The sequence below is a fragment of the Mesonia sediminis genome, from assembly GCF_042684705.1.
Classification (GTDB): domain Bacteria; phylum Bacteroidota; class Bacteroidia; order Flavobacteriales; family Flavobacteriaceae; genus Mesonia; species Mesonia sediminis.
Window position 1 is genome coordinate 268,047 of record NZ_JBHULZ010000041.1, and the last position, 115,343, is coordinate 383,389.

Consider the following 115,343-nt stretch of genomic DNA (forward strand, 5'->3'; position numbering starts at 1 on the left):
TTATCGGGCAAACAATTTCTTTGGCTATAAGTCCAATTACAATACACATAATCAATACCTACAAACTATGCTAGAAAATGGATGGATGGGTATATGTATTTTACTTTTTGCCATAATTTATGGCTTTATTAAAGCGATTAAACAAAAAAAATATCTTTTTTTAGGAGTTCTAATGATATTTTGTATTTTCTTTTTAACCGAATCAATTTTAGAAAGACAATTAGGCATTTTAAGCTTTTTAATTTTTCTGCCACTTAGCTATTTATATAAAAATGAAAATTAAGTTACTTTCTAATATGTATCCATCGGCAACAGACAAGCTATTTGGCGTGTTTGTTAAGAAAACGGTTTTTGCGCTCGAAGAAAATGCTGCTGTATTTACGCAAAAAATTGTCATCCGTGGAAAACGTAACTCAACAATTAAAAAATTGCTAACTTATACTAAATACTATATAAAAGCAATTTTTAGTGTTTTACATCGTGAACATGATTTAGTGTACATTCATTTTTTAACCCATAACTTAGCTTTAATACCTTGGTATAAATGGCTGCAGAAAAAGCCAATTGTGCTTAACTTACACGGCTCTGATATAAGTGCTATAAAACCCAATTCAATTTTAGACCATTGGCAAAATAATGTGCTAAAAAACATAGATGCCCTAGTGGTACCTTCATTATATTTTAAGCGGGTAGTACAAAAAAGATATCCAAGCCTTGATATACCATGCTTTATTTATCCTTCTGGCGGAATTAATACCGCTTTGTTTTATCCAGATGTTTCAAAGCGAAAAGCACTGCAAATGGCCTATGTTTCGCGAATAGATGAAGGCAAAGGATGGCAAGATTTTTTGGCCATTTATACTCAATTAAACAAAGCGGGAATAGCCATTAAGGCGGTTATTGCTGGAGATGGAAATCAAAAAAATATGCTGCTTGAAGCTATTGCAGAAAATCCTTTTAAAGAAGGGATTGACTTTAGAGGCTTTCAGGAAAAGGAAAAATTAGCCGAGATCTACCAACAAGCAGAACTTTTTATTTTTCCTACAGAACTCCCAGAAAGTTTGGGCTTGGTTGGTCTAGAAGCCATGGCTTGCAAAAGTATCTTATTTGCCAGAAATATAGGAGGAGCTACGGGTTATGTACAATCTGGAGTAAATGGTTTTTTATTTAATTCTGTGCCAGAGGCGGTGCAACAAATTAAAAATTACTTAGCTTTACCCATAGATAAACAAAACCAAATTCAGGAAAAAGCTTATGCTACTGCACAAACCTATGAAACTAAGCAGGTGGCAGCCAATTTATATGCTAACTTTAAAGAATTATGCTCCTAAAAATAAAGCTATTTTTTTACTATGCTCTAATACAGCATTTACCTCATTCTAGGTTGATTGGGTTTTGTAATAAAATTAGGGTAGCTTACGTTGCCAAAGTACTAAAGCTTATGCCATACGATAGCAGAACTAAATTAGAGCCCAATGTTTATCTTTCAAACACCTTAGGTACTCGAATAGGGGTGAATTGCAGAATTAACGAACATGTTTTCATACAACAAGCGATTATTGAAGATGAGGTCTTAATTGCTCCACATGTGGCTATACTAAGTACTTCACATCAACATCAAAGAACCGATATAAGTATTGTAAATCAAGGAGATACCAAGCCTCAACCACCAACTATAAGAAAAGGAGCTTGGTTAGGCCGAAACGTAGTTATTATGCCTGGTGTTGAGGTTGGAGAGGGCGCCATAGTAGGTGCAGGAGCGGTAGTAACCAAAGATGTGAAAGCTTTTACGGTGGTAGGTGGTGTACCAGCAAAATTGATTAAAACGAGAAAACAATAAACTTTTAAACTAGAAAATTATTTTTCATGAAAAGCCACTTTTGTATAATTTTTCTTTTTGCAATTTGTTTATTTACAGCTTGTTCTAGTAATAATGATAAACCATTCTACGATGAAAATCAGAAGATATTTCTTGTCGCAGGGCAAAGTAACGCAGCTGGTGTCGGAGATAAAGATATCTCTATTTTTCAACCTAATAAAGAGGTATATGAATATGATTCAGTAAAAGATACCATCAAAATACTGAAAGATCCTGTAGGCCAATATCACCTTAATTTTCAAGCGGCTCAAACAGGAAGTTTTATTCCAGCCCTAGCCTATACGTATAATGAAATAAGCAATCAAAAAGTATGTGTTGTTCAAGCGGCAAAAGGTGGTTCTTCTTTAACTGTTGAAGCAGAGGTGAACAATTGGGGCAATTGGAGTGAAAGTGGTAAATTATTTTCTTCTAGTATTTATAAAACTCAAAAAGCTTTACAGGTGTTAAAGCAGAGTAATATTCATGCTATTTTTTGGTGTCAGGGAGAGAATGATGCTCAAGCTGTCTACCAAAATAGCATTACAAAAAAATATTATAAGAATGCTTTAATTGAGTTGATTAATAGGTACCACAATCAATTTGGAGAGATACCCTTTGTATTTATAGAAACGGGTAGATTTAATGGGAATAATGCCAAAGATGAAGGATATAAAAAAGTAAGAGAAGCACAGAGAGAAGTTGCGTTAGAAATGGAACACGTCTATATTGGTTATAATGAAACTGAATTTTTTCCAGAAAGGGGCTGGTTAAAAGATATGGTGCATTACAACCAAGAAGCTTTAAATGATATCGGTAAAAAATTAGCTTACTTTTACACCGCTCTCGAATACTAAAATAGTAATGAAGCAAGACAAAAATAAAATATTAAAAGGCTTAACATTAATCTGTATCGTCGTAGCCACATTTTTTCTACCTATTAAAACCTCTATAAGTAATATAGGTTTAATTGGTTTGGTGGTCACCACCTTATTATCGTTTGCATTGCATGGCTTTCAGTTAAAGGGTAAATTGATCTATTTCTTCTTGTTTTCTCCTATGGTATTTTTTATACCGCTTTTATGGGGAGTAACTTATAGTCCGTTAAAACAAGAAGCTTTTCAAGAAATAAGCAAATATATATTCTTAGGCCTAACGCCCTTGTTTTTGTTTAGAAAAGATATACCCCCAAAATTATTCAGAAATTTTGCGGCTTATGGTTTACTTGCCGGTGCATTTATATCAGCTTTAGCTTTAATAGCGATTAATATATATCATTACAGTCAGTCAGATTATCCTTTACACTGGTTGCTCAACCATACATTTACCAACTTCAATTTTACCAAGCCTCTTCCTGATATGCATCCTATTTATATGGGTATGTATATGGCTATGGCCCTGAGTATCTTACTCTTTTCTAAAATCAAAATACCGCGTTTACTTAAATTCTTAGGCTTTTTAGTTTTTAGTTTATGTATTGTTTTTTTGGCTTCGCGTATTATTTATGGTGTATATGCCCTGCTAATTCTTTTGTATCTTATTCATAATCTTTCTTTTAAAACCTTTGCTGTGCTCATTACAGCAGCTGTTATTTTGTTAGCTTTTAGCTTGAGCCTACTGCAAAAAACCTACATCTATCATAAAACAGTTGACGGAACTTTCTGGGAGCTTCAAGAAAACGTAGGTACTTTTAACACTAACAATAAACAAAGGGTAGATTCTCGTTTTTCTAGATGGAAGGTCGCCCTAGAGCTTATACAAGATAAACCAATTTTGGGATATGGTGGGGGTACAGAAAATGAAGTTTTAATAGAGCAATACACCCAATACAATATGAGTAACTCTTTAGAGCGAGGTTACAATGCTCACAATCAATACATAGGCTATGTATTGCGTTTCGGAATTTTTAGTGTGCTTTTATTGCTTTTATATTTCTTTAAAAACGGTGTATCTGCTTTTAAACATCAAAACCTTTTATTTTTATGCTTTCTCACCATATTGTTTTGGTGCTTTATGGTCGAAAATATTTTAGATAGAAATATGGGTATTAATTTTGTCGCCCTTTTCGGGACACTCTTCTATGCAGAATTTTTGGCTAAAGCCGATAAAAAAGAAACGCATGAAAAAGTGGCTTAACCCAGATAAAAGCCAAGTGTTTTTTTGGTTCCTCTTTCTTTTTTTAGGAATTGAGGCGCTAAACAAATTGTATTATCATATTATCGAGGCTGAGTTTTATCTACAGAAGCTGGTCAAGTTATTGGCTTTTGCTTTTATGTTTTTGAGTTTATTATTTACCCGTACCCAACAACTTTTGGGTATTTTTTTACTGGTGCTATGGTTTGTTTTGGGACAATACTTTTTACCTCAAGCTTTCACTACATTGGCTATAATTGGTTTTGCTCGCTATTTGTTTTTCTTGATTTTATTGCTCTATTTTAAAGATTTAAGGTCTTTTGATAAACATAAAACCCGAAAAATAACAAGCTTCTGGGAGTTCTTTTTATGGTTGAACAACAGTCTTATAGTACTAGGGGCTCTTTTTCAATTAGAATGGTTTAAATCTTATGAAGGCGAGCGTTGGGGCTACAATGGTTTGGTTTGGGCTTCGGCAAATTCAACCTACCTGTATTTAAGCGCTTTGCTTTACTTTGTGTTTTATTATAAAAAGAAATTTTATTACCAACCTCTGTTTTGGTTTACCTTGGCTGCTTCTTTATTAATTGGCACCAAATCGGTTTACTTGGCCGTTTTTTTATTCAGCTTGGTGCTTTTGGTAAACGCAAAGATTAGTAAAAAATGGGTTTTAGGGAGCTTAAGTATAACCAGTATGCTTTTTTTGGTTGGAGTATACGTTTTATTCAATTATAGTCTTTTTGCCGAAATCAGCAAAGAAGAGGGCTGGTTAACGGCAGTACTTTCTTATAGAGATGATTTATTACTTACAGAAACCATTCCGTACATTCAAGAAAATTGGCGAAGCCTTCATTATTTTATTGGCGGACTTTCTAATCCGTTGCTGCGACCGCAATTAGAATTGATAGACTTATGGCTGTATTTTGGTATTCTAGGAGCGCCCTTGTATTTGTATCTCTTTTTTAGGTATTACTTCAATTTTAAACTAGCCCAGCAAGATAAACTATGGTTTGCGGTGCTTTTTGCGGTTCCTTTAATAACAGGTAATTTTTTCTATAATGCCTCTGTACCTATATATTTGTTGCTAATCAAGTTAGCTTATTTAAAAACACCCGATAAATTTTCGAATACTGGAGATAAGCCCTAATTTTGACGCTTTTATTTGCATATACCCTATGGCCCAACGCATTCAAATACTCAACACCCAGATAGACAACTTAAGCATGGCAGAAACCTTGCAACGTATAGAGCTGGCTATTGCACAAAATAACCCCCTGCATCACACGGTGGTAAATGCAGGGAAAATTGTGGCCATGCAAAAGAATGAGCAGCTGCGAAAAAGCGTAAACGAAGCCGATCTCATCAATGCCGATGGTCAAGCGGTTATCTGGGCAGCAAAACTTTTAAACCAGCCGTTAAAAGAGCGGGTGGCCGGCATAGATTTGTTTGATAATCTGGTTAAAATGGCACACCAAAAGGCTTATAGTGTTTACTTATTGGGCGCTCAAGAAGAGGTGGTATCCGCTTTAAGCGAAAAATTTAAACAAACCTACAATGCAAACGTGATTGCGGGATATAGAAATGGCTATTTTTCTCAAGAGCAAGAAAAACAAATTGTAGAAGATATCGTTAGCACTAAAGCAAAAATGCTGTTTGTTGCCATTAGCTCTCCCAAAAAAGAGATATTTTTGCATACCCATCGTGAGGCTTTAAAACAAATTCCCTTTATTATGGGGGTAGGCGGTAGTTTTGATGTATTAGCCGGCAAAACCAAAAGAGCTCCTAAATGGATGCAAAAAAGCGGTTTAGAGTGGTTTTACAGGTTTTTGCAAGAACCTAAACGTATGTGGAAACGCTATTTAATTGGCAATTCTAAATTTATTGGCCTGGTGGTAAAGGCTAAATTTAACTTTAATAAAAAGAATTCTTAAGATATGAAAATCAAAAATATTTGCTGTATAGGTGCGGGTTATGTAGGAGGGCCAACTATGGCCGTAATCGCACAAAAATGTCCAGCTATAAAGGTTACTGTAGTAGATATTAATGAACAAAGAATAGCCGCTTGGAATGATGAAGATTTGAGCAAATTGCCGGTATACGAGCCAGGATTAGATGAAATTGTAGCACAAGCTAGAGGCAAAAACCTCTTTTTTTCTACTCAGGTAGATGAGGCCATCGCTGCCGCGGATATGATTTTTATTTCGGTAAATACCCCTACCAAAACTTATGGTAAAGGTAAAGGTATGGCAGCCGATTTAAAGTATATCGAGCTTTGTGCACGCCAAATTGCTCGCGTAGCTACATCAGATAAAATTGTGGTAGAAAAATCAACCTTACCCGTGAGAACAGCATCGGCTATAAAAAGTATCTTAGACAATACGGGTAACGGTAGCTCGGTTAAGTTTCAAATCTTATCCAACCCAGAATTTTTAGCCGAAGGTACCGCTGTAAGCGATTTATTAAACCCAGATCGTGTGCTCATTGGCGGAGACAATACCACCGATGCAGGTAAAGAAGCCATCGAAGCTTTGGTTAGTGTTTACGGGCAGTGGGTGCCTCAAGAGCGCATCTTAACCACCAACGTATGGTCGTCTGAGCTTTCTAAACTTACCGCCAATGCGTTCTTGGCGCAACGCGTTTCTTCTATCAATGCCATGTCTGAGCTTTGCGAAAAGACCGAAGCCGATGTTAATGAAGTGGCACGTGCCATTGGTATGGATTCTCGCATTGGTGCAAAATTCTTAAAAGCCTCGGTAGGTTTTGGCGGGTCTTGCTTTCAAAAAGATATTTTAAACTTGGTTTATATTGCAAAAACCTACGGCTTAAACGAAGTAGCCGATTACTGGGAGCAAGTAATTCTTATGAACGATCATCAAAAAAGAAGGTTTGCCCACAATATCATCAGTACATTATTCAATACGGTATCAGGTAAAAAGATAGCTTTTTTGGGCTGGGCGTTTAAAAAAGATACCAACGATACTAGAGAGTCTGCCGCCATCTATGTGGCCGATGAGCTTCTTAATGAGCAAGCACAAATAGCAGTGTACGACCCCAAGGTGCAAACCCAGCAAATGTATACCGATTTAGATTACTTAAATACAAGACCTAGTGCCGCCAATCAAGCCGGTCTAACAGTTCATCAAAATCCGTATGAGGCTTGTAAAGACGCCCATGCTATTGCTATTTTAACCGAGTGGGACGAATTTAAAACATACGATTGGCAAAAAATTTATGACCAAATGCAAAAACCTGCTTTTATATTTGACGGTAGAGGAATTTTAAACCTTGAAGAATTAGAAAAAATTGGTTTTGTATGCTACCAGATAGGGAGTAGCGCGAAACAATTATAAAATAGACTTTTAAGCAAACAATTATGCCAAAGCAAAGAGTATTAATTACCGGTGCAGCTGGATTTTTAGGTTCGCATTTATGCGATAAGTTTATCCAAGAAGACTTTCACGTCATAGCAATGGATAACTTGATTACTGGCGATCTAAAGAATATAGAACACCTGTTTCATTTAGAGCAATTTGAGTTTTATCATCACGATGTTACCAAGTTTGTGCACGTTCCAGGAAACTTAGATTATATTTTACACTTTGCTAGTCCGGCTAGCCCCATAGATTACCTTAAAATTCCCATACAAACCCTTAAAGTAGGTTCTTTGGGTACGCATAATTTATTAGGCTTAGCTAAAGAGAAAAAAGCAAGAATATTAATTGCCAGTACCTCAGAAGTTTATGGCGACCCGTTGGTACATCCGCAAAACGAGTCTTATTATGGTAATGTTAGCACCATTGGTCCGCGTGGGGTGTATGACGAAGCCAAGCGTTTTCAAGAGTCAATTACAATGGCTTATCACCGTTTTCACGGACTAGAAACGCGTATTGTAAGAATATTTAATACCTATGGTCCGCGAATGCGACTCAACGATGGTAGAGTAATTCCTGCTTTTATTGGTCAAGCCCTACGAGGAGAAGATCTCACTGTTTTTGGCGATGGTTCGCAAACGCGTTCATTTTGCTATGTAAGCGATCAAATAGAAGGAATTTATAGGTTGTTGCTAAGCGATTATGTATACCCCGTTAATATTGGTAATCCACACGAAATAAGCATTAAAGATTTTGCCGAAGAGATTATTAAACTCACCGGCACTAAACAAAAAGTAATTTATAAAGAATTACCTCAAGATGATCCCATGCAACGCCAACCCGATATAAGCTGTGCGAAGAAAATATTAGGTTGGGAGCCACAGGTAAATCGAGCCGAAGGAATGAAGATTACCTATGATTTCTTCAAAGGTTTGTCGCAAGATGAACTCACCAAAAAAGAACACAAAGATTTTGCTAAACATATTCGTAAATAAAGGTATAAAAAATGAATAAAAGGCAAGGCAGATATTCACCTTATTTAAGGCCACTAACCTATATTATTGATGTGGGGTTTATTTTGGTCTTTGCCTTGATTTTTAAATTTCAAGCGATTGATTTTTTAAACTTTACGCTATTTGTTTCGGTGGGGTGGCTGCTATTATCTGTAAATACAGGTTTTTATGAAGTCTACCGTTTTACAAAGGGTTTTCGAATACTCTCCAAATCATTGGTGCAAATTGGTTTATTTTCTCTAATTGTTTTTTCCTTTTTTGGTTTTTTTGAAGACCTTTCCAGACCAAGAATGATAATTTTTGAGTATCTAGCTTGCTTATATCTTAGTATCATAAGCGTAAAATTACTGGTTTTTTACTTGCTTAAACGTTACCGAAAATTTTTAGGTGGCAATTATAGAACCACTGTAATTCTTGGTAAAAATAAGCATACACAAGCCTTAAAGAAATTCTTTACATCCAATCCTTCTTATGGCTACCATTGTAAAGGACTGCTACCTATTCAAGAAAAAGACAACTCGTTTGAAAAATGTTTAAAATTTATTATCGACAATAAGATCGATGAGATTTACTGTTCGGTAACCTCTTTAAGTAATCAACAAATCAATGAGTTGATAGATTTTGCCGATAACAATTTAAAACAGCTAAAATTTTTACCCGATAATAAAGACGTCTATACCCGTCAATTAAAAATGGATTATTATGGGTATTTGCCCATCCTGTCATTACGTGACATTCCATTACAAGAACCCTTTAACCAACTTTTAAAACGTGTTTTCGATATTGTTTTTTCTCTTTTCGTAATCGTTTTTTTACTGTCTTGGTTAACGCCTATTTTAGCCATTTTTATCAAGTTAGGCTCAAAAGGACCAGTGTTTTTTAGGCAAAAACGCAACGGACTTAACTATAAAGAGTTTAACTGTTATAAATTCAGGTCGATGCGTGAAAATCCGCAAGCCGATTTACATCAGGTAAAACGCGGTGATAAACGCATTACGAGGGTGGGTAAGTTTTTACGAAAAACCAGTATGGATGAACTGCCCCAGTTCTACAATGTGCTTTTAGGCGATATGTCTGTAGTGGGACCACGTCCTCATATGGTGAGCCATACGCATATGTATGCAGAGCGAATAGATAAATTTATGGTGAGACACTTTATAAAGCCAGGTATAACAGGCTTGGCTCAAACCAGTGGTTTTAGAGGTGAAGTAGAAACCGAGAACGATATCATTAACCGTGTGAGATATGATATTTTTTATCTAGAAAATTGGTCACTTTTATTAGATCTTAAGATTATTTTTCAAACGGTTTATAATGCTATTCGAGGTGAAGATAAAGCCTACTAAATAAGCTTATAATAGTTGAACTAGCGCATCCAGTTGAAGCTCTAGGTTAAAATGTTGAGCGGCGCTTTCGCGGATTTTTTCACTCATTTGTTTAAGCTCATTCTTTTTTAAATCTACAAGTAAGCGATTTAATGCTTGAAAGTCTCCCGGCTCAACCACATAACCCAATTGATAGTCTTGCACCACCTGCTCTCCTTCGCCACCGGCAAAATAAAGCATAGGTAGACCGCCTAATGCCATTTCATAAATTTTACTAGGTGTAGAGCCATAAATGGCACGGGTAAGCGGCACAATGGCTAAATCATAACTGCCAAGTTGCTTTAATAAATGCTTGCGAGATACCTCACCGTGGTAAAAGATAGGTTTGTCGCTATTTATTAAATAATCTTGCAAAGCCTGCTGCTCTGCACCGGCACCATAAATATGCAATTCGTGATTACCCAGCTCAATATTTTTGCAAAGTTTTACAATCCCTTGTGCAATCCCCAGCAATCCTGCGTAAACAAGTTTTATGGGTTGTTCGACATCCGATTCATCGCTATCAAAATTCAACCGACTAGCTTGTGGTAAATTGCGGTATAAAAAGGTTTGCTGTTTTGGGTTTACCTCAAGCACTCGCGCAATAATTTCTTTTGATTGCCCTAAAACCAGGTGCGCTTTCTTGTAAATATAGCGCTCTAAACGCTCTAGTAATGTATACATTCGGCCTTTTTGAAGAGCACCCAATTCTAGACCTGCACTAGGCCAAAGATCAGAAACATTTAAAATCAACTTACGTTTGTTCCGATTAAAGAAAAACAATGCCGATGCCGATAGAATCAGCGGCGGACTTTGAATAATAATTTTTTGAGCAAACTTTCCTGAATGTAGAAGCCTATAAACTCCTAAGCTAAATGAAAAAGAAAGCATAGCGAAAAGCCGTTTAAACTTTCGATTGGAATTGCTCGGGAAAATATACAATCGGGTAACGTGTATACCTTCATAATGCTCGGTGTGCATTAATTTTCCTCTATAACCTTCAAAGATTCTACCTTTTGGATAATTAGGAAGCGGACAAATAACCCGTACAGAATAGCCCCTTTTTTGAAGCCCGAGAGCTAGTTGGGCTATCCGATTGGAAGCCGCACCAGTTTCTGGCGGAAAATAATTGGTGATAAGGGTTATTGCTTTCATACCAAAGATTCAAATTGCTTTAATTTGCCGCTTTTTTTTCGTTTTAAGAATTTTACGCGTTTTAAATTAAGGCGGAGTCCTTTTTCCAAGTATTTTTCGACGGCTTGCTTGATTTGATTTTGTTTTTCAATAGAAATATCCGCAACAGCGGCATAGGTAATTTCAAAGGTATCGGGGTGGGTTTGCTGTATAACAAATTCCTTTACATTGGTATCGTCTTCAATTATACTTTTGGTTACATAATAAAATGTGAGTCCGGGTACCACTTTACCACTTGGCAAACGGGCAATATCATTTGTTCGTCCTACTAGACGTTCTAAATAAGCTTTTTTAGCATTGCTTTTTGGTGAAAGCACACCAATATCGCCTAAATCGTACCTGATGAACGGGTGGGCCTTATTGAATAATGAACTTACAATAATGCGTCCTTCTTGGCCTGGAGGTAAAATGGCACCATTTTCATCTACAATTTCAATATACAGCGTTTCGGTGTTTAACACCCATTGTGACTCCTGGTTTTGAAAAGCTATTAAATCGAGTTCGCTAGCACCATATTCGTTCACTACGGGTACACCAAATTGATTCTCCAGTAATTGCTTGGTTTCGGGAAAAAGCATTTCACTGGTAACAATGCACACTTTTAAACTGGGACAAACCTTTTTTAATACGATATTTTTTTTTGCTAGGTATTTTGCAAACAGTTCGATAGAGCTAGTGTAACCGTTAATATAATCAAATGCTTTGCTATAAAACTTTGCAAGAAATTCAGCTAACTTCTCTTCGTTTAAATCGAAAATAGGAAAGCGGTAGCGATTGGCGAACTTGTCTTTAATACGCTCTTTATAATATCCCATTTTCTCCAAAGGAATGCCGTAAAAACGGGCTTGTAACGATGTATTAAAATCTAGACCAAACCAACCAAAACGATTAAAAATAATTGCCCAAGTCATAGCATGACAAAATTTATCTTTAGCAAAAACAAAGGGATGGCCACTAGATCCTGAGGTTTTATTGATGTATACATTTCTGGTGGTATAGGCTGTGCTAAGTCGCTCTTTTAGTGGGCGTTGTAAATCGGTTTTGGTTAAAATGGGCACATCTTCCCATCGATTTATCTTGTGCCTAGCAGTGTGTTCTTGATAAAAAGGAGTATGTTGTAGATGATACTTTAAAATAGCTTGTTTTTGCTTTTCAAGAAATGATTCGTACTCTTCTTCTGGTATAGACTGAATATAATTTAAGTGTTTTTGAGCCTGCTCAATTGGAAATCCTTTAACTTTTAATATGGCGTCAAACCAGTTCAAACTACTTATTTTTTAGAAAAACATTAGGGCGTCAATTTACAAACAATTATTTTTGATGCCACACACAAAAACAAACAAAATGAATATTTTAATAATTGGTTCTGGAGGAAGGGAGCACGCGTTTGCATATCAAATAGCAAAAAGCAAATTATGCGATCAGCTTTTCGTCGCACCAGGAAACGCCGGAACAGCCAAAATTGCTACCAATGTTGCCTTAAATGTAAATGATTTTGAAGCGGTTAAAGATTTGGTTTTAAGCAAAGACATTCAGTTGGTCGTTGTTGGACCAGAAGACCCATTGGTAAATGGTATTTATGACTTCTTTAAAGAAGATACGGCTTTGCGCGATATTCTTTTTGTGGGTCCGTCAAAAAAAGGAGCTCTATTGGAGGGGAGTAAAGAACGCGCCAAAGAGTTTATGGCTATGCACAATATACCCACCGCAGCTTACCAAAGCTTTACAAGTGAAAGCCTGGCGGCAGGGAAGCAGTTTTTAACCGAATTGGATGCGCCTTATGTTTTAAAAGCAGATGGTTTAGCAGCTGGTAAGGGAGTTTTGATTTTAGACGATTTGCAAGATGCTCAAGATGAACTAGAGAACATGTTAAGTGGTAAGTTTGGGCAAGCTAGTGAAACCGTGGTTATTGAAGAATTTCTGTCGGGTATAGAATTAAGTGTGTTTGTTTTGACAGATGGTAAAGATTATAAAATATTGCCTACTGCAAAAGATTATAAGCGTATTGGAGAAGGAGATACTGGTCTTAATACCGGTGGTATGGGAGCTATTTCTCCTGTTCCTTTTGCCGATGATGCTTTTATGCAAAAAATAGAAGAGCGTATTGTTAAACCAACCGTAGAAGGTATTAAGAAAGAAAACATAGCCTATACAGGTTTTATTTTTATAGGACTAATAAAAGTAGGAGATGAGCCTTTTGTAATTGAATATAATGTGCGTATGGGTGATCCCGAAACCGAAGTGGTACTCCCCCGAATAAACACAGATCTTGTTGAGTTGTTGCAAGCTGCCGCTAAGCAAGAATTAAAAGATATTGAATTAGAGGTGAACCCAGATACAGCAGCTACGGTTATGCTGGTTTCAGGTGGGTATCCCGAAGCTTATGAAAAAGGAAAAGTAATTACAGGAATTGATGAGGTAAAAGAATCAATTGTATTTCACGCCGGCACTAAAATGAGCAAAGATGAACTGCAAACCAATGGTGGCCGCGTGATCGCTTTAACTTCATTTGGAGAGAACTTTAATGCAGCACTAAAAAAATCTTACCAAAGTGCACAAAAACTACACTTTGATAAGATGTATTATAGAAAAGATTTAGGGAAAGACCTCAATTAATATTGAGCGTCTTTTCCTAAAAAAGAATGCGCTTTAACGCTGCGGTCTTCGGTATCATTTTGGTTAAATTTCTTTAATTGCATCATCCAGTAACCAAAGGCCACGGCGGCTATAAGCATAAATAACCAGTTTACTCCATTCGCTAAAAACCAATTTTCTAATTCTAAATCGGCTAAAGCATAAAAAGGAAGAAACAATACGTCTTCAAATAAAGAAGCTATAAATTGAAAAAAATCTTTCATCGTAAAAATTGTTGTATTACTTTATACAAAAGTACTAAAATTAGCCATGTTAACAAGCTTTTTTAAAAATTCTAAACCCATAAACTTTCTGGTTTTATTGGTGTTGCTTTTGGGGCAATATTTAGCAGCACAAAAACATGAAATGGAGGGAAGCCAAACCTGGCTGAACTATTTATTGCCAGTAGTTGGTTTTTTAGGATTGGTAGTTGCTTTTTTATACCTGAATGCAGTGGTGAAAACCAAGGCATTTGCACAAAAAAACACCTACGCCGTACTTATTTTTGTACTCGGGATAGCCTGTTTTTATCCCATCTTTAACGATCATCAAGCTTTACTGGCTTATGGTTTTTGGATGATTGCTTTACGTATTTTATTTGGCATGCAAGATGTGCAGCATTTTGGTAAGAAGCTATTCGATTTGTCATTTTTTCTAGTCATTGCGGCAACTTTTAATCCACAGCTTTATGTTTATTTACTTTTTGCTTATTTGAGTATTCTGTTTTTTAGTCCGAATCAAATTACCCATTATTTTATTCCAATCTTGGCTTGCTTAGCGGTCTGGCTAATTGTATTGGCCATTTCTTTGTTGGGGTATGATGATACCCGATTGCTATTGTGGCCGGAATGGACTATCAATTTTGAGTGGAAGAATGATTTAAACTTTATCTTTCCACTGGGTTTGATGGGTTTTTTACTATTGCTAGGATTTTTTGGCCTGCTCGCTGCCATACAGAAGAGTCAGAGTAGTCAAAAAATATATTATCGATTGGTCTTATTGCTTTTGATGTTTGGTGGATTTATAGCGGTTTTCCAAGAGCAATTTCTTATCCAGAACTTTATTTATTTGTTTTTACCCTTGGTTTTAATGGCATCAATTTGGGTTACCCAAACAAAAACCAAGTGGAAAAGTGAAAGTGTGCTCCTTTTTTTAACTATATTAGGCTTGGCTTATAATTTCTTTATATGATCGACGAGGCTTTCATTGCCGAGCAGTTAAAAAATCGATGGGATTACCCCTACCAGTGGTTACGCAAACAAAATGACCACTGGGACGCCATGACTAATTTTATTTATAAAACACCAGTTTGGCAGGAGCTTATAGAGCTTATAAAACTTAGTGTAGACGCTTATGAGGTGGATAAGCGCGAGTTGTTTTACTACGCCGCTAATCGCTGGTATAATTTCTGGAGTGCAATGCTAGTAGAACGCTTATTTTGCCAATCAGAATTTGTAGTTCCAGCATTAAATCACAAAAACAGATTGGTCGATTTTAGCCTTTACGGAATAGATTTTGACCACAAAACCAGTATTTTTCCTAAAAAATACAAATCTACCTTGTATTACGCCCAAAAGCATAAAGCAGATTTAATTTATTGGCTGTACCAAAATCAAAGTCAGCAACAGCGAAAACATCTTGCCAACCGATTGTTTATAGTAGTGCATAATCAAGATGGTGAACACTGGAAACTCAAAGCTGATTTACCTAAACTTAAAAAAGCAGTTTTTAAGTACTTAAGTACATTCTCAAAAGAGAACTTAGTATTGGTAGACCTGGAAAACCATAAAGCTTGGTCCGATATTATTTGGGTTACGGAATAAACTATCCCATAGGCTAGAGCCAAATAGGTAGAGTGTAGCGCTTACCGAATTTAGTTTTTCAGCGAGTAACCTGCTAAAACTTACCTTAGCAATGCTGTTTTTTTATTAGCAAAAAAATATCTGAAGCATCTGTATTACTAATTTAGTGTTTAAATATACATACTCCCAGTCAAACCAATACTAAAGCCGTACTGGCTCAAGGCTCATTCTATATTGAATCTATGGCGAATGTACCTTTTTCCACTATTTAGTGGACTCATGGTAGGTCTCACTGTGGACTCACTGTGGACTCAGTACGGGTTTTCTTAGTAGTTGGTATGTTGTCTGCTGGCTTTAAATATCCAGCAAAATAGCAACCATACCATTATTTGGTAATTCAAGCAGTTTCCTCAAACAACAAATGGTAAAAATTCTATTTGAAGAAAATAGTTCAACTACAATTAGTTAAATAATATGATTCCGAATTTGAACTGGGTAGGGCATTAAGATTAAACAAAACAATTTCTGGTTTAAACCCAAGTTTTAGAATTGATCGGGTATTTTTGCATTTAAATTTTTGATGCGTGAATTACATCGGTTCTAAAAATAGACTCTCTGCTTGGATAGTAGAGCAGGTTAAAAATACAGTTGAAGGTCCAATAGATGATATGATACTCTGCGATTTGTTTGCGGGTACAGGAAGGGTAGGACGTAGCTTTAAACCTTTGGTAAAACAAATTATTGCCAATGATGTAGAATATTACAGCTATGTTTTGCTGCAAAATTATATTGGCAACCATCAAGAAATTCCGCGAAAGCGTGAACTAATTGAAAGCTTACAGCAGGCGACTCCAGTAAATGGATTTATTGCCGAAGAATATGGAGAAAGTGGTTCGGGTAATCGGTTGTTTTTTACGCAGTCAAACGCACAAAAAATAGATGGTATGCGGCTGCAACTTCAGCAATTAGAGTCGCAATTAGATGCTTCTACCTATTTCTTTTTATTAGCGAGTTTGCTAGAAAGTGCAGATAAAGTAGCCAATACGGCATCGGTGTATGGTGCTTTTCTCAAAAAAATTAAAAAATCGGCTGCCAAGCCTTTGGTTCTAGAACCAGCAGATTTTGATAAAACAACCCGGCAACATCTGGTATTTCAAGAAGATGCCAATGTTTTGATTAAGCGAATTTCTGGCGATATTTTGTATTTAGATCCGCCTTATAATGCGCGGCAATATGGGGCCAATTACCACTTGCTTAACACCATTGCTCGCTATGATCGCTTTGAGCCGAAAGGCAAGACCGGGCTACGAGAATACTACAAATCGAATTACTGTAAGAAATCAAAGGTAGCGCAAGAGTTTGAAGCCTTAATAGCACAAGCCAACTTCAACTACATCTTTTTAAGTTATAATAATGAAGGCCTTATGCCCAGCGATCAGGTAAAAGAGATTATGCAAAAGTACGGCACCTATCGTTTGGTTGCCAAACAATACCAACGCTTTAAAGCCGATAAAACGCAAAACAGAAATCATAAAGCTACCGCAACTGAAGAATACCTGCATATTTTGATAAAATAAATCCTGATAAATTGGCGGTAGGGGCTTTTCATTAAAATAGCAGTAGGTTTGTTAAATATTGCGTATTTTTGCGCTTTTAATAAAAGTAAAAACTTAGAATATGTTTTCAGACAAAGCCAACGCTATTTTTCAGGAAGTTATAGAGAAATACCACGAGATAAATACTGTAGATCAACCATTTGCCAACCCATATGATGAAAAAGAGGATTTGCTAGCACATTTGTTATACCGCAAATGTTGGATAGATACGGTACAGTGGCATTATGAAGACATTATTCGCGATCCGGAAATTGACCCCGTTTCTGCCTTAAAACTAAAAAGACAAATAGATGCCTCTAACCAAGATCGTACCGATATGGTAGAGTATATCGATTCTTACTTCTTAGAAAAATACAAGGAAGTAACCCCTAAACCAGATGCCACGATTAATACCGAGAGTCCGGCTTGGGGTGTAGATCGCTTGTCTATTTTAGCCTTAAAAATTTATCATATGAATGAGGAAGCTAATCGTACAGACGCTTCACAAGAGCATCAAATGGCTTGTAAGGCAAAATTAGATGTGCTTCTAGAGCAACGGGTAGATTTGTCTACAGCCATCAACCAACTTTTGACTGATATCGAAAAAGGCGACAAGTATATGAAGGTATACAAACAAATGAAAATGTACAATGACGAGGAGTTAAACCCGGTCTTGCGCGGTAAAAAGTAAAGCTGCAATTCCGTTTTCACGGATTTAATCAGTTCTACAAAAAATATTTTGAGCAAAGAAAAGCATATATTGGTTTTGCGGCTTTCGGCCATGGGAGATGTTGCTATGAGTGTGCCGGTTTTGGGTAGATTGCTGCAGCAGTACCCAGAGGTAAGACTTAGCGTGGTTACTAAAAGCTTTTTTGCCCCAATTTTTAATCAGCTGCCGCGTACACAAGTTATTGCTGCAAAAGTTGAGCAAGAGCACAAAGGTATTTTAGGTTTGAGACGTTTGGCTAAGCAGTTAAAAGAGCTTAAGCCTTATGCTGTAGCCGATTTACACCAAGTACTGCGAACGCAGATTATAGGTTTTTTTTTAAAAACTTACGGAATAAAAGTAGCTAGAATTGATAAAGGCAGGGCAGAGAAGAAAAAGCTAACCCAACACCAAGAAAAACAGATTAAGCCCCTAAAAACAACGCATCAGCGTTATGCCGATGTTTTTGCAGATCTGGGTTTCCCTATCGACTTAAATACCGATTTACCAGTAATAAAACCAAGTCTATCTGCTGCTGCACAAGAATATTTCAGCGAAAGCGATAAAAAGGTGATTGGTGTGGCTCCATTTGCAGCTCACCAGGCCAAGATGTACCCTATACATTTAATGCGTGAATTATTGCTTAAAATAGCAAAAACCAATCGGTTTAGCGTTTTACTTTTTGGAGGGGGTAAGAAGGAAATTGAGCAACTTGACCAATGGGAAAAAGAAATACCAAACACAATAAATTTGGCAGGAAAACAGGTTTTTACCGAAGAATTAGCCATTATAGCGCATTTAGATGCTATGCTTGCGATGGATAGTGGTAATGGTCATTTAGCAGCGCTCTATCAAGTGCCAGTAATCACGCTTTGGGGCGCTACTCATCCTTTCGCCGGATTTGCACCATTTAAACAAACTGAGCAACTTCAGTTTACTCCTAGCTTAAAAAAGTATCCGCTCTTGCCTACATCTATTTACGGAAATAAAATATTGCCGGGCTATGAGCAGGTCATGCACGGTATTGATCAAAACCAATTAATTAAAACACTGCACCAAGTGGTAAAGCTAAACTAATGGATTTTTCAAACCCAATTTTAACCTATTTAATAATTGGCATTTCTGTACTTTACATCGCCTTTAACCTTTGGCGTTATAAAGAATTAGATGCCAATCAAAAACGACGCTTGACTATCATAAGCGTAGTATTTGTTCTCTATGTAATTGCGAAATTTTATCGTGTTTTACTCTAATAATGTATGTTGATATTTTAAAATAAACAATGATGAATATAATTTCTTCAACAACAATTTCACTTTTTTTACTTTTCTATGTATTCTGTCTTGGAGTTAGTTTATATTTTATTCTTAAAAACGAAAAGAATAGTATTGCTAAAGTACTTTGGGTTTTGGTGGCGCTGATGTTTCCTATTTTAGGAAGCCTTATTTATTTTGGCAATTTGGCTTTAAATAAGAAGGCTAAACCTCTTGAAGCATAAAAGCGGCAAGAAATGAACACCGAACATCAATTTGAATCATAAAAAATAGGCTACCTTCTTTTAGGTAGCCTCATTTTTATGATTTAATCACCACTATTAAACATCATCAAAATCTATAATGATTTTGGCTGTGGTAGGGTGGGCTTGACAAGTTAAGGTAAGGCCTTCTTCGATTTCTTCATCGGTGAGAATTTGATTTTTCATCATTTCTGCCTTTCCTTCTTTTATTCGTGCGATGCAACTACTACAAATTCCACCTTGGCAAGAATAAGGCGCATCGATATCTTCATCTAAAGCGGCATCGAGAATACTTTCTTTTTGGTCCATTTCAAACTCAAACTCCTCATCATCTACAATAACCTTTATTTTGGTTTTACCTTCTAAGTTGGCTTCAATTTCACCGGTTTCGGTAGAGGTAAAGAGTTCAAAATGAATGCGTTCTTCTTCAATTTCATGTTCTAATAAGACGCCTTTAACCAAATCGATCATGGGCTCTGGACCACACAGATAAATATCTTTAAACTGGTGGTTTTTAAATTTGTTATTCAGTATGTAATTAACGGTACTGCGTTCTATTCGACCAAAAAATGAATCTTTGTCTTTGGCTTGACTGTAAACAAACTCGATAAAAACCCGATCGGGGAACTCTTGCTGAATGGCCAACAGCTCTTTAAAATAGATGGTTTCTTGCGGGGTTTTATTCCCGTAAACCAACACAAACTTACTGTGAGCTTCTTTTTTAAGTACACTCTTTAAAATAGAAATAACGGGAGTAATTCCGCTTCCAGCGACAAAAGCAGCATACTCGTTTGGTTTATCATCGGTAGGGGGATGGTAGACAAATTTACCTTCTGGCGGAAAAACATCTAACACATCACCTTCTTGAAGTTCTCTGTTGGCATAAGTAGAAAATAAACCGCCGGCTACTTCTTTTACACTCACCTTAATATAATCTCTCCCGGGCACAGAGGCAATAGAGTAGGACCTTCTAATCTCTTGCCCATCAAACTCTTTTTTTATGGTGATGTATTGCCCCGATTCAAAGTAAAAAACATTTTTTAAGGCTTCGGGAATCTCAAAAACAAGACTCACGGCTCGGGGTGTTTCTCTAATGATTTCTTTTACAGGTAGCGAATGAAAGTTTTTCACGATATTCTATTTTTTCCGTAAAAATACAATATACATTGGCTTAATAAACCTAAAGCAATCAAAATTTTATACCTAAGTAACTTAGGTATGTAATAATTTTATATTTTTGTAATTCAAGTTAATTGGTTTTATGAGTAACTCTAAGCTATATAAAGGCAGTTTGTCAACCATCATTTTAAAGCTCTTAGCCGATGAAGGCAAGATGTATGGGTATGAAATTACTCAAAAAGTAAAACAACTTACACAAGATGAATTGCAAATTAAAGAAGGAGCGCTTTACCCGGCTTTGCATAAGTTGGAAGCAGATGGTTTACTTGATATAGAGGTGAAAAAGGTGGATAATCGTTTGCGAAAATACTATAAACTCACCGAAAAAGGAACTCAAGAAAGTATTGGCAAATTAGCCGAATTAGAACGATACTTATCAACCATGCAGGCTTTACTATTGCCCAAAACCAAATTGAGTTCTTAATGCCTTTAAATTTAGAGCAAATACAATTTATAGACCGCTACCTCAAGAATTCTGGGATGCTTTATGATGATGTGCGTGCAGAGTATGTAGATCATATTTCCAGTGCGCTTGAAGCGGAAGAAGAAAGCGATTCATTCGATTTTTATAACCACTTTAAAAATTACATGATCAAACATAAAACTGATTTGCTTAAGCGTTATGAAAAATCTGAAACGCGTGCTTTTTGGTTAATTTTAAGCCAGTTATTAAAAAAGGCATTTAACGTAAGGGTCATATTGGTGAGCGCAGTAGTTTATGCGTTTAGTTATTTTGGGATACATTACACCATAAAACAGTATCTGATTCTCCCGATATTACTGTTGGCTTTATTTTCTGTTTTTTGGATGATCTGGGGTAGAAAAAACATCGGTAAAAAAACATTGTATCAGTATAAGTTAATGATGCTAATCTTCGCTTTTGATTATTTTTCGCTTCAATTTTTCAACTCTAATACCAGCAATTGGAACCTTTACTTATTGGGTTTTTATATTTGGTTTAATGTTTCAGGATTATATCTCTACTACCAACAAACGCAACGTATGAAATTTATAGAAAGCGTATCATGAAAAAGCTAAGTGCCGCACATATCGAGCAGCTTTATGCCTTTACCCGAGCACACTTTGTCGATTATTACGATGTGCAAACCGAGCTCGTTGATCATTTGGCCAATGGAATAGAAGCGCAATGGGCAGCAAACCCTGACTTAGATTTCGAGCAGGCTTTAGATATAGAGTTTAAGAAATTTGGGGTGATGGGTTTTGCCGAAATTGTGCAGGAAACCCAGAATCATTATACGCAAAAATTCAATAAGCTACAGCAACAAGGTTTTTTAAAATTTATGCAAATTAAGGTCGTACTACTGCTTAACATTATGCTGAGTGGTTTTGCTTTAATTTTTACACACTGGTTAGAATATATATTGTTATTAATGCTAGTGCCTATAGTATTATTGTTTACTTTTTTGGGGTTTTTATACAATCAAAATAAAATCATTCAACATAAAAAACTAGTTAAGCAACAAGATAAATTAGCCTGCTTACAAGTGCTTTTAACCCATCGTGTAAGCGCATTCAGTTGGTTGCATAGTTTGTTATTTGGAATTATAGGGGCTTATAATTTTTTCTCTGGCCTATGGGTGACCCAATTAGGGTGGATTGTTAGTATACAGCTCTTTTTTTGGTTGTATTATCGTCATTTTTACTGGTATAAAATAGCGAATAAACATACGCTTGAACTTAGTTCGCTTTTAAATTTGAAAAAGGTATGAAGAAGCTAAGTGCAACACATATCGAGCAGCTTTATGCGTTTACCCGAGCACACTTTGTCGAATATTACGATGTGCAAACCGAGCTCGTTGATCATTTGGCCAATGGCATAGAAGCGCAATGGGCAGCAAATCCTGACTTAGATTTCGAGCAGGCTTTAGATATAGAGTTTAAGAAATTTGGGGTTTTTGGCTTTCTAGAGGTGGTAGAAGAACGCGAAAAACAAATGAGCAAACGATATTGGAAATTGATCAGGAATGAAGTTTATCAATTTTGTAAAATTCCAAAGGTTTGGGTTAGTATGGCGTTATTCCTCTTTATATTCACCATGCTTTTTCAATTGCCTTATGGTTTCTACGGGGTAGCCACCTTTTTAGCCTTAGAATTCTTTTTATATGTTTTTCTGCTAGGGAAACGCTCACGTCAATTAAAGAAAAATCAATCCGCTAAGCAACCATTGCTTCTAGAGGTGATTATTAATAGAAGCGGACAAATAGGGTCTTTTAGTTACATATGGTTTTATCAATTTCTGATTGTAGATGCTCAGGTTTTCTCTAACTTATATGTAGCTCTCGCAACATCGCTAATTATAAGTCTTGTATCCTTATTGCATTATATTGTTCTGGTGATAATCCCCAAGCAGAAAAATAAAATCTTACGCGAAGTTTATCCAGAAATCGTTTAGAAAATTGTAACATTATCACAAATTTTATACTAATACTGTAAATCATTCACTATGCGGTATTCACAATTTTTATCTTTTGAATGGAAGCAGTTTAAACGCTCGTCTTCTTTTCAAAAAGGCATTGGTATTAAAATAGTACTCCTTTTAGCAGCCCTTTATTTTATAGCTGCTTTTACCGGTTTAGGATTGGTTGCTTATTATTTAATACAAAAATCATTTCCTCAGTTAGACCCTATAGTCGTTGTAAACAATTATCTAATTTTTTGGTTTTTATTAGATTTAACCTATCGCTTTTTTCTACAACAATTACCGGTAATGAATATTAAACCCTTTATGCTTGTTCCAGTTAAAAGGTCCACCATAATACATTATTTATTGGTAAAAACCAGTTGGTCGTTCTTTAATTGGTTGCCGCTCTTCTTTTTTATTCCTTTTGCCATAATTTTACTAGTCGAAGCCTACCCGTTAATACAAGTGATGGGCTGGTTGGTAGCTATGATTCTTTTCACGCTTTCGCTGAATTATTTAAACTTTCTCATCAATAAAAACAACACTTATTTTTATGGCTTAGTAAGTCTTATCTTTGGCTTTGCTGCGCTGCGTTATTTTAATATTTATGATATCACGGTTTTAGCAGGAGAGTTTTTTAATAAAATGTACAGTCTATGGTATGCATTTCTTATCCCTTTACTGTTGTTGGTGCTCTTATACCGCAGAAACTATGCATTTGTACGAAAGAGTTTTTATTTAGATGATGCTATCCGTAAAGAAAAGAAATTGGTGAAAACCCAAGAATTCTCCTTTTTAAATCGGTTTGGAAAAATGGCACCATTTTTAAAAAACGATCTCAAGCTCATTCTTCGTAACGCACGACCAAAGCAAGTTTTGTTTATGTCTTTTCTATTCTTGTTTTATGGTCTTATCTTTTACACCCAAGAAACATATAGCGATAGCCCGGCTTTTTTAGTATTTGCTTCTGTATTTATTACGGGTGGCTTTTTACTCTCTTACGGGCAATTGGTTCCTTCTTGGGATAGCGAATATTACAAGCTACTTATGAGTCAAAATATACCTTACCGTCAATACCTCGAGTCTAAATGGTACCTTATGTTGGTGGCTGTAATAATTTCATTTATTCTTGCTACGCCGTACATTTATTTTGGCTGGGATATTTATGCGATGATAGCAGCAGGGGCAATTTTTAATATTGGTTTAAATTCGTTTATTACGCTTTTTGGTGGTGCTTTAAACCGGGTACCTGTAGAGCTAAATGTAAAAGCAAAAGCCTTTGGTAATACTCAAGGCTTTAACCCTACTCAGTTGCTTATTGCACTACCTAAAATGCTTGGCCCAATGCTTATTTTTTACATACCTTATAAACTGATAAATTTTAATGCAGGTTTATTGGTTTTAGCTTTAAGCGGATTGATTGGCTTGATGCTTAAATCATTTTTCTTAAACAAAATAGAATCCATATACCAAAAAGGAAAATACAAAACCATTGCGGCTTTTAATGAAAAAAAATAAACTATGATTCGCGTAGAAAACTTATCCAAAAAATACAATCAAGATGAGGTGTTGCATATTGAGCATCTAGAAATTCCTAAAGGTCAAAGCTTTGGTTTAGTAGGAAATAATGGAGCCGGTAAAACCACTTTTTTTAGCCTTTTGCTCGATTTGATACAACCTACCACCGGGCATATTGTAAGCAATACGATACGCATAGACGCCAGTGAAGATTGGAAACCCTTTACTGCTGCTTTTATAGACGAGTCTTTTTTAATAGGCTACCTAACCGCTGAAGAATACTTTTACTTTATAGGAGAGTTGCGCGGCCAAAGTAAAACGGCGGTAGATGCACTATTAGCTGAGTTTGAAGATTTTTTTCAGGATGAAATCCTACAAAAAAAGAAATACTTGCGCGACCTATCTAAAGGGAACCAGAAAAAAGTTGGCATCATCGCTGCACTTATCGGTCAACCAGATGTGGTGATTTTAGATGAACCTTTTGCCAATTTAGATCCCACCACACAAATACGCTTAAAGAAGATTATAAAAGATTTAGATGAAAATACCGAAACCACCATTTTAATTTCGAGTCACGATTTGATTCATGTAACCGAAGTTTGTGAGCGCATTGTGGTTTTAGACAAAGGAGAACCGGTAAAAGACATTCAAACCAGTCAAGCTACTTTAGAAGAATTAGAAGCCTATTTTAATAAGTAGTCTATCTTTCTTAAAAAAAGCTATTATTTTAGCTTTCCTAATTACCATATGAGTTTTAAAACAAATATATAACTACAAACCTGTGCTTTTTAGGGTGCAGGTTTTTTTAATGAAAAAAAGACCGTATTTTTACTGCCAATGATACTAAAAATACCTTTACGGAGTTATTTTTAGAGGAGGTAAACAATTTATGAATAAACACAAAAGCGTTCAACTAATCACCTTGTTGCTAGTGGGTTTAAGTTTGGTTTCTTGTTCTCGTAAAAAAAACAAGTGGCTCAACCGCAACTTTCACGCAATGGGTGCCTATTACAATATTATATACAACGGTAACCTTGCATTAGAAGAGGGTAAGCAAGAAATTGCACAAACTTATGTAGATGATTATTGGAAAATTTTACCCGTAGAACGGCTTGAGATTATCGAGGCATCTGAAAAGGACGAGCAAGCCAAGAATCAGCATTTTGAACGTGCCGAGGAAAAGGCTGCCAAAGCCATACAAAAACACAATATGCATATTGCGGGCACCGAGTATAATCCGCAAATGGATAAAGCCTTCATTTTGTTAGGTAAAGCCCGGTATTACGATCAGCGTTTTTTCCCTGCATTAGAGGCCTTTAATTACATCATAACAGACTACCCCGAAAGTGATCAATTGGCAACCGCGCGCATTTGGCGAGAAAAGACCAATATGCGAATGGGGAATCACGAAACGGCTATTAAAAATATAGAAGCCCTTTTAAGTTCGGGAATAGCCTTTTCAGAAGAAGATTATACGCATGCTTATGCTACCTTAGCGCAAGCTTACTTAAATTTAGAACAAGAAGAGCAGGCGCTAGCGGCCATTGAAAATGCTGCCGCTTATGCTAAGTCGCACGCAGACCAAGGCAGGTATTTGTTCATCAAGGGGCAGTTGCATAAATCGCTAAATCAGATAGATTCGGCCAATGCCGCTTTTGATCGGGTAATTGCCCTAAACCGCAAATCGCCTCGTGAATATATGATCAATGCGTATATGCAGCAAATTCAAAACCTTGATTTCACCCAACAGGATACGCTAGCTACAATGGAGCTGCTCAATGAACTAGCCGAAAACAGAGAGAATAGGCCTTATCTAGATCGAATTTATTATCAATTTGCCGAGGTTTATAGGCAAAAAGATACACTCCCAGCGGCAGTAGATTTCTATAACAAGTCTTTGCGCGAAGATTCAAGAGATAAGTATTTAGTTTCTCGAAATTATCTGAATTTGGCGGTGATCAATTTTGATGCGGCACAATATAAAACCGCTGGTAAATACTATGACTCTACCTTGGTGCAATTAGACAAAAGCACCCGCGAGTACCGCAGCATATTAAAGAAAAGAGAAAATTTAGATGATGTCATTTTGTACGAAGATATTGCGGTAAAAAACGATAGTATTCTGCGCATAGCCGATATGTCGGCCGAAGAGCAACTCACTTTTTTTACGGATTTTACGCAGAAGCAAAAAGAAAAAGCCATCGCCCAAGCCAAACAGCAGTTAAAAGAAAAAAATGCTCAACCCAAAGACCTATTTAAAACGCAGGCCAGTATGGTGTCTAACCGTCGGGGATTAGGGGGTGGAGCTAGTTTTTATTTTTATGATAATAACCAAGTACAAAAAGGAATCCAGAAATTTAAAAAGCAATGGGGAGATATTCCTTTGGTAGATAATTGGCGCTATGAAGATGTAAAACAGGCCAAGAAAGCAAGCAAAAAACAACAAGAAGAAGCCATTTTTGAAGCCATTGAAGAAGATCCTATTTATCAACCAGAAACCTATATCAGTCAGATTCCCCATGATGAAGTCGTTTTAGACAGCTTGGCTAAAGACCGCAATTTTGCCTACTATCAACTTGGTGTTATCTACAAAGAAAAATTTAAAGAATATCAATTGGCAGCCAATAAGCTAGAGGCTTTATTGAAAAACAATCCGGAAGAGCGATTGATATTACCTTCTAAATACAACTTGTATAAGATTTATGAGATTACGGGCAATGCCCAACGACAACGGTTTTGGAAAGAAGATATTCTTGCTAATCACCCCGACTCAAGATATGCTACTATTTTGCGTAATCCACAAGGATTAATAGGCGATCAAAACAGTCCGCAAGCCGTGTATAAACAACTTTATTTGGCCTATCAAAATGAAGAGTTTGACGGCTTGATTGCGCAAATACAGCAAGAAATTGAGCTTTTTACAGGAAATGATATTGTACCCAAATTAGAACTTTTAAAAGCTTATGTACAGGCACGAGTTAACGGGCTTGCAGCTTATAAAAAAGCTTTGAATTATTTAGCTTTAACCTATCCGCAAAGCGAAGAAGGTAAAACCGCAGAAAATTTACTACAAACGGCCATACCGGCTTTAGAGCAAAAGCAATTCGATTTTAAGCGAACAGATACACATTATAAAATTGTTTTTGTTTTTAATACGCAAGAAGAGCAAGCATTAATCACATTAAAAGAACAGCTCCTTGCTGGTATAGAGCATTTGCAAGCCAATGATTTAAGTGTATCGGAAGATCCTTATATCCCAGGTCAGCAATTTTTAGTGGTGCACGGTTTAAAAAGTGAACAAGGAGCACTTGGGTTTTTAGAAAAATTGAAAAAAGAAACAGACCTGACTTATGATCGTCAACCATACAGTGTGGCTGCTAAGAACTATAAGCTTATACAGATGAAGAAGAATTTTGATATATACCTAGAAAAATTAAACTAAGATGTTTTCAGAAAATAAAAGAGATAAAAAATCTAAAAAAGAAATGAATCACCTGAGTAAAGAGCAGAATAAAATTGCAGAGGGAACTACTATTAATGGAGATTTAGAAGGTCAAGGCAGTTTTAGAATTGACGGAAAGATTATTGGTACCGTTAAAACTGCTGGTAAGATTGTTTTAGGTAAAAATGGCGTGATTGAAGGCGAGATAACCTGTGAGGATGCGGATTTAGAAGGATTGGTAAAAGGCAATATTGAAGTAAATAACACGCTAACTTTGAAATCGAGTGCTGTGGTTGAGGGCGAAGTGATTACAGGCAAATTAGCTATTGAACCAGGTGCCGATTTTAACGCCACTTGTACTATGAAAGGAGCCGTAAAATCTATGCATAATGACAAAAAACAAACCAAAGAAGGAAAAACCGCTTAACCAATGGGTGGTTTATACTGGACTGGCCTTTCAAATGGGGGTAGTTATTGGTATCGGTGTTTTTGGTGGTATTTGGTTGGATGAACAGTTTCCTAATAAGTTTTCGGGCTTTACTATTGCCTGTTCATTACTAGGCGTTTTCATTGCCTTGTATCAAGTTTACTCCAGCTTAAAAGATAAATAGATGAAAGAAAATTTTGGACAATCGTTAAGGGTGTTCCTTAAAAAGTTATTGTTGTTCACCTTAATTTTAGGAGGATTACATTACTTATTAGCATTTACAGTTTTACAATTCGATTTGTATTATAGCATACCGGTAATGTACCTTTTTTTAAGCCTACTTACTTTAATCGTCTATGTCTGTGTATTATGGATTGCAAACAACTTTCCCGATAAGGCTGGCTTTACTTTTATGGGATTAGGAATGCTAAAAATGTTTATTGCCGTTGCTTTTCTAATACCTATAATGCTTTATAAAGAAGATGATGTAAATGTAATGGCAAGCGTCTTCTCCTTTTTTGTGCCCTACCTTTTTTATTTAAGCTTCGAAACCTTACACGCTGTAAAGCTTATAAAAATGAATGATTAAGATATAGGGAATTCGTTAAGCTGCAATTTTTCTCCGTCATAACTAGCATAGGTATAGTACTGTATCCAGTCGCCCAAATTTACATATCGGCTTGATTCGCTTAAAGCGATATCTAATGGCAAATGTCTATGCCCAAAAATAAAATAATCATAATGCTCTTGAGCTAATTTTCGTTTGGCATATTGCACCAACCATTCCTTTTCTTCACCTAAAAATTGGGCATCTTCATCTCCCGAAATCAGCTTATTTTTAACCGATAAATGCTTGGCTAAACGCACACCAATATCGGGGTGCAACCACCGGTAAAACCATTTTGATAACGGATGCACAAATACTTTTTTCATACGTTTATACCCTAAGTCGCCCGGACCCAAACCATCGCCGTGACCAATAAAAAACTTATCATTTCCCAGTTGAAAAACCTGTGGCTCGTGATAAACGGGTATATTCAATTCTTTTTTAAAATAATCATTCATCCATAAATCGTGATTGCCTACAAAAAAATAAACCGGTATACCCTGGTCGGTAAACTCGGCTAACTTCCCCAGAATACGAACAAAGCCTTTAGGAACTACCTGTTTATACTCAAACCAAAAGTCAAATAAATCGCCCAGAACAAATAGAGCAGCGGCATCTTTTTGAATAGTAGTTAACCATCTAAGCAGGTGCAATTCGCGTGGCCTACTTTGCTCTTCGGTAGGCGCTCCCAAGTGATGGTCACTGGTAAAATAAACTTTTTTATTAGGCAGTATTTGAATCGTTTTCATAGCGTTAGCAAATGTACTACAATTTAACAAACTGACTTAACAGCAGCAAAAAAACAAAATTAGTAATTGACCATAGTAAAACTAAATATACCTTAGAATTGAGTTTATAAGTCTGTATTCAAAATCCCGGCTTGTGCCTTTTAAGTTGGAATAAAGTTTAATACAAGGTTTACCTTGACGGAAGAAATTATAGGTGCAAAAAAGAAGCACAAACGGGGTTGTAGCCAATAGCGCGGTTTTGGTTTGAACATTTAAAAATAATTAGGGTGAATGATTTGAAATTACTAAATTTAAACCAATAAAACTATGACCTATGGCTATTGCAAAACCTTTTAATTTACAGAAATGGATTACAGAAAATCGCGCATTTTTAAAACCTCCCGTAGGCAATAAAAATCTATACAAAGAATCTGGCGATTATATAGTAATGATTGTAGCAGGGCCAAACGCTCGCAAAGATTATCATTATAATGAAACCGAAGAATTGTTTTATCAATTAGAAGGAAATATCGAAGTACATATTCAAGAAAATGGGGAAAAAAAGACAATGCAATTAGGACCAGGAGATATGTATTTGCATCCAGCAAAGGTACCGCATTCGCCGGCGAGAGGTGAAAATTCGATTGGTTTGGTAATCGAACGCAAACGTAAAGATTTAACAGGCAAAGACGGCTTACTGTGGTTTTGCGATAACTGTAATCATAAATTGTATGAAGTGTACTTCCCCTTAGAGGATATAGAAAAAGATTTTTTAAAACATTTTAAGCATTTTTACACTAGCAAAGAACTGCGCACTTGCAACAACTGCGGCGAAGTAATGCCGGTAGATGAGCGCTTTGTGGGTAAAGACTAATTAAGTCTTTTCAATCAGCGAAAGAATTTCTTTAAACAAACTATATCCTAATCTTAGCCAATTTTATTATTAGTGCTAGAAAGCTGCATCAGATTACACAAAATTGATTCTAGTAGTTAAGCTTTTATCGGCTAGTTTTCTTATCTAAATCAATTTTCACTGGTTTTTAGGCTAAATTTTCTCTTTAAAATCTTATTTTAGGCGAATTAAATTGGGGAGGCAAGTTTTGCCTAAAAATAAATAATCTAAACAGAAATTTTATTATGAGTCAAATTGCAAAAGAATTTGGAATCGACAAGGCCTTGGAAGAATTGGGCTTAAATCAAGATATTAATAACGGTACTTCTACTGGCGAAGATTTTTTTAGTAGCGGTGAGGTTATCGAGTCTTACTCACCGGTAGATGGCGCTTTAATTGGTAAGGTGCGCGCTACTACCAAAGAAGATTATGACAAAGTTATAGCGGCTGCGACAGCTGGCTTTAAAGAATGGCGCACAATGCCTGCACCACAACGTGGTGAAATAGTAAGACAGTTTAATGATGAACTGCGAAGATTAAAAGAGCCTTTAGGGAAATTGGTTTCTTATGAGATGGGTAAATCCTATCAAGAAGGATTAGGTGAAGTGCAGGAAATGATAGATATCTGCGACTTTGCGGTTGGTCTTTCGCGACAGTTGCACGGTTTAACCATGCACTCTGAGCGTCCTGGTCATAGAATGTACGAACAATACCACCCACTTGGCGTGGTAGGTATTATCTCTGCATTTAACTTCCCAGTTGCCGTTTGGTCTTGGAATACTGCATTAGCTTGGGTTTGTGGCGATGCTTGTATCTGGAAAGGTTCAGAAAAAACACCATTGACTTCTGTTGCTTGTCAAAACATTGCTGCACGCGTATTTGCTAGTAATAATGTACCGGCTGGTATTTCTTGTTTAATTACAGGAGACTACAAAGTAGGTGAATTTATGACTAAAGATGAGCGAATTCCTTTAATCTCGGCAACAGGATCTACCAGAATGGGAAAAATTGTGGCCAAAGAAGTTGCAGGGCGTTTAGGAAAAACGCTATTAGAGCTAGGAGGTAACAATGCTATAATTGTAACGCCAGATGCCAATATTAAAAATACCGTAATTGGTGCTGTATTTGGAGCAGTAGGTACTTGCGGACAGCGTTGTACTTCTACTAGAAGATTAATTGTGCACGAAGAGGTGTATGACAAAGTAAAAAATGCTATTGTAGACGCCTACAAACAAATCAAAATTGGTAATCCTTTAGATGAGAATAATCACGTGGGGCCGTTAATCGATAAAGATGCGGTAAAAAATTACCAAAATGCCTTGGATAAAGTAGTTGAAGAAGGCGGAAATATTTTGGTTGAAGGTGGTGTTCTTGAAGGTGAAGGTTATGAGAGCGGATGCTATGTAAAACCAGCTATCGCCGAAGCTGAAAATCATTTCGAAATCGTACAACACGAAACTTTTGCACCTGTACTGTATTTGATGAAGTATAAAGGAGATGTTGCCAATGCTTTAGAGTTACAAAATGGCGTGCGTCAAGGTTTGTCTTCTGCTATAATGACCAACAACTTGCGTGAAGCAGAGCGCTTCTTGTCTGTAGAAGGATCTGATTGCGGAATTGCCAACGTAAATATTGGTACTTCTGGAGCCGAGATTGGTGGCGCCTTTGGTGGAGAGAAAGAAACTGGTGGAGGTCGCGAATCGGGTTCTGATGCTTGGAAAATCTATATGCGTCGTCAAACCAACACGATAAACTATACCACCGAGTTGCCTTTGGCACAAGGAATTAAATTCGACTTATAAATTGAAATTAGTGCATTCCTCTCGTTCGTGCCTCACTCGTCGGATGCAGGGGCGCAAGGAATTAAATTTGACCTATAAGGTAAAGGTATATATTTAAGGTTTAACCTTATTTTGATCGGATTGAGCCTTTAATGACTTTAAAATTAAACCCTCACGTAAATGTGAGGGTTTTATTTTAGATTTTCATTGATTTTCTTCAAGGTATTGAAATCCGTAAAGGCTTAAAAAAAGGTATTAAAAACGGTAGCCAATGCTTAGACCTGCATTAAACTCAATAGAAGAGAAGCGGTCTTTTACTTCGTCGCTAAAATTCCTGGCGATATTGGCATAGGGTCCAATTACAAAACGGTCATTAAAATTCCATTTATAACCAGCGCCAATACCAATCATAAAGCTATCCATATCGGTAACTTGTTTTACTCTTACATCGTTTCCTTCTACGGCTTTGGTAACTTTCTCTTCAAATTCGCCAAAACGGTATTTTAAAAACGGATTGATATAAACACCAGATCCAGGCATTTCTAAACCAAAGTAATACACATAACCTAGTTTTAAGCTATTGGTATTAAAATCTCTTGAGCCTTTCTCGCTATGGTAATTTATTCTATCATTGATAAGCACTTCTACATCTATGGCTTGATCATAACCAAAAAAATACTCGTAACCAACTTCTACAGAAGCAATGGCGATGGTGTTTGCAATATTTAGCTTTACTTCGCTATGTTTAAAGTCTTCTTCTTGTGCCCAAGCACTTAGACTAATAAATAAAGCCAAACCGGCGGTAAGAATTTTTTTCATAATTATTTATTTCTAGCAAATATACATTAATTTCTGCCTTTTTCGTCTTTATAGATTTGGTAAACGGGCTCACTTTGATACACTTCTTTAGTGTTTATTTCGATCATGGAGAGTTTACCTTTAAATGCGGCACCGGTATCTACATTTATTACATTGGCGGCTTGGTGAGGTTTCTCTTTATTAATCCGGGTAACCGGTGTATGCCCAATATAAATTTCTTTAAATAGTTTTAATCTTTTGGGGTAGTAAATATGATCTTGAGGTAAATTAGGGTCGAGTGATAAAGCGGTTTCCCAAAGGGTTCTGTCCCAATAGCACATATAAGCTTCGTACTCATTATAAGGCCCATGCATATTGGTGAAACCAGCGTGCAAAAATAAAATCTCCTCGTTTAAGATATAGTAATTTTTCATGCGTTCATAAAAAGCAATATGTGTGTTGATTTCTTTTTCGGAAAGCTCGGCATATGATTTTATGGTAGATTCACCCCCGTGTTGTAACCATTGATTGTTCATTTCTTGGGTGATAAGCCATTGGTGAACCAAATCGTCATGATTACCTCGAATAAAAACACAGGGCTGATTTTTTTCTAGTTCGATTAAATAACTAACCACATGGGCAGAATCGCTCCAGCCATCTACATAATCGCCCAAAAATATTAGTAAGTCATTTGGGGTGATAGCTGCTTTTTTTAAAATTTGTTGAAGTGCTTTTAAGCCGCCATGAATATCTCCTATGGCAAAAATTCGTTGACTCATGTGTTACTGTAATTTACTTTTCTTAAAATGCGCATGCTGTCTTTGTATCGCGCATAAATATCGGGATAATTTTCTTTTAAAAGGAGTCTTATCGCTTCCAATTGATCAATGGCTTGTGGTAATTGATTAAAATAGCACAAAAGAGCGGTGACGGGTAAACGCTTTAAGTTTTCTTGTTCGGTTAAAGTTAATTTATCTTGTGCTTTAATTTTCTTTATTAACTCATATTGACTATTTAAGATATGAATTAAATTAGATTGGTCGTATTGCGGTGGTTCAAAAAGCATTTTACGGTTTATGGTATAGGTCATATTGGGAGAAAAGACAATATGCACTTCTTCAAGAGGGTAGTAACGATAATTTTTATTAAGACCTAGATGAACAAACTCGGTTATTTTAAAGCCTTGCTCATTATGCGCTATGGTTACTTCATCTAAATCAGAATAAAACAACTTTACCTGTTCGTTGATAAGTTCGATATTCACTCTAGAGTAAAATGTACCGCGGTTATTTACCTTTTTCTTTCCTGCCCAGCACAACACAAAGTACTCTCTAAATACCAAATAATTAGGGTTGTATAAATTGTTGCTTTCATAAAAATCAAAAACACCATCTAGCGTGAGTTTAATGTTGTTTTGTGCTTGTTTCTCAATACTTTCTAATACGTCTTTATTGTCTACAATGCTCTTAATTTCATGTTGTGGCTTACTAATGCTGCCTTCTCTTATAAAAACACTTGTCTTTTTATATTTCCAAATACTACGTTTAAAAGAGCAAACTTTATCTTTTTGAGCTTTAATGCTTATCAACCCAATAACTTTTCCACGTTTAAGGTGAGCAAAAGGAATGTTTTCATAAATCACAAAGGGCGGATGCTTGAGATAAGCGTTGATGAGGTTTTGTATTTTACTATCGTCATAAAAATCTACACCTACCAATTGGTTGTTTTGGTCATCTACCCCTACCACAATATAGCTTGTGTTATGCGGGTTAGCATTTGCCATGGCACAAATATGCTTTAGCAATTTAGCTTTACCCTCGCGCTGATTAAGATTTAGTTTTAATTTTTTATCATAAAAGCTATTCTCAGAGCTGTGGGCCAATAAGTTTTTTATGAGTAAGCGTTTATTAATCATGTTTATGAATAATAGTCGAGCTCGCTTGAGCGCTTGGCATTACTACCAATTCGGTAATATTAACATGTTCGGGTTGTTGTAGCATATATAAAATAGTATGGGCTATGTCCTCAGCTTCTAGGGCTTTGTATCCTGTATATACTTGTTTTGCCCTTTCGGTATCATTTTTGAATCGCACTTCGCTAAAGTTAGTGGCTACCAATCCGGGATGCACGGCTCCCACCTTAACTCCTGTACCGTTTAAATCTAAACGCATGCCGTGATTTAGCGCATCTACCGCGTGCTTACTGGCACAATATACATTGCCTTTTGGGTAGACTTCTTTGGATGCGGTAGATCCTACGTTGATGATATGCCCCGATTTTCTCTCAACCATTTGGGGTAATACCGCTTGGGTTACATAAAGTAAACCTTTAACATTTATATCAAGCATAGCATCCCAATCCTCAGGATCGCCATCTTGTAAAAAATCTAAACCATGTGCGTTGCCAGCATTGTTTATTAAAATATCTATATTAGAAAAACGCTTCGGAAGTTGCTTTACGGATGTATTTACTGCTTCACGACTACGTACATCAAAAATTAATACATGCGTTTTACAACCGGTTAATTCTTTTTGCAATTTGATCAAGGCTTCATGATTTCGTCCACATAAAATTAAACGAGCATATTCTTTGCTTAAGCAAATGGCTGTGGCCCTACCAATACCACTAGAGGCACCTGTAATGAGTACTGTTTTGTCTTGCATATTTTAATTTTTATTAAAGTTAGCCGAATTTTTAAAAACAAAAGTTAATTCAGCTTTAAAAATGTTCATTACTGCAACAACCGCTATTATTTTTCGTCTAAATAAGAAAGCCCTAAACGGGATGCGAAATCATAAGGCTTTTAACCAATTCTTAACAAGGATTCATGAATAATTTTATGATTTTGCGATGTTATTTAAAAAGCTAATTTTACGATTTAAAATAATAAAATATGGAGCAAGAAAATCAAACAATAGATATAGCTAGCATCAATGAAAAAATAGAACGCGAAAGTGCTTTTGTGAGTGTTTTAATGGCCGAGATGGATAAGGTCATTGTGGGGCAAAAACATATGGTAGAGCGTCTGCTTATTGGATTGTTAGGTCAAGGCCATATTTTATTAGAGGGTGTACCCGGATTGGCAAAAACCTTAGCCATTAATACCTTATCTAAAGCAATTCAAGCTAGTTTTAGTCGTATACAGTTTACACCAGATTTATTACCTGCAGATGTAATAGGTACCATGATTTATAATATGAAGATCAATGATTTTAGTATAAAAAAGGGTCCCATTTTCGCCAATTTTGTTCTAGCCGATGAGATTAACCGTGCACCAGCAAAAGTGCAGTCTGCCCTGCTTGAGGCTATGCAAGAAAAACAAGTTACTATTGGCGATGAGACTTTTATACTTGATAAGCCTTTCTTAGTTATGGCCACTCAAAACCCAGTTGAGCAAGAAGGTACTTATCCGCTTCCCGAAGCTCAAGTTGACCGTTTTATGCTAAAAACGGTTATCGACTATCCCAGCATTGAAGATGAGCAAAAAGTGGTACGTGCCAATCTAAAAGGTAGTTTTGCAAAAGTGAATCCGGTAATTAGCACTCAGCAAATTTTACAGGCCCAGCAGACGGTACGCGAGGTGTATATGGATGAAAAAATTGAAAAATACATTCTAGACATTATTTTCGCCACTCGATACCCAGAAAAATATAAGTTAGATAGCCTTAAACCGCTTATTTCATTTGGTGCCTCTCCAAGGGGAAGTATTAACTTGGCAACCGCAGCCAAATGTTACGCCTTTATTAAGCGCCGTGGCTATGTGATTCCCGAGGATGTTCGGGCGGTTGTACTCGACGTGTTGCGACACCGTATAGGTATTACCTATGAAGCTGAAGCCGAAAATATCACCTCTGAAGATATTATTCATAAAATTGTAAACGTGATTGAAGTACCTTAAATAGGAGCGGTAGGCAGAAGAGGTATTGTGTGAGCTGAATTTATTGTATGGAAACAAAGGAATTACTAAAAAAAGTTAGAAAAATTGAAATTAAAACCCGCCGGCTGAGTAATCATCTCTTTGGCGGGGAATACCACTCTGCTTTTAAAGGTAGGGGAATGACTTTTAGCGAAGTAAGACAATATCAATTTGGAGACGACGTAAGGGCTATAGATTGGAATGTAACAGCTCGTTATAATGAACCCTTTGTAAAGGTCTTTGAAGAAGAGCGCGAACTTACTATGATGCTAGCGGTTGATGTTTCTTCTTCGGCAAACTTTGGTACACGAGCCGCTTTTAAACGCGATATTTTAACGGAAATTGCGGCTACCTTGGCCTTTTCGGCTACCCAAAACAATGATAAAATAGGTTTATTGCTCTTTACAGATAAGGTTGAGTTGTATATTCCGCCCAAAAAAGGCCGCTCACATGTTTTGCGCATCATTCGGGAATTAATTGAGTTTGAACCCCAGAATAACCAAACAGATATCAATCAGGCTTTACAGTATTTACAAAATATGTTACGTAAAAGCGCTATTCTTTTCATCTTATCGGATTTTATGAGCGATAGCTACGAAAAACCGCTAAAAATATTAAGCAAGAAGCACGATGTAACGGGAATTAGGGTGTACGACCAGCGTGAATCTGAAATGCCAAATGTAGGTTTGGTGCAAATGCAAGATGCCGAAACCAACAATATAAAACTGGTGAATACAGGTTCTGCTAGAGTACGAAAATCCTACAAGGCGCATTACCTTAAACAAGTAGATTATTTTAAAAAAGCATTTAAAGCAAGTGGGGCTGGTGTTTTACAAACACGCGTAGACGAGAGTTATGTGAGAAAATTGTTGGGTTATTTTAAACAGAGAGGCTAATATGGGTAATTATAAAGCATTCAGTTTTTTTAATAATAGGGCTTTGTTCATTCTTGCGCTTAGTCTATTTTGTGTTAACCATGACTCCGTCGCGCAAGAAATCCGCGCAAGCTTAGATACCAATCAAATAAAAATTGGCGAACAAATTAATTATAAAATTGAAGTGGTTGCCGATAGCTCTGCCCAAATTAAATTCACAGAAGGCCAAAGTTTTTTACCCCTAGAGGTGGTAGAAACTAGCTTAGACACTTTAACAGCAAAAGAGAAATTAAAATTTATAAAAAATTATACTATTACTTCTTTTGATGCTGGTGAATATATATTGCCAGGCCAGACGGTGAGCGTTAATAATTATAATTTTTACACCGATTCTTTAGCTGTTAAGGTCTTGGACGTTGAGGTAGATACTACCAAACAAAAACTATATCCGGTTAAAGAATCCATTTACTATGAACCCCCACTATCTTTTAATTATTGGATACTTGCAGGTATTTTAGTACTGGTTTTGATATTGCTAGTTTTAGGTATTTATTTACGGAAGAAAAAAAGTAGTCAAAAAGCCAAATTACCGCCTTTTGAGCAAGCTTTGTTGAGATTAAAAGAACTCGACCAGCAAGATTTGTTAGCTCAAGGGAAAGAGAAACGATTTTACACGGTCTTAACCGAAGCATTAAAAGGATATGTAGACGAAGAGATCGATGCGCGAGCTTTAGAAAGTACCACTTCAGAGTTTATCGCCTTATTAAAAGCCAAACAAAACCAAGGTAAATTGCTGCTTGAAAATGAGCTAATAGATGAATTTGAGCTTTTTCTAAAGCGAGCAGATCTAGTAAAGTTTGCCGGATTTAAACAAGGCAAGTTAGCCGCTAAAGAAGATCGAAAAAGAATAGAAAAATATTTACAAGATTTAAAGACTGCTATACCAGCGCCTACCTTAGAAGAACTCCAACAAGACGAAGCCTACCTTACAGCCCAAAGAAAGAAACAGAAAAAAAGACAACTTATTTATGCCGGTTTAATTGTTTTGGGTGTGGCGATTGCCAGTGGAACTGCGTTTACAGCCTTTAAAGGCACCGATTTTGTGCGCGAGCTGTTGGTTTATGACACTAATAAAGAGCTTCTTAACCAAGAATGGATAAGCAGTAATTACGGATATCCTGAAGTTAAGATTATCACGCCTCAGGTGCTCATCCGTAGACTCCAGGACCAAATCAACAAGACAGACGTACCTCAAGGCGGAAGCGTAGAAGAGTTTTATTATGGAACTATGAGCGCACCTTATCATATAGTAGTGCGTACTATGGTTTATCCTGAAAAGACCCAATTCAACCTAGATCAAAGTATTGCCGCTATTCAACAGGATTTAGAAAAAATAGGCGCTAAAAATATACTTGTAAAAGATGAAGATTTCACAACTATAGATGGCATAAAGGGCAAGAAAGTTTATGGGAGCTTTAGCTATTCACCAGAAAAGAAGGAGCAAACGATAAGAAAAAGCTATCAAATTTTAAATTTTGGTTATCAAGGAGCTTTCCAACAAATTATATTAATTTATCCAGATCAAGATAGCTATGCACAGGAGATTACCTCGCGCATTGTTAACTCTGTTGAATTAAATACGGCCAAAAAATGATTACAGCATTAAACGATATTACATTTGAACACCCACAATGGTTTTGGCTATTTTTGATTTTCCCGTTTTTAATTGCTTGGCAATTTTATACCTACAACAAGCAAAATGCAACGGTGAAATTATCGAGCCTATCTGGATTTTCGGGCGATCAAGGTTGGCTTTCAAAACTCAAACCAATTTTAATGGTTTTTAGACTCCTGGCTATAGCTCTATTAATCACGGCCATGGCTCGACCACGTACAGTTGATGTTTCTACCCAGACCAATACTACCCAAGGAGTTGATATTGTAATGGCCATAGATGTTTCGGCCAGTATGTTGGCAAGAGATTTAAAACCAAATCGCTTGGAAGCTTTAAAAGAAGTAGCTTCAGATTTTGTTCAAGCGCGACCAACAGATCGAATTGGACTTGTAGTTTATGCCGGTGAGAGTTTTACTAAAACCCCTATTACTAGTGATAAACGCATTGTGCTCAATGCCTTAAACGATATTGAATACAACACCTTAATAGAAAGCGGAACCGCAATTGGTATGGGGTTGGCGACCTCGGTTAACCGATTAAAAGATAGCGAAGCGAAAAGCAAAGTAATTATACTTTTAACCGATGGGGTAAATAACGCTGGCTTCATAGATCCTAAAATAGCTACCGAGTTAGCTTTGGAGTACGATATTAAAACCTACACCATAGGCCTAGGTAGTAACGGTATGGCTCTTGGGCCAGTATCAATTGACCGTCAAGGTAATTTTAATTACGGTCGCGTGCCTGTTGAAATCGATGAAACCTTGCTAAAGGAGATTGCTAATAAAACAGGTGGACAGTACTTTAGAGCAACAGATAATGATAAACTCGAAAAAATTTATGAAGAAATAAATAAGTTAGAAACAACAGAGATAGAAGAGTTTAAGTTTTACAATTACGACGAAAAGTATCGTGTTTTGGTGCTTATAGCGGCTTTCTTATTGCTGTTAGAAGTATTGATTAAGAATACCTTATTAAGAAGCTTTGTGTAAATGATTGTATTAGAAGAGAAAATATATTTTTGGTTATTGGCATTAATCCCCATTCTTATAATGGTTTTTTTGCTCAATCTGTGGTGGCGTAAACGCAAGCAAAATCTATTTGCCGAAAAACAATTTCTGCAAAAATTAAGTCCAGATAAAAGTGTAATAAAACCTACTATAAAATTAATATTGTGGTGTTTTATTTTTGGCGCCATTGCCTTCGCCTTAGTCAATCTTAAAATAGGATCAAAAACCGAAACCATAAAAAGAGAAGGAGTAGATATAGTTTTTGCCATGGACGTTTCAAAATCCATGTTGGCCGAAGATATAGCACCTAACCGATTGGATAAAAGCAAGCAAATTGTAAACCAAATCATCAACAGTTTGGCCAGTGATCGTATTGGAATTATTGCTTATGCCGGGAGCGCTTTCCCACAATTGCCTATAACCACAGATTATAGTTCGGCTAAGTTGTTTTTACAAGCCTTAAACACCAATATGGTCTCTAGCCAAGGAACCGCCATTGGGGAGGCTATACAATTGGCTCAAAGCTATTATCCAGAAAACAGTAAAACCAGTAAGGTGTTAATTATTTTAAGCGATGGTGAGAACCACGACCATCAAATAAACGAAATTCTCGCAGATGCTAAAGAAAATGAATTAACGGTTATTACCATTGGAGTGGGGACGCTTAAAGGAAGCACTATCCCTATAAAAGAGAACGGTAGAGTAAAGCAATATAAAAAGGATAAGAATGGTGAAACGGTTATTACTCGTCTAGATCCTAGTACTTTAAAACAAATTGCATCAGCTACAAATGGCACATACATTGATGGTACAAATACCCAAGAAGTGATAACTCAAGTGAGTGAAGCATTGAGTAAAATTGAAAAAACAGAATTTGAAACTAAGCAATACGCCAGCTACAAAGATCAATTCCAATGGTTTATAGGTCTAGCGCTACTTTTGGTTATCCTTGAACTTTTGGTGTTCGATAAAAAAACAGCGTGGGTAAAACGTTTAAATTTGTTTAACGACAAAGACAATAGGCATGATAATAAATAAAGTATATTTTAGCTTTGTGCTTTTATTCCTTTTCGGGTTTGTAACCGTACAAGGGCAAGAACGCTTATCTGAAGAGCAAAAACAAGCCCAGTCTTATCTTTCTGAAGCGCAGCAGGCCATTGAAGAAGAAGATTTCCCTGCAGCCGAAGCCGCTTATCGAAAAGCCATTGCTAAAGATCCAAATCTCGCCGAAGCTCGATATAATATAGGGAATCTGTATTCTAATAATTCAAAACCAAAAGAAGCCAGTACGCGCTTTTTCGAAGCAGGTCAAAAAGCCAGTGCAAAAAATTTAAAGCATAAAGCATTTCATAACCAAGGCAATATGTTTATGAGTCAAAAAAATTATGCTGCTGCAGTCGAGGCCTATAAACAAGCTTTACGTAATAATCCTAACGATGATCAAACCCGATATAACTTAGCTTTGGCTAAAAAAATGCAAGAAAAAGAGCAACAGAACCAAGACAATCAAGACAACCAGGATAAAAAAGATAATCAAGATCAAGATAATCAAAACAACCAAAACAATCAAGATCAAGACGATTCTAAGAATAAAGACAAGCCTCAAGACGAAGGAGATAAAAAACAAGATAGCCAACAACCCAAAGATCAAGATCAAAAGGATGAGTCAGCAAAACCTGAAGTAGGCGATGGGCAAAAAGAGCCGCAGCCTAGCGAAGGAAAACTTTCTCCTCAGCAAATCAAGAATTTGTTAGAAGCAATGGAGAATCAAGAAAAAGAAATTCAAGATAAAATAAACGCCAAGAGAGTAAAAGGTAAAAAAGTTCAAACAGATAAAGATTGGTAGATGAGAGCAAAATTAGTTTTATTTATATTTCAGTTCCTTTTTATATCGGTAGCTTGGTCTCAAGTTAAGTTTGAAGCCGAGGTAAGTAGAAATTCTTTAGGCCTAAACGAGCGTTTACGAGTAGATTTTGTGATGAATCAAGAAGGCGATAACTTCAAACCACCAGCTTTTAAGAATTTTACCGTAGTAGGGGGGCCATATCAATCAATCAGCAACAGCTATATCAATGGTAAACGCAGCTTTAAAAAGTCGTATGGTTATTATTTAGAACCTAACAGCCGTGGGAAATTAGAAATCGGTCAAGCCGAAGTTTTAATAAACGGGCAAACCTATAAAACTTCGCCAGTAACTATAACTGTTTCGGCAGCAGTAGATCAGCCTAACCAAGAAAATACCGCCAACAAACGCGCTAGTCAAGGCATACACTTGGTTACGCGCATATCTAATGAGCAACCCTACCTAAATGAAGGTATAAGTGTAGAATATGTACTGTATATCAGTCCGTCGGTAAATATTAGCAATTGGCGACCAATTGACAACCCTAAATTTGCCGATTTTTGGAGTCAGAATATAGATATTAAACGTTTAGAAGTAAAAGAGGGGACTTATTTGGGAGAGCCATATCGTTATGTAACTTTAAGGAAAACCGTTCTTTATCCTCAAAAGACAGGAGAGTTAAGCATTGAACCGCTCACTTTATCGCTTTCTGTAGACGTTCTATCTGATCGAAGAGATTTTTTTGGTAGAAGGTTATATGAGACCATTGATCAGCGTGTATCGGCCAAGACCAGAACGATTAAAGTTAAGCCGCTTCCTACAGAAAATAGACCGGCTAATTTTAACGGAGCCGTGGGCGATTTTAAATTTAATGTTTTAGTAAATAAGAAAAACCTGCAAGTAGGCGAGTCTCTAGAGGCGAAAGTGCAAGTATCTGGTAGTGGTAATTTAAAACTTTTTCAACTGCCTAAACTAGTGACTCCTTCTTCCTTAGAGGTTTATGAGCCAGAGCATATTGAGGAAGTGAGAACAACTCAAAACGGTATGCAAGGTAAAATCTTTGATAATTATACTTTGGTGCCGCAAAATAAAGGTAAATATCCTATCCCAGCGCTTTCTTTTTCGTATTTTGATCCGCAACAGCGTGCCTATAAAACTTTGACCGCTCAAGAAACTTTGATTGAAGTTGAAGGAGGAGTAGGAATACCCGGACAAACATCGGTTACAACCAATCAAAATATAGGGTCTCAAAAAAATAACATTACCCAAAGCAGAGAGCCTTTTCGGTTTCTAAAACTAAATACCGATTTTCATGAGGCAAATGCTAATCGCTTCTTTAGATCTTTAGGGTATTGGTTGCTATTACTAACGCCATTTTATATTTTACCTTTACTGGTTTTTCTTAAAAAGAAAAGAGCCAACTCTAGCCTTAACGCTGGCGAAGGAAACGCAAGTAAATTGGTGAGGAAGTATTTAAATGAAGCACACCAGCATAAAAAGCGTCCTGATTCTTTTTATGTTCATCTAGAACGAGCGCTTTACGGATTTATAAGAACAAAATTAAAGATTGCCAATAGCGATTTAAACAAGGAAAAAGTGATTCAAGTGCTAGAGCAGCATAAGGTAGAGGATAAAATTATTGAACAATTTATAACCTTGCTTAAAAATTGTGAAATGGCACGTTATACTCCGTTAGCTCAGGCTAATGTTGATCACGATTTTGAAGAGGCAAAACGCATTGTTACCCACTTGGATAAAAAATTATAATTATGAAGAGATTCTTAAGTATTTTGGTATGGGTGATTGGCTTTAGTTATATTGGTTTGGCTCAAGAACCTACAGCGCTTTTTAAACAAGCGGCAACCGCTTACAGCCAAGAAGATTACAAACAAGCTATAAAATTATATGAATCTATTTTAGATCAGGAAATAGAATCGGTGAGTGTATATTACAATTTGGCTAATGCCCATTATAAACTAGAAAATGTAGCCGAAAGTATTTATTACTATGAAAAAGCTTTGCAATTGGCTCCTAATGATCAAGACGTTCTACATAATTTAGAATATGCAGAGCAGATGCGAATTGATGTTATTCAGGAAGCCGATTTAACTGGAATGGAAAAAATAAAGCAAAGAACTATAAATAAGTTCTCGCTTTCCTTCTGGGCTTGGCTAAGTATAATTTCGGCATTGCTGGTAGTTTTGTGTGGAGTGTTTTATTTTTTTAACAGCAAAAGTAGTGTGAAGCGTCTAAGTTTTAGTTTTGGTGTTCTCTTTGTATTGGTAAGCTTAATTCTATTTTGGTTTGCGCACTTGCGGTATGCGGAAATAAGTGATAATGAATATGCGGTTATTTTTGCCGAAAAAACCGCTTTGCTTGCAGAGCCAAATAAGAATTCGGCCTCGAGTATTCAGCTACACGCGGGGACAAAGGTTAAGGTGCTGGATTCTTTTAATTCTTATGTAAAAATTGAATTACCCAATGATCAACAGGGTTGGCTTTCTCAAGGAGATTTAAAAAATCTTTGATTTGTTTTCGAGAAAGTTAAATAGATGAAGCTAATTATTTTATACTTTCGTTAAAAATAATTAGCTAATACCAAACCTCCATGGGAAAAGCCTATTACAAAAAGATATTAGAAAACAATAAGAAGTGGGTAGAACAAAAACTAACCGAAGATAAGGACTTTTTCAAAAGACTAGAAAACGGACAGCAACCACCTCTGCTTTGGATAGGTTGTGCCGATAGCCGTGTACCAGCCAACCAAATTATTGGAGCTCAACCCGGTGAGGTTTTTGTACATAGAAATATTGCCAATGTAGTGGTTCATACCGATATGAATATGCTAAGCGTTTTAGATTACTCGGTTAATGCGTTAAAAATAGAACACATTATTGTTTGTGGGCACTATGGTTGCGGAGGGGTAAAAGCAGCGATGCAGAACAACTCAATTGGTTTAATAGATAATTGGATCAGACACATCAAAGATGTTTATAGAATGCATAAGAAGCAGCTTGAAAGTATTACAGATTTTCAAGAGCGCTGGGATACTTTTGTAGAATTAAACGTAAAAGAGCAAGTGACCGATTTAGCCGAAACTTCAATTGTGCAAAATGCCTGGAAGAACGGACAACAACTAACGCTGCACGGTTGGGCTTATGGGGTAGGCACTGGTATAGTCAAAGATCTTGACGTAAATCTAAGTAGTAATAACGACTTAGATGAAATCTATAGACTTAATTTTTAATGCCCTATTCAGCATCTATCACCCAAGTAGCTAAATCAGGTAAAATAGCAGGTGCCAACATTTTTATTTTAGGGTAAAGTAGGCTATGCTTGGCATCAAATAAAAATTCCTCCTTGGGTAGCACCGCTTGATTAAAAAAATATAATAGAGCACTTAAAATAAATGCCGTTTTCAAAAGGCCAAAGATTCCGCCAAGTATACGATTTAGCAAACCTAGTGCTAATGCACTCGCAAACTTAGTAAGCAGTTTACCAACCAAAAGAAAACCCACAGCAATAAGTAAAAAAGTAGCGGCATATGCCAACAACTGGCAATATGCAGGCGATAAGTTAAATTGTTCTTCGATAAAGGTATAGGCAAAATGACTAAAATAAACAGCGCCATAAAGCCCTAAAATTAAAGCGGCCAGTGAGGCTAACTCTCTAATAAAGCCCTTCATCAAACCACGAATAAGACCAAAACCTAAAAATAGGATTAAAATGATGTCTATAATTTCCATAAATCAAATATAAAAAAATGAATCAGATACCAGTGATTAAAAGTGGTCACATCTTATTATCTTTGCGGTATGGTAAATGACGAAATTTTAAAAGAGCGTTGGCAGCAATTACAAAAACAATTGGCTGCCCAGTTTGGTGATGGGGAAACCCTAGAACTTGATGCTATTATTTATCTAGTAGGGGTTCAAGAATTAGGGCAATTGCATAGAAGATTTAAAAAAGATCACAAAATAGATTTAATGCATATTGCCATTTGCAGGCTTTTAGAGCCCTATGGTTATTATGCTTTTGATTATATTGATGAAGAGGGATGGCCGCATTATACGGCACTCGAAAGCTTACCTCATTTAAAGCCTGGAGAACAAAGTCTAATGATGAAAGAGGCGCTGGTTAATTATTTTTTAGAAAAAGAGTACATACGTTAAACCTTGGGTTTTAAGCTAAACCCTGCAGATGTAGAATTTAATAATTTTAAAAAATATTCTTTACGGAATCTTTTTTCTTAAATTTGCGGCTGCATTAAGCCATAGCTATGATAGATAAAATTAAGAAATATATTGTTGAGGTAGAGAACTTCAAATCAGACTCGACTGAAGAGATAGAGAAGTTTCGTATTAAGTTTTTAGGAAAAAAAGGGATTTTAAATGGATTTTTCGCCGAATTTAAAAATGTCCCTAACGAGCAGAAGAAAGCTTTTGGCCAAACGATAAATGAATTAAAAAATGCCGCACAAGAAAAGGTAGCAGCCTTAAAGCAAGATTTGGAGAGTAAGCTAGAGGAGCGAGGGGTTTATGGTGATTTAACACGCCCAGGTGAAAAACTTAGCATTGGGAGTAGACATCCAATATCATTGGTCAAAAATCAAATTATTGAGATTTTTTCTAATATAGGTTTTAACGTTTCTGAGGGTCCAGAAATAGAAGACGATTGGCATAACTTTTCAGCATTGAATCTACCAGAATATCATCCTGCGCGAGATATGCAGGATACCTTTTTTATACAAACTAATCCCGAAGAAATTTTGTTGAGAACGCATACTTCAAGCGTTCAGGTAAGGTATATGGAAGATCAAAAGCCTCCTATTAGAACCATTTCACCAGGTAGAGTATTTAGAAATGAAGCCATTTCTGCACGCTCACATTGTATTTTTCATCAGGTAGAAGGCTTGTATATAGACAAAGATGTAAGTTTTGCAGATTTAAAGCAAACCTTGCTTTACTTTACAAAGCAACTTTTTGGAAAATCAAAAATTCGTCTTAGACCTTCTTATTTCCCCTTTACAGAACCCAGTGCAGAGGTAGATATTTATTGGGGCTTAGAAACAGAGACTGATTATAGAATCACGAAAGGGACCGGCTGGCTTGAGATTATGGGCTGTGGTATGGTTGACCCGAATGTATTACGCAATTGCAATATAGATCCGCAAGAATACTCTGGCTTTGCTTTTGGTATGGGTATTGAGCGCATTGCCATGCTGCTGCATCAAATAGATGATATTCGCTTGTTTTATGAAAACGATGTTCGCTTTTTAAAACAGTTTAAATCGGTTTTATAGCTAGTTTAAACTAATCTAAGCTCTCTTTTTAATTGGCGGGTACACATTTTAAATGTTACTTCACAAGACTAGTGTAATCTTTTTTGAAAGACCTTTTTTAGCTACTTGTGCTATTGTGAAAGCTATTTTAATTTAGGACGAGAATAAAGAATTTAAAATGAAAAAAGATATAAAGATAAATCAAGTTAAAGGGGTACAAATAGCGGCCATTTATGAAAAGCATCCAGAATACCATACAGACGATTGGAACATCTATTTAATCAATACCTTAGATCACGCCATTGAAACCATTCTCATTGTTTCTGAAGGCAAAGACGAAAAAGTAAAAACTTCGGTTTTTAGAAGAAGTTTAAAGGTGCTGCCGGCAAAATCTTATGCTAAAATAGAATTGATTCAACCGGAATTACTTCAAATAGATAACTTATTTTCAGTGTCTTTTTTTGATGCAAATGATTTTATGCACAAAAATTTTATATTGAGAAAAAATTCGGCACAACCTTCAAAGATTACAAAGCTCCCCGTTATTAATAAGAAAGGAGTTTTAGCTGAGTAACGGCTATTTATTAAGTTTTCTTAAGTTCATTAACACAATGGCGGTTAAAATAAATACAATGCCTAACCATTGCCATGCATTTACGCTCTCATCTAATAAAAACTTCGCCATTAACACCGCTACGGGTAATTCAATACTCGTAATTATGACCCCAAGACCCACATTTAGTTTAGGCATGCCGGTAGTCAGGAATAAAGGCGGGAGAATGGTACCAAATAAGGCTAAGATAGGTCCCCAAAAATAGAATACTTCGACATTAAAATTCTTATTTACAATAAAAGAAGGCAAGGTGATAAAACTTACTATCAACAACCCGCCGATAACCATGTATTTACTGCGTTCTAATGCTGGTAAACCCAATGAGACCGTATTGGAGGTATAGATGGTTACCGTATAAGAACAAGCAGCTAATAGCCCATAGCCAATGCCACGTAAATCAAAAGTTATTTCCTGAAAAATTAGGTTGGTGGCTAATAAAGTTCCTGTTAAAATGACCAAAACCGCAATAATTTTCAGTGGGCTGGGTTTGGTTTTGGTTAAAATACTGTCTAGAATAACACCAATCCACACACTTTGCATCAATAATACAATACCCATAGAAACGCTGATGTATTGCACGGCTAAATAGTAAAAAATACTGGTTAAGCCTAAAGAAGTACCTGCCAGCAATAATTTGAATTTTGAGGTTCCTCCTTTTTTTTTCTGTTTTTTACCTTTATAGATACTAGAAAGTACGGTTAACCCCAAAACTCCAAGAAGTAGTTGAGCAAATGTAACCTCGTAGGTAGTAAATCCTTTTTCATAAGCCATTTTGACAAATGTGGTAAGCACACCATAACTAGAAGCGCCTAATGCTACCAATAGGCCTCCCTTTAATACATTGTTATTCACGGGATATTAATTTTAAAAATTGTAGAAAATTAGTCTAATTTATCGACTAATTTCAAAAATACCTTTTTAGGATTTTTATTTTCGTAAAGAATAGCATAAACCGAATTGATAATTGGCGTTCGTGCTTTCTTCTCACTTTGTTTGTTAATTAGGTAAGCGCTTTTTGCAGCGTAGTACCCTTCGGCAATCATACTCATTTCCATTTGAGCGCTTTTAACGGTGTAACCTTTCCCTATCATATTACCAAACATTCTATTTCTGCTAAATACAGAATAACCAGTAACCAATAAATCGCCTAAATAAGCCGAATCGTTAATATTGCGTTTCATTTTATATCGTTTTTTAATGAAACGCTTCATTTCACGTATGGCATTACTCATTAAAACACTCTGAAAATTGTCTCCGTAACCAAGGCCATGTGCTATTCCCGCCGCGATAGCATAAATATTCTTTAGTACTGCGGCATATTCAGTTCCAATTACATCTTCTGTAGTTTTACAAGTGATATAATGGTTACTCAAGTGATTGGCCATAATCTTAGCCCTATCTTCATCCGCGCAAGCAATAGTAAGATAAGATAGACGTTCTAACGCTACTTCTTCTGCGTGACAAGGCCCTGTGATCACACCAATTTGCTCAAAAGGTATATTGTGATATTGATTAAAATGTTCGCCGACAATAAGACTCGATTCGGGAACAATGCCTTTTATAGCACTAAAAATTGTTTTGTCGGTTAAGGAAACCTCGAGTGTATCTAAGCTCGACTTCAAAAATGCCGATGGAATAGCAAAAATGATATAATCGGCATCTTTTACAGCTTCATTGATATCGCTGGTCAAATTTAATTGCTGGGTGTTAAACTCTACAGAACTTAAATAATTAGGATTGTGTTGTTCTTTTTTAATGTGGGCTATTGCATCATCATTTCGCATATACCAATTTAAACGGGTTACGTTTTCACATAGCATTTTAACTAGGGCTGTTGCCCAGCTACCACCGCCAATAACGGCAAATTGTATTTCTTTACTCATTTGCTTCATTCTTTAGCTAAAGTACAAAATAATATTTTTTAAATCTCTCAAGCAACAACTTGCACTTTTAACATTTTTATAAGGCTTGCAGTGCAATCTAAGCCAGATGACTGCGTTATTGAAGTAGATTATTTTAGTTGGTTATTTAGTTGAGAAAAGTCATTCTTCCTTTTTTAAGGTTTGAGTGACTTTTTTTATACGTTGTGCTATTGATACAAACCTAGCTTATCTATATAATTAAAAACCTCTGGGGCCAATAGCGGCCTCATTTCTTTTTCTTCTTTAAAACACTGACGAATAAATGTTGAGGATATTTCCATTATAGGAGCTTTGATAAAAGTAACCTTGGGGTGATCTTTTAGCTTTGCCTCCTTTTTTAAATCATATATTCGTGGGTAAACCAATATATTAAATCGCTCTAAAATCACTTCACTATTTTTCCATTTAGGAAAACTCTGTAAATTATCTTCGCCCATTATAAGATGAAAATCATAGTGCTCGTGTTTCTCTTCTAGATGTACTAAGGTGTTAATAGTATAATTGGGTTGGGGTAGCCCAAATTCAATAGCACTGGGTTTAATTTTATCGTAATTGGCGGTAGCCAATTCAACCATTTCTAATCGATCATAATCAGGCAATAAAGTCTTTTTCTTTTTATGCGGATTATGTGGGGTAACTACCATCCAAACTTCATCTACAGGCCCAAACTCGGCAATATGATTTGCAATCGCCAAGTGCCCCAAATGTATTGGGTTAAACGTACCAAAAAATAAACCTATTCTCTTTTTCAAAATTATGTGTTTTGAATAAATGATTTAACTAATTGATAAGATTCCTCTAGCGCTTCTTCAAGGTTGTTATTTATGATGATAAAATCAAATTGCGGAGCGGTAGCCATCTCTATTGAAGCTTTTGCAACCCGCATACTTATGCGTTCTTCGGTTTCTGTTTTACGCTTTTTTAATCTTATTTTTAGTTCTTCGATGCTTGGAGGCTGCACAAAAACGGCTAATGTTCTTTCTGGGTAAATACGCTTGATATCTAGTCCGCCTACAACATCAATGTCAAAAACTACATGTTTGCCTTTTGCCCAAATGCGTTCTACCTCGCTTTTAAGTGTGCCGTAAAAATTGTCTCGGTAAACCTCTTCCCATTCTAAAAAGTCATCGTTTTTGATATGATGCTTAAACTCCTTTAATGACATAAAATAATAATCTTTGCCATCAACTTCATTTGGTCGGGGAGCGCGAGAGGTAGCCGATATTGAAAAATCTAGATTTAAATCTTTTTGCTTTAATAAATGCTGAACAATTGTGGTTTTCCCAGAACCAGAAGGTGCAGAAAAAACTATAAGTTTTCCTTCTACCATTACAATACGTTTAAAAGTTGCTCTTTAATTTTTTCCAATTCATCTTTCATCTGCACTACCAATTTTTGCATAGGAGCATAATTAGATTTACTGCCAATGGTGTTTATCTCCCGGCCGATTTCTTGTGTGATAAAACCTAATTTCTTACCGTTTGAGTCGGGGCTATCTAAAGTTTTGGTGAAATATTCAAGATGATTTTCGAGCCTGATTTTTTCTTCGGTTATATCATATTTTTCGATATAATAAATCAGTTCTTGTTCAAAACGGTTTTCGTCAACTTGCTCTTTTAATTCAGATATGCTTTTTTGTAAGCGATCTTTTACCGCTCGAACTCTTTCGGGATCTATACGCAACACCTCATCTAGTAGTTGGTGAAGGGTTTTAATGCGTTGCTTAAAATCTTTTTCTAGTGCCAGACCCTCATCTTTTCTAAACTGTAATAATTCGGCTAAAGCCTGATTTACAGCCAGCTCTATAGCTTGGTATTCTTGCTCGTCAATTTCTTCTTTTTCGGTTTTTAAAGCATCGGGAAGACGCATAGCCATTTGCAAATAGGCAAGTTCTTCTTGGGGGTTCGATTCACCTGTGCTAATGATTGACTTAAGAGAATTCATATAGTTTTTTACCACAGCCGGGTTAATGCTAGAAGCGGTTTCATTTCCTGTGTTTTCTACATACATAGAAAAATCAATCTTTCCGCGGGTTAGAGTCTTTCCTATTAATCCGCGTAAGCTTAACTCTTTTTCACGGTACTGTGAAGGCATACGAGCGTTGATATCAAGATTTTTACTATTAAGCGATTTAATCTCGATGTTTATTTTCTTGTTTGGCAGGTTAACAACATGTTTCCCAAACCCGGTCATAGATTGTATCATCTAGGCTTTTTTTATAAAGTTGCGCAAAGTTAAGAAAAACATAGCGTATACTAGCCAACTTTCAAAAAGGCTTAAAAAAAACACAAATTAGTATGCTTGCATAATAACAAGCTTTATTTTTGAAACAAAAAAAGAATGTATACCAAGCAATTTGAAATTAGATGGAGTGATATTGATGCGAATAGGCATTTGGCTAACTCAGCCTACTTAAACTTTATGAGTCATACCCGAATGAGTTTTATGTTAGAGCATGGCTTAGGTCAAAACGATTTGGCGCGTTATAATGTAGGTCCGGTGGTTTTTTATGAACACATTTACTACTTTAAAGAAGTATTTTCTAATGAACCCGTAACGGTAACAATGGCTTTAAAAGGCTTGTCTGATGATGGCAAGTACTTTGAGTTTACTCACAATATTTACAACGCCAAGGGAGAACATGCAGCACATTGTGAAATTTTGGGCTCTTGGATAGACTTAAAAACGCGTAAAATTACTGCCTTACCAGATGATTTAATCAAAGGCATTCATCAGTTAGAAAAAACCGAAGACTTTAAAGTCTTAACACAAGAAGATACTCGAAAATTTGGTAAGCGACCCGTGAATAATCCAAGCATGGCGATATAAGTATATGAACATATAAAAAAGCGCTGCCTGAAGCGAGCGCTTTTTTATAATGTCGCCTTAACTTGAGCTATTGTATTTTTGTGATTCCCCACGAAAATATCATCATTAATTATAAATACTGGACGCTTTAAAAAAGTGTAATGTTCGAGTAAAAGTTCGGCGTAATCAGCTTCGGTTAGTTGCTTGTTTTTAAGCTCTCTCGATTTATATAATTGGGCTCGTTTATTAAACAACTTCTCATAACTTTTGGTGCTTTGATAAAGCACATCTAAATCTTCTTTATCGAGCGGCTGTTTTTTTATGTCTTGCAGTACAAATTCTGAGGGTAAATCTAATTCTTTTAAAATGCGCTTACACGTACTACAACTCGATAAATAAAACACTTTTTTCATAGTAAATTTTTCACGCTAATATAGCAAATTAGACTGGCAACGAGAAAGCCTCTGCTCAATTTTGGTATGTATTATAATTTAATTATCGTTCTTTTATCGCTTATCCTTCTTGGTTCTTTATGTTGCTCAGCTTAACTTTGATGAAGTTAAATCAATACCAATGAAATTTAATACCAAAGTTGTGCACGGCGGGCAAAAAAATGTTGATCCGGCATATAATGCAGTGATGCCTCCCATTTACCAAACTTCAACCTTTGTTCAATCAAGTCCGGGTGAACATAAGGGTTTTGCCTATGCCAGAAGCGCTAACCCTACAAGGACAGCATTAGAAAAAGCTATTGCAAGCTTAGAAAATGGTAAATATGGAATGGGGTTTGGCTCTGGAGTTGCCGCCATTGATGCAGTAATGAAGTTGCTTAAACCTGGTGATGAGGTGCTCACTTCTACAGATATTTACGGTGGCACACATCGCTTATTTACCCAGATTTATGCAGATCTAGGTATAAAATTCACATTTATATCTATGCAAGAAGCCCGGAATATGGAAAGGTTTATCAATCAAAACACAAAATTGATTTGGATAGAAACACCTACAAATCCGTTATTACATCTTATCGATATACAGGCTGTGGCTAAAATAGCTAAAAAGCATAGTATACTTTTGGCGGTAGACAATACATTCGCTACCCCCTATTTACAACAGCCTTTAGCTTTGGGTGCAGATATTGTTATGCACAGTGCAACTAAATATTTAGGAGGTCACAGCGATGTGATTTTGGGAGCACTGGTGGTAAATGAGTCAGATCTAGCCGAAAAACTATATTTTATTCAAAAAGCCAGTGGAGCTATACCGGGTCCGCAGGATTGTTTTTTGGTATTAAGAGGCATAAAAACGCTGCATTTGCGTATGCAAAGGCATTGCGAGAATGCAAAAGCCATAGCTTTGTTTCTAAAACAGCATCCAGCAGTAGACCAAGTATATTGGCCTGGTTTCAAGTCGCATCCTAACCACCATATCGCAGAAAAACAAATGACAGATTATGGAGGCATGATTGCTTTTACCATAGTAGGTAATCAAAAGGAAAAAGCCCTACAGGTACTTGAAAACTTAAAAATTTTCTCCTTGGCGGAATCATTAGGCGGGGTAGAATCTTTAGTGGGGCATCCTGCAAGTATGACCCATGCTTCAATCCCAAAAGAAGAGCGAGAAAAAATGGGTGTAGTGGATACTTTAATTCGGTTAAGTTTAGGCATAGAAGATCACGAAGACCTTATACTCGATTTAAAACAAACCTTAGATAATGTTGGTAGTTAAAAGAATGATTTAGAGTATTGGCACTACATATTAAGGTAGAAAACATAACCTACATTTATCCAAAAAGCCCAATCATTGTATTTATTTTGCGGGTTATCGTGGTCTAGACCATCAATAAAATCATTACCATAGTAGGTCCAGCGTAAGTCGATTAATACACTACTTCTTTTGGTAATATTGTATCGGGCACCAGCACCACCTTTTAAAGCATAAGTGGTTCCAGAGCTCGGATCTATATACGACTCTTCTCCAAAAGGAGCCAAAAATTCATTAAAGGTATTGTTGATGGCCCCTATACGACCAGGTAAATCGGTTGCTACTTCGGGATTATATAGCACTAAGTTAACCCCTAGATTTAGATAAGGCGCAATTTTCCGGTCTCTGGCGCGCTCAGAAATTCTAATAAGAAAAGGGTACCACTCTAAGCTAGGACCTATTTCTAATGTAGTTGCTTTACCGTGCATAGATCGCAATTGCAATCCGCCAAGGGTATTTTTATCGGCTTCTTTACCAAAGTGATTTAGATTGGTTTCTGTATATGTTAGTTCGGTTCTTACTTTAAAGTGATTATTAAAATACCTAACACTATGGTAACATTGACAATCGGCGCTATAAGCAAAATTAATATAGTGTACGAGACCTACGCCTAATCCTACATTTCCAAAATTGGTCTCTCTGTTTTTTCGTAAACCATAATCTGATTTAAAGAAGACAGGACCTGTGGTAATACCTATTTCTTGAGAAAAAGATTGGGCCTCTAGGGTTTGAGGCGCCCAAAAGAAACCTATAAAAAGAAGTAAGATATAGTGTAATTTCATTAGGTATTATCTTGTTAGATAAACAAATATATAAAAACCTTGCAAATACAAACCCCGAAAATATACAATTCATCTAAGAAGATAGCAATAAACAAATATATTTGTAGCAGTATTGCTAAACAGATATTTGGCATAGTGAGCGAAACGTAGGGTATAATGCCTGCGTAAGGTATAAGGAAAATTATTTTAATTTGTTTATACTAGAAATCAGAAAATTAGAGTTAACAACCTTAAAAATACTATCGTGTATAAATTTTTAACAATTATACTTATTTTGTTTAGCTTTACCCCAAGTAAAGCGCAAAGCGAGCTAGATTGGGAAGATCATTTTTCTTATTATCAAATTCAAGATATAGCCAGATCGGGGAGTACTTTTTTTGTTGGAGCTCAGAATACTGTTTTTATCTACAACCAAACGACAAGTAGGGTAGAAAAAATATCATCAATTCAAGGGTTGTCGAGTCAAAACATTAGCAAAATTCACTTTAGTGCCTCTTATAATTTATTGTTTATAGGCTATGAAACCGGATTGATTGATGTTTATAATTTACAAACTAAAAATGTTTTCAAGCTGGTTGATATTCCTAATAAAACTGGTATACCGCCTTCTGAACGTAGAATTAACGATATGCTAGAAGATGGAGATAAATTATACCTCGCCACCAACTACGGTATAACCGTTTTTAGATTAAATGAACTTAAATTTGGTGACACCTACTTTATCGGTAATGCTGGTGCAAATTTACAGGTCAATCAACTGGCAATACAAAACGATAACCTATACGCGGCTACCCAGGCCGGATTGCGCTATGCAGATAAAAACAATCCTAATCTTATAGATTTTAACGAGTGGAATGCCATAAATAGTACAGAATACAAAGGCGTAGCCTTGGTTGATAACCAATTGCTTGCACTTACTGCAAATAATGCCCTACAAAAGGTGCAAAATAACAATGTTTCCCAGCAGGTAAATGTAAATTTTAATGTGGTTGATTTTCGTGTTAGTGAGGAGCAGATTATATTAACCGGTAGCCAAGTTATTAAAGTTTATAATCAGAATTTAAATGAAGTTCAGAATTTAAATAATTTTTCCATTTTCTCTCCGCAATTCACTTGTGCCATTTATTATAACGCACGATTCTATACTGGTGATTTTAATTTAGGTCTGCTTTCGTTTATAAATGCCTTTGACGAACCAAAATATTTAAGTCCGTTGGGACCCATAAGAAATGATGTGTTTGGGTTAGATGCCATAGCCAACGAATTATGGGCGGTTTATGGCGAATATACAGGAGCCTTAGACCCCTACCCACTAAACCAGCGCGGGATAAGCCATTTAAAAGATGAGCGATGGATTAACATAGCTTATGATGATTTACAAGATACTCGCGTATTGGTAAGACCCATCATAAACCCCAAACAAACCAACCAAGTTTTTATAAGCAGCTACGTAGACGGATTTTTAGAATTGGTGAACAATGAAATTGTTTTTAAATATGATGAGAATACCGCAAATCTACCCGAAACCCTAGATCCTAACGGCAATACTGTGATGGGCGATGTACGGGTAAACGGTTTAGATTTTGACTCATCGGGTAACCTCTGGGGTACGATAAGTTTGGTGAAAAACGGACTTTTTAAACTAACACCAAGTTCGGGTAGGCTTGATTTTTTTGATATATCCGAAATTATTCCAAATTACTTCTCTGGTGAACTAGGTTTGAGCGATTTAGTTATAGATCAATCTAACCTCATTTATTTTGGTAGCTATGCCAATGGGCTTATTGGTTTTAATCCGGCTTCAGGGCAATTTGCTAAAGTAACCGGGCAAGAAAGTGCAGGGAATTTACCCGAAGGAAACTCGGTTAAAACTTTAGCTTTAGACAACAATAACCAACTCTGGATAGGGACTACCTTGGGTCTTCGGGTTCTTTTTAATCCTTCAAGCATGTTTACCAATCCAGACACGAGCACCAGTCAAATTATTATATTAGATGAAGATGGTGTGGCTCAAGAGCTCTTAGCAGAAAACAGTATACAAGACATCGCGGTAGACGGTAACAATAATAAATGGATCGCCACCGAGGCCGGCGTATTTTATGTTTCGGCAAACGGGCAGGAAACCATTTATCATTTTACCACAGACAATTCGCCACTACCTTCAAATTCGGTAACCAGCATCGCTATAGATCCAGAAACAGCTAAGGTTTATATAGGCACCCGCAGCGGGCTCGTCGCTTTTAGAGGAACAGCCACAAAAAGTCAAGAAAATTTTGAGCAAGTACGGGCTTATCCCAATCCTGTAAGGCCTCATTATAAAGGCCCTGTTACCATAGACGGATTAATGGCTGGGGCAAACGTAAAAATAACCGATATAAGTGGCAATTTGGTTTTTGAGACTACCGCTCAAGGCGGAAGTGTGCAATGGGATACGCGTGCCTTTGGCAAGCACGAGGTAGCCAGTGGAGTTTATATTGTAATGCTCACCTCGGCAGACCAACTAGAAACCAAATTGGCCAAAATTATGATTATTCGCTAATGCTTATCAAAACAAAACTTATTGTTTTACATAGCCTACGCTTTGGTGAAGCCGATCTTATTGTGCGTTGTTTCACAGAAGGAAAAGGAAGTCTTTCTTTTTTGCTAAAGGGCGTGCTAAAAAGTAAGAAAGGAAAATTAAAAAGCAGTCTATTTCAACCTCTCCACATTATCGATGCCGTTATACAGTACAAAGAAGGCAGAAAACTCTCTTACTTTAGAGAAGCTAAAATAGATTTCCCATACAAAAGTATTCCTACCAATATATTTAAATCTTCTATAGCCTTATTCCTAGCCGAGTTAATTGGTATTTGTATCCAAGAAGAAGAGCAAAACCCATCGCTTTATCGCTTTTTAGAAGAACAGTTCATAGCCTTAGACCAAAGCGAACAATTTGCCAATTTTCATCTCAAATTTATGGTCGATTTTACCAAATACTTAGGCTTTTTACCTCATAAAGGCGATGATCAACAAGCCTATTTTAATCTAGAAGAGGGGCAATTTCAAGCTACAGAGACCAACAATTATTGCCTGCAAAATGAAAATACAAAGTTGCTGCAACAACTGCTACAAGAAAATAAGGAAACAACCCAGCAGCTCAACCTCAATCAAAACCGTAGGCAAGAATTTATACAAATGATGCTTTTATATTACCAATTGCATTTGTCAAGCTTTAGAAAACCAAAATCTCTAGAGGTGCTCAATCAATTGTTTTAGACGGGCGTGCCCCGTTTACCAAAACGGGTCGGGCTTTCATTACTCGCTTTGCCTAAACTAAGTTTAGGCAAGAGCTCAAACATGCCATTCAATCCCTCACGCCAAGTTCAATTAGCCATAGATTATTTAGGAGAATCTTTTAAATCTCTTAAAATTCCGCTAAGATTTCTATAAAGAAAAATACCGGCACGTTATTTTAAGTATCTTCAAGCTTATGAAAAAGCCTTTACTTCATTTTAACGCCAAAGGGATCTACTGCCAACAAGCCGATGTGTATTTAGATCCTTGGAAACCAGTAAAAAAGGCTATCATTACTCACGGTCACGCAGACCATTCGCGTTGGGGGCATCTGCAGTACATTACCCATCATACCAATGTACCTATCATCAAACACCGTTTGGGAGATATACAAGTGGCAGGAGTAAATTGGGGAGAAACGTTTATGGTAAACGGAGTAAAATTTTCTTTGCACCCCGCAGGCCATATAATTGGTTCTTCGCAAGTTCGGGTAGAGTATAAAGGTGAGGTGTGGGTATTTACAGGCGACTATAAACTAGAAGATGATGGTATCGCAACTCCTTATGAACCAGTTAAGTGCCATAGTTTTATTACCGAGTGCACTTTTGGCTTACCCGCGTTTAAATGGCAACCACAAAAAGAAGTTTTTCAAGAAATTAATCAGTGGTGGCAAGAAAACAAAGAAGAGGGTAATACCTCGGTATTGTTTGCTTACTCATTGGGTAAGGCGCAGCGATTACTCAAAAATATAGATGCAAGCATTGGAGAAATTTATACCCACGCCGCGATTGAAAATATGAATGAAGTGGTACGCGACATTGCAAGCTTACCACAAACCAAGCGCATAACAAAAGATACCAAAAAAGAAGAAATAAAAGGTAATTTAGTGCTGGCGCCACCTAGTGCTCACGGTTCACCATGGATTAGGAAAATGGTGCCGTATGTGACGGCGTCGGCAAGCGGTTGGATGACCTTTAGAGGCGCTAGAAGAAGACGAGCAATAGATAAAGGCTTTGTACTTTCAGACCACTGCGATTGGTCAAGCTTGTTAAGTGCCATAAAAGCTACCGGAGCAGAAAAAATAATATGTACACATGGGTATACCGATATTTTCTCAAGGTTCTTAAACGAGCAAGGTTTTGATGCCCGCACAGAACAAACCCAATTTGAAGAAGAAACGGCAGAAGAATTAAAATCGGGCGCGAGCAAACTAGAAAGACTATGAAAGCATTTGCTCAACTCATAAAAACTTTAGATAGTACCAATAAAACAACAGTAAAGGTCAAAGCTTTAGCCAATTACTTTAAAGAGGCCGAAGATAAAGATAAGGTATGGACAATTGCCATCTTATCTCACCGCAGACCTACTCGACCTGTGAATACCAAACTAATGCGGCAATGGGCGGCAGAACTTGCCCAAATACCGCTCTGGCTATTTGAAGAATCGTATCACATTGTTGGCGATCTTGCCGAAACTATTGCACTGGTAATACCTGCAGCACAGGAAAAATCAGAAAAAGGCTTACATCAATTTTTAACTGAAATGATTGCTCTTAAAAAGCAAAGCGAACAAGAAAAAGAAGCCTATTTAAAAGAAAATTGGTTAAGCTTAGATTACTACGAACGCTTTGTTTTTACAAAACTGTTTACAGGTAGTTTTCGTATAGGAGTAAGTCAAAAATTAATGACCCGCGCATTGGCAAAGGCTACTGATATTGATGAAGACATCTTGGCTTACAAATTAATGGGAAATTGGGACCCTAGTACAACCAGCTTTAGACGATTAATTTTAGAAGAGAACAAATCAGATTACCTCTCTAAACCTTATCCATTTTATTTAGCCTATGCCATAGAAAATGAACCCCAAGACTTAGGTGATATTAAGCATTGGGCCGCCGAACATAAATGGGATGGCATTCGTGCTCAAATTATTGTTAGAGAAGGGGAGTTGTTTGTTTGGAGTAGAGGAGAAGAGCTAGTAAGCGAAAAATTTCCCGAGTTTGAGGTATTTACATCTGTAATTCCAGACGGTACGGTCATCGATGGCGAAATACTAGCATTTAATAATAATATAATCGCTAGTTTTAAGGATTTACAAACCCGTATTGGACGTAAAACACTAAGCAAAAAATTGCTAGAGAAAACACCTGTTATTCTTAAAGCCTACGATTTGTTAGAGTGGGAAGGTATAGATATAAGAGAGCAGTCATATCAAAAGAGGCGTGAACTGCTTGAACGTTTAATAGATCAAACGGACCTCACAAATATTCCTTTGCAACTTTCGAACAATATGCAGTTTGGGAGTTGGCAAGAAGCAGCAAAAGAACGAGAACGCAGTAGAGCAGTGAAATCTGAGGGATTGATGCTTAAACGATGGGATTCTCCCTACTTAGTTGGTCGAAAGAAAGGCGATTGGTGGAAATGGAAGGTCGACCCATTTACCATAGATGCAGTTTTAACCTACGCTATGCGAGGCCACGGAAGAAGAAGTAACTTATTTACCGATTATACTTTTGGATTATGGGATAAAGAAAAAAAAGAACTTGTAACCTTTGCAAAAGCCTATTCAGGTCTTACCGATGCTGAATTTAGAAAGGTTGACTCTTGGATCAAAAAAAATACGCTAGAGCGTTTTGGACCCGTACGAAGTGTAAAGCCATTTCACGTTTTCGAAATTGCTTTTGAAGGTATCGCTCAATCAAATCGGCATAAAAGCGGTGTGGCAACAAGATTTCCGCGCATTTTACGTTGGAGACAAGACAAAAAAATAGAAGAGGCCAACACCCTAGAGGATCTCAAAAATTTAATAATCTAATCTGGAAAGGTAAGCTTAATGAATAAAAAGGAATCTTTAGCTATAGCCCAAGATTGGTTTGTAAAGCAAAACTGGAAACCGTTTAAATTTCAAAAAGATACTTGGAAGGCTTATGAACAAGGCAAAAACGGACTCTTAAATGCGCCTACCGGAAGCGGCAAGACTTATGCTTTATGGGTGCCTATTGTACTCGAATTACTGAGGATTAAAGCTAAAGAAGGAAAACTAAAAAAAGGGGTAAAAGCGCTATGGATAACCCCGTTAAGGGCGCTTTCGAGCGAGATAGAACAAGCCACTTTGCGATTTAGTCAAGAAGTCTTTCCAGAAATTACGGTGGGTATTCGCACCGGTGACACTTCTCAAAAAGTAAGAGCAGCACAAAAGAGAAAGATGCCAGATTTGCTCATTACTACGCCCGAGAGTTTACAACTGCTTTTGGCCTCAAAAAAATACCATCAAATCTTTTCAAGTCTTAATGCTGTGGTGGTAGACGAATGGCACGAATTACTAGGAAGTAAACGGGGCGTGCAAATGGAGCTGGCTTCAAGCCGATTGAAAGCAATAAGCTCTTCTTTAAAAATTTGGGGTATATCTGCCACCATTGGTAATTTAGAACAAGCGCGTGAGGTTTTATTAGGGCCTCAATCAAATCATTTAAAGAATTCGGTACTTATTAAGGCCAGACTTAAAAAGAAGATTAAGGTTCAGTCTATTATTCCCAAAAGCATGGAAAAATTTCCATGGCGGGGACATTTAGGCTTACAATTGCTCGATGGGGTCGTGGGCATAATTCGTCATTCAAAAACCACTTTAATTTTTACCAATACCCGCTCGCAATGCGAATTGTGGTTTCAGCAACTATTGGAACGATACCCTGAGTTTGCGGGAGAATTAGCGATGCACCACGGTAGCATAAGTAAAGCAACCCGTTTGTGGGTAGAGCAAGCCATTCGGGAAGAAACACTTAAAGCGGTAGTTTGCACCTCGAGTTTAGACTTAGGGGTAGACTTTGCACCTGTAGAGACAATCGTACAAATTGGAGGACCAAAAGGGGTCGCAAGATTCTTACAACGCGCAGGTAGAAGTGGTCATCAGCCGCGTGAATCTAGTGTTATTCATTTTCTACCTACGCACGGGATAGAGCTAATAGAAGCTTCAGCCCTAAAAAAGGCAGTGAAGAATCAGGCGGTAGAAAATCGCATTCCTTATTTTTTAAGCTATGATGTTTTAATTCAATACCTTATTACCTTGGCGGTTTCAGACGGTTTTTATCCTGTGAAAATTTTTAACGAGATAAAACAAACCTTCTGTTATCAAAGCATTGGTGAAAAAGAATGGCAATGGTGCTTAAACTTTATAACCTACGGTGGCGAAAGCCTAAAAACCTATGACGAATACCGTAAAGTTGAAATTCTAAAAGACGGCTTGTTTAAAGTAAATGATCGTGGCGTAGCTATGCGTCATCGATTGCAAATTGGTACAATTGTAAGCGATGCGGTGTTGGCGGTGAAGTATGTAAAAGGTGGATTTATTGGCAGTATTGAAGAGTTTTTTGTTTCTAAACTTACACCTGGCGATGTATTTACTTTTGCAGGTAGAAATCTTGAATTTGTGCGAATAAAAGGTATGCAGGTACACGTAAGAAAATCTAAAAAGAAGACAGCAAAAGTACCCAGTTGGGCAGGAGGCAGAATGAGTTTCTCCTCGCAAATGAGTGAGTTGTTAAGGGAGGAAATGTATGCGGCAAGTTCAGCGTTTCCAGATAGTGATGGGCCAAATCAGAAATTAACACCTGAGTTAAAAGCCTTAAAACCAATATTTAAAAGGCAAATACAAGAATCGATTATACCAAGACCCAATCAATTTTTAATAGAAACTTTTAAAACCCGGGAAGGCTACCATGCGGTTTTTTATCCCTTTGAAGGGCGCTTTGTACACGAGGCACTGGCAAGCTTAATCGCTTATAGGTTGAGTTTGCTTACGCCGATATCATTAAGTATAGCTTTTAATGATTATGGTTTTGAACTATTATCTGATCAAGAAATAGACGTACAGCAAATCTTAGATAATGAGTTGTTTACAAGCGAATTTTTAATGGATGACTTGTACAAAAGTCTAAATGCTACCGAGATGGCTCGTAGAAAATTTAGAGATATTGCTGTTATAGCTGGTTTAGTTTTTACCGGCTACCCCAGCCAGTTAATCAAAACCAAACATTTGCAGTCAAGTGCGCAACTATTATTTGATGTTTTTAGAGATTACGAACCAGAGAATCTATTGTTTTTACAAGCCTTTACAGAAACCTTTGAACATCAATTACAAGAAGAAAGATTACGAATAGCCTTAGACAGAATAGAGCAACAACAAATAGTTTGGAAAAAATGTAAAAAACCAACTCCATTTTCATTTCCTATCATTACCGATAGGCTTCGTGAGAAACTATCTTCAGAGAAATTAGAAGATCGTATCAAAAGAATGATAAAAGCTTTTTCTTAAGTATTCAGCTTATTCAAAATTCTGTTAATAAATTTAGATTCAGTTTCAAAGTCCTTATATTGCATCAAAAAATAACATGAAAGCAGCTTTAGGTATCATTATTTTGGCATTTTCTTTAATCAGTTGTAACACCATGCAGCGCACACACATTACTCAAGATTCATTAGCCTTAGTGGGAACAGGAAACTTATATGGTAATGGCGAAGAAAATTTAGAACCTAACACTACAGTTATTCGGCAAAGTGCCGAGTGGGAACAAGTTAAACGTAAGATGGATGCCATAAATGCCACAACGAGTTCATTTAAAGGTCTTCCGGTAAACTTTGAAAATGAGATGGTTCTGGCAATTATTAGCGATATAAAAACTACTGGAGGCTATGCTATAGATGTTTTAGGCGTTGAAGAAAAGGATGAAGAAATAATTATAAATTATACCATGCATCGTCCAGATGGTGTGGCGAGTACTGTAATGACTCAGCCATACTATGTAGCTAAACTTCCAAAAAGAGACAAGCCCGTTCGGTTTGTAAAACAAAATTAAGCTTGATTACAATAAAAAACCAACACTTTACACCCGATGCTTCGGGTGTTTTATTTTGGGAAAATAAGGAGATTTTACTTGTAGCCGATGTGCACTTTGGTAAAATTGCACACTTTAGAAAATTCGGTAGTGCCGTGCCGTCTGCAGCTATAATAGCCAATTTTCAAAAGTTAGATGAGGCAATTAAAAAGTACAATCCGCGAAAGCTTATTTTTTTGGGAGATTTATTTCATAGTGATTATAATCAAGAGTTTGAATTGTTTGAGTGCTGGGTCCAACAACAAAATTGTAGCATTCTTTTAATTAAGGGAAATCACGATGTTGTGCACCCATCCTTTTTTAAAAAAGCCAATTTAGAGGTACTGCCCCACTTAATAATCGGTGATTTTTATCTTACACACAAGCCTGAGCATAAACCTGGTTATTTTACATTATGCGGTCATCTTCACCCTGGTTACGCTTTACGCGGATTGGGTAAGCAGAAACTAAAACTACCTTGTTTTTATCAAGCAAAGAACCAATTGATTTTACCTGCTTTTGGAACTTTTACCGGTTTGTATTTGGTAGAACCCAAGGCAAATGAATCGGTTTATGTATGCGCGCAACAAGAGGTGATTAGAGTGCAGTAGATTTTAACGCTTTGCTATCGCGCTTATTAGCGCATTGTTTTTATCTTTAATATAAAATCATACCTATGAAAACTAAATTACTGGCTGTTTTTAACTTTATTTCGGTATTAATTGCTATTGCAACAAGCTATTTTACCCAAGCATTTAACTTAAATGGAAACACGATTGGCAGCCTTAGTAAACAACCTGAATATGCTAACTTATTTACACCAGCGGGTTACGCTTTTGCCATTTGGGGTCTCATCTATTTAAGTCTGTTGGCTTTTAGCGTTTTTCATTTGATACGCGTTTTTAAACAAGGTAAAAAAGAAGATTTTTTATTACAAACGGGAAGTAAGTTGATTCTAGCTAATTTAGCGACTTCGGCATGGGTGGTTGCGTGGTTGTATGAATATACAGCTATTTCTGTAGTTTTAATGTTTATCGCTTTAGTTGCACTTTTGCGCATAGTGGTTGTTACACGTATGGAGGTTTGGGATGCGCCCCGGTCTATTATTGCTTTTAATTGGTGGCCAATATGCTTGTATGCCGGTTGGCTAAGCGTTGCTTCTATTGCCAATACCGCTGCTTTTCTAGTGAAGATAGATTGGCAACCTGCTATATTTAATGAGGTGCAGTATACTTTAATTATGATAATAGTAGCAACTATTATCAATTTAGCAATGATTTTTTATAGAAACATGCGAGAATTTGCAGCAGTGGGAATTTGGGCGCTGGTGGCGATTTATTTCAAACAAATCGATAATCAAGATAGTATTGCTTATACCGCTCTCATAGGAGCAATTGTAATTGCTTTATATGCGGCATATCATGGTTTTAAAAATAGAAAAAATAATCCCTTATACCGTATTCTGAATAGCTAAATCATACTTTTGATGTCATTCCCCCAACTGGGATAACTAAATACCATTTTTTTTAAGGCTTGGGTGTCTAACTTGAGATTCATAGCTAAAGTAAAAAGATTAATCATTTCGGCGGCCTGCGGACCAATAATATGCGCTCCCAAAATTTGATTTGTTTTTTTATCTACCAGTGTTTTAAAGCCATAAAAGCCATGGTTTTCACGTTTGGCATTGTACCAATCCAATTGCGTTTTGCATTTAACGCTAAAAGATAGGTTTTTCTCCTTGGCCTCCTCCTCTGTAAGACCGACCATAGCAATTTGCGGATGGGTAAAAACCACAGAGGGCTGATTTGGGTAATCTATTTCGCTAGATTTTTTATTTTTCAAGAGTTGATCAATCACCAGCTCAGCTTCAAAAGAAGAAAGTGGAGTAAGCGGCAGACCACTAGAATCCGCCACATCGCCGCAAGCATAAACATTTTTATTCCCTGTATTTTGCAGGTGGGTATTTACTGCGACACCCTTTTTAGAGTATGCCACGTTTCCTTGATCTAAATTTAGTTCGTCAATAGAAGGAATTCTTCCTGCTGTATTGATCACCATTTCAGTTTTCTCCTCTATTTCTATATCGTTTTGCTTTGCGCTTACACGGAAATATTTTCGTAATTTTTCAATTTTATACACATCAGCATTAAAAATGAAACGTACTCCATTGGCTTCCATAGCTTTGACAAGAGAGGCGACTAGATCTTTGTCAAAACGACTTAAAGGCCTTTCAGCTCCCTCTATTAAAGTCACCTTTACACCCAGGCTAGCAGCTAAATGGGCAAACTCCACCCCAATATAACCAGCCCCTACAAATAGCATACTTTCGGGTAGTTTATCTAAATTTAAGAATTCATCACTATTTAAAGTTAAATCCCATCCCGTAAATTCAAGTTGAATAGGCTTGTTTCCTGTGGCAATTACAACTTTTTTGGCTTTTACCGTTTTCCCTTCTACCGATAGGCTTTTTTCGTCTAAAAAATAGGGAGATTGATGATACATGCTAATCCCAAGCGCACGAAGGTCTTTTTCTGTCGCCATAGGTACAGCATCGACAAAAGTCTCTTTAAAAGACTGCAGATCTTCCCAGTTAATGGCAGGTAAACTTTTAACTCCTTTTCCTTGCATTTGTTTGCTACGATCCAGTATTTCACTTAATCCCATCAAAACCTTTTTAGGGTCACAACCTCGAAGGGCACAAGTACCTCCAAAGGCTTTGTTGTCAGCTATAGCAACGTTTTTTCCTGCTTGAGCACAAGCCTTTGCAGCCATTTTTCCTGCTGTGCCTGTACCTATGACAAATACGTCATACTCTTTTATACCCATCTTTTTTGACAAAAGATACAAGGTTTTAGTATAGTGAGCTGTTAGAAAAATGATAAATTGTTTTAGTTTAAAAGCACGTTAAATAAAAATCAGCTATTGCCTACTTTGGCCCAAGCATTTATCTTTGTGGGCATGAGTGTACCTGTAATTACCCAAAAATTCAATGGGCTTTCGCAGATGAGCGATCTGCAAAATGCTTTAGAACAGCCAGAGGAATTATTTGCTAAAATACATGCGAAAGGATTGGTGGGATCAGCCTTATCTTTTGTTATTGCGAAAACATTTAAGCAATTTGATAGGCCATTTTTACTGATATTTAATGATAAAGAAGAAGCGGCTTATTACTTGAACGATTTAGAGCAGCTCATAGGTGATAAAAATGTTTTATTTTATCCTGGTAGTTATCGCAGACCTTACCAATTAGAAGAAACCGATAACGCTAATGTGCTGTTGCGAGCAGAAGTGCTTAACAGAATCAACTCTCGTAAAAAACCGGCAGTCATAGTTACCTATCCAGATGCGCTTTTTGAAAAAGTAGTTACACGTAAAGAATTAGACCGCAGCACTTTAAAAATTAGTTTGGGAGATCAACTTTCAATAGATTTTGTAAATGAGGTGCTTTTTGAGTATAAATTTAAACGAGTAGATTTTGTTACCGAGCCTGGAGATTTCTCGGTACGAGGAGGTATAATTGATGTGTTTTCTTTTAGCAACGATGAACCTTATCGTATTGAGTTTTTTGGCGATGAAGTAGATAGCATCCGAAGCTTTGACGTAGAAACTCAATTATCTACAGATCGAGTAAAGAAAATAGCCATAATGCCCAATGTAGAGAATAAAAAACTACAAGAAGTACGGGCTAGCTTTCTAGATTATATTGCGCAAAAGACCCTTGTTTTTGTTAAAAATATAGACTTACTGTCTGCCCAATTAGACAAGCTTTTTGGTAAGGCAGAAGAGGCTTTTAAGAATCTTTCTGAAGAAATAAAACACCAAGCTCCCCAAGAATTGTTTTGCGATGCGAAGACCTTTAAAAAACAACTCTTAGGATTTTCTGTTGTAGAAGTGGGAACACAAGCTTTTTTAAATCCGCAACAGCTTATTCAATTTAATACAAGTCCGCAACCAGCATTTAATAAAAATTTCGATTTATTGGTAGAGAATCTCAATAAGAATCATGAAGCGGGTTTTACAAATTATATTTTTTGCGGCAGTGAGCAGCAGGCCAAACGTTTTCACGATATATTTGAGTCAGATGATATCAACCAAGATCAACAGGTGCATTACCAAACCGTTGTTTTGCCGTTATTTCAGGGGTTTATCAATCAAGATACAAAACAAGTTTGCTATACAGACCATCAGATATTTGAACGTTATCATAAATTCCATTTAAAAAATGGATATGCTAAAAAACAAGCCATAACCCTTAAAGAACTCACCAATCTTGAAGTGGGAGACTATGTTACTCACATCGATCACGGAATTGGAAAGTTTGGAGGCTTACAAAAAATAGATGTTGAAGGTAAAAAACAAGAGGCCATTAAATTGATTTACGGCGAACGCGATATTTTGTACGTAAGTATTCATTCGCTGCATAAAATTTCTAAGTATAACGGTAAAGATGGCAAAACTCCTAAAATCTACAAACTAGGAAGTAAGGCATGGAAAAACCTAAAGAAAAAAACCAAGGCTCGCGTAAAGCATATTGCTTATAATTTAATCGAATTATACGCTAAACGCCGTCTTGAAAAAGGGCATGCCTATGCGCCAGACTCTTACTTACAGCATGAGTTAGAGGCTTCTTTTATTTATGAAGACACGCCAGATCAAAGTACCGCAACACAAGCTGTTAAAGAAGATATGGAGAGTGAGCAACCAATGGACCGTTTGGTATGTGGTGATGTAGGCTTTGGTAAAACAGAGGTAGCTATTCGGGCGGCATTTAAAGCAGTAGATAACGGTAAGCAAGTAGCTGTTTTAGTACCCACCACAATTTTGGCCTTTCAACACCACCAAACTTTTAGCGAAAGACTCAAAGATTTCCCCGTTAGTGTAGATTACTTGAATAGGTTTAGAACTGCTAAAGAAAAAAAGCAAGTTTTAGAAGACTTAGAAAACGGGAAAATAGACATTGTTATTGGTACGCATCAATTGGTGAATAAAAATGTTAAGTTTAAAGATCTTGGTTTGTTAATCGTTGATGAAGAACAGAAGTTTGGAGTAGCAGTAAAAGATAAACTTAAAACCATTAAAGAAAACGTAGACACCCTTACACTAACCGCTACGCCTATACCGCGTACGCTTCAATTTAGTTTGATGGCCGCTCGAGATTTGAGCACTATTACCACGCCACCTCCCAATAGATACCCCATAGAAAGCCATGTGATTCGTTTCTCTGAAGAGGTAATTAGGGATGCGGTAGCCTATGAAATACAGCGTGGCGGACAAGTGTTTTTTATTCACAATAGAATAGAAAATATCAAAGAAGTAGCCGGTATGTTGCAACGCCTAGTTCCCGATGCTAAAATAGGGGTGGGCCACGGCCAAATGGAGGGTAAAAAGCTAGAAAAGCTTATGCTAAGTTTTATGAATGGAGAGTTTGATGTGCTCGTTTCTACTACCATTATAGAAAGCGGATTAGATGTAAGTAATGCCAATACTATTTTTATAAACAATGCCAATAATTTTGGTCTATCAGATTTACACCAAATGCGTGGTCGGGTGGGACGTAGTAATAAAAAAGCCTTTTGTTATTTTATTACTCCGCCCTATTCGGCTATGACCGATGATGCACGAAAACGTATTAGTGCACTCGAACAGTTTTCTGAACTGGGTAGCGGCTTTAATATTGCCATGAAAGATTTAGAAATACGCGGGGCAGGTGATTTGTTGGGTGGCGAACAAAGTGGTTTCATTAATGAAATAGGTTTTGATACCTATCAAAAGATTTTGAATGAGGCCATTGAAGAATTAAAAGAAAACGAGTTTAAAGACTTGTATGCGCACGAAAACCAAACCGAGGATAAAATATTTGTAAAAGACACCCAAATAGATACCGATTTTGAAATCTTATTCCCCGATGACTATATCAATAACATTACAGAACGTTTAAATTTATATACCAAATTAAATGAGCTAACTACCGAAGAACAACTTCTAAATTTTGAAAAGGAACTTACAGATCGTTTTGGTCCTTTACCCGAGGAAGCTCAAGATTTATTAGATAGTGTGCGTATAAAATGGATTGCTTCTAAAATAGGACTCGAAAAAATAATTCTTAAGAAAGAAAAAATGGTGGGTTATTTTATTGCCGATCAACAATCTTCATTCTACCAGACGAAAACCTTCTCAAAGGTATTGCAGTACGTGCAAACCCATGCTCATTTGTGTAAGATGAAAGAAAAACAAACCCGTAACGGCTTGCGTTTACTTTTGAGTTTTGATAAAATTAAATCGGTTAAAGCAGCTTACGAAGTATTAAAACCCCTTGGGAGCTAAAAAATATAAAAAGCATCTTTTAAATGCTCTAAACGTGTACCTTGTTTATTCATAATAATCGCAATAATGTCAAAGCGTACTTCTAAATCTAATTGATTGGTAGTTATAAAATGATCTACAGCGGTAACTAAAAGCTGAATTTGCTTGGGTTTTACAAAATCCTGTGGATTTCCAAAATCAGGTGTGCTACGTGTTTTTACCTCAATAACACATAGGCACTGCTCTTTTTGTGCAATAATATCTACCTCTGCTTTTAAGTAGCGGTAATTTTTTTCTAAAATGGTATAGCCATCATTAAGCAAGTGCTCTAAGGCAAGTGCTTCCCCTTTTTTACCTAAATCATTATGTGTAGCCATAGTAATTTTTCTTTACGGATTTGTAAACCACTAATTAGTAGTCGATTATTGAACTAACAAGATACACATTTTAACATAATCTAGCATGGTTTTTCCGCTGCTAAAATGATTATCTTTGAAATCCTTTTTAAACATTAATAGTGTTGATTATGAAGAAAATTTTAATTTTTTTAAGCCTAATGATTAGTGGAAACCTTGTGATGAGTCAGGAAAAAATGACCCCAGAAACTTTATGGAGTTTAAAGCGTTTGAGTGTAATAGGGGTAGATCAAGCCCAAAACTACATTTATTACAAGTTGAGCATACCTAATATTGAAAATGACAACTTTGATTCGGAGTATTATAAAATTCCGCTTGACGGAAAAAACCCTATACGCATCAGTGAAAATAGAGCAGAGTTAATCGGGAAGAAAATCTCACCTGATGGTAAGTACGAGCTTTTTCATCAACCCGTAGCGATTGAAAAAATAAAGGCAAAAGACAAATATGAGGAGCTACCCAAAGCTAATGCTTACGTTTACACGGATTTAGATATTAGGCACTGGGACACCTGGTCAGACGGTAGTTTTAATCACGTGTTTTATAAAGTTAAGGGCTATAGCGATGCTAATGGCATAGATATAATGGCAGAAGAACCTTACCACTCACCTCAAAAGCCTTTTGGTGGCGCCGAAGATTATATCTGGGGTCCAGAGGGAAAGTATATTTACTATGTAAGCAAAAAACTAAAGGGTAAAAGTTATGCGCAAAGCACTAATACAGCTATTTATAGGTATTCTATTGAGACCAAAGAAACGGTAAATATCACTCAAGATAATAAAGGATACGATACCCAGCCTCAATTTTCAAAAAATGGAGATTTGGCTTATTTGCAAATGAAAAAAGACGGCTATGAAGCCGATAAAAATGACTTGATTGTACTGTCAAATGGCGTAAAGCAAAACTTAACCGCCCAGTGGGATGGTACTGTGGCAAGCTATAAATGGGCAAACGATGGAAAAAGAATTTATTTTACTGCACCCATTGGTGGAACCATACAGTTATTCGAGGTTGATTTTCCTGGTAAAAAGAGAAAGATGCCGGTGGTGACGCAATTAACTTCAGGAATTTTTGATATAAAAAGTATTATTTTAGAAAAAGATAATAAGCTTTACGTGACGAGGACAGATATGAATCACGCCGCTGAGATTTTTGCTTTTGATTTGAAAAAGGAATCTTTTGAGCAGTTGACTCATATCAACGATGAGGTGTATGCTCAAATTGCTATGCCCGAAATTCAAAAACGCTATGTGACCGCTTCTGATGGTAAAAAAATGTTGGTGTGGGTAATTTTACCGCCTAATTTTGATGAAAACAAGAAATATCCTGCGTTGCTTTATGCTCAAGGCGGCCCCCAATCTCCGCTCTCACAATTCTATTCGTTTCGATGGAATTTTCAACTAATGGCGTCTCAAGGTTATGTAGTAATCGCGCCTAATCGTAGAGGAATGCCTGGGCATGGTGTTAAATGGAATGAAGACATCAGTAAAGATTGGGGCGGACAAGTTATCAATGATTATATAAGTGCTACAGATGTTTTGGCAAAAGAACCCTATATAGATGAAGAGCGAATAGCGGCAGTAGGAGCTAGTTTTGGGGGTTATTCTGTCTTTTATTTGGCTGGAATGCACGAGAATAAGTATAAGACTTTTATTGCCCACGATGGTGTTTTTGATACCCGAAGTATGTACGGTACTACAGAAGAGCTATTTTTTGTAAATCACGATTTTGGTGGCGCTTACTGGGAAACTGAAAATAAGGATGCGCAGCGCGCTTATCACGATTTTAACCCAATTACTCACGTTAAAAATTGGAATACCCCCATTTTTATTATTCAAGGAGGAAAAGATTACCGTGTGCCCATTGAACAAGGATTAAGCGCCTACCAAGCGGCGCAATTGTTGGGGGTAAAGAGTAAATTATTGTATCTACCAGAAGAAAATCATTGGGTGCTAAATCCGCAAAACGCATTGGTTTGGCAACACGAATTTTTCAATTGGTTAAAGGAGACCTTATAAAATTCAAAAGCTGCTCGGAAGAGCAGCTTTTTTTAATTTACTTTTTTAATTTGGCTCTTAAATATTCATAATTCATCTTCGCTATGTGCAGTACGCTGATATCTTGAGGGCATTCTACTTGACAAGCTCCTGTATTGGTGCAATGACCAAATTCAAGATCATCCATTCGGTTCACCATATTTAACACTCTTTTTTCTCGCTCTGCTTTTCCTTGGGGTAAAGAAGCCAAGTGGCTAATTTTGGCGCCAACAAATAGTGCTGCACTTTCATTTTTGCAAGTGGCCACGCAAGCGCCACAGCCAATACAAGCGGCCGCATCAAAAGCCTGCTCTGCTAATTCTTGAGGTATTGGAGTGGTATTTGCTTCTGGCGCTTGCCCTGTTTCAACGCCAATATATCCGCCAGACGCAATAAGGGTGTCAAAAGCACTACGGTCAACTTTAAGGTCTTTTAAAACAGGGAAGGCCTTGGCCCTAAAAGGTTCAATAACGATAGTATCACCGTCTTTAAATTCTCGCAAATGTAACTGGCAAGTAGTAATATTCTTTGGTTCACCGTGGGCTATACCATTAATCATTACACCACATTGACCGCAAATACCTTCGCGGCAATCGTGATCAAATTCTACGGGTTCTTCTTTGTTTTTTATTAATTGTAAGTTTAGCGTGTCTAACATTTCTAAAAAAGACATCGCAGGATTTAAATCTTTGAGCTCATAAGTGTTGAACTTTCCGAGATCATCAGAATTTTTTTGTCGCCATATTTTCAATTGAAGTTTCATAGGCATTATTTGTAAGACCGTGTACTTAAAGACACGTTTTTGAACACTAATTTTTCTTTATGCAATTCGGGTTGGCTAGGATTTCCTGTCCATTCCCAAGCAGCAGTATAGGCATAATCATTGTCATTTCTTACCGCCTCACCTTCGTCGCTCTGGTATTCTTCTCTAAAATGAGCCCCGCAAGACTCTTCTCTATTAAGCGCGTCTAAGCACATTAATTCGGCGAGCTCAAAATAGTCTGCTACACGGCCCGCTTTTTCCAACTCACTGTTAATTTGATTGGTATCACCAAGAACAAGAAGATTGGTTTTAAATTCTTCTCGAAGCCTCTGTATTTCTTTTATAACGTTAGTTAAGCCCTTGCGAGATCGAGACAATCCGCAATAATCATACAGCAATTTACCAAGTTCTTTGTGGTACTCATCTGGTGTTTTAGTGCCGTTGGTGTTGAGGTAAGTTTGAAGCTGCTTTTTTACCCGCTCTTCAGCATCGACAAACGCTTGGTTATGCGCAGCTGGTTTAGGCTTATCAATTTGTGTAGCGAGATAATTTTGTAATGTGTAGGGTAAAATATAGTAACCATCTACACAAGCTTGTAATAACGAATTGGCTCCTAAACGATTTGCACCGTGGTCTGAAAAATTGGCTTCTCCTATGGCAAACAACCCAGCAATGCTTGTTTGTAAATCATAATCTACCCAAAGACCGCCCATAGAAAAATGAGCAGAAGGAGATATTTTCATAGGTTCTTTAAAAGCATTTATCCCTGTAATTTTTTCATACATATCAAATAAATTACCGTAGCGTTTTTGAATGGTGGTTTTACCTAAATCTTTAATCGCTTTGGCGAAATCTAAGTAAACGGCATTTTTTAATTCACCAACCCCAAACCCATTATCTATTTGTTCTTTAGCGGCTCTTGAGGCAATATCACGCGGAGCCAAGTTACCGTAAGAAGGATACTTGCGTTCTAGGTAATAATCTCTATCCGATTCAGGAATTTCATTAGGATTTCGGGCGTCTTTTTTATTTTTAGGAACCCAAATTCGGCCATCATTGCGCAAGGACTCCGACATCAAGGTAAGTTTAGACTGGTAGCTTCCGCTTTGAGGTAAACTGGTGGGGTGAAATTGAGTCCAACTAGGATTTGCCATTAGCGCACCTTTCTTATGGGCACGCCAAATAGCCGATGCATTGCAACCCATAGCCAAAGTGGATAAATAATATATTTTCCCAAAACCGCCACTGGCAATAACCACAGCGTGAGCCGCATGTCTTTCGATCTTACCCGAAACTAAATTTCTAGTGATTATACCTTTTGCTGTATTGTTTTTACAAACCAGCTCTAACATTTCGTGCCGATTAAAGATTTTCACTTTTCCTTTTGCTTGTTGTCTAAGCAAAGCTTGATAGGCGCCTAAAAGCAGTTGCTGACCTGTTTGTCCTCGAGCATAGAAGGTACGCGATACTTGCACACCACCAAAAGACCGGTTACTTAGATAACCGCTATACTCCCGAGCAAAAGGAACTCCCTGTGCTACTGCTTGATCGATAAGCGCTGCAGAGCATTGTGCCATTCTATAGGTGTTGGCCTCTCGTGCTCTAAAGTCCCCTCCTTTTAGGGTGTCAAAAAACATACGTTGTACGCTATCTCCATCATTTTTATAATTTTTCATGGCATTTACTCCGCCTTGAGCGGCAACAGAGTGCGCCCTACGAGGAGAATCTTGAAAACAAAAGCTTTTAACTTGATAACCCATTTCGGCTAAAGAAGCTGCGGCTGAAGCGCCTGAAAGCCCTGTGCCTATTACAATAACCTCTAATTTCTTTCGGTTGTTTGGACTCACCAATTTGGCTTGATCTTTATAGTTTTGCCATTTTTTTTCCAATGGTCCTTCCGGTATTTTTGCTGCTATAAATTTTGCCATATCAACGAGAGATAAAAATATAAATCGGTATGCCTAGATACCCTATACACATCAGTAAAGAAAAAATTACTCCAATTAGCTTTATTATTTGCGCATAATAAGGATGGTAAAGCCCTAGGCTGCGAAAAGCGCTAAAGAAACCATGCAAAAGGTGAAAAAACAAGGCTAGAATAGCCACGCTATACCAAGCTACATAGCCTATGTTCTGAAAGGATGCTATAACCAATTGGTACAAATCTTTGTTGCCCTGTTGGTCAAGCGGCAGTTCACCAAATTTAAACGGATACCAAAAGTCATAAAAATGAATGACTAAAAAAGCAAATAATATTACTCCTAAAAGCATCATTTGCCTTGAATACCACTTACTGGCTCTTTTACGAGCATCATAACGGTACCTAGTCTTTTTACTTTTTCGGGATTTAAAACTAAGATAAATAGCGTCGATGCTATGCAGTATGATACTGATGTAAAGTACGTAAGCGATTATTTTAACCAGGATATTTCCCGATAAAAAGGCACTGTATGCATTATATTGTAATTGAGCTTCATCTTCAGGAAGCAAAAGCTGAAAATTTCCTAGTAAATGAATTACCAGAAATAGACAAAGAAAAAGACCAGTAATGGCCATTAAGTATTTTCTAGAGATGGTAGAGGAAAACCCAAGCATACTGAGACAATTAGAAGTTTCTAAAATACAGTTTTCAATTGATTATTCCCCAGCTTTTCTATATACAATGGCTAAAGCTTGATAATTATCAATTTTTCCCTATTGTTTTAAATGTATTTTAGTTCACTTTGGTGACGTGAAACATCGAGTTGCACTTTTTTACCTAAAGCTATAGCTTGATTTTCTTCAAGGTGCCCTGCGGGAAAATTGTAAGCCACAGGAAAATCATAAGGGGCTACGGCTTCTTGAATAATTTCTAAAGCATTTTGACCAAAAGGAATTGTATTGTCATTCATATCGCTCATACCTCCTACAATGAGGCCACTAATTTTGTTGAACCACCCGTTGCGTTTTAAATTTTGTAGCATCCTGTCAATATGGTACAAATACTCATCTAAGTCCTCGATAAACAAAATCTTATGCTGTAAATCTAAGTCGCTGCGACTGCCTATTAGCGAAAACAAAACCGAAAGATTACCGCCTACCAAAATGCCCTTTGCCGTACCTGGTTTATTCTGGCTATGACCATTAAATGTGTAGCACCAATTTTTTGCGAAAAGCAATTGCTTTAAAGAGGCTTGTGTGTTTGGTGTTTTTGTTTCTATGCCAAGACAAATTTGAGCGTGAAGGCTCGCAACCTTAAGTTTATTTAAATGGCTATGTAATGCAGTTATATCGCTATAACCTATCAGCCATTTAGGATCTTGTTGAAAAGCTGTAAAATCTACTAAATCTAAAAGACGTACAGTACCATAACCGCCTTTGGCACACCAGATAGCTCGTACTTTTGGATCGTTAAGTTGTTTTTGAAGATCTTGAGCACGTTGCTCATCTGTACCAGCAAATTGGTGACTTGATAACCCGATACTGCTGCCTAAAACCGGAATGAGCTCCCAAGATTCTAATAAACGTAAAGCGGGATTTAAGTCTTTTGGATTAACTTTTCTAGCAGTAGCAATTATGGCAACGCGGTCTCCTTTTTTTAAAGCCTTAGGAATCTTCATAATATAAAATTAATTGGAGTTGTAAGATAAAAAAATCCCTCAACCTTACAAGCTAAGGGATTGTGTATAGCAACGTAATAATGAAATCTAGTTGAAAAATCCTTTTTGTTTTTCTGCCGAAGGTCTATCCCAAGAATCATCCTCTAGGTAAACATCATTATCTTTAAAATACCCGGTAACTTTTTTACCATCTGTAGTGGTCACGTCAAAAGTGAACTCATATTCAGTTGGTCCGTTTTTTAAAACTTCAATAGTTCCTGAGGCTAAAGAACCTATATATTCAGCATCATCTTCATTGGCCCAGTAAGTGTTGATTAATAACATTGAATAAGCAGAGAAGGTACCCGCCGTTTCGTTATCATTGTAGGTGTAGGTGCCCAAAGGCAGCTGGTCTGCAATTTCGGTGTACAGCTCAAAATAAAGCCCAGATACTTTTTCTTGTTCAGGAAAGTATTCACCAGCAATTTTAATTAGATCTGAAGACACAAGTGAGAGGTCAAAATTACTTACCCCATCAAAGCTACCATAATTTGAAATAACGGCACTTTCTAATTCGTAAGAGGTGCCGTCAACAATCATACGGTCGCTAGTAGAAGCCCCGTCATCATCGCTACTACACGAAATTAGACCAAAGCTAACGCAGAAAATTAACAGTAAAAAATTAATTTTTTTCATAATTCTATTAAGTTATTATTAATGGCGTAAATATATAACTTATTCGCATAAACATATACTTTTTAAAATATTCTTCATAGTTTTTTTTATTTTATAAACAATGTAATTTAGAATACAATTCGCTTTATGTACCTTTGCAGCTAAATTTAAGTAGACTATGAGCACACCAAAAAGATATACCATTACCGCAGCTTTGCCCTACACCAACGGTCCTATTCACATAGGTCATTTGGCTGGCGTTTATGTTCCCGCAGATATTTATGCGCGTTACCTCAAAATGCAGGGTGAAGACGTGGTGTTTGTTTGTGGTAGCGATGAACACGGTGTGCCCATTACCATAAAAGCCAAAAAAGAAGGCGTAAGTCCGCAAGACGTGGTCGATAAATACGATGGCATCATAAGAAAATCTTTTCAAGATTTTGGAATTGCATTCGATAATTACTCTCGTACCTCGTCCAAAATACATCACGAAACCGCCGCTGCTTTTTTTGAAAAACTTTATAAAGAAGGAAAGTTTATCGAGGAAGTTACCCAACAGTTGTATGATGATGAAGCGCAACAATTTTTAGCCGATCGTTTTGTCATAGGAACCTGCCCTAAATGTGGAAACGAAGAAAGTTATGGCGACCAGTGTGAGAAATGCGGAACCTCACACAACGCAACCGATTTAATCAACCCTAAATCGGCCATTACTGGTAATGTTCCCGTGCTTAAAGAAACCAAACATTGGTTTTTACCACTAGATCAATACGAGCCTTGGCTAAAAGAATGGATTCTAGATAGTCATAAAAAAGACTGGAAACCCAATGTTTATGGGCAGTGTAAGTCTTGGATAGACGATGGTCTTCGACCAAGAGCGGTTACCCGAGATTTAGATTGGGGAATTCCTGTTCCCGTTGCCGGAGGAGAAGGAAAAGTACTGTATGTATGGTTTGATGCTCCTATTGGTTACATTTCGGCTACAAAAGAATGGGCGGCCAGAGAAAACAAAGACTGGGAGCCTTACTGGAAAGATCAAGATACCAAGCTGGTTCATTTTATAGGAAAAGACAATATTGTTTTTCACTGTATTATATTTCCAAGCATGCTTAAAGCCGAAGGAAGTTACATACTTCCCGATAACGTTCCTGCCAATGAATTTTTAAACCTAGAAGGCAACAAGCTTTCTACCTCTAAAAATTGGGCAGTGTGGTTGCATGAATACCTAGAAGATTTTCCGGGTAAAGAAGATGTTTTGCGCTATGTGCTCACAGCTAATGCGCCAGAAACCAAGGATAACGATTTTACTTGGAAAGATTTTCAGCAGCGCAATAACAGTGAATTGGTAGCTATTTTAGGTAATTTCATCAACCGGGTAGTGGTGTTAACCCATAAGTATTATGATGCAGAGGTGCCTCAGCCTGGGCAACTAAATGAAACCGATGAAAATATACTGGCCGAGTTACGCGCTTATCCTGCCGTTATTGCGAGCTCTATAGAGAAATATAGATTTAGAGAAGCTCAAGCCGAAATGATGAATGTGGCTCGTTTAGGAAATAAATATCTGGCAGATGAAGAACCTTGGAAAACCATTAAAACCGATGAGGCTAGAACAAAAACGGTAATGTATGTAGCATTGCAGGTCGCTGCAGCCCTTTCTAGTATTTGTCAGCCATTTTTACCATTTACCGCCAAAAAGCTCTCGACCATTTTAAATTTAAAAAAGAATATTTCTTGGCCGCAAATCGCTTCCGCGGAAGCGTTACTAGCGCCCCAACATGTTATTGGTAAAGCTAGTCTTTTATTTGAGAAAATTGAAGACGACGCCATAGCTAAACAATTAGAGAAATTAGAGAATACCAAAAGAATGAACCAAGCCGAGCAAAAAAGTGTAGAGGAGCAAAAAGAAACGGCTACCTTTGAAGATTTCACAAAAATAGATCTACGAGTGGGAACCATTGTGAGCGCAGAGAAAATGCCAAAAACTAAAAAGCTATTGGTTTTAAAGGTAGACACTGGTCTTGATACCCGCACCATTGTTTCTGGTATTGCAGAACATTTCTCGCCAGAAGAGGTAGTAGGAAAACAAGTAACGGTTTTGGTAAATCTAGCGCCTAGAAAATTACGCGGTACGCTGAGCGAGGGAATGATTTTAATGACCGAAAACGCACAGGGCGAATTGGTTTTTGTAAATCCAGATGAGGCTCAAGTTAACAACGGTAGCACTATTGCGTAGCGTAATCTAAGATTTTAAACAGGCCCCGTTTGTTGTAATCTTGGGGCTTGTTATAATTCGCTACAAAAACTGCTAAATATACAACGTAGTTGCAGGCAATTTTCTATTTTAGCAGTATGCGCCTATTTTCAAGTATAATAGCATTTTTATTTGGTTTTACCCTTTGGTCTCAATCTTACCAATTGGGCGAAAACTATTTTGATCAAGGTGAATTTGAAAAAGCCCAAGCGGTTTTTGAAAAGCTTGTGGCCCAAAACAGCAGAGACCTGCGCAGCGTTCAAAAATTAGTAGCTACTTATCAAGAACTAGAAAAGTATAAGCTGGCAGAAGACTTGTTGTTACAGCAAAACAAACCAAAGGTAATTTATCCTAATTTATTGGTTAGTCTCGGGCACAATTATCAATTGCAAGGTAATACTGAAGCGGCGCAAGAAGCCTTTCAATCGGCAATTGAAAGCGTTTCAAAAAATCAAGGTTATGCTTATAGCGTTGGCAGAATGTTTCAACAATATGCTTTACTAGATTGGGCTATAAAAACCTATGAGGAGGCCCTAAAACAACGGGCAAACAGCTCGTTTACTATAGAGTTGGCAAGAATTTATGGAGAGAAGGGAAATCTAGATAAAATGTTTAGCAGCTACCTAGATTTGCTCGTAGATCAACCCAACTATTTGTTTGCTGTTAAGCGCAACTTTTCAGATTTTATTAGTGAAGACGCCAACAACCCTGCCAACAAAAAACTACAACAGGCTATACTAGCAAAAAACCAAGAAAAACCTATCCTGGTTTTTAACGAGTTGTTAAGCTGGCTTTATGTGCAACAAAATGATTTTCAAAAAGCCTTTGCGCAAGAAAAAGCGCTCTATTTGCGTAGTCAAAAAGATAATATTCAAGGCTTTTTAAACCTGGCTCAGCAAGCCAAAGATTCAGCCTATGCCACCTCGCAAGAAATATTAAATTATGTTATAGCGCAAGAAGATCAAATTTACCGCATATTACAAGCAGAATATTTAAAACTAGATCTTAGTATGAATCGCGCACAACCTGAGGTCACAGCGCAGCTCTTTAATCAAGTGTTTGAAAAGTATAAAAGTCTTCCGCTACAAGATTGGTTGGATATTCATTTGCTTTACGCGGACTTTTTATTGAAAACAAAAGCTTATGCAGAAGCTAAAGCGAAATTAGATAACTTGAATCAATTAAATTTAGACAAATTTGCGGCTGGACAAGTAAAAATGCGTTTAGGTGATGTGGCTGTAAAAACCGATAAATTTAACCAAGCCTTGATTTATTATTCACAAGTACAGCTTGACTTACCCAATAGTGCTTTGGCAGAAGAAGCTACATTTAAAATTGCTAAAACCAGTTTTTATCAAGGTGATTTTGAATGGGCCAGTAGGCAACTAAACGTTTTAAAAACAGCTACTTCAAAGTTTATTGCCAATGATGCATTGCAATTAAGTGTTTTGATTAACACTAATAGCAATGCAGTATTAGACACCACTTTTACAGCTTTAAAGCGTTTCGCTAAAGCCGATTTATTAGCTTTTCAAGAAAAACCAAATGAAGCCTTAGCACTTTTAGTAAACATTTTGCAAGAGCACGTGGGTGAAGAGATAGAAGATGATGCGCTATTTAAAAAAGCCAGCCTGTTAGAGGATTTGTCAAAATATGAAAAGGCCGTAGCCACGTATAAAAGTATCCTAAACCTAACGGAGAAGAGTATTTATATAGATGAAAGCCTTTATGCGCTAGCAAGAATTTATGAGTTGAAGCTAAAAGATAAAAATAAAGCAAAAGCCTATTATGAAAAGTTGTTGTTTGAGCATGAAGATAGTATTTACTTTAACGAGGCCAGACAAAAATACAGAAAACTAAGAGGCGATTTGATTAAATAAATTTACAACCATGTTTATATTCAATATTACCGTTAATATACAAGAAGATATTCAAGAAGCCTGGGTAGACTGGGTTAAGCATACTTATATGCCGCGAATGCTGAGCTTAGACACGTTCTCTAAAGCGGTAATGACTAGAGTTTTAGTAGAAGAAGAGATGGGGGGTTATACCTACTCAATTCAGTATACTGTACCAAACAAAACAAAACTAGAATCATTTCGTGCTAAAAACAAAAATCCGCTTGGCGAAACCCCAATGCTATTTAAAGATAAATTTGTGTACTTTACCACTGAGCTTCACATAATCGATGAACAATGAAAAAAAAGCAGCCAAATAGAAAAAAAGGGCAATCACGTGCGCAACACGCGGGGGTAAAAGCCAAAAAACATTTGGGACAACACTTTCTCAAAAGTGAAGAAACAGCCCTAAAGATTGCTCAAACGCTTGAAGCTGCAAATTATGATCTAGTTGTAGAGATTGGACCAGGAACAGGGGTTCTAACCAAACATTTGCTAGAGCGCAACTTAAAAGTGTTAGCATTAGAAATTGACCGGGAGTCTATTGCTTACTTAGAAGCAGGCTTTGGCTTAAATCACCCCAATTTACCTCTAAAAAATTTTAGCGTTAGCGAGCAAGACTTTTTAAAAGCCGATTTAGCCACCTTGAATCAGGGCAAGGAAATGGGCATAACAGGCAATTTCCCCTATAACATATCTACCCAAATCGTTTTTAAGGTATTAGAGCAACGCCAATTTGTACCCGAATTTTCAGGTATGTTTCAGAAAGAAGTTGCACAACGCATTTGTGCAAAACCCGGTAGCAAGGTGTATGGTATTTTATCGGTTTTAACACAAGTGTTTTATGAAACGCAATACTTGTTTACCGTGCCTCCAGGTGTATTTAATCCGCCACCCAAAGTAGATAGCGGCGTCATGCATATGAGTCGAAAAGAAAATCAAGAATTACCAGTTAGTGAAAGTTTATTGTTCAAAGTGGTAAAGCAAGCCTTTCAACAGAGAAGAAAAACCTTGCGTAACAGCCTAAAAAACTTTCAGTTGTCAGATACTTTACGTGAAGAAGCTATCTTTAATAAAAGACCAGAGCAATTACATTATACAGAGTTTATAGAATTAACGCAAAAAATAGCTATAGATGCAGTTTCAAATCAGTAAAGAATTAATCGCAAAGATAGAAGAGTGGGTGCAGGCGCAAAACAGCGCCGAGCTGCGCTTGTATCTAGAAGAGCTTCATCACGCGGATATCGCAGAGATACTAGAAGAGTTAGATCTAGATGACGCTACTTATGTGATTAAAATTCTTAATACTGATAAAACAGCCGAAGTTTTAATGGAACTCGATGAAGACGATCGAGAAAAAATTCTAAATAATCTTACGGCAGAAGAAATTGCTGGCGAGCTGGAAGAAATGGATACCGATGACGCTGCAGATATTGTAGCCGAACTGGACCAAAACCTAAAAGAGGAGGTTATTGGTCATATCCAAGACGAAGAACACGCCGATAATATTGTAGAGCTTTTACGCTATGATGAAGACTCTGCCGGAGGACTCATGGCCAAAGAGTTAGTAAAAGTAAACGAAAACTGGAGTGTTACAGGCTGTATGAGCGAAATGCGAGAACAGGCCGAGTATGTAACCCGAGTACACTCCATCTATGTGGTTGATAACAAAGATCGTTTAAAAGGTAGGCTTTCTTTAAAAGATCTTTTAACCGCACCTAGTGACGCCCAGATAAGTGATGTTTATATTGATAAGGTAGATTTTGTTAGTGTGCATACCCCTGGTGATGAAGTGGCTAGAATTATGCAAAAATATGACTTAGAAGCTATACCTGTGGTAAATGAAATGGGAAAACTAGTAGGTCGCATCACCATTGATGATATGGTTGATTTTATTAAAGAAGAAGCCGAACGGGATTACCAAATGGCGGCTGGTATCTCTGAAGATGTAGAGTCTAGCAGTAGCATTTGGCAGCTCACCCGCGCTCGCCTGCCCTGGCTTATTTTGGCCTTGGCAGGCGGATTTATAAGTGTAGAAGTTTTAGGTACTTTTGATAGCGCCATGGAAAAGCATGGAGAGTTATTCTTTTTTGTGCCCTTAATTGCCGCTATGGCAGGTAACGTGGGAGTACAATCATCTGCCATTGTTTTGCAAGGCTTGGCCAATAATAGTCTAAGAGGTTCATTGTTGAACAGGCTATTAAAAGAGATTGGTTTAAGTTTATTAAATGGTGCAGTTTTAGCCATTTTACTAATTGGTGGCGGAATGCTACTACTTGGTTTAAATTTTGAGTTCGGACTCACAGTGGGTGTCTCTCTGGTTTCGGTGATTATTACAGCTTCTTTAATAGGTACCTTTGTCCCCATTATCTTAGAAAAACAAGGTATAGATCCAGCCATGGCAACCGGTCCTTTTATAACTACAAGCAATGACATCTGTGGTATTTTAATTTACTTTAGTATTGCTAAACTTATATTAGGCTTTTAAATATTTCCTTTACGGATTAAATACTGCTCTAAAAATTATTTAAGCGAATCGATATTATGAAACCTATTCCATTTTTTGATACTTTACTTGTAAAAAGTGATGTGATAGACAATTTGAACCATGTAAATAATGTGGCCTATCTTCAATGGGTGCAAGATGTTGGTGAAAAACATTGGAAGGCTACGGCACCCAGGCATATTCAAGAACATTACGGTTGGGTAGTGCTTAATCATTATATAGAATATAAAAAACCTGCCTTCTTAGGAGAGGAGATTTACCTGAAAACTTGGATCGCCAATTATGAGGGTGTAAAAAGTGAAAGACGCACAGAAATTTATGCTAAAAAAGATATGGTTTTATTGGCCCAAGCCAAAACCCTTTGGTGCCTTATAGATTTAAAGAAACAAAAGCCACAACGCATAATAGAAAGTATAACTCAACCTTTTTTTGATTAATTATGTATAAAGTTTTACACTTAGACCGCAACCACCCTTTATTGATTAAAGAATTAAAAGCCCATGGTTTTATAAATCATGAAGATTATGATTCGCCAAAGCAAAGTATTCAAGAAAGTATTGCACAATATGATGGAATTATTATTCGTAGCAGATTCAGTCTAGATAAAGCATTTTTAGAAAAAGCTAAAAATTTAAAATTTATAGGAAGATTAGGAGCAGGCCTAGAAAATATAGATGTAGCTTACGCTGAAAAGAAAGGTATTAAATTGTTTTCGGCACCTGAAGGAAATCGAAACGCGGTGGGAGAGCACGCGTTAGGTATGTTGTTGAGCTTATTCAATCATTTAAATAGAGTAGACGCTCAAGTGCGGCAAGGAATATGGAAACGAGAAGCTAATAGAGGAATCGAGTTAGAAGGGAAAACAGTGGGCATAATTGGTTACGGAAACATGGGAAAGGCTTTCGCTAAAAAGCTAAGCGGTTTTGATTGTGAGGTGATTTTTCACGATATCCAATCTGGTTTATCAGACGATTTTGCGGCTGAGGTTAGTTTAGAGGAATTGCAAAGTAAAGCTCAGGTTCTAAGTTTGCACACCCCGTTAACCGCTAGTACAAAAAATATGGTTGATGCTGCATTTATTCAGAAATTTCAAAATCCGTTTTGGTTGATAAACACCGCAAGGGGTAAATCTGTAGTTACAGAAGATTTAGTCGAGGCCTTAAAATCGGGAAAAATTCTAGGAGCAGGCTTAGATGTATTGGAATATGAAAAATCTTCTTTCGAAAATTTTTTCAATGAAGAGGAACAGCTGCCCGAAGCTTTTCAATACCTTATCCGAGCAGATCAAGTTTTATTGAGTCCGCATATCGCAGGCTGGACACTAGAAAGCAAGCTTAAACTGGCACAAGTTATAGCGAATAAAATAATAGCCAATTTTTAACAAAAGAATTACGATAAAAATTTATAATAGGTAATTATGGGCACTAAGGCAGAAACACCAGAGGCTTATATAAAAAAAGCCCCTGAAGAGAGGCAAGAAGCCTTAAAAAAACTTCGGCAGGTAATTAATGATAATTTACCAAAGGGCTTTGAGGAAGGTATGCAATATGGTATGATAGGATATTATGTGCCGCACAGCATTTATCCAGATGGTTACCATTGTAACCCAAAAGAACCGCTTCCTTTTCTAAGTTTCGCTTCACAAAAAAACTCCATCAACCTCTATCATTCTGGGATCTATGCAAAAGAATCTTTAAAAGATTGGTTTGTTGGGGAGTATGGCAAGTATGTAAAAACTAAACTAGATATGGGTAAAAGTTGCATACGATTTAAAAACCTAAAGCAGATTCCATTTGGTTTAATTGCTGAGTTGACGCAAAAAATGACAGTGAATGAATGGATAACTCTATACGAAGAAAATATAAAAAAGTAAAAGCAGACCGGTTTAAGACTGCTTTTACAATAATATTAAACTTAATGCTTTTTTTAAGCGTAATCAACTTGTTCTAAGGCTAATGGAGTCGCTAATTCTCCGTTTAGAATTTCAAAGGTTTTGTTTTTTAGCATATTAGGAGGCAAGCTGTCTACTAAAACTTGCGCCACGTCTTTTCGTGAAATTTCGCCGTATTGGTTTAATTTTTTTTCCGCCTTAATTTTATTGGTTTTCTCAGCATCGGTAAGTGCTCCTGGTCTTACAATGGTATATTCTAAGAAGCTAGCTTGTAGATGCTCATCAGCCTTTTGCTTTGCTTTAAGATAATGTTCTAGCTCTTTGTTTTGTTCTGGATTATCGGCACCCATAGAGCTTAACATCACGAACTTTCTTACTCCCGCGGCTTTAGCTCTGTCGATAAGATTTATGGCGCCATTTTGATCTACTGCTGTTGTCTTATCTTTTCCTGTTTTGCTTCCAGAACCGGCTGCAAAAATAACCCGATCTATTTCTTGTACGGCTGGTTCTAGATCGCCTTCTAAATCTCCTAAACGGGTTTCCACCTGCATACCATCAAAAAATGCTTGTTGTTCTTGCTTTCTTATTAATGCAATGGGCGAATAATCTTGATGATTTTTTAATAAAGCAACAATCTCTCTGCCTGTTTTTCCGTTAGCTCCTGCCACTAAAACTTTTTCTTGTTTCATTTCTTTTTTTTATTTAAATGTAGCAAGAAACGCACGTAATTATATTAATATTTATTTAAATAACAAGGCTTTAACAAAGAAGCTAAAGCATGTTAAAAAACTTTGCTTGCCAAAAACTGCTGCACCTTATAAATATCTATTTTCTTGTTGAATTGCTTACTAATAGAAGCTTGTTGCTCGCTGGAAATCCAGATTTTGAGTTCTGCATCCAAATCGAAAGTACCCGCAGTTTCAATCGAAAACCGAGAGATGCTTTTGTAGGGGATACTTAAATATTCTCTTTTGCTACCGGTTAAACCTTGAATATCTATTAAAATTAAGCGCTTATCTGTAAATATAAAAGTGTCACGCACAAGTTTGAAGCCTAGTTCAACCACTTCATTGCCAACTAGTAATTGTTGGTATTTTGCTGTTAGAGTATTGGTATCTATCTCACTGGCATTGCCAAGCAATTTATTAAATAGGCTCATTTTGATCTTTATTTATTTTTTGTTCAAGTTCTAGTTGCAATTCTTCCATCACTGGTTTTACGGTGCTCTCTGGTAAATCGGCAATACGAATGTACATCAGCCCATCTACCGAATTATTGAATAAAGGATCAACGTTAAAAGCGGCAACACGTGCATTCTGTTTGATGTATTTTTTTATGAGTACCGGCATACGTAAACTATCGGGTTCGAGTTCATCAATTAGCTTGTCAAACTTGTTTAAATCAGCTTGACTGGCATCAAAAACAAAGTCTTTGTCGGCGTCTTTTAATTTCACTTTATACTCCTTCTTAGGTCGAATATATTGAGCCACATAGGGATCATAATAGTGTGATTTCATAAACTCAATCATCATCGATTTTGAGAAGTCCGAAAATTTATTACTGATACTTACGCCACCAATTAAGTATTTGTGTTCGGGGAATCTTAATGTACAGTGCACTATTCCTTTCCAAAGTAAGAAAAGCGGCATAGGTTTTTGTTGGTACTCTTTGACGATAAAAGCGCGGCCCATCTCTATAGATTCGCTCATCATTTTATGTAGTTCTGGCTCAAAGCGAAAAAGTTGCTGCAGATAAAAGCCATTTATTCCATGCTTAGGGAAAATTTGAGCACCAAAACCCATTCTATAAGCGCCTACAATTTTATGGGTTTCGTTGTCATACAAGAAAAGATGATGGTAATAGTCGTCAAACTCATCTAAATCTGTAGATTTATTTGTGCCTTCGCCAATGGCTCTAAATGTGATTTCGCGTAAGCGTCCAATTTCTTTTACGATATTGGGAATGTCTTTTCTTTCGGCAAGAAATACTTCATAATTTTTACTAATTAGCAAACGCTTTTCGTTTTCTTGGCAAAAGTTAATTTCTTTTTGCATTAACACCTCTGAGGTTTCTTTAGCGATTGCTTTGGGAGCTCGGGCAGGAAATTTTATTTGTTTAGGGATGTTTTTTAATAAACTCCTTTTGTCATCAAACGCACTGGAAAGCATGTAGGTTTTCTTGCGCAAAAAGAGGGTGAAATCTTCTAGGTTAGGGTAGGCTTGTTGTTGTTCTACACTAATAGGGTTGCCAATGCGAACTTTTATTTTTCGGTGTTTTTGACTCAGCATTTCACCTGGTAATTTTGCTGTTCTAAGGCTATCGTTTAATTTAGATAGGCGGTAAAAACTTGCACTGTTTTTGGCATGAAAATAAACAGGAACTACAGGTACACCAGATTTCTGAATTAATTTCATTGCCTCTGGTAGCCATTCTCTGTCTACTATAGAGTTTTCTTCTTTTTGAGTGCTTACCTCACCAGCGGGAAAAATACCTAGACAGTTACCGTCTTTTAAATGCTGTATGGCTTCCTTTAAACCGCTAAGACTTGATTTGATGTCTTTGCGCGTTTCAAAAGGATTTACAGGCATAATGTAAGATTTTAAAGGCTTTAATCGATGCAATAAAAAATTAGCAATAACCTTATAGTCGTCTCGCTTTTGTATAAAGGTATGTAGCAAAATCATACCATCTATACCGCCAAGTGGGTGATTTGAAATGCTTATAAACGGACCTGTTTTTGGGATTCTTTTTAAATCCTTTTCAGGAATTTCAAAATCGATTTCTAGATGTTTTAGGCTAGAATCTAAAAAGTCAAACCCGTCGAGATGCGAACGATCGTCGTAAATTTTATTTAGCTTATTTATTTTGGTAATTTTCATTACCCCAGCCCCTATAGCTGTACCTAAAACGCCAAATCTTTTTAGATTAAGGCCATTGGCAACTTCTTTTGCGGTAACAAATCCCATGTGCTATAAGTTTAAAGCAAATATAAATGAATAATCACTTGCTAAGTTATAAATTTTCGTGAACAACCAATTGTGCCGTTTCTCGCGTCACTTGTTTTAGAAGAACCACCTTATCTTTTTCGGTTGCTTTTATTGCCTCTGGCGTAGCGTGGCGCAAGGTATATAATTTAACACCTTTATTAAAACTTACCCTGAATCGTTTTTGTAAATTTTCGATTAATAAATCAAATTTTTTGAATTTGTTATCTATAACTACAGAAAAGCTTATGGCTGAATTTTGAATAAGATCTACCTTGGTTTGAAAAGCATGAAACAGAGCAAAGACCTCACTCATATTTTGCTCTACAAAGAATGAAAAGTCTTTGGTGGCAATGGATAGTAATATGAGATCATCTTTTACAATAAAACATGGTACTTGAGGTACAATTTTAGGACCGTTACTAACCTTTGTTCCTGGTAAAGTTAAATCATAAAATGAGCGCACCACTAAAGGAATCTCTTTTCTTTGAAGCGGCTGGATAGTTTTAGGGTGTATCACAGAAGCCCCGTAAAAAGCTAACTCTATAGCTTCGTTGTAATTGATTTGGTTTAATTGTATGCTGTCTTTAAAAATACGAGGATCTGCATTGTAAACACCGCTAACATCTTTCCAAATACTTACCTCTTTAGCATTTAGGCAATAAGCAAAAATGGCAGCAGAATAATCACTTCCTTCTCGGCCCAAGGTGGTAGTACAATTATTGGTAGTCGATGCGATAAACCCCTGAGTTATAAATAACTCGTTGGGTTTGATGTGATGGTTGATATTTTTTTGTGTGATTTCCCAATTCACCTGAGCGTCGCGATAGGTAGTATCGGTTTTAATAAGTTTTCGTGCGTCTATCCAATTGTTTTTTATTTCTTCTGAATTAAGGTAAGCGCTTATTATGGCTGTACTTATTAACTCACCAAAACCAATAACTTGATCATAAACAAAATCGTAATCTTGAGATGAATTTTCCTCAAGGAAACTCGTTAACTCTTTCCAATATTGGTTTAAGGTAGCAAAAATTGGGTGGTTTGTATTGGCAAACAAATTCTGAGCAATCTGAGCATGAAAATTTTTAACCTCAGTTAAATCGATTTTATTGAACTCAAAATAGTTTTGGATTACCAATTCTAAAGCATTAGTAGTTTTACCCATTGCCGAAACCACAATCAGTTTATCCTTGGTGCCGGTTTTTTTGAGTATTTCAACCATATTCTTGACGCCAGCCGCCTCTTTTACAGAGGCGCCGCCAAACTTAAATATGATCATTTGGCTAAGAAGTTTTTTATAGATTTTTCGTCAAACTGCACGGTATTCCATTCGGTCATTATGCTAGCTCCTGTACTTTTGTAAAATTCAAGCGCATTGGTATTGTAATCGCCCACTACCCATTCTACTCGTTTTACACCTTGGTCTAGAGCAAAACGCATCACTTGTTTATACAGCAGCATACCAATACCTTTACCACGATAATTTTCATTTACAATAAGATCTTCTAGATGTACGGTTTTTCCTTTCCAGGTAGAGTATCTATAGTAAACTAAAGCCATGCCAACCACTTGGTCATCCGCCTCAGCTAAAAAACAGGTAAACATTTTTTGATCGCCAAAACCATCCTTCTTTAATTGCTCTTCGGTCAAAATTACTGCATTTGGTTTCTTTTCGTGAGCCGCTAATTCATTGATTAATCGCAGTACACTTCCCATATCTTCTTTGGTTGCTCTTCTTATGCTTGTTTCCATAGTTTTTATTTTGATTTACACAAAAATAGCGATTACAAAGTCTTTTTTCTATTTTTGCGACATAAAGTCAACAAAATGGTAAGAAAAAACCAAACCCTGGGGGAGTTCATAATTGAAAACCAGGCTGAGTTCAAGTACTCATCGGGAGAATTATCTCGATTAATAAATGCAATTCGTCTAGCGGCAAAGGTAGTTAATCACGAGGTGAATAAAGCGGGTCTGGTAGACATTACTGGGGCGGCGGGTGAAACCAATATCCAGGGTGAGCAACAGCAAAAACTAGATGTTTATGCCAACGAAAAATTTATACAAACCATTACCAATAGGGAGATAGTTTGTGGTATTGCTTCTGAAGAAAACGATGATTTTATTACCATTCAAGGACAGAATAAAGACAACAATAATAAATATGTGTTGTTAATGGATCCGCTTGACGGAAGTTCAAATATTGATGTGAACGTATCTGTAGGAACCATATTTTCTGTGTACCGCAGGGTGACCCCAATGGGACAACCGGTAACGAAAGAAGATTTTTTACAACCAGGTAATCAACAAGTAGCTGCAGGATACATTGTTTATGGTACCTCTACAATGCTTGTGTACACCACGGGGCACGGGGTAAATGGCTTTACTTTAAATCCGGCTATAGGTACTTATTATTTGTCGCATCCTAATATGCGTTTTCCTAAAACAGGAAATATTTACTCGGTGAATGAGGGGAATTATGCACAGTTTCCTCAAGGGGTAAAAGATTATATAAAATACTGCCAGGCAGAGGAAGGAGATAGGCCTTATACTGCTCGTTACATAGGCTCTTTGGTCTCAGATTTTCATCGGAATATGATTAAGGGTGGTATTTATATTTACCCTAAAAGTAAAAAGGCAACAAAGGGTAAATTAAGATTGCTATATGAGTGTAATCCTATGGCTTTTATAGCCGAACAAGCAGGAGGCAAGGCAAGTGATGGCTTTACGCGAATCTTAGATATACAGCCAGAGAGTTTGCACGAAAGAGTACCTTTCTTTTGTGGAAGCGAAGAAATGGTGAATAAAGCAGAAGAATTTATGCAAAAAGCAGAATAAAGTAGGAGTCCTACTTTATTCTCTTTCTAATAGATAAAGGTAGTCATCAAAAGATAACTTGCCGCCTAAAATAGCGATAGATCGCTTGATGATGGCTTTGGAGTCTTCTGAAGAAAAACCTAAGGCAATACCATAGCGTTTCATCATAAAAGCTTCCTGTTCATCCATTTCGTGATCAGCAAAAACCAGTGTGAGTAAATCGTACAAACGTTCTAAACGTTTAACCTTGGTATTAGGTGCTGTAAATGGGATGTTTTCAGGGTTTTTTAAGATAAGCTTATATTCTTCTTCGTTTACATCAAGTTTTCTAGCCAAACGCTTTAAAACCGCTTTTTCTTCATCGTTTATTTCACCGTCTACAGCGGCTAAACGTACAATAGAAGCAAAATGGCTAATGTTTCTGCTATGTGAACCTGAATCGAATAAATCTGAAAATGACATAGTTTGTTACAATTTAGACTACAAATATAGTATAATATCGCCATAACTTTAATGCTCAATTCAAGCTTATTTTTGTTGGCTTAGGCATTTTTTTCTTGACGGAATTAATTAATTTAACAAAGTCAAAGCCGTACAATCTTATAGTCAAGCCACTTCATATTTTTAGCTTGTTCATTATCAGGTTAAACAAAAATCCTTAATTTCGCAATTTATTTTGAAAGACAGCGCCATGAGTAAAAATTTTACCGAATACAAGCAACTGGATTTACCAGTAGTAGCACAAGAGATACTGAGCTATTGGAAAGAAAATCAAATTTTTGAAAAGAGTGTAAGTACCAGAGAAGGTAATCGGCCTTTTGTTTTTTTTGAAGGTCCGCCCTCTGCCAATGGTTTACCAGGGATTCATCATGTTATGGCGCGAAGTATTAAAGATATATTTTGCCGATATAAAACACAAAAGGGTTTTCAGGTAAACCGTAAAGCCGGCTGGGATACCCACGGTTTGCCCGTAGAGTTAGGGGTAGAAAAAGAGTTGGGCATTACTAAGGAGGATATCGGTTCTAAAATTTCTGTAGAAGAATATAACCAAGCCTGTAAAAATGCCGTGATGCGCTATACCGATGTTTGGTCAAAACTTACCGAAGAAATGGGCTATTGGGTAAATATGGATGATCCTTATATTACTTATAAGCCTAAATACATGGAAACCGTGTGGTGGTTACTGTCTGAAATTTATAAAAAAGGACTTATATACAAAGGCTATACCATTCAGCCTTACTCACCAAAAGCAGGGACAGGTTTAAGCTCACATGAGCTAAATCAGCCTGGTACTTATCAAGATGTTACCGATACTACGGTAACGGCACAGTTTAAAGCTATAGCAAGCAGTCTTCCTGCCGATTTAGCCAACTATGAAAACCTGTACTTTATAGCTTGGACTACCACTCCTTGGACACTCCCAAGTAACACCGCACTTACAGTAGGTCCAAAAATTGAGTATGTAGTGGTTAAAACCTACAATCAATACACATATGAGCCAGTTAGCTTAGTAGTTGCCAAGAATTTGGTGAATAAGCAATTTGATAAAAAATATGTTGGCGTTGAAGATGAGGAAGCTTTGGCTAATTTTCAACAAGGAGATAAAAAAATACCTTATTTGGTAACCAACACTTACCTAGGTAAAGATTTAGTAGGTATTCGTTATGAGCAATTGCTACCCTATGCACAACCTTATGAAACTCCAGAAAATGCCTTTAGAATTATTGCAGGTGATTTTGTGACCACAGAAGACGGTACAGGTATTGTACATACCGCGCCCACTTTTGGAGCAGATGATGCGCTGGTGGCCAAACAAGCTAATCCGCCTGTGCCTCCTATGTTGGTGCTAGATGAGCAAGAGAATTTAGTGCCTTTAGTAGATTTACAAGGTAAATTTAGACCCGAGATGGGAGAATTGGCAGGAAAGTATGTAAAAAATGAATATTATACCCCCGAAGAGGCCCCCGACAAGTCGGTTGATGTTGAAATAGCCATTAAGCTTAAAGAAGAAAATAAAGCCTTTAAGGTAGAAAAGTATGTGCACAGTTACCCAAATTGCTGGCGTACAGACAAACCTATATTATACTACCCTCTAGATTCTTGGTTTATAAAAGTAACCGAGGTAAAAGATCGCATGCACCAATTAAATACTACCATAAATTGGAAGCCCGCTTCGACCGGTGAGGGTAGGTTTGGTAATTGGTTAGCCAATGCCAATGACTGGAACTTATCGCGCTCGAGATATTGGGGTATTCCGCTACCTATTTGGCGTACAGAAGATAAGAGAGAGGAGATTATTATTGGTTCTATAGAAGAGTTGAAAGCCGAAATGAAACGCTCGGTAGAAGCTGGTTTTATGGATAAAGATGTTTTTGAAGATTTTGTGGTGGGCGATATGAGCGATGCCAATTACGATCAAGTCGATTTACATAAAAATGTGGTCGATAAAATTGTATTGGTTTCGGCAAGTGGCAAGCCAATGAAACGCGAAGCCGACCTGATAGATGTTTGGTTTGACTCTGGAGCTATGCCTTATGCCCAATGGCATTATCCGTTCGAAAATAAGCAAGCCACCGAAGCAACACTAAGAAAAGCCGACTTTATTGCCGAAGGGGTAGATCAAACCCGAGGTTGGTTTTATACCTTACACGCCATCGCTACCATGGTTTTTGATGATGTAGCCTATAAAAATGTAGTGTCAAACGGCTTGGTGTTAGATAAACACGGACAAAAAATGTCTAAGCGATTAGGCAATGCTGCAGATCCGTTTGAGACGTTATCTACTTATGGTCCAGATGCCACGCGATGGTATATGATAAGCAATGCCAACCCTTGGGATAATTTAAAATTTGACCTCGAAGGTATCGCAGAGGTACGTCGCAAGTTTTTTGGAACCTTGTACAACACCTATTCTTTTTTCGCGCTTTATGCCAATATAGACGGGTTTACCTATAAAGAACAGGAGGTTCCTCTAGCCAAAAGACCCGAAATTGATCGTTGGATATTGTCTGAGCTAAATAGCTTAATCAGAGAAGTAGATACTTATTACGCTAGCTACGAGCCTACCAAGGCTGCAAGGGCAATTTCAGATTTTGTACAAGAAAATTTAAGTAACTGGTACGTGCGTCTATGCCGAAGAAGATTCTGGAAAGGTGAATACCAAGAAGATAAAATATCGGCTTACCAAACCTTATATACTTGTTTATTAAAAGTGGCCCAAATAGCGGCACCGATAGCGCCATTCTATATGGACAGACTTTACAAAGATTTAACAGCGGTTTCACTAGCAGATACGCCAGAAAGTGTACATTTAAGCACATTTCCAGCGTCTGATGCGACTATGATTAATCAGGCACTTGAAAATAGAATGAAAAAGGCACAAGTAATTTCTAGTTTGGTGTTATCATTAAGAAAGAAAGAAATGATAAAGGTAAGGCAGCCACTTCAACGCGTGATGATTCCTGTATTAGACGAGAGCGTTAGAGAAGAAATATTGGCGGTACAAGACCTAATCAAATCTGAGGTAAATGTAAAAGAGATTGAATTGATTGATGACACTTCGGGAATATTGGTTAAAAAAATTAAACCTAATTTTAAAACCCTTGGACCTAAATTTGGAAAAGAAATGAAGGCTGTTGTGGCTGCTATTAGTAGCCTTGAGGCGGATAAAATTGCCAAATTAGAAAAGGAAGGTGAAATTAATTTAGAAGTTAATGGGAAATTAACTATTTTGCAGCTGAATGACGTAGAAATCACCTCAGAAGATATAGAGGGCTGGTTGGTTGCTACGCAATCCGGTTTAACCGTAGCGCTAGATGTGCATATTAGTCCAGAACTTAAACAAGAAGGAATCGCCAGAGAGCTGGTGAACAGAATTCAAAACTTGAGAAAAGATTCTGGATTTGAGGTTACCGATAAAATTGAAGTAAAAATACAAAAAGACGGACTGGTCGAGCAGGCTGTCTTAGCTAATGAATCTTATATTAAAAACGAAACACTCACAGCAAAACTCGAACTTGTTGATGAGATTAAAGATGGGTTAGAAGTGAGCTTTGACGATGTAAACACCCGTCTTGCTGTAAAAAAATAAAACTATGAATACAGAGATTAAAGAAAGGTATAGTGATGCCGATTTAGAAGAATTTAAAGCCATCATTTTAGAGAAAATTGAAAAGGCTTCAGCGCAGTTAGAACTGTATAAAAGTGCCTATATGAACGATAGTTCTAATGGTACAGATGATACTTCACCTACTTTTAAAGCTTTTGATGAAGGAAGCGAGGTAATGAGTAAAGAAGCCAACTCACAATTGGCTATTCGACAAGAGAAGTTTATTCGTGATCTAAAAAACGCTTTGATTCGTATAGAGAATAAAACCTATGGTATTTGCAGGGTAACAGGCAAATTGATTAAAAAAGAACGATTATTACTCGTGCCCCATGCTACTTTAAGTATTGAGGCAAAAAATATGCAAAAATAAATAACAGAAAATTCTATAAGAGGTTTCGTTTGAATTCATTTTAAACGAAACCTTTTTTGTATCATTTGTAGAAATACATTTCATTTTAAATTCATTTGAGTTGATTTCTGAGTATAAGATTTATAAATAATCTTGTATTTTTACGGCAACTAAACTGCACACCATGTCACTTAAAAAAGCGGGACTTCTTATTTTTATTATATTACTGATTGATCAGGTTTCAAAAATTTATATCAAAACTCATTTTGTTTTGGGTGAAGAAATTTTTGTATTTAATTGGTTTAGAATTCTGTTTGTTGAGAATAATGGAATGGCTTGGGGCGCTCAAATACCAGGAGAATATGGTAAATTGTTTTTGACCCTTTTTAGATTGGTGGCCATTGCGGGCATTGGCTATTGGTTGTATGACTCGGTAAAAAAACAAGCCTCAAAAATATTAATTATATGTATCGCTTTTATTTTCGCGGGAGCCCTGGGTAATATTATCGATTCTGTTTTTTATGGAATTATCTTTGACCATAGCATAAATCAATTGGCTAGCTTTATGCCTGAAAATGGAGGCTATGCCACGCTGTTTCACGGAAAAGTGGTAGATATGCTTTATTTCCCGTTATGGAGCGGGGTGCTACCCGAATGGATTCCTTTCTGGGGCGGCGATTATTTTACGTTCTTTGAGCCGGTATTTAATATCGCAGACTCCGCTATTACCGTAGGGGTTATTTTATTGATTCTTTTTAATAAAAAAGCATTTCCTAAAGAAGACAACTAGGCATTTTAGAACATTACTATTCTCAATTGTGAGTCTGCACGCTGTAATTTCAAAAAACGAAACCTATTTTAGTCAATATTCTTGATTAAGTATATGTATTTTTTACAAACTGCTTATAGTAAAACTGACTACTATTGGGTAGAATTAATATGGTTAAGATAAAACAGGTTTCCCTAAATTTTATTGAATCAAAATTAATCTGGTAAAAACCTATTTTGTAAGGTAAAACTTGGATGTTTCGTTTTTTTTTTTTTTTTTTTAGCTTAGTTCCGCGTTTGGCCACATGAGTGGAAATTTTAAAGAAACTAATATAGCTAATTCTCAAATAATTAAAGTGTTATGATATTTTATAATTCAGCCTATGCTTATATTTTATTTAGTCTTCTAGTATTATATATTGCTTATAGTATTTTTTTAATACTTAAATCTTCTAAAGAAGATAACAGAGGACTTTCTAAAATTTTATGGGTCCTATTAGTTTTTTTAATGCCAATTTTAGGAAGTACAGTGGCAATTGCGAAATTCAAATTATTTGATAAAAAATAAAAGGTATTTTATACTTACAGTGACAAAAAAACACTAGTTTTAGCAACTTATGACGAAAGTCTTGAGTCTAACTTGATTAACACCTATATAAAAATAGACCATGAAAACTAAATTATTTATCCTTGGGGTATTTTCATTGCTGTATACCCAAAATGCCTTATACGCTCAAACAAATAACAACGAAGGTCAAGTAGAAGACGGTCTTTTTAGTGTTCAAACGGGCTTTTTAGGGGTTTGGGGGCAATACGAATTTGGCTTGAGTAACACTTTGGCGTTAAGAACAGAAGTTGGCCTCGATATGGCCGCTTTTGGTGGTAGTATTTACCAAGAAAACAACCGGGTAAATTATGCTTTAGCGCCGGTGATATCGGCGGAGCCAAGATGGTATTATAACCTAAAGAAAAGAGCGGTAAAAAAACGTAAAACATCTAAAAATAGCGGAAACTTTTTGGCTATTCAAACAGCTTATAACCCTAATTGGTTTGTAGTGTCTAATGTAGATAATCTCGAGGTTATCGATCAGATAAGAATCGTACCCAAATGGGGAATTAGACGCAGCATAGGTAAGCATTTTAACTACGAGTTAGGCTTAGGTGTTGGTTATGTGCGCGCTTTTATAGATGAAGATAAATACTTATACAAGGTAGATAAAGACGATGTGTTTTTAGACTTGCATATACGTATTGGATACAGTTTTTAAACTAAAGTTCACCAATTCAAAGCCAGCCTTTCGGTTGGCTTTTTTAATGCTTAAAACGATAGGTTTTGCCAGGCGTAATGCAATAATCTAGGGGTACATCAAATCCATCGGCATTTATTTTTTCTTCTGCCTCAAAAAAAGAAAGTCCAATTTTAATTGTGTTGGCTTGGCATTCATTTAAAAATCTATCGTAAAATCCTTTTCCATAACCAATTCTATTTCCGTTAAGGTCAAAAGCTAAAAGCGGCATAAACACCACCTCAATCTGTTGTGGGTGAATTGCAATTCCATCAACAGGTTCTGGTATACCATAGGCATTAACTTTTATTTTAGTCGTATCCGTAAGCAAAAAATGCTGTAAAGTAAAATTTTTAAAATCACTTTTAGCCAGTACTATATTTTTATCTTTACCCTGCAACAAGTGCAACATAAACTCTGTATTCACCTCATTTTGTTTTGCAATAGGTAAAAAAATATGGTAAAAAGAAAAATCCCATATAGGTAATTGGGCCGCCTTATTTGCTATGGCTAAGCTCATTTCTTCCAATAATTCCTTAGTTAGCGCCTGGCGCTTTTTTTTGTATACTTTACGGATTTGATTCTTGTTTGTCATATATTAAGAAATAGATAAATGAAACAAAGCGTCGCCCTGGTAGACAATAGGCGATTCGTTTACGTTTATTATATAACCCGATGACCTAGCTTTTACCGTATATCTAAACGATCCGTATGGATCTGTAATCTGGGCAAGTACCTCACCTTGATCTACTTTTTTTCCGCAAGCCACCTTTAAATGCAGTAAACCACTATGCGCGGCGCGTATCCATTTACTTTGGCTTACCAAAATGGGAGGTTTGCTGGCAGGTTTTAAATCAAATGAACCTTTTAACATACCTAAGTGATCTAATAAACGTAGGCAACCTTGCACCCCAATTTGGGTGATTTGTTTGTTGTTATCTAGAGATTTTCCTCCTTCAAATAACAAGGTCGGAATATTGGCTTGGTAGCAAGATGCGCGATAAGATTTGCTAATAGTACTCGAGTAAACTATAAAAGGAGCATTAAAAATATGAGCCAATTCTAATAATTGCTCATCATTCTCTCTAATACGTATTTGCGGAGCATTGAATCGACTAGCTCCACCAGTATGAAAGTCTACACAATAATCAACTACTGGTAAAATTTCTTGGGTAAATTGATAGGCAAATCGCGAGGCAAGCGGACCTTTTTTTGAGCCCGGGAAAACTCGGTTTAGATCTCTTCCATCAGGAAACTCCCTTTGCAAATTTAAAAAACCAAAAACGTTAAAAACAGGAATACAAATTATGGTTCCTATTTTAGGTCTATTTATTTTTCTCGAAATAAGTTGGCGCACTACCTCTATTCCGTTTATTTCATCGCCGTGAACACCAGCGGTGAATAAGACAATGGGCCCTGGCTTTTTTGATCGTTCAATAATTACGGGTACTTCTACAGGGCTTGCTGTAAATAGTTTGGCCGAGTTAAAATTAAGACGTGCACTTTCACCGGGCTGAATTGTCTGCCCTAACAAGTGCAGTACATTATTTTGATCTAGCTCACCCAAAATTTATGCATTTTTTTCAATAAACCTAATGATGCTTTTAGCGATATCTTTGTTGGTAGCTTTCTCTATACCTTCTAAACCCGGAGAAGAATTGACCTCTAAAATCAACGGGCCGCGAGAGCTTTGCAGCAAGTCAACTCCAGCTACGCCAAGTCCCATAGCTTTTGCGGCTCTAACGGCGGCTACTTCTTCTTCATCAGAAAGTTCTATGATTTCTGCAGAACCGCCACGGTGCAAATTAGATCTAAACTCACCCTCTTTTCCTTGTCTCTTCATCGCACCTACTACGTGCCCATCTACTACAAAAGCCCGAATATCGGCACCTTTAGCCTCTTTGATGAATTCTTGAACAATTACACGAGCTTGCAAGCCGTTAAAAGCTTCAATTACAGACCTGGCTGCGTTTTTAGTTTCGGCTAGAACAACTCCTAATCCTTGGGTGCCTTCTAATAATTTAATCACCAACGGGGTGCCGCCCACTTGATTAATAACCCCTTCAACGTCTCTAGAATAATTGGTAAAAACGGTCTTTGGTAAACCAATTTTTGCTTTAGACAGCAACTGTAAGCTTCTCAGTTTATCACGACTACGCAGTAATGCCTCAGACCCCGTCGTGGTAAAAGCGTTCATCATTTCAAATTGTCTAACTACAGCAGTTCCATAAAAAGTAACCGAGGCGCCAATTCTAGGAATTACCGCATCTACGTGTTCTAGGTATTTACCCTTATAATAAATATTGGGTTTACGCTTTTCAATGACAATATCGCATTTTAAGGGGTCTATAACCTCTACCTCATGTTTTCTTTTTTTGGCTGCTTCAACCAAACGTTGGGTAGAGTATAGTTTGGGATTTCTAGAGAGGATTTTAATATTCATACCATTAGTGGGGTTTATTCAATTTTGATAGGTTTTCTTTGCTAACATCAACTATAAAGCGATGCGTTAAAAATTTACGACCAATTAAAATAGGAAAACTCATTTCTTCTCGATCGCTTAAGGTTAATTCTATTGGGTATTCTTGTTCAAATAGGCAAATACGGGTTTTTATTAAATAACGCAGTTGCACCTGCCCGTTACTACTTTTTACCTTCTTTTGTTTAAATTGATCAAAAACAAAAGATTTGCCGTTATATTCGGGATGTTCAGGGTCTAAAAATACGCAATGCAATTTGTTCTCCTTTACCTGAATGTCTTTGCAGTGTATAGATGAGGTATAAGCGCCTGTATCAATTTTAATAGCAATGTCTTTAATTGCTAACAAAGGGAAATCGGCTACATCACACCTTCCTATGATAATTGGCGAAGAGGTGGTTTTCATGGGCAAAACAATATTAAAAAGGAAAAGGTACTTAAAATTTAAAGCTTATAAAAATTTGCAGATTGCTTTCCGCGGAAGCGTCTAGCGTATACTTTTATTTTTTGTCAAAAATACTCGAAAATTTGATATTTCAAATTCTTTTTAATTGAGCTCATCACATTTATTTGTTGGTAAGAAAATACAGTATATTTGGGCTATGGAGCAGCCAGATTTAACGATACAAGTAAAAACATTACCCAGCAGCCCTGGTGTTTATCAATACTATGACAAGGCGGGGAAGATTTTGTATGTAGGTAAAGCAAAAAACCTCAAAAAGAGAGTAAGTTCTTACTTTAATAAAAAGCACGATAGCCACCGCATAGCGGTGATGGTAAAGAAGATAAAAACCATTAAACACATTGTGGTAAACTCTGAAACCGATGCATTGTTGCTAGAGAATAACCTTATAAAAAAATACCAGCCCCGATTTAATGTTATGTTAAAGGATGACAAAACTTATCCTTGGATTTGCATTAAAAACGAACGTTTTCCTCGCGTTTTTCCTACGCGTAGATTAATAAAAGATGGCAGCGAATATTACGGGCCTTATACTAGTTTTAAGACGGTAAACACGTTATTAGAACTTATTCGAGGGCTTTACCAATTGCGAACCTGTAATTTTGATTTATCCAAGCAAAAGATAGAACAAGGCAAGTATAAGGTGTGCTTAGAGTACCATTTAGGAAACTGTAAAGGGCCCTGCGAAGACCTACAATCTGAAACGGAATACCGTAAAAATATAGAGCATATTCGGCAAATTGTAAAGGGAGATTTTAAAGATTCGCTACAGCAGTTTAAAAGTCAGATGCAGGCCTATGCAGAGAATATGCAGTTTGAAGAGGCCCAGCGCATCAAAGAGAAAATCGAGGTACTTGAAAAATATCAGGCTAAAAGCACAGTAGTAAATCCTAAAATTACCAATGTAGATGTTTTCTCGATCATTTCGGATGAAGGTTATGGTTATGTGAATTTTTTACAGATTGCGCACGGGAGTATCATACGTTCGCATACTATTGAGCTCAAGAAAAAACTCGATGAAACCGATGAAGAATTGCTTGAGCTGGCCATTACCGAAATCAGACAACGATTTAACTCCATGTCGCGAGAAATTTATGTACCTTTCCCTGTAAAAACCGTACAAGGAGTAAAAGTTAGCGTACCTAAGTTGGGTGATAAAAAAGCTATTGTAGATCTTTCTTTACGGAATGCAAAATACTTTAGACAAGAGCGATTTAAGCAAATGAAAATGGTAGATCCAGATAGGCATACCAATCGGCTAATGGCACAAATGAAAAAAGACCTACGACTCAATGAAGAACCTAGGCATATAGAATGTTTTGATAACTCGAACATTCAAGGAACAAATCCTGTAGCCGCTTGCGTGGTATTTAAAAACGGGAAACCCAGCAAGAAAGATTACCGTAAATTTAATATAAAAACAGTAGAAGGTCCAGATGATTTCGCCTCTATGGAAGAGGTTGTGTTTAGGCGGTACAAAAGGCTGCTTCAAGAAGAGCAGCCCTTGCCTCAACTCATTATAATAGATGGGGGTAAAGGGCAATTGAATTCGGCTTTAAAAGCTTTAAATGATTTAGGTTTACGCGGTAAGATTGCAATAATTGGCATAGCCAAGCGATTGGAAGAATTGTTTTACCCAGGTGATAAATATCCCTTATATTTAGATAAAAAATCAGAAACTTTAAAAATTATACAGCAATTACGAAATGAGGCTCACCGCTTTGGTATTACTTTTCACCGAGACAAGCGTAGTAAAGCTGCTTTAGGTACGGCCTTAGAAGAAATACCAGGTATTGGTGAAAAAACGGCAGTAAGTTTACTAAAACATTTCCGCTCGGTTTCTAAAGTAAAAAAAGCTAGTCTTGAGGAGCTTCAAGAAGTTGTTGGACTAGCAAAAGCCCAGCTGATATATCAATTTTATGAAAATCATGAATAAACCTTCACTTGTATTCTTAATGTGTTGTTTTTGGGTGGTACAATTAATGGCTCAAGAGCATAAACCTATACCAGAAAAGCCAAGGGTTGGATTAGTATTAAGTGGAGGCGGTGCAAAGGGACTTGCTCATATAGGTGTATTAAAAGCTATTGAAGAATCGGGGGTGCGGGTAGATTACATTGCTGGTACAAGTATGGGGGCTATTGTAGGGTCTTTATACGCTACAGGCTATACGGCCAACCAACTTGATTCAATTTTCAATTCGGTTAATTTTGAACAACTTCTACAAGATCAAGTTCCTAGAAATGCAAAGTCTTTTTACGAGAAGAATGATGCCGAGCGCTATGCCTTGACCCTACCGTTTAATCAATTTAAATTGAGTTTACCTTCTAGCCTCTCGAAAGGACAAAATTTTTATAATTTATTAGCCCAATTGATGCACCCAGTAAGAGAGGTTAAAGACTTTTCAAAACTACCCATACCTTTTTTTTGCATAGCAACCGATGTTGAGACAGGAAAAGAAGTGGTGCTAGATAAAGGCGGTTTGCCCGAAGCTGTAAGTGCTAGTGGTGCGCTTCCAACCTTATTTAGCCCGGTAGAGATTGATGGTAAATTACTTATAGATGGTGGGGTAACCAATAATTACCCTGTGCGCTTGTTGCGTGCAAAAAATTTAGATTACGTAATAGGTGTAGATGTACAAGATAGTTTGGTAAGTAGAGACAAGTTGAAATCTGCTTTAGAAATTCTTACTCAAATCAACAATTTTAGGACTATCTATGACATGAAAGAGAAACGTCAAGAGACAGATGTTTATATAAAACCAGATATAAGTTCTTATACTGTTTTGTCTTTTGATAAAGGAAAACAAATTATAAAAGAAGGTGAAAAAGTGGCGGCAGAATATAGATCCATCTTTCAAGAAATTGCAAAAAAACAAAAACAATCAGCTCACGGGCATATGGCTCTACAGCCTAAAGACTCCCTATTTATACAGAATATTGCTATTATGGGAAGTAGTAAATATCCTCGAAACTATATTAAGGGTCGATTGAAAATTGATGAAAACCAACAAATAGCTTATACCCAACTCAACGAGGGATTGCAAAATATTTCGGCTACAGGAAATTTTAAGCGAATCACCTATAGGTTATTGCCGCAGCCAAATGAAAAATTTGATTTAATACTGGAAGTGACCGAGAATAAGACCGATACTTTTTTGCGTTTTGGACTGCATTTTGATGAGCTCTACCGTAGTGCTGCATTGGTCAATTTTACACATAAAAGTTTACTCTTTTCGAATGATATTCTGTCATTCGACGGTATTGCCGGAGATAATTTTAGGTATGATTTTCAGTATTATCTTGATAAAGGAGTTTACTGGAGTTTAGGTTTAAATTCAAGAGTAAATCAATTCAATAAAAATGTTGCCTTTAACACTATAAGCGAAAATATTGATATACCCAATCTCGATGTGAACATGGTAGATGTACATTATTTTGATTTTACAAATCAATTCTACGCCGAGACCTTTTTATCTAAACACTTTAAGTTTGGTGTAGGGGCAGAGCATAAATACACTAGAATTGAGACTGAGACCATTTTTGGTGAAGAAAATCAACAATCCTTACCTTTTGCTATTTTAGAGGAGAGTAACGTTTACAGTGCACTTGGCTATTTGTACTATGATACTTTTGACGATGCTCATTTTCCTACCCGAGGCTTTAAATTTAAAGCCGATTTTAACTTGTATTTATTCGCGCAAAAAGAAACTTATACGTTTTCTGAGTTTTCAATCGCTAGTGGTTATTTGGGCTATACCTTTTCGGTAAATCCTTGGTTGCGATTTAAGGTAGATTCTGAGGCTGGTTTTAGGATCGGTAAAAACAGAATGGATGCCCTCGATTTTGTGTTAGGAGGGTATGGCGCACAACCCATAAATAATTTTGTACCCTTTTATGGTTATGATTTTGTGAGCCTATCGGCAGACAGTTATATCAAGGGTCAAATAGATGCTGATATAGAATTTTTCCCAAAAAATCATTTTACCCTAGGCTATGCGATGGCCAATGTAGAAAATGATTTGTTTGAAACCGGCAATTGGCTCAGCTTGCCAGACTATACAGGATTTTCTATTGGTTACGGCCTTGAAACCATCTTGGGTCCCATTGAGATAAGGTACACTCAATCACCCGAGCGCAGTAAAAGCGAGTGGTTTTTTAGTTTGGGCTACGCGTTCTAAGCGGTTTTATTTTTATAGCTTCATACCTAAAAACTATAAAAAATAATAAAGCATTGCTCTGTTTATAATTCGGTTTATATATTCCATAAAAATACCGATATTTGTAAAATTAGCTTTATTTTAACAAACTTAAAACTAAAATTTGACCTATGCCTTTTTATCATAAATTAGGAAAAATTCCGCCCAAGCGACATACTATTTTCAAAAAACCCAATGGTAAACTGTATTACGAGCAGTTGTTTGGTACTATAGGTTTTGATGGTATGTCTTCAAATATGTACCACGAGCACAGACCCACTCAAGTTAAGGCGGTTAAAGACCCTTACAGCGTGAAGCCAAAAGTGGCCATTAAAAACAATATTAAATCTTATCGCTTTCGCGGATTTCAAACGCGACCAGAACCCGATTTTTTAAAGAGTAGAAAAACCGTTTTAACCAACTCAGACTGTAGTATTGTCTTAGCAGCACCTCAACAAAGTACTAATGAGTATTTTTATAAAAATGCCGATGAGGATGAAATGATTTTTATACATCAAGGCTCGGGTAAATTAAGAACCCAATTGGGTAACCTTGATTTTAAGTACGGAGATTATTTACTTATACCACGAGGAACTATTTATAAAATTGATTTTGATGATGAGGTAAACCGTTTGTTTATTGTAGAGTCTAGCCGGCCTATGTACACTCCTAAGCGTTACCGCAATCATTTTGGGCAATTATTAGAGCATAGTCCATTTTGTGAACGAGACATTAGGCAGCCTTATGAATTAGAAACCTATGATGAAGAGGGAGACTTTCTTATAAAAGTAAAAAAGCAAGGAGAAATTTTTGATATGACCTATGCCACCCATCCGTTTGATGTGGTAGGTTATGACGGTTATAATTATCCTTATGCATTTTCAATTCACGATTTTGAACCTATTACAGGTCGTATACATCAGCCGCCACCAGTTCATCAAACCTTTGAAACAGATGCTTTTGTGGTGTGCTCTTTCTGCCCTAGATTATATGATTATCATCCAGAGGCTATCCCCGCGCCTTACAGCCATTCTAATATAGATAGCGATGAGGTGCTGTACTATGTAGACGGTGATTTTATGAGTAGAAACGATATTGAAGCTGGGCATATTTCACTTCATCCTGCAGGAATCCCACACGGGCCGCACCCCGGAGCGGTAGAGCGAAGTATAGGTCAGGTTAAAACCGAAGAATTAGCGGTAATGGTAGATACTTTTAAGCCGCTACAAGTAACAGAGGAAGCTATGAAAATTGCCGATGAAGATTATTTTAAATCTTGGTTGGCTTAAATAATAAAACAACAGACAAAATTAAATTGTAATGAGTAAAAAGATAGAATCTGTAAATTACGGATTAGAAAAGATTTTTGATGGCGCGCAGGATTTTTTGCCGCTTTTAGGAACAGATTATGTTGAATTGTATGTAGGAAATGCCAAACAAGCGGCCCATTTTTATAAATCGGCTTTTGGTTTCCAATCTTTAGCGTACAAAGGTTTAGAAACAGGTAGCAAAGACACCGTTTCTTATGTGTTGGTTCAAGATAAAATTAGACTAGTTTTAACTTCACCCTTAAATTCAAAAAGCAAAGTAAACGACCATATTGTTAAACACGGTGACGGGGTAAAAGTGATTGCTCTATGGGTTGAAGATGCACGTGCAGCGTATGAAGAAACCACAAAAAGGGGCGCAAAGTCTTTTCTCGAACCAACAGTAGAAAAAGATGAAAACGGTGAAGTGGTAAAGGCCGGTATATATACTTATGGTGAAACCGTACATATGTTTGTAGAGCGCAAAAATTTTAAGGGTACGTTCTTGCCTGGTTATACAAATTGGGAGTCAGACTTTAAACCAGAACCTGTTGGACTTAAGTTTATTGACCATATGGTAGGTAATGTGGGCTGGAATGAAATGAATACTTGGGTAAAGTGGTATGAAGACGTAATGGGATTTGTAAATTTCTTGTCTTTTGATGACAAACAGATACATACCGAATATTCTGCCTTAATGAGTAAAGTAATGAGTAATGGTAACGGTCGTATAAAATTCCCTATCAATGAGCCCGCAGAAGGCATAAAAAAATCGCAAATCGAAGAGTATTTAGATTTTTATGAAGGTCCGGGTGTACAACATATCGCAGTAAGCACAGATGATATTATAAAAACAGTATCCGATTTGCGTGCGCGAGGAGTAGAGTTTTTGTCTGTTCCACCAGATGAATATTATAGAGCAGTGCCGGGAAGACTAGAGGAGTTCAGCCATGAGTTGCGGGAAGATTTAGAGCGCCTAAAAAGCCTAGGGATTATGGTTGATGCCGATGAAGAAGGTTATTTATTGCAAATTTTCACCAAGCCCGTACAAGACAGACCTACTTTGTTTTTTGAAATTATACAACGAATGGGAGCAAAAGGCTTTGGAGCAGGTAATTTTAAAGCCTTATTTGAGTCTATTGAACGTGAACAAGCTTTAAGAGGTACATTAGATAAAAGCTAATTAAGGCATTTATATTTATTTGCATTGTTAATAAATTGTTAACTATATTAAAAAAAGGTTAAAGTGCATTTAAGAGCTTGTAACATTGCAAAATAGTCGTACTTTTGCCGAGCCTTTTGAGGGTGGTTCCTTAGAAGGTAATTTTTGAAGAATTTTTTTCATAAATTTAAGTTTTAGTTGGTTAATAAGCGGAAAACCCCATCATGTATTTGGTGGGGTTTTTTGTTTTCCTAAATTTGGAACAGTACTTGTAAACTTAGTTTAAAATTTGTTTCATGATAAATAAACTTAAAATAATTATCTTTTTAGGGGTAATAATATTCTCTTTCAAAGCTCAAGCTCAAGATTTCAATGCCTTTGAAAGTGGTGAATACTTTAAATTCCGTATTCATTATGGTTGGTTTAATGCGAGCTACGCCACACTAAGTGTAAAAGATCAAATATATGAAGGAAAAGAGGTGTACCATGTTCAAGGGCGAGGAAAGTCAACTGGTTTGCTACACCTGTTTTTTGAGGTTGATGATGATTATCAAACCTTTATAGATAAACAAAGCAAAAAACCAGTGCGGTTCATTCGCAAAATCAACGAAGGTGGTCATACCAAAAACAAAGAACTATTTTTTAACCACGATCAAAAAACCGTGCTCGTGCACGATAAAAAATACAATAAAAAAGAAAATTTTGCTATCAAGCCTGATGTTCAAGATATGCTCTCGGTGTTTTATTATTTAAGAGAGAAAATTGATAGATCAACTTTAAAAGAAGGAGATGATTTCAAATTAAATTTATTTTTTGATAATGAAAATTACCTTTTTAAGACTGTATTTCTAGGTAGAGACCGGGTAAAAACAAAATTCGGATACGTTCAAGCCCTTAAATTTAGACCTTATGTTCAGGCTGGTCGAGTGTTTGAAGAAGAAGAAAGTTTAACTTTTTGGGTGAGTGATGATGAAAATAAAGCCCCTATAAAAATAAAAGCAAAATTGGCGGTTGGTTCTCTTGAAGCAGATTTAGAAGACTACAAAAACCTTAAGCATCCCATTCGATTTCAGAAGCGGTAAAAATAGCTACTAGTTTTTGTATTTCAGCTACGGATTAAATATTTTTGAAATTTCTTAACCTATTCAGTAAAAAAATAGAAATCTTGCCCAAATATCTCTTTTACATCTTATTATTTAGTGCTCCGTTTTTAGGTGTTCAATGCGAATCCGACAAAAAAGAACAAGTTCCTGTTGAAAAAAAGGTTGCGAAGCCTAAAGTTATAAAAGAGTACAATTTGGTGCTAAACAATTATAATGTCAAACGGGATACTATAAAACCCGGTGATAGCTTTGGCGCTATTTTAGATCAATACGGAGTGGCTCCCGCAGAAGTTTTTATCATCGCAGATAAAATTAAAGATGTTTTTAATGTCGCCCGTATTAATGCGGGTAAACCTTTTACCGTCTTACAAGCAAAAGACACTACCAGCCAAATTGAGGCCTTGGTCTATGAGCATGACCGTATTAATTACACCACTATTTTCTTAAGAGATAGCATCTATGCCGTAAAAGGCAAAAAACCAGTCACTATAAAAAGAAGAAAAGCTAGCGGGGTAATCGCATCTTCTTTATCGGCTGCTATGGATCGTGAAGGATTAAGCCTAGCTTTAGCCGATCAACTATCGGGTATGTACCAATGGAAGGTAGATTTCTTTAAACTTCAAAAAGGAGATCATTTTAAAGTGATTTACAAAGAAAAATACATTAATGACACTATTTATGCCGGTCTAGCCGGAATTGAAGCTGCTGTTTTAACCCATTACGACAATCCCTATTACGCTTTTAAATTTGGGAAAGATAGCATTACAGGTTTTTCTAAATTTTATGATGACGAAGCCAACTCCTTGCAAAGCTTCTTTTTAAAAGCACCTTTGCAATTTTCTAGAATTTCTTCACGATTTACCAAAAGAAGATTTCACCCAGTACAAAAAAGATGGAAAGCTCATAAAGGAACCGATTATGCTGCTCCTCACGGTACGCCAATCTGGTCAACCGCAGATGGAGTAGTAATCAAATCAAGCTATACCAGTGGTAATGGTAATTATGTAAAAGTAAGGCATAATGAGAAGTATACCACGCAATATTTGCACATGTCTAAACGCAACGTGAAAGTAGGCCAACGTGTAAAACAAGGTGATGTGATTGGTTTTGTAGGTAGTACAGGCTTGGCAACGGGCCCTCACGTATGTTACAGGTTTTGGGTTTATGGTAAACAAGTTGACCCTTACAAACAAAACTTACCCAGTTCAGAACCTTTAAAAGAAAGCCTAAAACCAGAATATTTCTTGGCTATTGAACCTATCAAGAAAGAACTCGACAACATTAAAACAGCCAAGTTAGACGACCTAAATTTATAGAATTCACATTCGTTAACCTTAAATTAATATTATTGTTAAGAATTCCTAAAAGGAAAAGACTTTTTTTGATTACTTTTGCAGCGACAAAATAAATAAAATTAGTCTTTAAAATGAAAAACTTAATTTTGGTTGGGATGTTCTTGGTAACATCTTTCTTGATGGCACAAGGTACAATTAAAGGTACCGTAACCGACTCAGAAATGAACACGCCACTTCCTGGAGCCAACGTAATGGTATTTGGTACCAACACAGGGGCAACAACAGATTTTGATGGTAACTTTTCGCTTAAAGCGGACAAATCTAAGGGAAAACTTGTTGTTTCTTACGTAGGGTTTAAGAAAAAAGAAATTCCGTTTACCCTAACAAACGGTCAAACTTTAGATCTAGGGGCAATTAGCCTTGAGGCAGACAACAGCGCATTAGATGAAATTCTAATTACAACGTATTCTTTGGCAATAGATAGAAAAACACCCGTTGCGGTTTCAACAATTAAGGCACAGGATATCGAGACTAAATTAGGAAATCAAGAATTTCCAGAAATTTTAAAATCTACTCCTGGTGTATATGCCACCAAAGGTGGTGGAGGTTTTGGAGATTCAGAACTTCGCTTACGCGGATTTAACTCAGAGAACATTGCCGTAATGATTAATGGAGTACCCGTTAACGATATGGAAAACGGTAGAGTATACTGGAGTAACTGGGCAGGTCTTGCAGACGTAACACGTTCTATGCAGGTGCAAAGAGGATTAGGAGCTTCAAAGGTAGCTGTTCCTTCTATTGGTGGTACTGTAAACATTATTACAAAAACAACCGATGTTAAAAAAGGAGGTAGCTTTTTTGCTACAACAGGTAACGATGGTTATCAAAAATTTGGAGCAACCGTTTCTACAGGAAGATTAGATAGTGGTTTTGCAGCAACTATCTCAGCTTCAAAAACATCTGGGAACGGATTTGTAGACGGCACAAAATTTGAAGGTTATTCTTATTTTGTGAACTTAGCACAAGAAATAGGAGAAGATCACCAGCTTTCATTCACGGCTTTTGGTGCACCACAAAGACACGGGCAACGCCAAAACCGCGAGCTTATCGAAACCTTTCAACGCAGCGAACGCGGAATTCGTTTTAATAGAGATTGGGGGTATAAAAATGGTCAAGAATATAATGTAGAAGATAACTTCTATCACAAGCCACAAATCTCTTTAAATCACTTTTGGAATATCAGTGATAAAACAGATTTATCTACCGCTGTTTATGCTTCTTTCGGTACAGGAGGAGGTAGTGGATACTCTGGAACCAACAAATTTGGTATAGATAACTCGCCTTATAGAAACGGAGACTTACAACCTGTAAATTTAGATCTAATTGTACAAGAAAACGTTGATCGTGGCGCCTTAGGGTCAGAGACCATAATTAGAGATTCAAACAACAACCATTCTTGGTACGGTGCGCTTTCTACTTTAAGCACAGAACTTACAGATGATATCGACTTAATGGCTGGTGTAGATTTAAGATATTATAAGGGAGAGCACTTTCAGAGTGTTAAAGATTTATTAGGAGGTCAGTTTTTTAATGATGACAGCAATGTAAACAATCCTGTGAATAATGCTAAAGTTGATGATAAGATAAGTTACTATAACGATGGTATTGTACTTTGGGAAGGTGTTTTCGCACAAGCGGAGTATTCTAAAAATGATTTGTCTGCTTTTGTATCTTTAGCTGCTTCTAATACTTCTTACAAAAGAATAGATTATTTCAACTATTTAGATTCAGATCCAGAGCAAGAAACAGATTTTCAAAACTTCTTTGGTTATAGCGCAAAAGGTGGAGCAAACTATAACATTGATAACCACCACAATGTATTCGCTAACGTAGGATATTTTGAAAGAGCTCCTTTCTTTAGAGCGGTTTTCTTAAACTTTCAAAATGACATCAACGAAGATGCAGAAAATCAGAAGATTTTTAGTGCCGAGTTAGGTTACGGTTATAGAGCTAACAACCTACGCGTGAATTTAAACTTATATAGAACCAATTGGAAAGATAGAACTTTAACTAGATCTTTTAATAACCCAGATGGTTCTTTTGGTAGTGCAAATATTTTAGGAATTAATGCAATTCACCAAGGAATCGAATTAGATGTAGATTACAGACCATTTGATAATTTAACCCTTAGAGCAATGGCTTCTATTGGTGACTGGAAATGGCAAGATGATGTAAAAGGAGTAGAGATTTTTGACGATGAGCAAAATCTAGTAAATACCATAGATATTTATATCGAAGACCTGAAAGTGGGAGATGCCGCTCAAACTACACTTGGTTTAGGTGTTGACTACGATGTTTTACCTAGCACAACCTTACGTTTAGACTATAATTTCTACGATGATTATTTCGCAGATTTCGATCCGAATAACCGTACAAATGCTAATAGTAAACAAGCTTGGGAAGCACCATCTTACGGTTTGGTAGATTTAGGATTAGTTCATAACTTTAAGCTAGGAAGCTTAGATGCAACGATAATTGGTAACGTAAACAACTTACTTGATACCGAATATATCGCAGATGCCCGTGATGGAAGAACTTCAAGTTACCAAGATGCTTTAGTATGGTACGGCTTTGGAAGAACCTATACCCTAGGGGCTAAAATTAAATTTTAAAACCACATAGACTTATGAAAAATATAAAATTTTTATACGCAGCGCTGCTTGGTGTCCTTTTTATGGGATGTGAGCCGATGGAGGATATCCATGATGAAATAGATGCGCAAGAAGAAGCGGTTAAAGGAGAGGCCAACTACACCTTAACCGAAGATGATTATACAGATCTTTTAGAGTTAGATTTTACTAGCTTTAGTTCTGAAGACGAAGCAAAACAACTTATTCCTACCGTTTTAGAAAACCAATACCCATATTGGGGTGCTGGATCTACAGTAATGGTTAATTATAACTTGTATGTAGGTAGAAAAGACGGATTAAGCGACTACACAGGAGCTATGGATTATGAGCTTACGAAAGCAGATTATGCTTTAACCGGTAGCGACGCTAATGGATTTTACCCAGAAGCGAATATTGAGCAAGGTATAGACCAAGTATTAAGTGCACAAATGCCAAATGCTCAAGAAGGAGACGTGTTATTGGTAGAGTATGATCAATATACTGAGGACCCTGTTGTTGGTTTTGCCGATTTTATTAGCTACAATTTCGCCAATAGTTTAGAAGGATGGACTATTGAAGATAAATTAGGAGCAGAAGGTTGGGAGTCTAGAACAGATTATGTTCAAGGAAACGGATTTAATTCTGGACCTCAGGCTAACATTGACTGGTTGGTATCGCCAAGCATTGATTTAACCAATGAAACCGATTTGCGTTTCCAAATTGATCAAGCTATCAATTATGCAACAGATATGTCTTTACTTAAGATTTTAGTAGCTACAGATTATACAAATGATGTAGATACTGCGACTTGGACAGAAATTAACTTGGCAACCACCCCAACTGGTTCGAGTAATGACTTTATTTTAAGTGAAAATTATGACTTTTCTGCTTATGAAGGTGAGACCATCAACATTGCATTAAAGTATGAGTCTACTGCATCAGATGCAGCTCGTTGGAGAGTAAAAACCGTTGCTCTTAAAACCATTGGCATTACAGGTGAAAGCAATACTTACAAGCATTTTTATATGTTTGATGGTAGCGAGTGGGTAAAAGATGATGCGGCCTATTATTTACAAGCGGCAGATTATGATGAAATGGGCAGCCCAGGACGTTATAATAACTTTAGTAGCTCAGACAAACCAGAAAATTACCTTCCGGCTTTCTTGAATAAAATGTTCCCATACGTTCAAGAAGGAGATGCTATATTCTTGGTATATAACTACTATAATGGCGATGAAACACAAACGCGCGGTGATTACTATTACTATGAAATGGGTATGTGGAACCGCTACGAAAGTGTACAAGAGGTAAGCTTACAGTTTGGATTTGAAGATGGTACTTGGGTACCCGATAATACCATTAATTACACGCTTACTGAGGCTGATTACTTAACCATAGAAAGCGAGTTAGCCGATAAATACCCAGATCCGGCTAG

At 36.8% G+C, this 115,343-nt stretch carries 110 protein-coding genes (2 of these 110 cut by a window edge); 76 read left to right on the plus strand and 34 right to left on the minus strand.

Translation table 11 applies throughout. The features are described 5' to 3' along the window. The 10 genes from ACFSQ0_RS09225 to ACFSQ0_RS09270 form a co-directional block, all read left to right on the plus strand. Positions 1–283, plus strand: partial view of an O-antigen ligase family protein gene (locus tag ACFSQ0_RS09225; protein WP_379047291.1) — the 3' portion only. Its footprint begins 926 nt before the window's first position; the window shows 283 of its 1,209 coding nt (coding positions 927–1,209); the start codon falls outside the window, past its left edge; its stop codon occupies positions 281–283. Beyond that, positions 273–1,331 carry a glycosyltransferase family 4 protein gene (locus ACFSQ0_RS09230; protein ID WP_379047294.1) on the plus strand — a complete coding sequence of 353 codons (1,059 nt, stop codon included), beginning with the start codon at positions 273–275 and terminating at the stop codon, positions 1,329–1,331. Before ACFSQ0_RS09225 ends, ACFSQ0_RS09230 begins: the two co-directional genes overlap by 11 nt. Before the next feature lie 110 nt (positions 1,332–1,441). Then, positions 1,442–1,840 carry an acyltransferase gene (locus ACFSQ0_RS09235; RefSeq protein WP_379047297.1) on the plus strand — a complete coding sequence of 133 codons (399 nt, stop codon included), beginning with the start codon at positions 1,442–1,444 and terminating at the stop codon, positions 1,838–1,840. A gap of 26 nt (positions 1,841–1,866) precedes the next feature. Further along, positions 1,867–2,712: a sialate O-acetylesterase gene (locus tag ACFSQ0_RS09240; RefSeq protein ID WP_379047300.1), complete on the plus strand. Its 846-nt coding sequence runs from the start codon at positions 1,867–1,869 to the stop codon at positions 2,710–2,712. A 7-nt stretch (positions 2,713–2,719) separates the two neighbouring features. Beyond that, positions 2,720–3,991 (plus strand): O-antigen ligase family protein, encoded by a 1,272-nt coding sequence (locus tag ACFSQ0_RS09245; RefSeq protein WP_379047303.1) that lies wholly within the window; start codon positions 2,720–2,722, stop codon positions 3,989–3,991. Continuing rightward, positions 3,975–5,135, plus strand: a complete 1,161-nt coding sequence (locus ACFSQ0_RS09250; protein ID WP_379047306.1) for a hypothetical protein — start codon at positions 3,975–3,977, stop codon at positions 5,133–5,135. Before ACFSQ0_RS09245 ends, ACFSQ0_RS09250 begins: the two co-directional genes overlap by 17 nt. Positions 5,136–5,163: 28 nt before the next feature. Further along, positions 5,164–5,919 carry a WecB/TagA/CpsF family glycosyltransferase gene (locus ACFSQ0_RS09255; protein WP_379047308.1) on the plus strand — a complete coding sequence of 252 codons (756 nt, stop codon included), beginning with the start codon at positions 5,164–5,166 and terminating at the stop codon, positions 5,917–5,919. Positions 5,920–5,922: 3 nt separating this feature from the next. Next, positions 5,923–7,338: a UDP-glucose 6-dehydrogenase gene (locus ACFSQ0_RS09260; protein WP_379047311.1), complete on the plus strand. Its 1,416-nt coding sequence runs from the start codon at positions 5,923–5,925 to the stop codon at positions 7,336–7,338. Positions 7,339–7,361: 23 nt separating this feature from the next. After that, positions 7,362–8,354, plus strand: coding sequence for a UDP-glucuronic acid decarboxylase family protein (locus tag ACFSQ0_RS09265; protein ID WP_379047314.1), 993 nt, complete (start codon positions 7,362–7,364; stop codon positions 8,352–8,354). Between the two features lie 11 nt (positions 8,355–8,365). Further along, positions 8,366–9,718 (plus strand): undecaprenyl-phosphate glucose phosphotransferase, encoded by a 1,353-nt coding sequence (locus tag ACFSQ0_RS09270; RefSeq protein ID WP_379047317.1) that lies wholly within the window; start codon positions 8,366–8,368, stop codon positions 9,716–9,718. 6 nt (positions 9,719–9,724) lie between these two features. Here the strand turns inward: ACFSQ0_RS09270 and ACFSQ0_RS09275 are convergent, their stop codons facing one another. After that, the gene (locus ACFSQ0_RS09275) at positions 9,725–10,891 is read right to left on the minus strand and encodes a glycosyltransferase family 4 protein (protein ID WP_379047320.1); all 1,167 of its coding nucleotides are present in this window, start codon (positions 10,889–10,891) and stop codon (positions 9,725–9,727) included. After that, on the minus strand, positions 10,888–12,195 hold the full coding sequence (locus ACFSQ0_RS09280; RefSeq protein ID WP_379047323.1) for a phenylacetate--CoA ligase family protein: 1,308 nt from the start codon (positions 12,193–12,195) through the stop codon (positions 10,888–10,890). The genes ACFSQ0_RS09275 and ACFSQ0_RS09280 overlap by 4 nt, the downstream gene beginning before the upstream one ends. A gap of 79 nt (positions 12,196–12,274) precedes the next feature. Between ACFSQ0_RS09280 and purD the strand changes: the two genes are divergently transcribed. Then, complete coding sequence (gene purD / locus ACFSQ0_RS09285) at positions 12,275–13,546, plus strand: phosphoribosylamine--glycine ligase (RefSeq protein ID WP_379047326.1); 1,272 nt, start codon at positions 12,275–12,277, stop codon at positions 13,544–13,546. Here purD and ACFSQ0_RS09290 read toward each other — a convergent pair. Further along, positions 13,543–13,788: a DUF6341 family protein gene (locus ACFSQ0_RS09290; RefSeq protein ID WP_379047329.1), complete on the minus strand. Its 246-nt coding sequence runs from the start codon at positions 13,786–13,788 to the stop codon at positions 13,543–13,545. The genes purD and ACFSQ0_RS09290 overlap by 4 nt on opposite strands. A 46-nt stretch (positions 13,789–13,834) precedes the next feature. On the opposite strand from ACFSQ0_RS09290, the gene ACFSQ0_RS09295 reads away from it, so the two are divergent. The 7 genes from ACFSQ0_RS09295 (at position 13,835) to ACFSQ0_RS09325 (ending at position 19,165) form a co-directional block, all read left to right on the plus strand. Next, positions 13,835–14,755, plus strand: a complete 921-nt coding sequence (locus ACFSQ0_RS09295; protein ID WP_379047331.1) for a DUF6427 family protein — start codon at positions 13,835–13,837, stop codon at positions 14,753–14,755. Further along, positions 14,752–15,387, plus strand: coding sequence for a hypothetical protein (locus ACFSQ0_RS09300; protein WP_379047334.1), 636 nt, complete (start codon positions 14,752–14,754; stop codon positions 15,385–15,387). The genes ACFSQ0_RS09295 and ACFSQ0_RS09300 overlap by 4 nt, the downstream gene beginning before the upstream one ends. Positions 15,388–15,950: 563 nt before the next feature. After that, complete coding sequence (locus tag ACFSQ0_RS09305; RefSeq protein ID WP_379047337.1) at positions 15,951–16,943, plus strand: DNA adenine methylase; 993 nt, start codon at positions 15,951–15,953, stop codon at positions 16,941–16,943. Positions 16,944–17,043: 100 nt separating this feature from the next. Next, positions 17,044–17,652, plus strand: coding sequence for a DUF4254 domain-containing protein (locus ACFSQ0_RS09310; RefSeq protein ID WP_379047340.1), 609 nt, complete (start codon positions 17,044–17,046; stop codon positions 17,650–17,652). A 48-nt stretch (positions 17,653–17,700) separates the two neighbouring features. Next, positions 17,701–18,744: a glycosyltransferase family 9 protein gene (locus ACFSQ0_RS09315; RefSeq protein WP_379047343.1), complete on the plus strand. Its 1,044-nt coding sequence runs from the start codon at positions 17,701–17,703 to the stop codon at positions 18,742–18,744. Next, positions 18,744–18,920: a hypothetical protein gene (locus ACFSQ0_RS09320; RefSeq protein WP_379047346.1), complete on the plus strand. Its 177-nt coding sequence runs from the start codon at positions 18,744–18,746 to the stop codon at positions 18,918–18,920. The genes ACFSQ0_RS09315 and ACFSQ0_RS09320 overlap by 1 nt, the downstream gene beginning before the upstream one ends. A gap of 29 nt (positions 18,921–18,949) precedes the next feature. Further along, entirely contained in the window at positions 18,950–19,165 is a 216-nt protein-coding gene (locus tag ACFSQ0_RS09325) for a PLDc N-terminal domain-containing protein (protein WP_379047349.1), read from the plus strand. Between the two features lie 96 nt (positions 19,166–19,261). On the opposite strand, the gene ACFSQ0_RS09330 is transcribed toward ACFSQ0_RS09325, so the two are convergent. Continuing rightward, complete coding sequence (locus ACFSQ0_RS09330; protein WP_379047352.1) at positions 19,262–20,314, minus strand: 2Fe-2S iron-sulfur cluster-binding protein; 1,053 nt, start codon at positions 20,312–20,314, stop codon at positions 19,262–19,264. Between the two features lie 130 nt (positions 20,315–20,444). Here ACFSQ0_RS09330 and ACFSQ0_RS09335 point away from each other — a divergent pair, with 130 nt between their 5' ends. The 10 genes from ACFSQ0_RS09335 (at position 20,445) to ACFSQ0_RS09380 (ending at position 28,760) form a co-directional block, all read left to right on the plus strand. After that, positions 20,445–20,786, plus strand: coding sequence for a PadR family transcriptional regulator (locus ACFSQ0_RS09335; RefSeq protein WP_147861794.1), 342 nt, complete (start codon positions 20,445–20,447; stop codon positions 20,784–20,786). After that, a complete protein-coding gene (locus tag ACFSQ0_RS09340; protein ID WP_379047356.1) occupies positions 20,786–21,391 on the plus strand; it encodes a hypothetical protein in 606 nt (201 codons plus the stop codon). Before ACFSQ0_RS09335 ends, ACFSQ0_RS09340 begins: the two co-directional genes overlap by 1 nt. Next, on the plus strand, positions 21,388–22,092 hold the full coding sequence (locus tag ACFSQ0_RS09345; RefSeq protein ID WP_379047359.1) for a hypothetical protein: 705 nt from the start codon (positions 21,388–21,390) through the stop codon (positions 22,090–22,092). The genes ACFSQ0_RS09340 and ACFSQ0_RS09345 overlap by 4 nt, the downstream gene beginning before the upstream one ends. Continuing rightward, positions 22,089–22,775, plus strand: coding sequence for a hypothetical protein (locus ACFSQ0_RS09350; RefSeq protein ID WP_379047362.1), 687 nt, complete (start codon positions 22,089–22,091; stop codon positions 22,773–22,775). The genes ACFSQ0_RS09345 and ACFSQ0_RS09350 overlap by 4 nt, the downstream gene beginning before the upstream one ends. A gap of 51 nt (positions 22,776–22,826) precedes the next feature. Further along, positions 22,827–24,302, plus strand: coding sequence for a DUF5687 family protein (locus ACFSQ0_RS09355; RefSeq protein WP_379047365.1), 1,476 nt, complete (start codon positions 22,827–22,829; stop codon positions 24,300–24,302). Positions 24,303–24,305: 3 nt separating this feature from the next. Further along, the gene (locus ACFSQ0_RS09360; protein ID WP_147861789.1) at positions 24,306–25,001 is read left to right on the plus strand and encodes an ABC transporter ATP-binding protein; all 696 of its coding nucleotides are present in this window, start codon (positions 24,306–24,308) and stop codon (positions 24,999–25,001) included. 190 nt (positions 25,002–25,191) lie between these two features. Next, a complete protein-coding gene (gene porW / locus ACFSQ0_RS09365; protein WP_379047368.1) occupies positions 25,192–27,744 on the plus strand; it encodes a type IX secretion system periplasmic lipoprotein PorW/SprE in 2,553 nt (850 codons plus the stop codon). 1 nt (position 27,745) lies between these two features. Further along, positions 27,746–28,171, plus strand: a complete 426-nt coding sequence (locus tag ACFSQ0_RS09370) for a bactofilin family protein (RefSeq protein ID WP_379047371.1) — start codon at positions 27,746–27,748, stop codon at positions 28,169–28,171. Then, positions 28,134–28,355, plus strand: coding sequence for an AtpZ/AtpI family protein (locus ACFSQ0_RS09375; RefSeq protein WP_147861786.1), 222 nt, complete (start codon positions 28,134–28,136; stop codon positions 28,353–28,355). Before ACFSQ0_RS09370 ends, ACFSQ0_RS09375 begins: the two co-directional genes overlap by 38 nt. Then, positions 28,356–28,760 carry a hypothetical protein gene (locus ACFSQ0_RS09380; RefSeq protein ID WP_379047374.1) on the plus strand — a complete coding sequence of 135 codons (405 nt, stop codon included), beginning with the start codon at positions 28,356–28,358 and terminating at the stop codon, positions 28,758–28,760. Here the strand turns inward: ACFSQ0_RS09380 and ACFSQ0_RS09385 are convergent. After that, positions 28,757–29,527, minus strand: a complete 771-nt coding sequence (locus tag ACFSQ0_RS09385; RefSeq protein WP_379047377.1) for a UDP-2,3-diacylglucosamine diphosphatase — start codon at positions 29,525–29,527, stop codon at positions 28,757–28,759. The genes ACFSQ0_RS09380 and ACFSQ0_RS09385 overlap by 4 nt on opposite strands. Positions 29,528–29,840: 313 nt before the next feature. On the opposite strand from ACFSQ0_RS09385, the gene ACFSQ0_RS09390 reads away from it, so the two are divergent. Both ACFSQ0_RS09390 and amaB read left to right on the plus strand, forming a co-directional pair. Further along, entirely contained in the window at positions 29,841–30,380 is a 540-nt protein-coding gene (locus tag ACFSQ0_RS09390; protein ID WP_379047380.1) for a 3-hydroxyanthranilate 3,4-dioxygenase, read from the plus strand. 263 nt (positions 30,381–30,643) lie between these two features. Next, a complete protein-coding gene (amaB, locus tag ACFSQ0_RS09395; protein WP_379047383.1) occupies positions 30,644–32,200 on the plus strand; it encodes an L-piperidine-6-carboxylate dehydrogenase in 1,557 nt (518 codons plus the stop codon). Between the two features lie 234 nt (positions 32,201–32,434). Here the strand turns inward: amaB and ACFSQ0_RS09400 are convergent, their stop codons facing one another. The 4 genes from ACFSQ0_RS09400 to ACFSQ0_RS09415 are packed head-to-tail and all read right to left on the minus strand — an operon-like array spanning position 32,435 to position 35,640. Continuing rightward, positions 32,435–32,998, minus strand: coding sequence for an autotransporter outer membrane beta-barrel domain-containing protein (locus tag ACFSQ0_RS09400; protein WP_379047386.1), 564 nt, complete (start codon positions 32,996–32,998; stop codon positions 32,435–32,437). Positions 32,999–33,024: 26 nt separating this feature from the next. After that, positions 33,025–33,756 (minus strand): metallophosphoesterase family protein, encoded by a 732-nt coding sequence (locus ACFSQ0_RS09405; protein WP_379047389.1) that lies wholly within the window; start codon positions 33,754–33,756, stop codon positions 33,025–33,027. After that, the gene (locus ACFSQ0_RS09410; protein ID WP_379047392.1) at positions 33,753–34,892 is read right to left on the minus strand and encodes a DUF5929 domain-containing protein; all 1,140 of its coding nucleotides are present in this window, start codon (positions 34,890–34,892) and stop codon (positions 33,753–33,755) included. Before ACFSQ0_RS09410 ends, ACFSQ0_RS09405 begins: the two co-directional genes overlap by 4 nt. Further along, complete coding sequence (locus ACFSQ0_RS09415; RefSeq protein ID WP_379047395.1) at positions 34,885–35,640, minus strand: SDR family NAD(P)-dependent oxidoreductase; 756 nt, start codon at positions 35,638–35,640, stop codon at positions 34,885–34,887. The genes ACFSQ0_RS09410 and ACFSQ0_RS09415 overlap by 8 nt, the downstream gene beginning before the upstream one ends. A gap of 230 nt (positions 35,641–35,870) precedes the next feature. Between ACFSQ0_RS09415 and ACFSQ0_RS09420 the strand changes: the two genes are divergently transcribed. The 9 genes from ACFSQ0_RS09420 (at position 35,871) to can (ending at position 45,540) form a co-directional block, all read left to right on the plus strand. Further along, on the plus strand, positions 35,871–36,875 hold the full coding sequence (locus ACFSQ0_RS09420) for an AAA family ATPase (RefSeq protein WP_379047398.1): 1,005 nt from the start codon (positions 35,871–35,873) through the stop codon (positions 36,873–36,875). Positions 36,876–36,922: 47 nt separating this feature from the next. Beyond that, positions 36,923–37,789: a DUF58 domain-containing protein gene (locus ACFSQ0_RS09425; RefSeq protein WP_379047400.1), complete on the plus strand. Its 867-nt coding sequence runs from the start codon at positions 36,923–36,925 to the stop codon at positions 37,787–37,789. 1 nt (position 37,790) lies between these two features. Continuing rightward, a complete protein-coding gene (locus tag ACFSQ0_RS09430; RefSeq protein WP_379047402.1) occupies positions 37,791–39,422 on the plus strand; it encodes a DUF4381 domain-containing protein in 1,632 nt (543 codons plus the stop codon). Beyond that, positions 39,419–40,432: a vWA domain-containing protein gene (locus ACFSQ0_RS09435; protein ID WP_379047405.1), complete on the plus strand. Its 1,014-nt coding sequence runs from the start codon at positions 39,419–39,421 to the stop codon at positions 40,430–40,432. Before ACFSQ0_RS09430 ends, ACFSQ0_RS09435 begins: the two co-directional genes overlap by 4 nt. Beyond that, on the plus strand, positions 40,433–41,488 hold the full coding sequence (locus tag ACFSQ0_RS09440) for a vWA domain-containing protein (RefSeq protein WP_379047408.1): 1,056 nt from the start codon (positions 40,433–40,435) through the stop codon (positions 41,486–41,488). It abuts the gene before it with no gap. After that, positions 41,475–42,296 (plus strand): tetratricopeptide repeat protein, encoded by an 822-nt coding sequence (locus tag ACFSQ0_RS09445; protein ID WP_379047411.1) that lies wholly within the window; start codon positions 41,475–41,477, stop codon positions 42,294–42,296. Before ACFSQ0_RS09440 ends, ACFSQ0_RS09445 begins: the two co-directional genes overlap by 14 nt. Then, complete coding sequence (locus ACFSQ0_RS09450) at positions 42,297–44,060, plus strand: BatD family protein (RefSeq protein ID WP_379047413.1); 1,764 nt, start codon at positions 42,297–42,299, stop codon at positions 44,058–44,060. 2 nt (positions 44,061–44,062) lie between these two features. Then, on the plus strand, positions 44,063–44,821 hold the full coding sequence (locus ACFSQ0_RS09455; protein ID WP_379047416.1) for a tetratricopeptide repeat protein: 759 nt from the start codon (positions 44,063–44,065) through the stop codon (positions 44,819–44,821). Between the two features lie 80 nt (positions 44,822–44,901). Then, complete coding sequence (can, locus tag ACFSQ0_RS09460; protein ID WP_379047419.1) at positions 44,902–45,540, plus strand: carbonate dehydratase; 639 nt, start codon at positions 44,902–44,904, stop codon at positions 45,538–45,540. Positions 45,541–45,544: 4 nt separating this feature from the next. On the opposite strand, the gene ACFSQ0_RS09465 is transcribed toward can, so the two are convergent. Beyond that, positions 45,545–46,039, minus strand: a complete 495-nt coding sequence (locus ACFSQ0_RS09465; protein ID WP_379047422.1) for a CvpA family protein — start codon at positions 46,037–46,039, stop codon at positions 45,545–45,547. A gap of 69 nt (positions 46,040–46,108) precedes the next feature. Between ACFSQ0_RS09465 and ACFSQ0_RS09470 the strand changes: the two genes are divergently transcribed. The 3 genes from ACFSQ0_RS09470 (at position 46,109) to ACFSQ0_RS09480 (ending at position 48,148) form a co-directional block, all read left to right on the plus strand. Continuing rightward, positions 46,109–46,465, plus strand: a complete 357-nt coding sequence (locus tag ACFSQ0_RS09470) for a hypothetical protein (RefSeq protein WP_379047425.1) — start codon at positions 46,109–46,111, stop codon at positions 46,463–46,465. Between the two features lie 107 nt (positions 46,466–46,572). Beyond that, entirely contained in the window at positions 46,573–47,595 is a 1,023-nt protein-coding gene (gene pheS / locus ACFSQ0_RS09475; protein ID WP_379047428.1) for a phenylalanine--tRNA ligase subunit alpha, read from the plus strand. 157 nt (positions 47,596–47,752) lie between these two features. Further along, positions 47,753–48,148, plus strand: a complete 396-nt coding sequence (locus ACFSQ0_RS09480; protein ID WP_379047431.1) for a hypothetical protein — start codon at positions 47,753–47,755, stop codon at positions 48,146–48,148. A 3-nt stretch (positions 48,149–48,151) separates the two neighbouring features. Here ACFSQ0_RS09480 and ACFSQ0_RS09485 read toward each other — a convergent pair whose 3' ends face one another. The 5 genes from ACFSQ0_RS09485 to ACFSQ0_RS09505 all read right to left on the minus strand — a co-directional run bounded on the left by ACFSQ0_RS09485 (position 48,152) and on the right by ACFSQ0_RS09505 (position 52,314). Continuing rightward, positions 48,152–49,039, minus strand: a complete 888-nt coding sequence (locus ACFSQ0_RS09485; RefSeq protein ID WP_379047434.1) for an EamA family transporter — start codon at positions 49,037–49,039, stop codon at positions 48,152–48,154. Positions 49,040–49,068: 29 nt separating this feature from the next. After that, entirely contained in the window at positions 49,069–50,070 is a 1,002-nt protein-coding gene (locus tag ACFSQ0_RS09490) for an NAD(P)H-dependent glycerol-3-phosphate dehydrogenase (protein WP_379047437.1), read from the minus strand. A gap of 206 nt (positions 50,071–50,276) precedes the next feature. Further along, on the minus strand, positions 50,277–50,861 hold the full coding sequence (gene nadD / locus ACFSQ0_RS09495) for a nicotinate (nicotinamide) nucleotide adenylyltransferase (protein WP_379047440.1): 585 nt from the start codon (positions 50,859–50,861) through the stop codon (positions 50,277–50,279). 2 nt (positions 50,862–50,863) lie between these two features. Continuing rightward, the gene (gmk, locus tag ACFSQ0_RS09500; RefSeq protein WP_379047442.1) at positions 50,864–51,439 is read right to left on the minus strand and encodes a guanylate kinase; all 576 of its coding nucleotides are present in this window, start codon (positions 51,437–51,439) and stop codon (positions 50,864–50,866) included. Further along, on the minus strand, positions 51,439–52,314 hold the full coding sequence (locus ACFSQ0_RS09505; RefSeq protein WP_379047445.1) for a YicC/YloC family endoribonuclease: 876 nt from the start codon (positions 52,312–52,314) through the stop codon (positions 51,439–51,441). The genes gmk and ACFSQ0_RS09505 overlap by 1 nt, the downstream gene beginning before the upstream one ends. A 135-nt stretch (positions 52,315–52,449) precedes the next feature. On the opposite strand from ACFSQ0_RS09505, the gene ACFSQ0_RS09510 reads away from it, so the two are divergent. Then, a complete protein-coding gene (locus ACFSQ0_RS09510; protein ID WP_379047448.1) occupies positions 52,450–52,938 on the plus strand; it encodes an acyl-CoA thioesterase in 489 nt (162 codons plus the stop codon). Positions 52,939–52,982: 44 nt separating this feature from the next. Here the strand turns inward: ACFSQ0_RS09510 and ACFSQ0_RS09515 are convergent, their stop codons facing one another. Then, positions 52,983–53,330 (minus strand): arsenate reductase family protein, encoded by a 348-nt coding sequence (locus ACFSQ0_RS09515; protein ID WP_379047451.1) that lies wholly within the window; start codon positions 53,328–53,330, stop codon positions 52,983–52,985. A 160-nt stretch (positions 53,331–53,490) separates the two neighbouring features. Between ACFSQ0_RS09515 and ACFSQ0_RS09520 the strand changes: the two genes are divergently transcribed. Then, a complete protein-coding gene (locus ACFSQ0_RS09520; RefSeq protein ID WP_379047454.1) occupies positions 53,491–54,645 on the plus strand; it encodes a trans-sulfuration enzyme family protein in 1,155 nt (384 codons plus the stop codon). Positions 54,646–54,668: 23 nt separating this feature from the next. On the opposite strand, the gene ACFSQ0_RS09525 is transcribed toward ACFSQ0_RS09520, so the two are convergent. Next, complete coding sequence (locus ACFSQ0_RS09525) at positions 54,669–55,463, minus strand: THC0290_0291 family protein (RefSeq protein ID WP_379047457.1); 795 nt, start codon at positions 55,461–55,463, stop codon at positions 54,669–54,671. A 244-nt stretch (positions 55,464–55,707) separates the two neighbouring features. Between ACFSQ0_RS09525 and porZ the strand changes: the two genes are divergently transcribed. The 8 genes from porZ (at position 55,708) to ACFSQ0_RS09565 (ending at position 66,079) form a co-directional block, all read left to right on the plus strand. Beyond that, positions 55,708–58,002, plus strand: a complete 2,295-nt coding sequence (gene porZ / locus ACFSQ0_RS09530; RefSeq protein ID WP_379047460.1) for a type IX secretion system anionic LPS delivery protein PorZ — start codon at positions 55,708–55,710, stop codon at positions 58,000–58,002. Next, positions 58,002–58,718 (plus strand): DNA repair protein RecO, encoded by a 717-nt coding sequence (recO, locus tag ACFSQ0_RS09535; RefSeq protein WP_379047463.1) that lies wholly within the window; start codon positions 58,002–58,004, stop codon positions 58,716–58,718. Before porZ ends, recO begins: the two co-directional genes overlap by 1 nt. 214 nt (positions 58,719–58,932) lie before the next feature. Next, positions 58,933–59,961: a ligase-associated DNA damage response exonuclease gene (locus tag ACFSQ0_RS09540; protein ID WP_379047466.1), complete on the plus strand. Its 1,029-nt coding sequence runs from the start codon at positions 58,933–58,935 to the stop codon at positions 59,959–59,961. After that, positions 59,958–61,550 (plus strand): ATP-dependent DNA ligase, encoded by a 1,593-nt coding sequence (locus ACFSQ0_RS09545; RefSeq protein WP_379047469.1) that lies wholly within the window; start codon positions 59,958–59,960, stop codon positions 61,548–61,550. The genes ACFSQ0_RS09540 and ACFSQ0_RS09545 overlap by 4 nt, the downstream gene beginning before the upstream one ends. An 18-nt stretch (positions 61,551–61,568) precedes the next feature. Next, complete coding sequence (locus tag ACFSQ0_RS09550; protein ID WP_379047472.1) at positions 61,569–64,046, plus strand: ligase-associated DNA damage response DEXH box helicase; 2,478 nt, start codon at positions 61,569–61,571, stop codon at positions 64,044–64,046. 76 nt (positions 64,047–64,122) lie between these two features. Continuing rightward, complete coding sequence (locus tag ACFSQ0_RS09555) at positions 64,123–64,587, plus strand: protease complex subunit PrcB family protein (protein WP_379047475.1); 465 nt, start codon at positions 64,123–64,125, stop codon at positions 64,585–64,587. Between the two features lie 2 nt (positions 64,588–64,589). Continuing rightward, on the plus strand, positions 64,590–65,216 hold the full coding sequence (gene pdeM, locus ACFSQ0_RS09560) for a ligase-associated DNA damage response endonuclease PdeM (protein WP_379047478.1): 627 nt from the start codon (positions 64,590–64,592) through the stop codon (positions 65,214–65,216). 65 nt (positions 65,217–65,281) lie between these two features. Then, on the plus strand, positions 65,282–66,079 hold the full coding sequence (locus tag ACFSQ0_RS09565) for a tryptophan-rich sensory protein (RefSeq protein ID WP_379047481.1): 798 nt from the start codon (positions 65,282–65,284) through the stop codon (positions 66,077–66,079). On the opposite strand, the gene ACFSQ0_RS09570 is transcribed toward ACFSQ0_RS09565, so the two are convergent. Further along, entirely contained in the window at positions 66,076–67,431 is a 1,356-nt protein-coding gene (locus tag ACFSQ0_RS09570) for a dihydrolipoyl dehydrogenase family protein (RefSeq protein WP_379047484.1), read from the minus strand. The genes ACFSQ0_RS09565 and ACFSQ0_RS09570 overlap by 4 nt on opposite strands. Positions 67,432–67,563: 132 nt before the next feature. Here ACFSQ0_RS09570 and mfd point away from each other — a divergent pair, with 132 nt between their 5' ends. Beyond that, positions 67,564–70,929 (plus strand): transcription-repair coupling factor, encoded by a 3,366-nt coding sequence (mfd, locus tag ACFSQ0_RS09575; RefSeq protein WP_379047488.1) that lies wholly within the window; start codon positions 67,564–67,566, stop codon positions 70,927–70,929. Here mfd and ACFSQ0_RS09580 read toward each other — a convergent pair. Then, complete coding sequence (locus ACFSQ0_RS09580) at positions 70,926–71,285, minus strand: YraN family protein (RefSeq protein ID WP_379047490.1); 360 nt, start codon at positions 71,283–71,285, stop codon at positions 70,926–70,928. The genes mfd and ACFSQ0_RS09580 overlap by 4 nt on opposite strands. Before the next feature lie 149 nt (positions 71,286–71,434). Here ACFSQ0_RS09580 and ACFSQ0_RS09585 point away from each other — a divergent pair, with 149 nt between their 5' ends. Further along, on the plus strand, positions 71,435–73,342 hold the full coding sequence (locus tag ACFSQ0_RS09585) for a S9 family peptidase (RefSeq protein ID WP_379047493.1): 1,908 nt from the start codon (positions 71,435–71,437) through the stop codon (positions 73,340–73,342). A gap of 37 nt (positions 73,343–73,379) precedes the next feature. Here ACFSQ0_RS09585 and ACFSQ0_RS09590 read toward each other — a convergent pair whose 3' ends face one another. The 5 genes from ACFSQ0_RS09590 to ACFSQ0_RS09610 form a co-directional block, all read right to left on the minus strand. Then, positions 73,380–74,123, minus strand: a complete 744-nt coding sequence (locus tag ACFSQ0_RS09590; RefSeq protein WP_379047495.1) for a succinate dehydrogenase/fumarate reductase iron-sulfur subunit — start codon at positions 74,121–74,123, stop codon at positions 73,380–73,382. 5 nt (positions 74,124–74,128) lie between these two features. Continuing rightward, positions 74,129–76,051 carry a fumarate reductase/succinate dehydrogenase flavoprotein subunit gene (locus tag ACFSQ0_RS09595; protein ID WP_379047498.1) on the minus strand — a complete coding sequence of 641 codons (1,923 nt, stop codon included), beginning with the start codon at positions 76,049–76,051 and terminating at the stop codon, positions 74,129–74,131. A gap of 1 nt (position 76,052) precedes the next feature. Next, entirely contained in the window at positions 76,053–76,718 is a 666-nt protein-coding gene (locus tag ACFSQ0_RS09600; protein ID WP_379047500.1) for a succinate dehydrogenase cytochrome b subunit, read from the minus strand. A gap of 107 nt (positions 76,719–76,825) precedes the next feature. Continuing rightward, positions 76,826–77,722, minus strand: coding sequence for a S66 peptidase family protein (locus ACFSQ0_RS09605; RefSeq protein ID WP_379047502.1), 897 nt, complete (start codon positions 77,720–77,722; stop codon positions 76,826–76,828). Between the two features lie 87 nt (positions 77,723–77,809). After that, the gene (locus ACFSQ0_RS09610; protein ID WP_379047505.1) at positions 77,810–78,397 is read right to left on the minus strand and encodes a hypothetical protein; all 588 of its coding nucleotides are present in this window, start codon (positions 78,395–78,397) and stop codon (positions 77,810–77,812) included. Between the two features lie 157 nt (positions 78,398–78,554). Between ACFSQ0_RS09610 and metG the strand changes: the two genes are divergently transcribed. From metG to ACFSQ0_RS09650, 8 genes are all read left to right on the plus strand, one after another. Then, positions 78,555–80,612: a methionine--tRNA ligase gene (gene metG / locus ACFSQ0_RS09615; RefSeq protein ID WP_379047508.1), complete on the plus strand. Its 2,058-nt coding sequence runs from the start codon at positions 78,555–78,557 to the stop codon at positions 80,610–80,612. An 89-nt stretch (positions 80,613–80,701) separates the two neighbouring features. Beyond that, positions 80,702–82,510: a tetratricopeptide repeat protein gene (locus ACFSQ0_RS09620; protein WP_379047511.1), complete on the plus strand. Its 1,809-nt coding sequence runs from the start codon at positions 80,702–80,704 to the stop codon at positions 82,508–82,510. Positions 82,511–82,520: 10 nt separating this feature from the next. Then, complete coding sequence (locus tag ACFSQ0_RS09625) at positions 82,521–82,829, plus strand: DUF4286 family protein (RefSeq protein ID WP_147861733.1); 309 nt, start codon at positions 82,521–82,523, stop codon at positions 82,827–82,829. Then, positions 82,826–83,683, plus strand: a complete 858-nt coding sequence (gene rsmA, locus ACFSQ0_RS09630) for a 16S rRNA (adenine(1518)-N(6)/adenine(1519)-N(6))-dimethyltransferase RsmA (protein WP_379047514.1) — start codon at positions 82,826–82,828, stop codon at positions 83,681–83,683. The genes ACFSQ0_RS09625 and rsmA overlap by 4 nt, the downstream gene beginning before the upstream one ends. Then, the gene (gene mgtE, locus ACFSQ0_RS09635; protein ID WP_379047517.1) at positions 83,664–85,016 is read left to right on the plus strand and encodes a magnesium transporter; all 1,353 of its coding nucleotides are present in this window, start codon (positions 83,664–83,666) and stop codon (positions 85,014–85,016) included. The genes rsmA and mgtE overlap by 20 nt, the downstream gene beginning before the upstream one ends. Before the next feature lie 56 nt (positions 85,017–85,072). Beyond that, positions 85,073–85,471, plus strand: coding sequence for an acyl-CoA thioesterase (locus ACFSQ0_RS09640; RefSeq protein ID WP_379047520.1), 399 nt, complete (start codon positions 85,073–85,075; stop codon positions 85,469–85,471). Positions 85,472–85,473: 2 nt separating this feature from the next. Beyond that, entirely contained in the window at positions 85,474–86,415 is a 942-nt protein-coding gene (locus ACFSQ0_RS09645) for a 2-hydroxyacid dehydrogenase (RefSeq protein WP_379047523.1), read from the plus strand. A 36-nt stretch (positions 86,416–86,451) separates the two neighbouring features. Beyond that, a complete protein-coding gene (locus ACFSQ0_RS09650) occupies positions 86,452–86,907 on the plus strand; it encodes a DUF1801 domain-containing protein (RefSeq protein WP_379047526.1) in 456 nt (151 codons plus the stop codon). 53 nt (positions 86,908–86,960) lie between these two features. Here ACFSQ0_RS09650 and ACFSQ0_RS09655 read toward each other — a convergent pair whose 3' ends face one another. The 5 genes from ACFSQ0_RS09655 to ACFSQ0_RS09675 all read right to left on the minus strand — a co-directional run bounded on the left by ACFSQ0_RS09655 (position 86,961) and on the right by ACFSQ0_RS09675 (position 91,661). Continuing rightward, positions 86,961–87,614, minus strand: coding sequence for an SDR family oxidoreductase (locus tag ACFSQ0_RS09655; protein ID WP_379047529.1), 654 nt, complete (start codon positions 87,612–87,614; stop codon positions 86,961–86,963). A gap of 92 nt (positions 87,615–87,706) precedes the next feature. Beyond that, positions 87,707–88,084 (minus strand): PH domain-containing protein, encoded by a 378-nt coding sequence (locus ACFSQ0_RS09660; protein ID WP_379047531.1) that lies wholly within the window; start codon positions 88,082–88,084, stop codon positions 87,707–87,709. Beyond that, complete coding sequence (locus ACFSQ0_RS09665; RefSeq protein WP_379047534.1) at positions 88,071–89,891, minus strand: GNAT family N-acyltransferase; 1,821 nt, start codon at positions 89,889–89,891, stop codon at positions 88,071–88,073. Before ACFSQ0_RS09665 ends, ACFSQ0_RS09660 begins: the two co-directional genes overlap by 14 nt. Before the next feature lie 46 nt (positions 89,892–89,937). Continuing rightward, positions 89,938–91,188 carry an aspartate kinase gene (locus ACFSQ0_RS09670; protein WP_379047537.1) on the minus strand — a complete coding sequence of 417 codons (1,251 nt, stop codon included), beginning with the start codon at positions 91,186–91,188 and terminating at the stop codon, positions 89,938–89,940. Next, on the minus strand, positions 91,185–91,661 hold the full coding sequence (locus ACFSQ0_RS09675) for a GNAT family N-acetyltransferase (protein WP_379047540.1): 477 nt from the start codon (positions 91,659–91,661) through the stop codon (positions 91,185–91,187). The genes ACFSQ0_RS09670 and ACFSQ0_RS09675 overlap by 4 nt, the downstream gene beginning before the upstream one ends. A gap of 75 nt (positions 91,662–91,736) precedes the next feature. Here ACFSQ0_RS09675 and fbp point away from each other — a divergent pair, with 75 nt between their 5' ends. Then, positions 91,737–92,744: a class 1 fructose-bisphosphatase gene (fbp, locus tag ACFSQ0_RS09680; protein ID WP_379047542.1), complete on the plus strand. Its 1,008-nt coding sequence runs from the start codon at positions 91,737–91,739 to the stop codon at positions 92,742–92,744. A gap of 15 nt (positions 92,745–92,759) precedes the next feature. On the opposite strand, the gene ACFSQ0_RS09685 is transcribed toward fbp, so the two are convergent. Beyond that, entirely contained in the window at positions 92,760–93,185 is a 426-nt protein-coding gene (locus ACFSQ0_RS09685; RefSeq protein ID WP_379047545.1) for a TerB family tellurite resistance protein, read from the minus strand. A gap of 229 nt (positions 93,186–93,414) precedes the next feature. Here ACFSQ0_RS09685 and ileS point away from each other — a divergent pair, with 229 nt between their 5' ends. The 5 genes from ileS (at position 93,415) to ACFSQ0_RS09710 (ending at position 99,216) form a co-directional block, all read left to right on the plus strand. Next, positions 93,415–96,813 carry an isoleucine--tRNA ligase gene (ileS, locus tag ACFSQ0_RS09690; RefSeq protein ID WP_379047548.1) on the plus strand — a complete coding sequence of 1,133 codons (3,399 nt, stop codon included), beginning with the start codon at positions 93,415–93,417 and terminating at the stop codon, positions 96,811–96,813. Positions 96,814–96,817: 4 nt separating this feature from the next. Further along, positions 96,818–97,201 carry a TraR/DksA family transcriptional regulator gene (locus tag ACFSQ0_RS09695; protein WP_147861719.1) on the plus strand — a complete coding sequence of 128 codons (384 nt, stop codon included), beginning with the start codon at positions 96,818–96,820 and terminating at the stop codon, positions 97,199–97,201. 163 nt (positions 97,202–97,364) lie between these two features. Beyond that, complete coding sequence (locus ACFSQ0_RS09700; RefSeq protein WP_379047552.1) at positions 97,365–97,970, plus strand: lipoprotein signal peptidase; 606 nt, start codon at positions 97,365–97,367, stop codon at positions 97,968–97,970. Positions 97,971–98,309: 339 nt separating this feature from the next. After that, the gene (locus ACFSQ0_RS09705) at positions 98,310–98,516 is read left to right on the plus strand and encodes a PLDc N-terminal domain-containing protein (protein WP_379047555.1); all 207 of its coding nucleotides are present in this window, start codon (positions 98,310–98,312) and stop codon (positions 98,514–98,516) included. A 100-nt stretch (positions 98,517–98,616) separates the two neighbouring features. Continuing rightward, positions 98,617–99,216: a hypothetical protein gene (locus tag ACFSQ0_RS09710; protein WP_379047557.1), complete on the plus strand. Its 600-nt coding sequence runs from the start codon at positions 98,617–98,619 to the stop codon at positions 99,214–99,216. A 43-nt stretch (positions 99,217–99,259) separates the two neighbouring features. Here the strand turns inward: ACFSQ0_RS09710 and ACFSQ0_RS09715 are convergent, their stop codons facing one another. Genes ACFSQ0_RS09715 through ACFSQ0_RS09730 form a run of 4 tightly spaced genes read right to left on the minus strand, consistent with a single transcriptional unit; the run spans position 99,260 to position 102,119 of the window. Beyond that, positions 99,260–99,829, minus strand: coding sequence for a 5-formyltetrahydrofolate cyclo-ligase (locus ACFSQ0_RS09715; RefSeq protein ID WP_379047559.1), 570 nt, complete (start codon positions 99,827–99,829; stop codon positions 99,260–99,262). A 3-nt stretch (positions 99,830–99,832) separates the two neighbouring features. Further along, complete coding sequence (locus ACFSQ0_RS09720) at positions 99,833–100,801, minus strand: succinylglutamate desuccinylase/aspartoacylase family protein (protein WP_379047562.1); 969 nt, start codon at positions 100,799–100,801, stop codon at positions 99,833–99,835. A 3-nt stretch (positions 100,802–100,804) separates the two neighbouring features. Then, on the minus strand, positions 100,805–101,677 hold the full coding sequence (rimK, locus tag ACFSQ0_RS09725) for a 30S ribosomal protein S6--L-glutamate ligase (protein ID WP_379047564.1): 873 nt from the start codon (positions 101,675–101,677) through the stop codon (positions 100,805–100,807). A gap of 4 nt (positions 101,678–101,681) precedes the next feature. Next, positions 101,682–102,119 (minus strand): ATP-dependent zinc protease family protein, encoded by a 438-nt coding sequence (locus tag ACFSQ0_RS09730; protein ID WP_379047567.1) that lies wholly within the window; start codon positions 102,117–102,119, stop codon positions 101,682–101,684. A 196-nt stretch (positions 102,120–102,315) separates the two neighbouring features. Here ACFSQ0_RS09730 and uvrC point away from each other — a divergent pair, with 196 nt between their 5' ends. The 8 genes from uvrC to ACFSQ0_RS09770 form a co-directional block, all read left to right on the plus strand. Beyond that, positions 102,316–104,112 (plus strand): excinuclease ABC subunit UvrC, encoded by a 1,797-nt coding sequence (gene uvrC / locus ACFSQ0_RS09735; protein ID WP_379048818.1) that lies wholly within the window; start codon positions 102,316–102,318, stop codon positions 104,110–104,112. After that, positions 104,105–106,354: a patatin-like phospholipase family protein gene (locus ACFSQ0_RS09740; protein WP_379047570.1), complete on the plus strand. Its 2,250-nt coding sequence runs from the start codon at positions 104,105–104,107 to the stop codon at positions 106,352–106,354. The genes uvrC and ACFSQ0_RS09740 overlap by 8 nt, the downstream gene beginning before the upstream one ends. 149 nt (positions 106,355–106,503) lie before the next feature. After that, positions 106,504–107,661 (plus strand): homogentisate 1,2-dioxygenase, encoded by a 1,158-nt coding sequence (locus tag ACFSQ0_RS09745; protein WP_379047573.1) that lies wholly within the window; start codon positions 106,504–106,506, stop codon positions 107,659–107,661. A gap of 31 nt (positions 107,662–107,692) precedes the next feature. Then, on the plus strand, positions 107,693–108,862 hold the full coding sequence (hppD, locus tag ACFSQ0_RS09750) for a 4-hydroxyphenylpyruvate dioxygenase (protein WP_379047576.1): 1,170 nt from the start codon (positions 107,693–107,695) through the stop codon (positions 108,860–108,862). Between the two features lie 275 nt (positions 108,863–109,137). Further along, complete coding sequence (locus ACFSQ0_RS09755; RefSeq protein WP_379047579.1) at positions 109,138–109,923, plus strand: DUF3108 domain-containing protein; 786 nt, start codon at positions 109,138–109,140, stop codon at positions 109,921–109,923. Between the two features lie 80 nt (positions 109,924–110,003). Beyond that, complete coding sequence (locus tag ACFSQ0_RS09760) at positions 110,004–111,260, plus strand: peptidoglycan DD-metalloendopeptidase family protein (RefSeq protein WP_379048820.1); 1,257 nt, start codon at positions 110,004–110,006, stop codon at positions 111,258–111,260. 110 nt (positions 111,261–111,370) lie between these two features. Then, positions 111,371–113,911 carry a TonB-dependent receptor gene (locus ACFSQ0_RS09765; RefSeq protein WP_379047582.1) on the plus strand — a complete coding sequence of 847 codons (2,541 nt, stop codon included), beginning with the start codon at positions 111,371–111,373 and terminating at the stop codon, positions 113,909–113,911. 14 nt (positions 113,912–113,925) lie between these two features. Then, positions 113,926–115,343, plus strand: partial view of a choice-of-anchor J domain-containing protein gene (locus ACFSQ0_RS09770; protein WP_379047585.1) — the 5' portion only. Its footprint extends 223 nt past the window's final position; the window shows 1,418 of its 1,641 coding nt (coding positions 1–1,418); the start codon lies at positions 113,926–113,928; the stop codon falls past the right edge of the window.

Bases quoted from the DNA above. Each gene is read 5' to 3' on its own strand.
- uvrC (WP_379048818.1), top strand. From the start codon at position 102,316: ATGGAGCAGCCAGATTTAACGATACAAGTAAAAACATTACCCAGCAGC.
- ACFSQ0_RS09320 (WP_379047346.1), top strand. From the start codon at position 18,744: ATGGATTTTTCAAACCCAATTTTAACCTATTTAATAATTGGCATTTCT.
- ACFSQ0_RS09410 (WP_379047392.1), bottom strand. From the start codon at position 34,892: ATGATTAATAAACGCTTACTCATAAAAAACTTATTGGCCCACAGCTCT.
- ACFSQ0_RS09235 (WP_379047297.1), top strand. From the start codon at position 1,442: ATGCCATACGATAGCAGAACTAAATTAGAGCCCAATGTTTATCTTTCA.
- ACFSQ0_RS09595 (WP_379047498.1), bottom strand. From the start codon at position 76,051: ATGGCAAAATTTATAGCAGCAAAAATACCGGAAGGACCATTGGAAAAA.
- ACFSQ0_RS09490 (WP_379047437.1), bottom strand. From the start codon at position 50,070: ATGAGTAAAGAAATACAATTTGCCGTTATTGGCGGTGGTAGCTGGGCA.
- ACFSQ0_RS09245 (WP_379047303.1), top strand. From the start codon at position 2,720: ATGAAGCAAGACAAAAATAAAATATTAAAAGGCTTAACATTAATCTGT.
- ACFSQ0_RS09430 (WP_379047402.1), top strand. From the start codon at position 37,791: ATGGGTAATTATAAAGCATTCAGTTTTTTTAATAATAGGGCTTTGTTC.
- ACFSQ0_RS09385 (WP_379047377.1), bottom strand. From the start codon at position 29,527: ATGAAAACGATTCAAATACTGCCTAATAAAAAAGTTTATTTTACCAGT.
- ACFSQ0_RS09700 (WP_379047552.1), top strand. From the start codon at position 97,365: ATGTCACTTAAAAAAGCGGGACTTCTTATTTTTATTATATTACTGATT.
- ACFSQ0_RS09640 (WP_379047520.1), top strand. From the start codon at position 85,073: ATGAAACCTATTCCATTTTTTGATACTTTACTTGTAAAAAGTGATGTG.
- ACFSQ0_RS09435 (WP_379047405.1), top strand. From the start codon at position 39,419: ATGATTACAGCATTAAACGATATTACATTTGAACACCCACAATGGTTT.
- ACFSQ0_RS09250 (WP_379047306.1), top strand. From the start codon at position 3,975: ATGAAAAAGTGGCTTAACCCAGATAAAAGCCAAGTGTTTTTTTGGTTC.
- ACFSQ0_RS09400 (WP_379047386.1), bottom strand. From the start codon at position 32,998: ATGAAAAAAATTCTTACCGCCGGTTTGGCTTTATTTATTAGTCTAAGT.
- hppD (WP_379047576.1), top strand. From the start codon at position 107,693: ATGAGTAAAAAGATAGAATCTGTAAATTACGGATTAGAAAAGATTTTT.
- ACFSQ0_RS09650 (WP_379047526.1), top strand. From the start codon at position 86,452: ATGGGCACTAAGGCAGAAACACCAGAGGCTTATATAAAAAAAGCCCCT.
- ACFSQ0_RS09590 (WP_379047495.1), bottom strand. From the start codon at position 74,123: ATGAAACTTCAATTGAAAATATGGCGACAAAAAAATTCTGATGATCTC.
- ACFSQ0_RS09570 (WP_379047484.1), bottom strand. From the start codon at position 67,431: ATGGGTATAAAAGAGTATGACGTATTTGTCATAGGTACAGGCACAGCA.
- ACFSQ0_RS09515 (WP_379047451.1), bottom strand. From the start codon at position 53,330: ATGAAAAAAGTGTTTTATTTATCGAGTTGTAGTACGTGTAAGCGCATT.
- fbp (WP_379047542.1), top strand. From the start codon at position 91,737: ATGGTAAGAAAAAACCAAACCCTGGGGGAGTTCATAATTGAAAACCAG.
- recO (WP_379047463.1), top strand. From the start codon at position 58,002: ATGCTTATCAAAACAAAACTTATTGTTTTACATAGCCTACGCTTTGGT.
- pheS (WP_379047428.1), top strand. From the start codon at position 46,573: ATGATAGATAAAATTAAGAAATATATTGTTGAGGTAGAGAACTTCAAA.
- ACFSQ0_RS09390 (WP_379047380.1), top strand. From the start codon at position 29,841: ATGGCTATTGCAAAACCTTTTAATTTACAGAAATGGATTACAGAAAAT.
- ACFSQ0_RS09600 (WP_379047500.1), bottom strand. From the start codon at position 76,718: ATGCTTGGGTTTTCCTCTACCATCTCTAGAAAATACTTAATGGCCATT.
- ACFSQ0_RS09470 (WP_379047425.1), top strand. From the start codon at position 46,109: ATGGTAAATGACGAAATTTTAAAAGAGCGTTGGCAGCAATTACAAAAA.
- ACFSQ0_RS09710 (WP_379047557.1), top strand. From the start codon at position 98,617: ATGAAAACTAAATTATTTATCCTTGGGGTATTTTCATTGCTGTATACC.
- ACFSQ0_RS09355 (WP_379047365.1), top strand. From the start codon at position 22,827: ATGCGGTATTCACAATTTTTATCTTTTGAATGGAAGCAGTTTAAACGC.
- ACFSQ0_RS09260 (WP_379047311.1), top strand. From the start codon at position 5,923: ATGAAAATCAAAAATATTTGCTGTATAGGTGCGGGTTATGTAGGAGGG.
- ACFSQ0_RS09605 (WP_379047502.1), bottom strand. From the start codon at position 77,722: ATGAAGATTCCTAAGGCTTTAAAAAAAGGAGACCGCGTTGCCATAATT.
- purD (WP_379047326.1), top strand. From the start codon at position 12,275: ATGAATATTTTAATAATTGGTTCTGGAGGAAGGGAGCACGCGTTTGCA.
- ACFSQ0_RS09300 (WP_379047334.1), top strand. From the start codon at position 14,752: ATGATCGACGAGGCTTTCATTGCCGAGCAGTTAAAAAATCGATGGGAT.
- ACFSQ0_RS09415 (WP_379047395.1), bottom strand. From the start codon at position 35,640: ATGCAAGACAAAACAGTACTCATTACAGGTGCCTCTAGTGGTATTGGT.
- rimK (WP_379047564.1), bottom strand. From the start codon at position 101,677: ATGAATATTAAAATCCTCTCTAGAAATCCCAAACTATACTCTACCCAA.
- metG (WP_379047508.1), top strand. From the start codon at position 78,555: ATGAGCACACCAAAAAGATATACCATTACCGCAGCTTTGCCCTACACC.
- mgtE (WP_379047517.1), top strand. From the start codon at position 83,664: ATGCAGTTTCAAATCAGTAAAGAATTAATCGCAAAGATAGAAGAGTGG.
- ACFSQ0_RS09510 (WP_379047448.1), top strand. From the start codon at position 52,450: ATGTATACCAAGCAATTTGAAATTAGATGGAGTGATATTGATGCGAAT.
- ACFSQ0_RS09255 (WP_379047308.1), top strand. From the start codon at position 5,164: ATGGCCCAACGCATTCAAATACTCAACACCCAGATAGACAACTTAAGC.
- ACFSQ0_RS09295 (WP_379047331.1), top strand. From the start codon at position 13,835: ATGTTAACAAGCTTTTTTAAAAATTCTAAACCCATAAACTTTCTGGTT.
- ACFSQ0_RS09565 (WP_379047481.1), top strand. From the start codon at position 65,282: ATGAAAACTAAATTACTGGCTGTTTTTAACTTTATTTCGGTATTAATT.
- mfd (WP_379047488.1), top strand. From the start codon at position 67,564: ATGAGTGTACCTGTAATTACCCAAAAATTCAATGGGCTTTCGCAGATG.
- ACFSQ0_RS09335 (WP_147861794.1), top strand. From the start codon at position 20,445: ATGAGTAACTCTAAGCTATATAAAGGCAGTTTGTCAACCATCATTTTA.
- ACFSQ0_RS09275 (WP_379047320.1), bottom strand. From the start codon at position 10,891: ATGAAAGCAATAACCCTTATCACCAATTATTTTCCGCCAGAAACTGGT.
- ileS (WP_379047548.1), top strand. From the start codon at position 93,415: ATGAGTAAAAATTTTACCGAATACAAGCAACTGGATTTACCAGTAGTA.
- ACFSQ0_RS09360 (WP_147861789.1), top strand. From the start codon at position 24,306: ATGATTCGCGTAGAAAACTTATCCAAAAAATACAATCAAGATGAGGTG.
- ACFSQ0_RS09715 (WP_379047559.1), bottom strand. From the start codon at position 99,829: ATGACAAACAAGAATCAAATCCGTAAAGTATACAAAAAAAAGCGCCAG.
- ACFSQ0_RS09540 (WP_379047466.1), top strand. From the start codon at position 58,933: ATGAAAAAGCCTTTACTTCATTTTAACGCCAAAGGGATCTACTGCCAA.
- ACFSQ0_RS09380 (WP_379047374.1), top strand. From the start codon at position 28,356: ATGAAAGAAAATTTTGGACAATCGTTAAGGGTGTTCCTTAAAAAGTTA.
- ACFSQ0_RS09240 (WP_379047300.1), top strand. From the start codon at position 1,867: ATGAAAAGCCACTTTTGTATAATTTTTCTTTTTGCAATTTGTTTATTT.
- ACFSQ0_RS09765 (WP_379047582.1), top strand. From the start codon at position 111,371: ATGAAAAACTTAATTTTGGTTGGGATGTTCTTGGTAACATCTTTCTTG.
- ACFSQ0_RS09480 (WP_379047431.1), top strand. From the start codon at position 47,753: ATGAAAAAAGATATAAAGATAAATCAAGTTAAAGGGGTACAAATAGCG.
- ACFSQ0_RS09290 (WP_379047329.1), bottom strand. From the start codon at position 13,788: ATGAAAGATTTTTTTCAATTTATAGCTTCTTTATTTGAAGACGTATTG.
- ACFSQ0_RS09580 (WP_379047490.1), bottom strand. From the start codon at position 71,285: ATGGCTACACATAATGATTTAGGTAAAAAAGGGGAAGCACTTGCCTTA.
- ACFSQ0_RS09350 (WP_379047362.1), top strand. From the start codon at position 22,089: ATGAAGAAGCTAAGTGCAACACATATCGAGCAGCTTTATGCGTTTACC.
- ACFSQ0_RS09665 (WP_379047534.1), bottom strand. From the start codon at position 89,891: ATGGGATTTGTTACCGCAAAAGAAGTTGCCAATGGCCTTAATCTAAAA.
- ACFSQ0_RS09670 (WP_379047537.1), bottom strand. From the start codon at position 91,188: ATGATCATATTTAAGTTTGGCGGCGCCTCTGTAAAAGAGGCGGCTGGC.
- ACFSQ0_RS09655 (WP_379047529.1), bottom strand. From the start codon at position 87,614: ATGAAACAAGAAAAAGTTTTAGTGGCAGGAGCTAACGGAAAAACAGGC.
- ACFSQ0_RS09405 (WP_379047389.1), bottom strand. From the start codon at position 33,756: ATGAGTCAACGAATTTTTGCCATAGGAGATATTCATGGCGGCTTAAAA.
- ACFSQ0_RS09270 (WP_379047317.1), top strand. From the start codon at position 8,366: ATGAATAAAAGGCAAGGCAGATATTCACCTTATTTAAGGCCACTAACC.
- ACFSQ0_RS09685 (WP_379047545.1), bottom strand. From the start codon at position 93,185: ATGTCATTTTCAGATTTATTCGATTCAGGTTCACATAGCAGAAACATT.
- ACFSQ0_RS09310 (WP_379047340.1), top strand. From the start codon at position 17,044: ATGTTTTCAGACAAAGCCAACGCTATTTTTCAGGAAGTTATAGAGAAA.
- ACFSQ0_RS09440 (WP_379047408.1), top strand. From the start codon at position 40,433: ATGATTGTATTAGAAGAGAAAATATATTTTTGGTTATTGGCATTAATC.
- ACFSQ0_RS09730 (WP_379047567.1), bottom strand. From the start codon at position 102,119: ATGAAAACCACCTCTTCGCCAATTATCATAGGAAGGTGTGATGTAGCC.
- ACFSQ0_RS09425 (WP_379047400.1), top strand. From the start codon at position 36,923: ATGGAAACAAAGGAATTACTAAAAAAAGTTAGAAAAATTGAAATTAAA.
- ACFSQ0_RS09230 (WP_379047294.1), top strand. From the start codon at position 273: ATGAAAATTAAGTTACTTTCTAATATGTATCCATCGGCAACAGACAAG.
- ACFSQ0_RS09420 (WP_379047398.1), top strand. From the start codon at position 35,871: ATGGAGCAAGAAAATCAAACAATAGATATAGCTAGCATCAATGAAAAA.
- ACFSQ0_RS09545 (WP_379047469.1), top strand. From the start codon at position 59,958: ATGAAAGCATTTGCTCAACTCATAAAAACTTTAGATAGTACCAATAAA.
- ACFSQ0_RS09740 (WP_379047570.1), top strand. From the start codon at position 104,105: ATGAATAAACCTTCACTTGTATTCTTAATGTGTTGTTTTTGGGTGGTA.
- ACFSQ0_RS09660 (WP_379047531.1), bottom strand. From the start codon at position 88,084: ATGAGCCTATTTAATAAATTGCTTGGCAATGCCAGTGAGATAGATACC.
- ACFSQ0_RS09325 (WP_379047349.1), top strand. From the start codon at position 18,950: ATGATGAATATAATTTCTTCAACAACAATTTCACTTTTTTTACTTTTC.
- ACFSQ0_RS09675 (WP_379047540.1), bottom strand. From the start codon at position 91,661: ATGGAAACAAGCATAAGAAGAGCAACCAAAGAAGATATGGGAAGTGTA.
- ACFSQ0_RS09465 (WP_379047422.1), bottom strand. From the start codon at position 46,039: ATGGAAATTATAGACATCATTTTAATCCTATTTTTAGGTTTTGGTCTT.
- gmk (WP_379047442.1), bottom strand. From the start codon at position 51,439: ATGGTAGAAGGAAAACTTATAGTTTTTTCTGCACCTTCTGGTTCTGGG.
- ACFSQ0_RS09525 (WP_379047457.1), bottom strand. From the start codon at position 55,463: ATGAAATTACACTATATCTTACTTCTTTTTATAGGTTTCTTTTGGGCG.
- ACFSQ0_RS09450 (WP_379047413.1), top strand. From the start codon at position 42,297: ATGAGAGCAAAATTAGTTTTATTTATATTTCAGTTCCTTTTTATATCG.
- ACFSQ0_RS09505 (WP_379047445.1), bottom strand. From the start codon at position 52,314: ATGATACAATCTATGACCGGGTTTGGGAAACATGTTGTTAACCTGCCA.
- ACFSQ0_RS09555 (WP_379047475.1), top strand. From the start codon at position 64,123: ATGAAAGCAGCTTTAGGTATCATTATTTTGGCATTTTCTTTAATCAGT.
- ACFSQ0_RS09625 (WP_147861733.1), top strand. From the start codon at position 82,521: ATGTTTATATTCAATATTACCGTTAATATACAAGAAGATATTCAAGAA.
- ACFSQ0_RS09755 (WP_379047579.1), top strand. From the start codon at position 109,138: ATGATAAATAAACTTAAAATAATTATCTTTTTAGGGGTAATAATATTC.
- ACFSQ0_RS09585 (WP_379047493.1), top strand. From the start codon at position 71,435: ATGAAGAAAATTTTAATTTTTTTAAGCCTAATGATTAGTGGAAACCTT.
- rsmA (WP_379047514.1), top strand. From the start codon at position 82,826: ATGAAAAAAAAGCAGCCAAATAGAAAAAAAGGGCAATCACGTGCGCAA.
- ACFSQ0_RS09340 (WP_379047356.1), top strand. From the start codon at position 20,786: ATGCCTTTAAATTTAGAGCAAATACAATTTATAGACCGCTACCTCAAG.
- ACFSQ0_RS09520 (WP_379047454.1), top strand. From the start codon at position 53,491: ATGAAATTTAATACCAAAGTTGTGCACGGCGGGCAAAAAAATGTTGAT.
- ACFSQ0_RS09375 (WP_147861786.1), top strand. From the start codon at position 28,134: ATGACAAAAAACAAACCAAAGAAGGAAAAACCGCTTAACCAATGGGTG.
- ACFSQ0_RS09345 (WP_379047359.1), top strand. From the start codon at position 21,388: ATGAAAAAGCTAAGTGCCGCACATATCGAGCAGCTTTATGCCTTTACC.
- ACFSQ0_RS09610 (WP_379047505.1), bottom strand. From the start codon at position 78,397: ATGAAAAAAATTAATTTTTTACTGTTAATTTTCTGCGTTAGCTTTGGT.
- ACFSQ0_RS09370 (WP_379047371.1), top strand. From the start codon at position 27,746: ATGTTTTCAGAAAATAAAAGAGATAAAAAATCTAAAAAAGAAATGAAT.
- ACFSQ0_RS09705 (WP_379047555.1), top strand. From the start codon at position 98,310: ATGATATTTTATAATTCAGCCTATGCTTATATTTTATTTAGTCTTCTA.
- can (WP_379047419.1), top strand. From the start codon at position 44,902: ATGGGAAAAGCCTATTACAAAAAGATATTAGAAAACAATAAGAAGTGG.
- ACFSQ0_RS09645 (WP_379047523.1), top strand. From the start codon at position 85,474: ATGTATAAAGTTTTACACTTAGACCGCAACCACCCTTTATTGATTAAA.
- ACFSQ0_RS09550 (WP_379047472.1), top strand. From the start codon at position 61,569: ATGAATAAAAAGGAATCTTTAGCTATAGCCCAAGATTGGTTTGTAAAG.
- ACFSQ0_RS09695 (WP_147861719.1), top strand. From the start codon at position 96,818: ATGAATACAGAGATTAAAGAAAGGTATAGTGATGCCGATTTAGAAGAA.
- porW (WP_379047368.1), top strand. From the start codon at position 25,192: ATGAATAAACACAAAAGCGTTCAACTAATCACCTTGTTGCTAGTGGGT.
- ACFSQ0_RS09445 (WP_379047411.1), top strand. From the start codon at position 41,475: ATGATAATAAATAAAGTATATTTTAGCTTTGTGCTTTTATTCCTTTTC.
- ACFSQ0_RS09265 (WP_379047314.1), top strand. From the start codon at position 7,362: ATGCCAAAGCAAAGAGTATTAATTACCGGTGCAGCTGGATTTTTAGGT.
- amaB (WP_379047383.1), top strand. From the start codon at position 30,644: ATGAGTCAAATTGCAAAAGAATTTGGAATCGACAAGGCCTTGGAAGAA.
- ACFSQ0_RS09745 (WP_379047573.1), top strand. From the start codon at position 106,504: ATGCCTTTTTATCATAAATTAGGAAAAATTCCGCCCAAGCGACATACT.
- ACFSQ0_RS09455 (WP_379047416.1), top strand. From the start codon at position 44,063: ATGAAGAGATTCTTAAGTATTTTGGTATGGGTGATTGGCTTTAGTTAT.